Consider the following 106,916-nt stretch of genomic DNA (forward strand, 5'->3'; position numbering starts at 1 on the left):
CGACCCGCTGGGCATCGGTCACCGACAACGGCGGAATCTTCGGACCCGGACGACTCATACCGAACCAACGACGAATCTCCGACTCAGGTCACTAGGGTCTGTCGTTTGGATCACGCCGCAGACGCGGGGCCTGGTGCGCGCATCTGCGGCGTTGTCGTCACTCGCCGACGCTCCGCGTCGACTCCTTCCTCCGCCTTGCAGCTGCATGCACCAGGCCCCGCTCACCGGCATGAGAAGCCGCCGCCGATGCCCTGCGACCTGATCCAAACGACAGACCCCGGCCCGCCGGACCGGGGCGCGGATGTCATTGTTACGGTCCCTGGATGGCGAACTGGGACGAGTACGGCGTCCGCGCGCGGCTACGTGAGATGGCCGCACGGGACCCGGAGCGGGAGCGTTTCGGGGCGCGCACGCATCGGTACGCGCTGGCGCCGCAGCTGCCGGAGACGGAGATCCGGGCGTTCGAGGAATCCCACGGCATCGCCCTACCGGCGGAGTACCGGTCCTTCCTCGCGGAGGTGGGCAACGGCCCGGCCGGGCCCGGGCACGGCCTGATGCCGTTGACCGTCCCACGCCCGGAGGCCGACGAGGAGTGGGCTGCGGACGACGAGTGGGAGGAAGACCGGCTGCCGGGCCGCCTCGCCGAGCCGTTCCCACTCACCGGCCCCCTGCCCGGCCCGATCGGGGCACCCGCCGATCTGACCCGGGGCACGCTCATGCTGGCCGAACAGGGCTGCGGCATCTACACCCGGCTCGTCTTGAACGGCGCACACGCGGGAGAGATCTGGCAGATGGATCCGGACTGGGGCGGCTTCCTGCCGGTGAGTACCGGCTTCCGCTCCTGGTACGCCGATTGGCTGACGAGCCTGTGAACGCGCGGCATGCCGACCGGACCAACCCGCCGGCAGTGGTGAGCGCCACCGCCCTTCTCTCAGGACAGCACGCGATAGGTCACGTGTGTGACCGAGTCCGCCGCTCTCGACTCCACCTGCTCGAGATTCAGTGACGGCACGCCGTCGAACAACCGTGTGCCGGCGCCGAGCGTGAACGGCACGATGTGCAGCCGCAGCTCGTCGATCAAGCCTGCGGCGAGGTACTGGTTGACGGTGGTCGCGCCCCCGTGGATCGACACGTTGCGGTCCCCCGCCGCCTCGCGAGCCTGCCGCAGTGCGGATTCGATGCCGTCGGTGACGAAGTGGAACGTGGTGCCGCCGTCCATCGGCTGCGGGTCGCGCGGGTGGTGGGTGAGCACGAAGACCGGTGCGTGGTACGGCGGATTGTCGCCCCACCAGCCCTTCCACCGTCGATCCCACGCGTCGCGTACGGGGCCGAACATGTTGCGCCCCATGATGAAGGCGCCGACCGCCGCCAGCCGGTCGAGTTCGGCCCGCCGCTGCTCCGGGGTTTCGAACATCCAGGCGTGCAGCCTGTCGCCCCAGCCATCACCGGCGTCGTCGCCGAACGGGCGCTGCTCGGTCTGGTCGAGCCCGGCCGAGTACCCGTCGACGGAGATCGAGAGGTCGCAGGTCACCCTGCCCGAACGTGTGGTCACCGTGCCGTCCTCCTGGTGGCGACCTTCCGTCGCCCTCGCTGTGAGCAGTCCGATCCGTTCATCCCTGGGGTAGACCGCTCCGGGCCCGAGAACTCATTGCGCGGCCGTCAAGGTTCGACGGCACGCGATCAAGGACGCCCCCACCATCGCCGAGGTCGTCACCGAGAGGGTTGGCATGCGGCGCGTGGGGCACGGGTGGAGGATGGCAGGGGCACGGCGCTCTCGGGCGGTGGGCAGAGGAGAGCCGCCGGGGACCGATACGACGTCGAAGCCGCCCGGGCGGGCTGTGGAGAGGCCGAGGTCGTCTCCGCGCCCGTCGGCCTGCCGGATCTGCTGGGTGTCGCGGCGGCGGTGCTCGACGACGAGGGACGGATCATCCTGTGGAGCCCGGAGGCGGAGCACCTCTTCGGGTACGGCTCGGCCGAGGCCCTGGGGCAGTACGCGGCGGACCTCCTGATCGATCTCCGCCATAAGTCCCGAGTGCTGGAGCTGTTCGGCCGGGTGCTGGCGGGGGAGTCCTGGGCCGGCGGCTTCCCGATCCACTGCAAGGACGGCACGGTGCGCCGGACCGCATTCCGCAACGTGCCGCTCCAGGACGATCAGCACCACACCTATGCGCTGGGTGTCGCCACGGACCAGCAGCAGCTGCGCGAACTGGAGACCGGTCTGGCGCTGACCTCACGGCTGTTCCACCACGCGCCGTTCGGTCTGGCCGTGCTCGATCCCCACCTGCGCTGCATGCTCGTCAATCCCGTACTGGAGAAGATCCACGGCAGACCGGTCGGCGAGACCGTGGGCCGGCACTCGTCCGAGGTCGTCCCCGTGCCGGACACCAGCGAGATCGAAGCGGCCCTGCACCGTGTCCTGGCCACGGGGGAGCCCCTGCTGAACCAGCAGCTCACCCTCAGCACCGATCCGCCCCTTCCCGGTCCGCACGGCGAACAGTCGTGGTCCTCGTCCTACTACCGGCTCCAGGACCAGCACGGACGCATCCTCGGGGTGGCCGTCACCGTGGTCGACGACACCGAACGGCACCGAACGACACCGAACGGCACCGAGCCGCGGCCGAGCGGGTGCGCCCGCGGGCAAGGCCGGTTCAGCCGGCGAGGTAGTCGTGGACGGGGGTGGCGGGTGCGAGGGTGAGGTCGGTGATGATGTGGCTGGCCGAAACCACTTCGTGCACGGGCAGGTCGGCGAGCGGTGCCATGACGTGGGCGAAGAGTTCGAGGCGGGCGGGCCCGGTCCAGGCGCCCTTGACCGTGATGTCAGTGATCTCGGTGCGGACGAGCTCGCAGACGCGCTCCGGGACGATCTTCACGGCGTAGGTGGGGACGGTGATCTGCGCCCGGGCTTCGGCCGGATCGAGGGGCAGCCACTTGTAGGCCATGGTGGCGGTGGCGACCCGCTGGGTGCCGTAGTCGAGGGTGCCGACGAGCGCACCGTTGTCGGGGAACAGGGACGGGCTGCCGACGGTCTTCGGGTAGGCGCTGAGCTCGCGGCCGGCGGCGGTGGCGGCGAAGTTGTCCAGGTGCATGGCGTGCAGGTACTCGCCGTGCTCGGCGCCGTGGCGCACGGGGATGACCTGGCCGCATTCCAGGTAGGGGCCGTAGCCCTCGACGTCGCCCATCTTCATGATCTCGAAGCGGACCAGGGGCTCGTCGATCTCCAGCGGCTCGGGGACGACGGCGCGTAGAGCCTCGGGATCGGTGCGGTAGACGACGTTGAGGTACTCGCGGTCGGTGAACCGGGTGGCCCGGGGCGGGTAGACGGGGGTGGTCAGCGGGGTGCTGAGGCGGCTGCGGATCTCTTCGGCGCGCATGGTGACTCTCCTCGAGGGCGGCAAGAGGGCCGGCGGTCTGCGACCCCATTTGCATACACGATGTATCGGATACATAGTGAATTCTATGGCGGCTGCCCGCAACCCGGCACGCGCCCCCACCCCCCTCGCACCGAAGGAAGCGCAGACCATGACCTTCACCCTCCCCACCGGCATCGAGACCCGCCCGGTCGCCGTCATCGGCGCGGGCACACTCGGCCGGCGCATCGCCCTGATGTTCGCCGCCCGCGGCGGCCAGGTGCACATCTACGATCCGAGCAGCGAGGCCGGGAAGCACGCGTGCGCCTACGTCGAGGAGCATGTGGCCGAGGTCGCCTCTCGCGTCGACGGCGGTGCGTCCGGTTCCGTCGTCCCCACCACCGACCTGCCCGAGGCCCTCACCGGCGCGTGGCTGGTCGTCGAGGCCGTCCCGGAGCGTCTGGAGCTCAAGCGGCAGGTCTTCGCCGACCTGGACCGGCTGGCTGGGCCGGACGCCATCCTGGCCAGCAACTCCTCGTCCTACCCGACGAGCCGGTTCGCCGACCACGTCGCCGATCCCTCACGCGTGGTGAACATGCACTTCTACATGCCACCCGCGCAGCCGGCGGTCGATCTGATGTCCAGCGGCCACACCGACCGGGCCGTCATGGACCTGCTGCTGGAGGTCCTGCCCCGCTACGGCGTCTTTCCCTTCGAGGCCCGCCGCGAGAGCACCGGCTTCATCTTCAACCGCATCTGGGCGGCCATCAAGCGCGAATCGCTGGCCGTCGTCGCCGAGGGCGTGTCCACCCCGGAGGACGTCGACAGCATGTGGGAGATCAACACCGGCCTCAAGGGCGGACCGTTCCGCGCCATGGACCAGGTCGGCCTGGACGTCGTCCTGGACATCGAGAAGCACTACGCCGCCGAGAACCCCAACCTCCCGACCGGACCGCGCGAACTGCTCAAGCGCTACGTCGACGCCGGACATCTGGGCGTGAAGACCGGCCGCGGCTTCTACACCTACGGTGGCCAGGACTGAACGTCAGTCTGCGGACGGGGGCGGCATAGCCTGGTCTGCCGCCCCCGTCGAGCCCAGCGGTCCCGCACGCCGTCGCGCACGCTGAGCGGAGCCCCGGAACCGCAGAGCTGTAGAAAGGCCCACCATGCCGAAGTCGCCCACCAAACGCCGCCCGCTCACTCAGGCCGCTCTGGTCCAGAGCGCCTGGGCGCTGTTCACGGAGAGGGGCTTCCACACCACTTCGATCAGCGACATCGTCGAGCGTGCCGGACTGACACGGGGAGCCTTCTACTCCAACTACCGCGACAAGGAGGAGATCTTCCTCGCCCTCTACGACGTCCACGCCGACCGGTTGCTGTCCGACCTGCGTGATGCCGCGGTCCAGGCCAAGCCGGGCGACAACCCCATCGACGAAATCCAGAACCGACTCGCCGGCCGTACCGAGGAGGAACGCCAATGGTTCCTGGTCTCCATGGAGTTCACCCTTCACGCCGCCCGGCACCCCGAACTGGCCCAGCAGTTGGCCGCCCATGAGAACCGGCTGACACAGGGACTGACCGAGGTGCTCACCGAGGCCCTCGCCCGCATGGACCTCCGGCCCACCATCCCCGCCGACGACCTGGCCCGTCTGCTCACCGCGGTCTTCGAGGGCCTCACCGCCCTGCGACTGACCCACGGAGCGGCCTATGACGCACGGGACCTGACACCCCACCTCATCAGTGCCCTCACCGCGCCCGTCACGGAGTAGCACCGCCGACAGGAGGCAGGCGCGCTGCACCTGGGCCTCGTGGTGCCGCCCGGGGTGACCGCGCTGGTCGATCTGCCGGGCGGCGAGCCCGTGGAGGCCGGACCCGGCCGTCACTCCTTCATCACGCCGTGCCCCGCCCGCGAGCGGTGACGTGCTGCTTCCTCACCTCCCCATCCGGGTGGACCGATTCAGCAGCAGGGGCACCCCATGTCCCACCCCGCCCTGCCCGACACCTTCCTGTGGGGCTCCGCCACCGCCGGACACCGGAACGAGGGCGACGACACCGCCGGCGACACCTGGTTCCTGGAGCACACGACGCCGTTCCTCTTCCGCGAACGGAGCGGGCCGGCCTGCCGCGGCTACCAGCAGTGGGAGACGGACCTCGACCTGGCCGTCGGCCTCGGACTCGACGCCTTCCGGTTCTCGGTCGAACGGGCCCGCGTCGAACCCGAGCGCGGTGTCGTCTCCGCCGAGGCCCTCGACCACTGCGAACGCAAGGCCGACGGCTGCCTCGTCCGCGGTCTCGCCCCCTCGTGACGTTCGACCACTTCACCGCGCCGCGCTGGTTCGCGGCGGCCGGTTCGTGGACCGCCCCGGACGCCCCGGAGCGGTTCGCCGAGCAGTGCGACCGCGTCATGGCCCGCTTCGGCGACCGCATCGCGTACGGCGTCCCCCTCGACGAACCCAACCTGGAGCAGTTGCTCCAGGCCGGAGGCAAGCTGCCGCCCGAGGCGGAGGAGCGGAAGGGCCGGATGCTCGCCGCCGCCGCGCAGGCGGCCGGAAGCGTCTCCTACGCCAGCGCCAACGTCATCCCGGCCGCCCTCCAGGACGACTTCCAGGAGGTGCTCACCCGCGCCCACCGCGCCGCCCGCGAGGCGATCAAGGCACGCCGCGCCGACCTGCCCGTCGGCGTCTCCATCGCCATCGCCGACGAGGTCGCGCTCCCCGGCGGCGAGAAGCACCGCGACGCCAAGCGCGCCGCCGTGTACGACCACTGGCTGTGCGAGGCACGCCAGGACGACTTCATCGGCGTGCAGAACTACGCGCGTGTCGTCCACGGCCCCGACGGCGAAGTGCCGGCCGAGGGGGAGCCCAACGGCATGGGCACCGCCATCGAGCCCGGCTCCCTCGCCGGCGCGGTGCGCTACGCGCACGAGGCGGCCGGGGTGCCGGTCCTCGTCACCGAGCACGGCATCCAGACCGCCGACGACACCCAGCGCGCCGCCTTCATCCCCGCCGCGGTGCGGGAACTGACCGCCGAGACCGCGGCAGGCACGCCCGTCCTCGGCTACTGCCACTGGACCCTCATGGACAACTTCGAGTGGATCTTCGGTTACGGCGCCCAGCTCGGCCTCCACGAGGTCGACCGCGACACGTTCCAGCGCCGTCCGAAGCCGAGCGCGCGGGCGTACGCGGACGTGGGGCGCGCCTACCGGGCGGCGGCTGTGCGCTGAGCTGGGCGGCGCACCGGACCCCTCATTGCGCCGGCCGTTATCGCGTCCGCCCGGCACCCCCACCCGTGCAGCGGCGGGCGAAGTCGGCCGTGCGGGTGTGACAGTCCTCGGCGCTCTCGTCCGACAGGCCGACCCAGAGGTGGTTGCCGCCGCTGATCAGGCGCAGCTCGGGATGGTGGCCGGCGTCGCGCAGGGCCTCGGCGAGGCGGACGGACTGGCGGGCCGGGACCAGGACGTCGTCGGTGCCGTGCAGGATGAGGAAGGGCGGGGCCTGGGGGCCGACGTGGGTGACCGGGCTGGCGTCGCGGGCCGCCTCGGGCCGGTCCGCCGGGGCCCCGCCGAGCAGCAGGGCCTCGAAGGAGTCCGCGTCGTGGGGGTCGTACGTGCCCTCGGGCCGGTCCTCGGCGAGTGCGGGCAGGTCGGCGGGGGCGTACCAGGTGACGCAGCCGGCGATCGTGCCGGCGGGCTGGGTGAGGGCGGTCAGGGCGGCGAGGTGTCCGCCGGCGGACTCGCCCCACAGCACGGTGCGGCCGGCGTCCACACCGAGGTCGTCGGCGCGGGTACGGAGCCAGTCCAGTACGGCGGCCAGGTCGTCGCGCTGGGCGGGGTGGGCGGCCTCACCGCTGAGGCGGTAGTCGGGGCAGGCGACGGCGAACCCGGCCCGGGCGAGCCGGGCGAACGGGCCGGGCCGCCAGGAACGGAAGCGGGGGCCGAGGTCGTCGCGCAGACCGGTGCGCCAGGCTCCGCCGTGGACGAAGACGATGACGGGTACCGGATCGGTGGCGTCCTCGGGCAGCCACAGGTCGACAGTGAGGGGGCGGCTGCCGTCGGGGACGGCGTAGACGGCGCCGCGCAGCAGCCGCACGCCGTCGGCCGGGCGGGCCGGGTGCGGCAGGGGCAGCGCGGCCGGGTCCGGCGGGGCCAGCAGGTGGAAGGGGAACGTCACGTCACGGGCCTTTTCGTCTCATCGGACGGTGCGGGGCAGGATGCGGTGGGCGTTGGCGGTGGTGAGCGCGCGCCAGCTCGCGAAGCCCTCGGGCGCCTCGGCGGCGTCGAGACCCTCGATGTGGCTCTCCACTCCGGCGGCCGGGGTCCAGCAGTGGTCGCTGCCGTACAGGAGGCGGTCGGTGCCGGCCAGACTCATCAGTGCGGGCAGCTGGCGGGGCAGGGCGGGGCCGGCGATGTCGTAGTAGAGGCGGCCGAGCTGTTCGACGGCGCCGGGGGCCTCGGTGCCGGCGGGCATGAACATCTTCATGAAGCCGTCGATACGGTCGGCGAGGACCGGCAGGGCGCCGCCGCAGTGCGGCACGATCACCGTCAGGTCCCGGTGCCGGTCCAGGGTGCCGGACATGAGCAGGTCGGTGACGGTGCGGGCGGTGTCGAAGATGAACTCCACCATCGGGCGGGGGCGTCCCAGGGCGGACTGCTCCCAGCACACCGGCGAGGTGGGGTGCAGGAAGACCACCGCGCCGCGCCGGTCCAGCTCGGCCCAGACCGGCTCCAGGCCGGGGTTGCCGAGGTAGGTGCCGTGGGTGTTGGTCTCCAGGACCACGCCGTCGGCGTGCAGGGTGTCGTAGGCGTGGGCGATCTCTTCGAGGGCGCCGTCGACGTCCGGCAGGGGCAGGGAGGCGAACAGGCCGAAGCGGCCGGGGTGCGCGCGCACGGTGTCGGCGCCGGCCTCGTTGACCTCACGGGCCAGGCGGCGGGCGGCGGTGTCGTCGCCGAAGTGGACGCCGGGCGAGGAGACGGAGAGCATCGAGGTCTCGATGCCGCAGCGGTCCATCAGTTCCAGGTGCGCCTCGGCCGACCAGGACGGCCAGGCGGGCATGCCGTCGGGCAGTTCGTGCCCGGCCTCACGGGCCCGGCGGACGTAGGAGTCGGTGACGAAGTGGGCGTGGACATCGAGGTAACCAGGGGCATCAGGAGACACGAGGGGGCCCTTCTTCAGGCGGCGGGAGGGTGGGGCGGCGGGTCAGGCGGTTGCGGACGGCGGTGGCGACGCGTTCGCCGAGCACGATGCCGGCCAGTCCGGTCAGACCGAGGAGCGGCGGGGCGGGCGAGGTGAGATCCAGCGCCCAGTACACCGCTCCCATGAGCAGGCCGGCGGCGAAGGAGAACACGGCCGGGCGGAGGAAGGCCCGGCCGCCACCGACGGCGCTCACAGGGCGCCCAGCGCGGCCTGGCCCAGCAGCATGCCCGACAGCCCGATCAGGGCGACCGGGGGCGGTGCGGGTGACTCGACCCGCACCACCACGTACAGCACGCCGACCAGCACGCCCGCGAGCAGGGCTTCGAGATACGGCACTGCTCGTACTCAGCCTTCGGTACGCCACTTGTGGTCGGGCAGGAAGTTCACGTCGTACCTCTGCGGCACGGTGGCGAACTTCTCCCGCTCGGGAACGTAGGGCTGCCGCGGCGGGTCGAGTTCGTCGGTGGGCGTGCCGAGGTTCTCGAAGAACCGCTCGAAGGTGCCGCCCGGGCCGGCCGCCACTCCGACGATCCGGCTGTGGTGGCGCTCGATGCGGTAGGCGTGCGGGCAGTTCTTCGGGACGAAGCCGAAGTCGCCCACCGTGAGCAGCTTCTCGTACTGCTCGCCCTCCAGGTCCTCCACGAACAGGCGCACGGCACCGTCGGTGATGTAGAAGACCTCGTAGGTGTCGGGGTGGGAGTGGGCGGGGATGATGTCGCCCTTGGGTCCTTCGCAGGTGAAGAAGTTGAAGGTGTTCTCCGTCTGCTCGCCACCGGCGTAGATGGTGAACATGTCCGTGAAGAGGTGGGCGCGGTCTCCCATGCCCTTCTCGATGAAGTACGGCTTTCCCGGCTCCGGCGGGATGTGGGAGCGCTCGCGGTAACGGGTGGCGAACTCGATGGTCATGGTGGTCCTTTCCGACGGCGGGCTCAGCACAGCACCAGAACGGCTCGGGGCGACCGGCTCGGATCGTGCGGGGCGGCGAACTGCGGCACCACGCGCCGTTCTCATGGGGGTTCCGGAAGTCGGCCGGGATCTCCGGTGGCTTCGTGACCTCCTTCCTTCACGTTAGGCCCGCTGAGGAGCCTTGACGGCGTAAACTCGGGCAGGCGATGAAGGAAAACGGACAGACCGGGGCCGGGCACGGAGCAGCCGGCATCGCGGCTCGGCGGACGGCGACCGCCATCCCCGCCGTGGTCTACCGTCCGACCCCCGGCAGGCCACCCGGCCTCGAAGTGCTCGATCCTCTCGAACTCGCCGCACGTGCCGCCGAGCGAGGGCGCCCCCTCACCGATCCCGGACGTCCGGCTTTCCATCTGATCGTCGCGGTGCGGGAGGGCCGGCTGGAGTGTTCCGTGGATTTCACGACGTACGTCCTGCGCCCGGGGGACTGGCTGTGGGTGTGGCCGGGGCAGGTGCTGCAGTTCCCTCACGGCCCCGGGAAGTGCGGTGCCACGGTGCTGGTCTTCCCGACGGGCTTCCCCAGCGCCGCGACCGACGCGTTGATCCGGGACGCCGAGTACATCCCGTACCGCCTCGTCACGCCCGACCCGGCACGGCAGACGGCCCTGCTCGGTCTGCTGGACGCCTTGGTCGAGGAGCACGCCGGTCTCGGCGACCTGACGCTGGAGGCGTACATCGAGACGCTGCGCGACCTGCTCTCGGTGATCCTCATCCGGCTCGTCCACCTCGCCGACCCGCGGCGGCGGACACGAACCGGCGGTGGCAAGCCGTTCGACCTGTTCCGCCGGGCCGTCGAGGACGGTTTCGGGCGGACCCACCGGGTCGAGGACTACGCGGCCGAACTCGGCTACAGCCCCCGCACCCTCACTCGTGCCACCCGGGCGGCCCTCGGCTGCGGCGCCAAGCGTTACATCGACGACCGGGTGCTGCTGGAGGCCAAACGCCTGCTCATCCACACCTCGTTGGCGCCGGCCGCCATCAGCGAACGCATCGGGTTCGCCTACCCGACCGTCTTCAGCGCCTTCTTCCGGCAGCACACCGGCATGACGCCGACCGGGTTCCGGCGCCTGACACGGGCCTGAGGAACGAGCACCGGGACGTGGCCGGAACGACCCGCCGCTACAGGCCGAGCAGGCGCTCGGCGTCGAGGTGGCAGATCTTCGCCCGGTCGGTGTCGCCGATCGGGGCGCACACGCTCGTTGCCCGGAGGCTGTCCAGGCGCCAGAGCATGCCCGGCAGGCTCTCGCCCGTGTGACCGAGGAAGAGTGCGGCTCCGGGGAAACCGGTCGTGGATCCAGGAGGAGACGACGCGCAGCGTGTGGGTGGAGGTCTCCACGCCCCAGCTCCACATCGGACCGGTCCGTCTGGGGCAGGCGCACGTCGGTGAAGTCCAGCAGTCGCTTCAGCGGACAACGGCCTCGGGCCGACGGCCGGTCGACCGGATCGAGCCGCTGGTCGGAGCGGAACCGCTCAGGACGGAAGAGGCGCACCCGGCATACGACGTTTCCGGCCCGTTCGAAGGATCCGGGCCGGCCGGTGCCGGTGTCTTTGGCCGGGAGAGTCGCAGGGCGACCTGGGCGGCACCCTCGGAACTCTGCTCGGCACGGGAGTCCTCCTCGCAGCCGCCGTGCTCGCGCTGACGCCCCTCGCGGTGCCGGTGGGTTCACTCGCCCTCGGCGATGCTCTTCATCGCCTTCCAGCCGTGCGTGACGCCGCCACCGGCGCGCAGGGCGGCGGCGACCATGACCGCTTCGGCCACATCGGTCTTGGACGCACCGGCCTTCACGGCGCGCTTGGCGTGGTCCTCGACGCAGAAGGGGCACTGCGTCGTCACCGCGACGCCGACCGCGATCAGCTCACGGGTGGCCAGGTCCAGGTTGCCGGTGTCCTTGCTGAACACGGCCTTGTCGAAGCCGAAGAACGCCGACACCATCTCCGGCGCGGCCTCCTTGATGTCGGCGATGAACTGTGCTTCCTCGTGGTGCGAATGCATGAAGTCACCCGTTCCCGTCCGAACACCGGTGGGAGGACCTCGGCATCGACGTCCCGCTGAAGGTGCTCGACACCCCCTACCGCGAGATCACCCGGCCGGTCGTGGAGTACGTCCGCTCCGTCCATCGCGAGAGTCCGCGTGACGTGATCGGCGTGTTCATCCCCGAGTACGTCGTCGGGCAGTGGTGGGAGAACCTGCCGCACAACCGGTCCGCGCTGTGGCTCAAGGCCCGGCCGCTGTTCATCCCGGGGGCGATGGTGACCAGCGTTCCCTGGCAGCTCGCCTCGTCGGCCCGCGCCGATCGCCCCGTCGCCCGGGCGCCGGGATCGGTGCGCCGCGGGGAGCCCGTGCACCGACGTGGGCGGCGGCCCACGGCTGGGAACCACCCAAGGCGTTAGGGGGCCGTCAAAGGGAGGCGTGCGACCGTAAGAGAGGCGTCAACAAAGGGCAGCACCTGGTCAGAAGCGCGCTTTCCTCTAGAGGTCCGATTCTCATCCGAACCTCTCTCAGGAGCTCTCGATGGCCGACGTGGCCTTCGTCGTCATCACGGTCGCGGTGTTCGCGCTGGTGGCGTTCATCGCCAAGGGGGTGGCGAAGCTGTGACCGCCGAGAACATCATCGGTCTCGTCGTGGCCGTCGCCCTGCTCGGTTACCTCGTCCTCGCCCTCGTCAAGCCGGAGAGGTTCTGAGCACGGACATGAGCCCTTTCCTCGCGGCTGTGCTCCAGCTGCTCGCCCTGACCGCCGCGCTCGCGCTGGCGTACCGCCCGCTGGGCGACTACATGGCCAGGGTGTACTCCTCCGACCGTCATCTGCGGGTCGAGAAGTGGATCTACAAGGCCATCGGCGCCAACCCCGATGCCGAGATGCGCTGGCCCGCCTATCTGCGCGGCGTGCTGGTCTTCTCGGCGGTGAGCGTCCTCTTCCTGTACACCCTGCAGCGTCTCCAGGGTTCGCTGCCCGGTTCGCTCGGCTTCGCCTCCATCGACCCGGACCAGGCGTTCAACACCGCCGCGTCCTTCGTGTCGAACACCAACTGGCAGTCGTACTACGGCGAGCAGGCCATGGGCCACGTCGTGCAGACCGGTGGCCTGGCGGTGCAGAACTTCGTCTCGGCGGCCGTCGGCATCGCGGTCGCCGTCGCGCTCGTACGGGGCTTCGCCCGGTCCCGCACCGGTGAACTCGGCAACTTCTGGGCCGACCTGGTCCGCGGAGTCGTACGCGTCCTGCTGCCCCTCTCGGTTGTCGGCGCGATCGTTCTGGTCGCGTGCGGCGCGATCCAGAACTTCTCCGGTATCCACGAGGTCGGGCAGTTCATGGGCGGCTCACAGCAGTGGAACGGTGGCGCGGTGGCCTCGCAGGAGGTCGTCAAGGAGCTGGGTACCAACGGCGGCGGTTACTTCAACGCCAACTCCGCCCACCCCTTCGAGAACCCCAACGCCTTCACCAACCTCTTCGAGATCTTCCTGATCCTCCTGATCCCGTTCTCGCTGACGAGGACCTTCGGCCGGATGGCCGGGAGCGTGAGGCAGGGGTACGCGATCCTCGGCACGATGGCGGCCGTCTGGGTCGGGTTCGTGCTGCTGATGTGGGCGACCGAGTTCGCGGGCCACGGCCCGGCCTTCGAGACGGCGGGCGGGGCGATGGAGGGCAAGGAGACCCGGTTCGGGATCGGCGCCTCGTCCATCTTCGCGGTCTCCACCACGCTCACCTCGACCGGTGCGGTGGACTCTTTCCACTCGTCCTTCACCGGACTCGGCGGCGGGATCACGATGCTCGGCATGATGCTGGGCGAGATCGCGCCCGGCGGTGTCGGTTCCGGCCTGTACGGCATGCTGATCATGGCGATCATCGCAGTGTTCGTCGCGGGTCTGATGGTCGGTCGGACGCCCGAGTACCTGGGCAAGAAGATCTCCACCCGGGAGATCGGGTTCGCCGCCTGCCACATCTTGGTCACCCCGGCGCTGGTGCTCGGCTTCACCGCCGCCGCCATGGCCCTGGACACGCCCGCGGACTCGATGACCAACAGCGGCGCGCACGGCTTCTCGGAGATCCTTTACGCCTACACCTCCGGCGCCAACAACAACGGCTCGGCCTTCGCCGGCCTGAACGCCGACACCCCCTGGTTCAACACCACCATCGGGCTGGCGATGCTCCTCGGCCGGTTCGTGCCGATGGTGTTCGTGCTGGCGCTGGCCGGCTCGCTCGCCGAGCAGACGACGGTCCCGGAGACCACCGGCACGCTCCGTACCGACAAGCCGCTCTACGCGGGCCTGCTGGTCGGCACCATCGTGATCATCACCGGTCTGACCTACTTCCCGGCCCTCGCGCTGGGCCCGCTCGCCGAAGGGCTGGCGTCATGACCATCAACGTGAACAGGCAAGAGGACGCCATGTCCACCGCCAACCCGGCCAAGGCGCCGCACAGCGATCTGCCACCCCGGCACAAGCCCGATGCGGGGCGTGCCTCCCGGGGGCTGTTCGACCCCAAGCAACTGATCAAGTCCCTACCGGACGCGATCCGCAAGTTCGACCCGCGCGTGATGGCCAAGTCGCCGGTCATGTTCGTGGTCCTCGTCGGCTCGGTGGCCACCACCGTGCTGGCGCTGAAGGACCCGACCGACTGGTTCGGCTGGGCGATCTCCGTGTGGCTGTGGCTCACCACGGTCTTCGCCAACCTCGCGGAGGCGGTGGCCGAGGGCCGGGGCAAGGCGCAGGCGGACACCCTGCGCAAGGCCAGGACGGACACCGTCGCCCGTCGGCTGACCAAGGACGGGAAGTCCGAAGAGCGGGTGCCCGGCACCGAGCTGCGGATCGGTGACCTGGTGGTCTGCGAGGCCGGCGACATCATCCCCGGCGACGGTGACGTCGTCGAGGGCGTGGCGTCGGTGGACGAGTCGGCCATCACGGGTGAGTCGGCTCCGGTCATCCGCGAGTCGGGCGGCGACCGCAGCGCTGTCACCGGCGGTACGAGGGTCCTCTCCGACCGGATCGTCATCAAGATCACGACAAAGCCGGGCGAGACGTTCATCGACCGCATGATCGACCTGGTCGAGGGCGCGGCTCGGCGGAAGACGCCCAATGAGATCGCGCTCAACATCCTGCTCGCCTCGCTGACCATTGTCTTCCTGCTCGCGGTTGTCAGCCTGAAGCCGTTCGCCCTCTACGCGGGCGCCGACGAGCAGACGTCGCTGATCGTCCTGGTAGCGCTGCTGGTCTGCCTGATCCCGACCACGATCGGCGCCCTGCTGTCCGCGATCGGTATCGCGGGCATGGACCGGCTCGTCCAGCGCAACGTACTCGCCATGTCGGGCCGCGCGATCGAGGCCGCCGGCGACGTCTCCACACTGCTGCTGGACAAGACCGGCACGATCACGCTCGGCAACCGGCAGGCCGCCGAGGTCGTCCCGGTCAAGGGCACGACCGAGGCCGAGGTGGCCGACGCCGCCCAGCTCTCCTCGCTCGCCGACGAGACGCCCGAGGGACGTTCCGTCGTCGTCCTCGCGAAGGAGGAATACGGGCTGCGCGAGCGCCATCAGGGTGAACTGGCACACGCCGAGTGGGTGCCCTTCACGGCCCAGACGCGCATGTCCGGCGTGGACGTCGACGGACGCAAGGTCCGCAAGGGCGCGGCCGGTTCCGTCATCACCTGGGTGAAAGAGCGGGGCGGGCAGGTCGCCGACGACGCCGGCTCCCTCGCCAACCGCATCTCCGAGGCGGGCGGTACGCCGCTCCTCGTCGCCGTCGAGGACGACAAGGGCGCCCGGATCCTGGGCGTGATCCACCTCAAGGACGTGGTGAAGGAGGGTATGCGGGAGCGGTTCGACGAGCTGCGCCGCATGGGCATCAGGACCGTCATGATCACGGGCGACAACCCGCTCACCGCGCAGGCGATCGCGGACGAGGCCGGCGTCGACGACTTCCTCGCCGAAGCGACGCCCGAGGACAAGATGGCGCTCATCAAGCGCGAGCAGGCGGGCGGCAAGCTGGTCGCGATGACCGGCGACGGCACCAACGACGCCCCCGCGCTCGCGCAGGCCGACGTCGGCGTGGCGATGAACACCGGCACCTCGGCCGCCAAGGAGGCCGGGAACATGGTGGACCTCGACTCCAACCCGACCAAGCTCATCGAGATCGTCGAGATCGGCAAGCAACTCCTCATCACACGAGGCGCGTTGACGGCATTCTCCCTCGCCAACGACGTGGCGAAGTACTTCGCCGTCATCCCCGCGATGTTCGCGATCGCTTACCCCGGCCTGGACAAGCTCGACATCATGGGCCTGGCATCCCCCGAGTCCGCGATCCTGTCCGCTGTCATCTTCAACGCGCTCATCATCGTCGCGCTCGTACCGCTCGCCCTGAAGGGCGTGCGGTACCGGCCGATGAGCGCGGACAAGATGCTCCGCCGCAACCTCGGCATCTACGGCCTCGGCGGCCTCATCGCCCCGTTCATCGGCATCAAGCTCATCGACCTGCTCCTCTCCCTCATCCCTGGCATCGGGTGACGACAAACATGACCAACTCCGTACGCAACACCGCCCGGCTGATCGGTGCGGGCCTGCGGGCCCTGCTCGTCCTGACTGTCGTCTGCGGCGTGCTCTACCCGCTCGCCGTGACCGGCGTGGCCCAGGCGCTGTTCCCCGGCAGAGCGAACGGCTCCGAGGTCAGGAGTGACGGCGAGGTCGTCGGCTCCGAACTCATCGGCCAGCGCTACGACCTGCCTCTGAAGAAGGGCGAAGAGACCCCGGAACCGGACCTGAAGTGGTTCCAGCCGCGCCCCTCCAACGGTCTGGGCATCAACACCGTCAACACCCGGTACGAGCTGTTCCTGTCCGGCGCGACCAACCGCTCCGGCGACAACGCCGAGCTGATCAGGTGGATCGAGGACGCCAAGGCCGCCGTCGTCAAGGACAACTCCACCGCCGACCACAAGGTGCAGCCGTCGGACGTGCCGGCCGACGCCGTCACCTCCTCCGCCTCCGGTCTGGACCCGCACATCTCTCCCCAGTACGCCAGGCTCCAGGTCCACCGGGTCGCCGCCCGGAACAGCCTCCCCGTCGATCGGGTGGAGAAGCTGGTCGACGCACACACGGACGGCCGGGTTCTCGGCTTCATGGGCGAGCCCCGGGTGAACGTCCTCAAGCTCAACATCGCGCTCAAGGAACTGATCGAGAAGGACTGATGGCTTTACCGACAGCGGCCGGGAGCCGACGAGCCGTGGAGCCCCCGCGGCCCGGCGGCACCCGCTGCCCTGACCGCGGCGAGCCCACTGACCGCGTATCCGGCGGGAAGGCCGTCGCCGCGTTGTCGGGGCGGCGTCGGCCTGCCCCCGCCCGCCGGGGCCACCCCCACGGGTGCGGAGCAGTTCCTGGCCTCACGGCGGCGGTTCTGACCCGATCCTTCTTCAGGGCGCGGGGGCGTGCTCGTCCGAGAGGTTGAGCTCGGGGGTGGGGCGGCGGAATCCGCGGGTGAGCCGGAGGAGGTAGCCGCATCCGGCCGTGAGCCATACCAGTCCGATGGTGAGTGCGTCCGCGCTGAGCTGGGTGATCAGGTAGGCGGTGACGCAGGCGCCGAGCGTCGGTGTCACGACGTACCCGAGGATGCCGCCGCCGTCGGTGGGGCGGTTGCGGACGTAGAAGAGCACGACGCACACGTTGACGGCGGTGAACGCCGTGAACGCGCCGAAGTTGATGAACGATGTCGCTGTCTGGAGATCGATGTTCAGTCCGGTCAGACACATGGCACCTGTGACGAGGAGGCTGAGTACCGGTGTCTGGGTCCGGGGGTGCAGCGTGCCGAAGACCCGTCGGGGCAGGACGCCGTCGCGGCCCATGCTGTACAGCAGACGGCTGGAACTGAGCTGCACGGCGAGGCCCGAGGCGAATCCGCCGACGATGGAGGCCATGTTCGTCCAGTCGGCGAAGGCCTGGCCGCCGACCTGTACGGACAGGGTGTATCCGGCGATGTCCGGGTCCGCGAAGTCGCCTCCGGGGTGGACGAGTTGCATGATGTAGGCGACCACGGCGAAGAACAGGCCGCCGATCCCGACGACGAGGACGACGGCGCGCGGAATGGTGCGCCGGGCGTCACGGGTCTCCTCGGAGAGTGTGGTGACGGCGTCGAAGCCGAGGTAGGAGTAGGCGGCGACGGCGGCGGCCGCCGATATGCCGGCCAGTCCGCTGTCCGCGTTCCACAGCGGTTCCGTGTAGGACCGCGGCCGGCTGTCCGCGAGGTGGACCAGGCAGTAGGCGACGAACAGCAGCACCAGGAGCACCGCGAGCGCGGTCAGCAGCTTGTTGACGCGGTCGGCGAGTGAGACGCCGATGATGTTCACCAGTGTGGTCAGGCCGGCGTTCAGGAGCATCCACGCCCAGACGGGGATGTGCGGGAACTGGGCGTTGAGGTAGACGGACTGGACGAGCCAGGCGACCATCGGCAGGAACAGGTAGTCCAGCAGGACGAGCCAGCCGACGAGGAATCCGGCCCGCCCGCCCGCCACCTCGCGGACGTAGCCGTACGCAGATCCGGAGACGGGAAAGTGCCGGGCCATCTTGGCGTAGCTGAGGGCGGTGAGGCACATCGCCGCGGTGGCTACGAGGAAGGCGGTCGGCGCGGTGCCCGCGCCGGCCGCGGCGATCACTCCGAACAGCACCATCACGAGGCTGGGCGCCATGTAGGCGAGTCCGAAGGTGACCACGGATGCCAGGGAGAGCTTGGGGGAGAGGTCCCCGGAGGTCCTACTCATGTCCGGCGCCGTCTTCCGAGGCGACGGAGCCGTTCAGGGAGGCGGCGCGCTGTGCGGCTGGCGTCCGGGGCGGGACGGCCGGACGCCAGGCGGCCGGGTCGATGTACCCGTTGTACAGGGGGAGTGCGAGGCGGCTGTCTCCTTCCTGGAAGTGCTCCCAGGGCCAGGAGTCACCGCTGGTGCCGTGGGTGCGGGCGGCCGCGACCCGGTCGAAGTCGACGATGCCGACGAGGGTGGCGTCCTCCATGCCGGCGGCGGGGATCTGGAAGTGTCCTTCGGGGTCGACGAGCAGGCTTCCGCCGTGGGCCGTGGGGGAGGCGCCGTTGACGCTGGCCACCCAGATCTGGTTGACGATGGCGTTCGCCTGGTTGAGGGGGATCTCCTGGATCCGGCCCGTCGTTGGGGTCTGGACCAGGTTGATCACCAGTTCGGCGCCCATCCACGCCAGGTGCCGGGTGACTTCCGGGTACCAGCTGTCGTAGCAGATCGACAGCCCCACCCGGCCGTGACCGGGCATGTCGAACACGACGAACTCGCGCCCCGGGCAGAACGGTTCGTAGGGGCGCCAGGTGAAGATCTTGCGGTAGTGGGCGGCCCGCTCCCCGTCCGGGTTGTAGACCACGGCGGTGTTGTAGACCGAGCCGTCCTCCGCGCGTTCCAGGACCGTTCCCGGAACGAGCCAGATGCCCAGTTCCCGGGCGAGTGCGCCGAGTGACCGGCCGCGGGGGCCGTCGAGCGGTTCGGCGTACCGGTCGACGGCCTCCTGTTCGGACATGTCCTCCACGCCGAGCGAACACAGGTGCAGCTCCGGATAGACAACGAGCCGGGCGGCGTTGGGTGACTTCATGCGCCGGCGCAGCCCGTCGGCGAACTCCTCGAGAGATTCCGCGGACGTCTGGACCAGGGCGACGCGTAGATGCCGGCTCATGAGGGCTCCTGAGATGACGGACGGGCCGTGTCGGGAACGGCGGTGCACAGGTACGGGCAGCCGGGGCCGAGTCCGTCGGGCGGAGTCGGCGGTGGCGTGTCCTGCGACACGGAACCCGATCCGACATACCGTTGTCAACGGTGTTGGCAACAATGGTTGCCGCCCGTTGGTAAGGTCGTCACCCGGCCCCCGACCGAGAAGACCGAAACCCATGGCGAAGAACACGGCACCCAAAGCCCCGGAGAACGCCGGAACGGGCTCCGCCCGCGGCACCGGCCCACGCCAGCGCAGAAGCGTGCGCCGGGAAGCCGCCGTGAACGCCGCGTTCCAGCTCGCCGAGCGCGAGGGCCCGGCCGGCCTGACCATGCGCAGGCTGGCCCAGGAACTCGACGTGGACGTCTCCATCCTCTACCGGCTCTTCCGCGACAAGGACGAACTCGTCCTCGCGCTGTGCGAGCGGACGATCGAGATCGAACTCGACGAGATCGGCGACATCCCCGAAGAGGAAACCTGGCAGGACACACTGCGCCGCATCGCCGACATCACCTGGGCCTACCAGGATCGCTTCCCGGCCATCACCCTGCTCAGCTTCGCCCGCACCACCGGCGGACCCGCCGAGCGGCGCATGGTGGAGCTTCTGCTCTCGACCTTCGAGCGCGCAGGTCTGCCTCCCGCCCAGGCCGTCCTGTTCTACCGCGCCTTCATCGACACCGCTCTCGGCCTTTGCGCCCACTCCGCCTCGCTCGGCTCACTCGCGCCCGAGGACCGTGAGAAGGACGACTCGGCCTGGAGCCGCGTCTACTCCCACCTGTCCGAGCGCCAGTACCCGGCGACCGTGAGACACATCGACGACCTGACAACCGTGACCCAGAAAGCGATCTACACCGCCGCCGTCGAAGCGATCCTCTCCGCCGCCGAACACACCGCGACCGAGCACGACAGGACCTCCCGGACGCTCTGAGACGATCACGCCAGCCGCACGTCGATGCGGAGGCCGGCCCCGCGGCCATCCCCTTCTTCGTGACGCTCGGCCCCGCCTTCTCCGGCTGACGACCTGAGAACTGCCGCCGGGAGTACCCGGCGGCCGCTGTGCGGTGACTGCTCCACGAACGCTGTGCACCTTTAACTCCTATAGTGGACAAAAGGGATTCAGATGCGTTTTCTCCCCGGCGAGGAGGGTCATCCAATGTGCGGGATCTCCGGCTGGGTGTCCTACGAGCGAGATCTGCGGCAGGAGCGCTCCACTGCCGAAGCGATGAACGCGACGATGGCGTGCCGCGGCCCCGACGCGCAGGGCCTGTGGCTCGGTGGGCACGCGGCGCTCGGCCATCGCCGACTCGCCATTATCGATCTGCCCGGGGGCACCCAGCCGATGACGGAGCGCACCCCGGACGGGGACGTCGTGCTGATCTACTCCGGGGAGGCCTACAACTTCGCGGAACTGCGCGAGGAGCTGCGCCGGTGCGGCCATAGTTTCCGCACCGACAGCGACACCGAGGTCGTGCTGCGCGGCTACCTGGAATGGGGCGCGGAGCTCCCCGAGCGGCTGAACGGCATGTACGCGTTCGCGGTCTGGGACGGTCGAACCGAGCGGCTGCTCCTGATGCGTGACCGGATGGGCATCAAGCCGCTGTACTACTTCCCCACCGAGGACGGTGCACTGTTCGGTTCCGAACCGAAAGCCATCCTGGCCAACCCGGTGGCGCCCCGCGAGGTGGGTCTGGAGGGCCTGCGAGAGCTGTTCTCCATGGCCAAGACGCCCGGATGTGCCGTCTGGTCGGGAATGCGGGAGGTGGAACCGGGCACGGTGGTGACCGTCGACCGCGCGGGCGTACACACCCACACCTACTGGCGACTACGCGCGGCCGAGCACACCGACAGTCGCGAGGACACCGTGGCGCAGGTGCGCCGGTTGCTCGACGATATTGTCCGCCGTCAGCTGGTGGCCGACGTGCCGCGGTGCATCCTGCTGTCCGGCGGCCTGGACTCCAGCGCGGTCACCGCACTGGCAGCCCAGCAGTTGCGCGGCCGGGAGACGGTGCGCAGCTTCGCGGTCGACTTCGTCGGTCAGAGCGAGAACTTCGTTCCCGACGGTCTGCGAGCCACCCCGGACACCCCGTATGTGTACGACGTCGCCCGGCATGCGGGTACCGACCACCAGGACATCGTGCTCGATCCCCAGGGGCTCGCGGATCCCAGCGTGCGTACCGCCGCGGTGCGGGCCAGGGACCTGCCGCTCGGCCTGGGCGATATGGACCAGTCGCTGCTGCTGTTGTTCCGGGCGATCCGGGAGCACTCCACAGTGGCCCTGTCGGGCGAGTCCGCGGACGAGGTCTTCGGCGGCTACGCCTGGTTCCACGACCCTGCCACCCGTGATGCCGGTACCTTCCCCTGGCTGGCGGCCCTGGAGCGCCAGCACGGCCGCGGCGGCAGTTCGGTGCTCGCCCCGGAACTGCGCGAGCGCCTGGACCTGCCGGGATACCTGGCTCAGCGGTACGAGGAGGCCCTGGCGCAGGTCCCGCGTCTGGACAGTGAGGATGATCCGCTGGAACGCCGGATGCGGGAGGTGTGCTACCTGCACCTGACCCGCTTCGTACGGATACTGCTGGATCGCAAGGACAGGCTGAGCATGGCCACCGGTCTGGAAGTACGCGTCCCGTTCTGCGATCACCGCCTGGTCGAGTACGTATTCAACACGCCGTGGTCGCTCAAGACATTCGACGGCCGGGAGAAGAGTCTGCTGCGGCAGGCCACAGCGGACCTCCTGCCCCGCTCGGTCCTTGAGCGCGTCAAGAGTCCCTACCCCTCGGCTCAGGACCCCGCCTACGCGGCGGAGTTGCAGACACAGGTCCGCGACCTGCTGTCGGCTGGCACGAGTCCTGCCCTCGACCTTCTGGACCGGACCTGGCTGCGTCAGATCACCGCCGTCGAACCCGAACAGGTCGGCACCGCGGACCGCAACGGCCTGGAACGGACACTGGACCTGGCCGTCTGGTTCGAGCTGGAGCGGCCCACCCTCACCCTCGGCTCGTGACATCACCGCGGAGACCAGCCGGTGTCGGCTTTCGCTGCGCGTACGTCCTGGTGGCGGGCCACGCAGGCCTTTCACGAAGCCTTCGCCTCAGAGTGCTCCGCGCGGGGCAGAGCGGCCTTGCGCGCCGGTGCGGGAGGCAGTCCCGCCCCGGCTTCGCAGGGCGTACCAACGGCCCGGTCACGCGGGCTCCACCGGCTCCGCGGTCCCGGCCCCGCCTGCGGCCGAAACGCACGACCAGCCGCGATCCAGCAGGAGAGGGTGAGGAGCAACCCATGTCCGCCAACGGCGACGCCGAGCTGGTGTTCCAGCCTGCTCGCGGGCTGATCGGTCTGATGACGAGCCGGCAACTGTCCGCCCGCGAGCTCCTCGATGCCCATCTGCAGCAGATCGAGAAGGTGAATCCCCAGGTCAATGCGTTGGTGACGGTATGCGCCGACCGCGCCTGCGAACTGGCGGCCGCAGCTGATGCCGCTCTGGCGAAGGGCCGTGTCCTGGGCCCGCTGCACGGCCTGCCGGCCGCGCACAAGGACCTCGCCGACACTGCCGGGATCCGCACCACCTACGGTTCACCGCTGCACGCCGATCACGTGCCCACGCGGAACCACCTGGTCGTCCAGCGGATGCTCGACGCCGGCTGCGTGACGCTGGGCAAGACGAACACCCCTGAGTTCGGCACCGGTTCGCAGACGTACAACCCGGTCTTCGGCGCCACCGCGAACGCCTACGATCCCGCGAAGACCTGTGGCGGGTCCTCCGGCGGCGCCGCCGTCGCGCTGGCCACCGGCATGGCCGCCGTCTGCGACGGTTCCGACATGGCCGGCTCGCTGCGCAACCCCGCCTCCTGGAACAACGTCGTGGGGCTGCGCCCGTCGGACGGCCGGGTACCGCAGTGGCCGAACGACCGGCCCGTGTTCACGTTGTCCGTGTACGGCCCGATGGGCCGGACCGTCGGTGACGTGGCTCTGCAGATGCTGGTGATGGCCCGGCCGTCGAACAGGTCGATCCTCAACCTGCCGCCGCAGGACTTCCACGCCGTATACGACGGGGACATGACCGGCACGCCCGTCGCCTGGTCGGACACGCTCGACGGGTTGCCCATCGATCCGGCGCTGGCCGAAGCGCTGGCCCCGGCACGCGGGCTTCTCACCCAGCTCGGGTGCGCGGTCACCGACGCCGAGCCCGACCTCACCGGTGTGGACGAGGCGTTCGACATCATGCGCGCCGCCTACTACTGGCAGGAGCACGCCCAGGAGTACCGGGACCGTCCCGACCAGCTCGGCGACAGCGTGAGGTGGGAGATCGAGCACGGCAGCAGGCTGACGGTCGAGGATCTCGGGCGGGCGGAGACACTGCGCGCCCGCGCCTACGACCGGATGCACGACTTCCTCGACACCTACCGTTTCCTCGTCGCCCCGGTCACTCAGCTGCCGCCGTTCCCCATCGAGCAGCACTGGCCCGAAACGGTCGCGGGCGTCCCCCAGACCTACTACCGGGAGTGGATGCGGGTCTGCTCCCGTATCTCCCTGACCGGCAACCCGGCTGTCTCCGTACCGTTCGGTTTCACCGCGGACGGCTTGCCCGCCGGACTGCAGATCATCGGCCGGCACGGCGACGACCTGGGCGTGCTGCAGCTGGCCCAGGCCGTCGAATCCGCCACCGGCACCTGGCGTACCCGCCCCGCTCGCCCGGTGGTGGGCCGAGACCACCGGCCACCGCCGGCGGTCGCCCCATGAGGTTTCCCCGCCCCCCGCCCTCGTCGTCCTCGTCCGGCCGGGGCCACGGGCACGGACACGGGCGCTCGGGCAGCGAATACGGCGGCATCGGCGGGGACTTCTGCCGAGGTACTTCGCACCGGGGCGGCCGGCTGCCCCGGTGCCGTCGTCGGGTGCCGGCCTGCTGACCGAGCCCGTGCGCCCGGCGGCGCGGGGGCCTACTTGGATTCGACTCGTCCTACGGCGTGGGGGCCGGTGGTCAGTGCCTCGCACGCGGCCTGCCACGTGGGGGCGCCGGGGTGAAGCCGGGTGTGGAGGTAGGCCGCGGTGAGCCGGGCGAGGGCGACGACCCGTTCGGGATTCTCGTCGGTGGTCTCGGCGGCGTCGTATCCGGCGATTCCGCCGAGTCCGTGCTCCGCGTCGAACAGGGTGAGCAGGGTCTTGGGGCCGGGGGCGAGGGTGTAGGGGTCGGCGTGCCAGTCCGGTCCCATGTCCGTGAAGTGCCGGGGGTCGTCCTTGTCGCCGGCGACGACCAGCGTGGGTGTGGTCATGGTGGAGAAGTCGACGGCGCCGATGACCGGCCACTGCTTAGCCATGGGCCCGTTGAAGGCGTCGCCGCCCCTGCCGGGCGCGGCGAGCAGGACGCCGGCCTTGATCCGGGGATCGGCGAGGTGCACCACGTCCCCGGTGTCGGGATCGGTGAGTCCGGCGCCCAGCAGGAGGGCGGCGGTGAAGCCGCCGAGCGAGTGTCCGGCGAGGGCGACCTTGGCGGGGTCGATCCGCCCGGCGAGCTGCGGCACGGTGCGTTCGATCACGTCGAGCCGGTCGAGGATGTGGGTCATGTCCTCGGCGCGGGATCGCCAGAAGTCGGGTGCGCCGGGTGCGTCGGCGACCAGGTGGCTCAGTGTCCTGGAGGTGAGGTGGGTGGGCTGGATGACGGCGTATCCGTGGGCGGCCCAGAAGTCGGCGAGGGGCGCGTAGCCGTTGAGCGAGGAGAGGTTGTTCGAGGGACCGTGACCGTGGGAGAGGAGGACGACGGGGAGGCCGGTTCCGGTGGCGGGTACGGAGACGCGTACGTGGAGGTCTACGGGGCGTCCGGGCACCGGGAGGACCACGGGGCTGAAGGACAGGACCGGGGCGGGCGCGCCGAAGGCGCCGGTGGCGGTGGCGGTGGACGTGGAGGCGGATGTGCTCACGATGGGGTTCTCTTTCGGTGGTGCCTGTCGTCCGCCGGTCTCCTGCGATCGGCGGCGGGCAGGGCGGACAGGGGCACCCCGCTTCGGTTAACCTGAAGTGGAGCGCTGCTCCGATTAGTATCCGGAGCGGTGCTCCGCTTTGTCAATCGGTGTGGAAGGAGTACACGGTGACCACCGACAGCCCTGCGGGGAAGTCGCCCTCCCGAGGCAAGCGGGCCGACGCCCAGCGCAACCGGGAGGCGGTACTGGCCGCCGCCGCCGAGGTGTTCGTCACCTCCGGCGTCGACGCGCCGATCCGCCGGATCGCCGCCCGGGCGGGTGTCGGCATGGCCACGATCTACCGCCACTTCCCGACCCGGGCGGATCTCGTCACAGCCGTCTACCGCCACCAGATCGAGGCATGCGCCGAGGCCGGCCCGAACCTGCTGGCCAGCACGGACTCTCCGTTCGACGCGCTGCGTGAGTGGATCGACCTCTTCGTCGACTTCCTCGTCACCAAGCACGGACTCGCCGACGCCCTGCAGTCCGACAACGACCGCTTCGCCGCGCTGCACGACTACTTCCTCGACCGCCTGCTGCCCGTCTGCGCCGAACTGCTCGACGCCGCGGTCGAGGCCGGCGACATCCGGCCCGGTACGCAGCCGTACGAGCTGATGCGCGGCATCGGCAACCTCTGCGTCGGACGCGACGACGACTCCCGCTACGATCCCCGACGCCTGATCGCTCTCCTCCTCCGGGGGCTTCGGCCGTCTCCCGCGTCCTGATGCCGACGAGCGGCATCGCGCCCGGGCCCAACCCGACGGCGTACGTGCACAACCCGCACCGGTTCAGCGATCCGGAGCGGCCGCACGCCGTACTTCCACTCGGACGGACCGCCCGGTTCCGGCGTGATCGACAAGTTCCGGGAACACGGACGCCGGTACGGCGTCGAGCCGGTGTTCGACACGACTGCGCTGGAGTGAGGGCATGTACGAGTTCCATGGCTGGTTCGGTGTCTCCGAGGGCCCGTACGAGGACGACTCGCAGTCCCTGAGGGCCGGTGTCGAGGAGCTGCGTGCGCGGATCGACGCGGTCCAGTGGTCCTCCAGCCGCAAGGTCGTGCTCGACGTCTTCAACGGGCTGCACGTCGTCACGGCCACCGGTCAGACCAACCGCATCGGCTACGAGGCCGGGCGGTTGGACGAACTGGTGGCGTACATCGCGCGTCGCTTCCCCGGCTCGTGGGGGCTCCTCTACGACCGCTCGGACGAAGGCGACATCCCGAACGCCGACAACGCGTTCCGGGTGCGTGTCATGCGCAGGGGGGCCGTCGAGGAGCGCCTGGATCCGTTCCTCTCGCCGTGCGATCCGGTGATCGAGAACTGACAGTGAGGATGTGTGGTGGCTTCCCCGCCGGGTCTGACTCACGGACTGACCGACGCCGACTGGCTGTCCTTGGACTTCGTCCTCCGCATCCCCGACGGCATCGGACTCGACGCCGCCGCACCGCTGCTGTGCGCGGGCATCACCACCTACGCGCCGCTGCGCCGCTGGGGCGTCGGCCACGGCGGGAAGGTGGCCGTCGTCGGCCTCGGCGGACTCGGCCCCATGGCCGTCAAACCGGCACACGCGACGGGAGCCGAGGTCACCGTGCTCTCCCAGTCGCCCAGGAAGAAGGACGACGGCCTGCGACTGGGCGCCGACCACTACCACGCCACCAGCGACCCGGCCACCTTCGAGCAGCTCGCCGGTTCCTTCGACGTCATCGTCGACACGGTGAGCGCCAGGATCGACCTCGACGCCTGCCTGTCGCTGCCCGCCACCGACGGCGTCCTGGCCAACGTCTTCTCCCTGCTGGGCGGACAGCGCGCCCTCGCCGGCTCCTTGATCGGAGGCATCCGCGAAACGCAGGAGACGCTCGACTTCTGCGCCGAGCACCGCATCGGCTCCGGGACCGAGGTGATCCCGGCCGAGAAGACCAACGAGGCGTACGAGCGCGTCCTGTCCTTTGACGTGCGCTACCGGTTCGTGATCGACATCGCGACGCTGAACCGAGCCCTCGGGAAGGACGCCGGGGAACGCCCGCCCCAACGCCGAGAACAGTCGATCGGTTCGCCCGGCCGACGCTGCCCGGGGCGGATGAGGATTCGGCGGGAGTCATGGGACTGGAAGACGCGTGGGCCGCCCGTCGCGTTGTCCGCCGAACCCGAGGCCGGCAGAGTCGCGCCGAGTCCCTGGATCGTCGTCGCAGGACGGGGGCGCGGGTATCCATTCACGGCAAGCGCATCGCCGAGGGCGTTTGCGGCACGGCTGTCCGCGCGATACGAGGGTGCCGCGATACGGAGGAGGGCACGGACGCCCCGCGCCGGATGTCGTGCATGGCGTCGCCCATGGCCGGGTTGCGGTGAGCGAACCGGGCACGAACGATGGAGTCGGGCGTCGACGCCCGGGAGCGGCCGCCGTCCGCGGCCGGTGAGGCCACAGCACCGAGGCACTTGTGTGCCCCTGCCATGGAGTGGACATGACCGAGCTTCCTCCTCCGATCACCCCTTACCTCGAGCCGGCCGCACAGGAGTTGTGCGACGCGACCGACCCCCATCCCCGGATCTACGAGGTTCCGCCCGAGAAGGGCCGTGACATCCTCCTCGGCCTGCAGAGCGACGAGAGCGTGCCGCGCCCGGAGGTCGACGAGGAGTGGGTCGACGTGGACACGGGCGAGTGGGGCACCGTCCGCACCCGCATCATCCGCCCCAAGGGGGCCACCGGACCGCTGCCCGTGGTGTTCTACATCCACGGTGCCGGCTGGGTCTTCGGCGACGAAAAGACCCATGACCGCCTCTTCCGCGAACTCGCCGTCGGGGCAGGCGCCGCGGGCGTCTTCCCTGTCTACGACCGGGCTCCCGAGGCGAAGTACCCCACCCAGGTCGAGCAGAACTACGCCGTGGGCCAGTGGGTCCTGAAGAACGGAGCCGACCACGGCCTGGACACCTCACGCGTCGCCGTCGCCGGCGATTCGGTCGGAGGGTGCATGTCCGCGGTGTTCGCGCTGATGAACAAGGAGCGCGGCGGTATCGGCCTCAAGGCCCAGTGTCTCCTCTATCCGGTGGCCGACGCCGGCTTCGACACCCCGTCCTACCTGCAGTTCGCCGAGGGCTACTACCTCACCCGCGACGGCATGAAATGGTTCTGGGACGCCTACACCACCGATCCCGCCCAGCGTGCCGAGCACCACGCCTCCCCCCTGCGGGCCACCCTCGACCAGCTCAGGGGCCTGCCGACCGCCCTGGTCATCACCGACGAGGCCGACGTCCTGCGCGACGAGGGCGAACAGTACGCCAACAAGCTCCGCGAGGCCGGCGTCGACGTCACCTCCATCCGCGTCGCCGGCATGGTCCACGACTTCCTCCTGCTGGACAGCCTCCGCGACACCCGCGCCGCCAACGTCGCCCGCAAGGTCGCTGTCGACTTCCTCCGCACCGCACTCCACGACAACTGATCCCGCGCGCTCCTCGGTGCAGGAGCGCATGAAGCCGGACCTTCGGCGTCGACGCGGCACCGGCTCCGTTCACGAGTCGGGGTTCTGGCTCGGCGCCCGCCGAGAGGCCGCCACTTCAGCGTTGCCGCAGGGAGACCTCGTGGCCCTGGGCGCTCAGCCCTCGTCCGCCGCCGATCCGGCTGCTCCGGGGACCGTCTCGCCGATGATGCCGGCGAGAGGGCGCGGTTGGGCGGCGAGCTCGTGCCGCTCTTGCGGTGCGAACTGCGACAGGGCGGCATACTGGCGTGCGCGCAGCTCGGCCCGCAGGGTGGTGAGGCGTTCCGCGCCGTCCTCGGTGAGCCGGACGAGGACCGGACGCTCGTCGTGCGGTGCACGGCGTCGGGTGACCACGTTCCTGCCAGCTGCTGCAGCATGCGGGTCGCGGTGGGCAGGCTGATCTCGGCGCCGGCGGCCGGCCGGCTGACGGGCAGGCCCTCGCCCTCCGCATCCTCCGCCGGCACGGAGAGAAGAGCCAGCTGGGACATGGACAGGCCGTCCCCGGATCGGCCGACCGTGGCAGACCGCGAGCCCCGCACGGCGTAGAAGAGCCGGTCGGCGTGACCTCTCGCTTGCGGCGGCCGCCAGTAGGCCCTACGGGCTCGGCGATCAGGCGATTCGGGTGCGCAGTGCCTGGGTGCAGAGCCTGCCCAGGGCCACAGCGGATGATGAGGGGGGAAGCAGAGCGGAAGCCGTTTCCCACGCTTTGCGGACCATCAGGTCGGCCTCTTCCACGCAGACGTCGAGGGCGCCGCAGTCGGCGATTCGGTGTGCGGCACGCGCCGCGCCGTCCGGATCCAGGCCTGAGCGCACCTGGTGCCACAGGCGGTGGGCCTCGTCCCGGGGCAGGCATGCGATGGCGTGGACGAGGGGGTAGGTGACTTTCGCGTTGAGGAGATCCTCGGCCACGCGTTTGGTCACGGCGTTCTGACGCCTGACACCGTGCAGGTCGGCGACGTCGTCGGTGATCTGGTACGCGGTGCCGACGGCCTCGCCCAGAGCGGCGAGCGCGTCGCACTGAGCGGTGTCGGCTGCGGCCACCAGGGCGGCGATGCGAAACGCCGCGGCGACGGGCGCGCCGGACTTCAGCCGGTGCGTGAGGGTCACCAACTGCTTCAGAACGCTGGTGTCCCCGGTCTCCAGCGCGGCGGTCATCTCCTCCTGGTGTCCCTGGAGGTCGAGAGCCTGACCCGCGTGCGCGGCCCGCAGAGCACTGAGGTACGTCTCGTACACGGCTGTCCGCAGGCGGGGGTTCTCGGGCAGGGTCTGGCGAATGGCCCGGTCGAAGGCGAAGTACGCGGCGGTGCCGGCGTTGATGGCGGTGGCGGTGCCGTGGACGAGGTGGGCGCAGGGGCGTCCACGGCGCAGGGGGGCTTCGTCCTGGATGTCGTCGATGATCAGTGATCCGGTGTGCAGGAGTTCGCAGGAGGCCCACAGCGGCCCGTAGGAGAGACTGTCGGCACCCAGCGCGTCGACCACGGTGGCCGCAAGCACCGGTCTCCAGAGCCGGCCGCCGTGGTCCACGGTCTGGCGTACCGGTGCGACGAGCGTCGCGTGCAGCCGCTCCTGGAGGCGTCGCTCGGTCTCCGGCAGGAGGTTCTCCGCCTCCGCGGGGGGCAGGAGATCCCTGGTCGTCCGGGGGTGCGGCAGGGCTGGGTACAGGTGGTTGATATCCCGTTCCAGCGACTGCGGGGTGTAGGGGGTCTGGTCGTCCGGCGTCGTGCTCTGTCCGGTCAGGGCGGCATCACGCCGGTGGGGCCGGGGAGGCTGGTCGTCCTGCGGGGTGTCGGGGCGGGGCTGTGCGGTGTGCTGCCGGCCCTGGGGCGGGATCGTCTCGTGAGTGAGGTCGCCTTGCTGCCCGGCGGACATCAATGTCTCCATCTGCTCGGTGCGGAACATGTCCAGGTTGCTTGTGGCTGCGGTTCGTGGGCCTGACGTCGCTGCCGGGGCATGCGGGGCCGCGTCGGCATCCAGTGCTCTTCCGAGCCTTCGGTACCGGCAGCGCTGCCGGTGGCCTCCCTGCTGTCCGCGGTCTGTGCCGGAAGCCGCGTGGAAGTGCTGCGTGGTCGGAACGGTGAACGGGCCGCTGCGGACTCAGGCAGTGGTGCTTCGTGCGGCGTGCGCGATGAGTTCGTCGTCGTAGGGGGCACGGACGGGGGTTCCAACGGCCGAGGCGACGTCGTCCATCCGCGGGATGTCGTCCGTGACGTCCTGGACGCGTTGGGGGAGAAGGGCTGTCCGGGCCGGAAAGCGCGCCGTACGGGGGACGTGGACGGTTGCGCGGCGCTTGGTGATGGCCCGTGCGACGGCGTCCGCGACGTGTGAGGCGCCCAGGGGACGCAGCAGGCGTGGCTCGATGCCAGGCGCCATGGGGGTGGTGATCATGTGCGGGAGGACGGCGGTGACGTGGATGCTGCCGTGGCGGAGTTCACGCCGCGGACTCTGGGAGAAGGACACGACTGCTGCCTTGGTGGCGCCGTGGACGGCGAATCCCGCCAGAGGCTTGACGGCCGTGATGCCGGCGATTTCGATGATGCGCCCACCGCCTCGGGGGCGCATGTGCTCGATGGCTGCGCGAGAGCCTCGTACGATGCCTCCCAGGTTGACCTCGCAGGCGTAGGGCAGCACGTCGGGCGAGTGGTGGCGAAACCGGCCGAGGGGCATCACGTCGGCGTTGTCGCCCCGTACGCCCGGGCGACCGTGGCGTTCCGTCGCGACAGCGGCCGGCTCATCGGCTGCGTCCCTGCGGGTGATGTCCGCTTCCACGGCGGTGTGCCGGGTGTCCGGCTCATCGGCTGTCGCCCGGGCCCGGGGCCCGTCGATGTCACCGAGGACCAGCTGGTAGCCGTCGCGGTGGAGCCGGCGTGCGATGGCCTGTCCCGGACCGCGTCCTGCGCCGGTGATCACGGCGGCCGGAGCCCCACCGGTGTGGTCGGGCCGGGGGAGGAGGCTGGTCTCGTCGCCGTGTCGTGCTCGCACGCCAGCTCAACGACGTGGCCTGGTCGAGGTCACGGGTGGCAGGCGGCTGTCGTGGGCCGGGGGGAGCAGGAAGACCCGGGTGTCACGGCCGCTGGCGGCCGCGCAGTCGTCGAAGACCGGCACGGCCGCCAGGATGCCGGGGCGGGCCGCGTGCAGCTCTTCCGCGGTGAGCCGGCGGGCATGGACGGAAAAGGCGTGGCCGCGCCAGGTCACGGTGGCGGTCGGGTGGCGCAGGAGGTCCTGCGACCAGGCGGGGTGTCGGGGGCGGCCGAAGTCGGTCCCCATGAACAGGAAACGGTCCTGCCCGGTCCGGGCGGTGGCCGGAGGGGTGTTCCTGGGACGGCCGTGACGGTCGGTGGTATGCGGGAGCAGGGCGGACAAGGCCATGCTGCTGGGCATCCACCGCCCACGCGTGCACCGGAAGACCAGCCGGTCGACCGGCGGCAGGAGCAGTGGAGCGTATCGCCGGAAGAGGGGACTGGTGCCGGCTTCACGGCTGTGGCGTCCGGAGGGCGGACGGGCGGCTTCGGCTCATGGATCTGCCGGAGATCACCGGAACTTTCCCGCCGGGCTGTCAGTTACTACATTGCTGTAGAAATTTATGGGCGCGGACCGCCGTCGGAGCGGCCCCGCCGACCGAATGTCTGGAGTTCTCATGGCCCTGTGGGACCGCCTCAAGGAGTCCGCGTCGACGATGCAGGCTCAGCTCGTGGCAAAGAAGAACGACCTCAAGAGTGGTGCCTTCCGCGACGCCAGCATGGCGATGTGCGCCCTGGTCGCCGCCGCCGACGGCACCATCGACCCCTCCGAGCGGCAGCGGGTGGCCCAGTTGATCGCCACCAACGAGGTGCTGCGGAACTTCGACGCCATGGACCTGCAGCGGCGCTTCGACGAGAACCTGAGCAAGCTGACCACCGACTTCGCCTTCGGCAAGGTGAGTGTGCTGCAGGAGATCGCCAAGGCGAAGAAGAAGCCCGCCGAGGCGCGTGCGGTCGTCCAGATCGGCATCGTCATCGGCGGTGCCGACGGCGACTTCGACAAGACCGAACAGGCCGTCGTGCGCGAGGCGTGCTTCACCCTCGATCTGCCGCCGCACGAGTTCGACCTCTGACCACCTCCGCGGCGCTCGTGCCGGCCCGCCGATGGCAGCCCGGCACGAGCGCCGTCGGCGGCGGATCCCGGCACGCAGGCTCGTCCGGGGTGGCTCGACGGGGAGGTGCGCCTCCGGCCGGCGAACGTTCCGGACCCGCGTCGGTCGGCCCGCTGACCGGCCGGCGCTGTTCGCGTCCGCGGCGGCGGTCCCGGCCGCCCGGGGGAGGCGGGTGCCAGGGGCATCCACGTGCCCGTGGACAAGGTCTGTCCCGGGTCCCTCAGAGCGGTGTCGCCGCGTGCAGGATGAGCACCATCGTCACCGCCGAGTTCGCGGACGACAGCGCGGAGACCGCGGCCCCGACGGCAGCGCCCCAGGCGGCCAGGCCCACCGAGGTGAACACCGACGGCCAGGTGTGCGGCGTCGGCGCGGGGCCGAGCAGGGCGGCCACCCGGCGCGGCACCGGGCCCGGCGCGGCGAAGCCCGCGAGCGTGGCGGTCGGGGTGCCGCGCGGGACCAGGGCCGCCTTGCCGATCGCGCATGCCACGACCCGGCGGCTGCCGACCGTCCGTGCCGCCTCCTCGTCCGCCCAGCGTTCCGCCGTGTAGGAGACGGCCGTGCGCAGCGGGAGCAGGAACGGGTTGGCGCGCGCGGCCAGCTGGACAGCGAGCAGGAACCGGTGGTGCCGGGCGGTGAGATGGGCGCGCTCATGGGCGAACAGGGCGCGTCGCTCGGCACGCTCGAGGCGGGACAGCATGCCGGTGGTCACCACCACCCGTCCCCGGCGCCGCCCGGGGAGGGCGTACGCGTACGGCATCTCGTCGGACAGCACCGCCACCTGCGTGTCCGGCAGCCCGGCCAGGGCCCGGTGGGCGCGGCGGCGGACCAGTCCATGGCGCCACAGCGCGCGGCCGCAGGCGAGCAGGACCGCGAGCAGCGCCGGGATGGCCAGTTTCCCGGCGACCTCGTCGTGCGGGACCGCCTCGCGCACCTCGGGGTCCGACCAGCCGTCGGGCAACGGGTTGCCGGGCAGTTGCGCGGTGCCGATCACCATCAGCAGCCCCAGGCACACCGTGCTGCACAGTGCCATCACCACGGCCACCACGGTCAGCAGCCGGGTCGCGGTCCGCGGATGCAGCCGCTGCTCGGCCAGGCGAGCGATCGGCCATGCCGTGAGCGGCAGGACCAGTGGCAGGAAGACGAACACTCCCATGAGGCCTCAGTGCTTCCTCTCGCCCTTCGCCTGATCCAGCAGCTCCCGCAGCAGTCGTTCGTCGTCCGGCTCCAGGGAGGTGACGAAGCTGGCCAGCACCGCCTCACGGTCGCTCCGGCCGTCCAGCACCTTGCGCATCTTGTGCGCGGCCAGGCCCGCCTGGTCCGAGGCCGGGGTCCAGGCGAAGGACCGACCGGAGCGCTCACGGGTCACCACACCCTTGGCCAGCAGCCGGGTCAGGATCGTGACCACCGTCGTATAGGCGAGGTCCCCGCCCAGCCGCTCCTGCACCCAGCCCGCACTCGCCGGGCCGTCCGCCTCGCGCAACGCGGACAGGACGAGCGCCTCCAGCTCTCCCTGCCCCCGTCGCCGGGAACCCTGCCGGTCCGTCACGCCTCGTCTCCCTTCCGTCTGCCCCGAGGTCACGGGCGGTCCATCGTATAGACGCCCTCGCGGCCGCCCACCGCACCACATCGTCTACAAAATTGTAGAAGGCGGGTTGTCCGGAGGAGGCCGTCCGGGCCTCGCACCCCCTCCGGGGTGGTGCTGGGTACACCTGTGATCCGGTGGTCAGCAGCAGTGATCTTCGTGCCGGGTGCGGACAGCATGGCTGGTGCCGATCCGGGCGAAGAGCCGAGAAGGAGCACGTGATGCGGGCGAAGACCACCTCGAAGGTGCGCAGGGGACTGCTGGTCGCGGCGGCGGTGGGGCTGATGAGCTCCACCGCCGTGGCCGGCACCAGCGCGTCGGTGACCCACCCCCCGAAGGACAGGGCGCTGCGCGAGAGCCTCGACTCGCTGGTGCGCCAGGAGAAGTTCCCGGCCGCGCTCGCCTGGGTGGGCAAGGACGGGCGCGAGACGTCCCTGGTGGCCGGTTCCTCCCGGCTGGACCGGCAGGTCCCCGTGCCCCACGACGGCCAGGTCCGGGCGGCGAGCAACACGAAGACCTTCACCGCGGTGGTCGTCCTGCAACTGGTGGCCGAGGGCAAGGTGGAGCTGGACGCGCCGGTCGAGACGTACCTGCCCGGCCTGGTGCGGGGCGAGGGCATCGACGGCAGGAGGATCACCGTCCGGCAGCTGCTGCAGCACACCAGCGGGATCCCCAACTACACCGAGTACATAGGCGTGGAGAGCTTCGAGAAGGTGCAGCACAGGTTCTTCCAGCCGCACGACCTGCTCGCCGCCGCGCTGGCGCATCCGGCGAAGTTCGCGCCGGGCGCCAAGTGGGAGTACAGCAACACCAATTACCTGCTGGCGGGCCTGCTGATCGAGCGGGTGACGGAGCGCCCCGTGCAGGAGGAGATCACCCGCCGCGTGATCAGGAGGGCGGGGCTGCGCCACACCTACTGGCCGCAGCCGGGCGACCAGACCATCAAGGGCCCCCACCCCCACGGGTACGCGATCGGCGACACCGAGAAGGGGAACGTCGTCGACGCGACCGAGATGGACCCCTCCTGGGGCGGCGCCGCGGGACAGATGATCTCGACCCCCAGCGATCTGGCGAAGTTCTCCCGGGCGCTCGTCGACGGCAGGCTGCTCCCCCGCGAACAGCTCGCCGAGATGCGCAGGACCGTCGACGCCCCGGTGTTCCCCGGGTGGCGGTACGGGCTCGGCATCATCAGTGTCCCGCTGAGCTGCGGCGGCGTGTACTGGGGACACGGCGGTGACATCGAAGGATACGAGACCCGCGGCGGCGCCACGGACGACGGACGTTCCGTCGGACTCGCGGTGACGGCGCTGCCGGGCACCTTCGGCGACGCCGAGAAGGCCGCCAAGGCGGTCGTGGCGGCCGTGGACACCGCGTTCTGCGAGTGACGTGGGCGACCCCCGGTCGGCGCCCCGCACCCGGCCGTTCCCGTGCGACGCGCCGGTGCGGGCCCACGGCCACGCCGGCCAGGCCCGCTCCGGCCGGCCGGAGCGCCGGCGTGGAGGCCGGGCCGGGTGGTGGGGGCCTACCACCTGCCACCCTGACCACCACCCGGAAGGTCATCGCCGAACCCGTACCGATCGGGGACGGACCGGTTCCGCCCGATACGACCACGGAGGTCTTCCGGGGAGGACCGGCAGGCTGGTGCTATCCGGTGGGGTCGGCCTGCATGTCCAGCAGGAGCGCCATCACGCCGACGAGCGTCGCGCTGCTGACGATCTCCCGGCGCGCGATCATGCCGCGGACCTCGTCCAGCGGGAACCACTCGATCCGGTCCGACTCGTTGCGTTCCGTCGGCTCGGCGACGTACCGGACCCCGTCCGCGCGGAACACGAAGTGCTGGGAGTCGGTGATCCCCGCCGCCGGCTGCGCGTAGATCAGTTCCCGCATCGACCCCGGGCGCCATCCGGTCTCCTCCTCCAGCTCCCGGGCCGCGGCGGCCTCGGGCGTCTCGCCGTCCTCGACCAGGCCCATGGGCAGCTCCCAGGCCCAGGTGTCCGTGACGAAGCGGTGGCGCCACATCATCAGGACGCGCTGCCGGCCGTCCACGGCCGCCGTGACGGCGAGGTCCCGCAGCCGCACGACGTGGTAGTCGGTCCGGGTGCCGTCCGGCTGTTCCACGTCGAGTGAGCGCAGCCGCACCCAGGAAGTGTCGTGAAGCGTGTGTTCACCGTGGACCGTCCACCGCATGTCATGCCTGCTCTCCTCGGGAGGGCGGACGGTCACCGGCTCTCCTGCCGCGGTAGAGCGGTAGAAGGGCGAGCGGCCGGGCCCGGTACCCCGACCGTTCCGCCCGGGTCTCCCGAATGATTCCTCACCGTGGACGTCGTACGGCGGGCGGGGGCCGTCCTGACACATCACCGCCCCGGCGCCCGACGCCGCCGTGAGCCCCAGGAGCCGAGGGGTTCCGCGGGGCGACGCCGATGGCACCGATCACCAGGACGGCGCGCATGCCCCGCCTCGCGGCGGAGCACCGACCCGAGGACCACGCCGAGCGTGCCGTGGGCCGGGGCCGCGTGGAACAGGACCGCCGCGAGCACGAGGGGCTCCCGAGGTGACCGGGTGGAGCTCGCGCAGGCCGTGGCGTGCACGGCGACACCGTTCGCGCGACCCCAACGACCGTGCGGGGCGGAGGAAACGGCATCGAAAGAGGGACGCGCCGCCCGGCGTCAACCCGGTACGCACCGTGTCAGGCCTGCGGCGGATTCCCCCGGCGCGAGCGGTTCGCGGACGACCGGGACGGCTAGCGTGACCGGTCCCGGGGGCGCGTGCGAGCACCGTTCCGTGGGCCGAGCCGTCACGTACCAGGAAGGTCGACCAGACATGCGGAGAACGTGCGTGATCGGCGCCGGGCCGTCCGGCCTGGCCGCGGGCAAGGTCCTCGCCTCGCGGGGCGTCCCGTTCGACTGCTTCGAGGCCGGTTCCGGCATCGGCGGCCTCTGGCGCTACGGCAACGACAACGGCATGTCGGGCGTGTACGCGTCGCTGCACGCGAACGTCTCGAAGGAGAGCATGTCCTTCTCCTCCCTCGCCATGCCGGACACGTACCCGGTCTTCCCGCACCACAGCCAGGTCCTGGCCTACCTCGAGGAGTACGCCGCCTCGTCCGGGCTGCACCGCCGCATCACCTTCGGCACGGAGGTCACCTCGGTACGGCCCCGGGACGGCGGCGGCTGGGAGGTGGCCGTCCGGCGCCGCGGCGTCACGGACGGGGAGACCCGGCGCTACACCGACGTGGTGGTGGCCAACGGACACCACTGGGACCCGCGCCTGCCGGAGCCGGCCGTGCCCGGCGCCGACGGCTTCGAGGGCACGGTGGTCCACTCGCACGACTACCGCACCCCCGGTCCCTACCGCGATCGACGGGTGCTGGTGATCGGCATGGGCAACTCCGCGTGCGAGATCGCCGCGGAGATCTCGCGCACGGCGGCACGCACCTTCCTGTCCGCCCGCGACACGACGCACATCTTCCCCAAGATGCTGCTCGGCCGCCCGGCGGACCACCTGGCGGCGAGCCCGCTGTCCGACCTGCCGCGGTTCCTCAAGGAACCGGCACTGCGCCTCCTCCTGCGCCTCACGCGGGGCGCCCCGTCCCGCTACGGGCTCCCCGAACCGGCCCGCGGGCCGCTCGCCTGCCACCCCTCGTCCTCCGACGAACTCCTCGTCCAACTGGCCCGGGGCGCGGTCACCCCGAAGCCGGGAGTCAGCTCCTTCGGCCCCGGCACGGCGGTCTTCACGGACGGCACCCGCGAACCGGTGGACGCGGTCCTCTACGCCACGGGCTACCGGATCTCCTTCCCCTTCCTCGACCCCTCCCTGTTCGCCGCCGACCCGGACGGCCGCACGGAGCTGTACCTGCGTACGGTCCCGCCCCGCATCCCCGGGCTCTACTTCATGGGCCTCGCGCAGCCCTCCGGCGCGGCCTTCCCGTTGCTCGAACCGCAGGCGCGGTGGATCGCCGAACTCATCGAGGGCGTGGCCGCCCTGCCGTCGCCGGCCGACATGGAGCGGGCCGTCGAACGGGAGCGGCGCCGCCACCGCAGGAGCTACGTGTCCACGTACCGCCACGGCATCGAGACCGACTTCCGGGCCTGTCTGAGGGCCCTGCGCCGGGAACGCCGGACCGGCAGGCGTCGTGCCCGCGCCGTCGCCCCGGCCCCGGAGCCGTCCGCGGCGGAACCGGCCTCGGCGGCCGGCCCCGTCTGACGCGAGGGGCGCGGCGCCGGTCACGCAGGTGCGGGGGTGTCCTCCAGCTCGCCCACGGCCCGTTCCCACAGTTCCGGAAGCGACTCCCCGAGCGGCAGGGCGCGGTCGGTGACGAAGGAGACGTCCGCCCAGTCACCGAAGAAGGACAGGCCCACTCCGAAGAGGTGGCCCGGCACGAGCAGGGGGAGCAGGGCGACGCCCGTCACCGGGGTCTCGCCCAGGCCGGCCTTGTCGGCGATCGGCATGGACGTCGCCATCACGTCGGTGACGCGCGGCGAGAGCATCCTGCGCAGGTACCACTCGGTCGGACCGTCCGGCATGCAGCGGACCAGGTCCTGGATGGCCTGCCGGGACGCCGCGCCCCGCAGTCTGCGGGTGTTCGCCATGACGTGGTCGAGCCGCCGCCCGGGCGAGGCACCGTCCCCGGCGGCGGCACCCCGTCCCGGGCCGGTCCGCACCGGCAGCTCCAGCGGCAGGGCGAAACAGCGGTTGCCCCAGGTCTGCTCCTCGTCCGGGCGGCGCGCGTCGAAGGGCACCAGCGCCGTCACCCGGGGCAGCGGCACCCCGGACCGGTCCGACCAGGCCGACAACGCCCCGGCCAGCGCGGCCAGATGGGCGTCGTGGGCGGACCCGCCGCGCGCCGCGCCGATGCGGCGGAGGGTGTCCGCCGGTACGCGGCCCCGCCACAGCCGCCGTTCTCCCGAGGGCAGGAAGGGCACGTCCGGACGGCGGCCGCGGACGGTGAGGGCGGCGGCGGCGAACAGGGCACCGAGACCGACGGCCGTGCCCACCCGCCGGGGCAGACCCGTCAGGCGTCCCTTGCCCGGCACCGGACGGGCGGAGAACTCCCCGCCGCCCAGCATGGTCCGGAAGGTCACCGCGGCGGCCGCACCGTCCTGGCAGGCGTGGTGGAAACGGTGGCACACGGCGTACTCGTCGGCCGCGTGGCCGTGGATCAACCAGACGCCCCAGTACGCGCCGGGCCCGAAGGGCGCGTTGAGCGCCGTGTGCAGGGCGGTGTCCCACCCCTCGGGTCCCTCCGCGACCACCTCGTGCACATGGCGGTCGATGGAGAAGTCCGGGTCCGGCAGCCACCGGGGACGCCGCCGACCACCCTCGACACGGCTGGTGAGCAGGGGCAGTTCGACCAGGCGGTGCTCGGCGTACGCGCGCAGGTCCGCCAGGCTCGGCGGCGGACCGCTGAGGTACGCGATGCCACCGGCGTCCCAGCGGACATCGGGGTGACGGCGCCCCATGCTGAGGAACGCGCGGTCGACCGCGTGCGTGGGGTGGCCGGGGGAGGAGGCGGATCGGGGGGACGGGACGAACGCCGGCATCGGGGGCTCCAGTGGTGGACCTGTCGCTTCGGACCATCGGCCCGGAGTCAGGACGGTTTATATCCGTCTCGGATCCGTCCGGGGCGAGTCCCGGACGGATCCCCGGGCACCCGCTCTCCCCGCCCCACCACGCCGGACATCCCGCATCACAGCCCCGCTCCCGCCCACCGGATCACCCGAAAGCGGGAAGCGCCTCGTGACACCACGCTCACCCAGGTCGCTCACGCCGGGCCCTCACAAAGGGGCGCCCCGGCCCGCGGCACAAGGGATCCGGGGCGTCGGCAGGAGCGCGCGGGCTCCGTGCGCGCGTACTCCGTTCGGGTGGGCGACGGGGAACGAGGTCTCAGGCGCCGTCCGACGTCTGACACTGTGTGCCTTGCGTCAGGCTCGTCGGGCCGGGGAGAGGCCCGGGGAGGGGGCCCGGCGAGGCCGGGGACCGGAGGACCGGCGTCGTCCGCCGCATACCGGCCGGACCGGCCGGGACGCGTGCGACGCGACCGCCGGGCGTGCCTTCGCCGGACGCCCGGCCGTGTCCCGGACGCCCGGCCGCCGCGCATCCCACCGCCACCGCACACGGCTGTCCCTCCCGGCCCCCTGGAGACAAGGTCATGCACGTAGCCCTCACCGGTGCCACCGGATTCCTCGGACTGCGCCTGTTACGACGCCTGCTCGACCGGCACCGGTCGGTGACGGCCCTGGTGCGCGCGGGGTCGGGGGACGCGTTGCACCGCATCACGCGGTTCCTCGAACTGACCGGCGCGCCCGAGCCGTTGATCGCCGGGCTCCCCGACCGGCTGCGGGTGGTGGAGACCGACCTGGACAAGCCCCGGCTGGGACTGGCCCGGCGCACGTTCGGGGAGCTGGCCGCCGGCCTCGACGCGATCTGGCACAGTGCGGGCAGTATCAACCTCGAGGGCGACCTCTCCACCCTGCGCCGGACCAACGTCGACGGCACCCGGCGCGTCCTGGAACTGGCCGCCGCCGGACGCGCGAACCCCGTGGTCCACCACGTGAGCACCGCCTTCGTCGCCGGATCCCGGCGAGAAGGCGTGGTCTACGAGGACGAACTGGACGACACGGCGGGCTTCGAGAACGCCTACGAACGATCCAAGTACGAGGCGGAGGCGCTGGTCCGTGCCTGGGCGGAGGAACACCGGCGCCCGGTCGTGGTGCTGCGGCCGAGCATCCTGGTCACCGACCTGCCGCCCCACCCCGGCCTCCCCCGGCACCCGCTCCAGGTCGTCGAACACATCCTGAGCGACGCGCGGCGCACGGTGGACACCGGCGGCCGTCCCCGCGTCCGGCTGGTGGGGCACCCGCACAGCCGGCTGAACCTCGTCCAGGTGGACCACGCGGCCGACGTCATGCTGCGGCTGGCCGACCGGACACCCACGGGCGGAGTCGACACCTACCACGTCGTCCACGACCGGGACGTACCCGTGTCCCTGCTCGTGACCCTGCTGGAGCGGATCACCCGGCTGTCGTTCGACCTGGTCGCCACCGCGCCGGACGACCGGGCGGGGCCGGAGACCCTGGTGGACTTCTACCCCGGGCTGATCGCCTACCTCACCCACCGGCGGCGCTTCGACGACACCCGCGTACGGGCCCTGCTCGGTCCGTCGGCGGTCTCCGGCCGCGTGGACCTCGACTACCTGATGTCCGGACTGGTCCCGCAGGACGACGCCCGAGCCGGCCCCCCGGCCGCGCCGGCCCTCCCGCCCCCCGGCCGCGCCTGATCCGCGCCCGTCCGTCCGCGGCGCCCCGTCCGCCCCGCCTGCTGGAGCCCTCCGTGTCCGTCCTCCCCGCCCCCCACGGCCCCGTCGCGACCCGGCCGGTCTTCTCCCCCGAGGAGATCGCCGTCCGCGCCCGGCGGATCCGGGAACCCGTCCACATCGTCACCGCGCCCGGCGGACGCGAACTCGGGCTCTCCACCGGTCCCGTGCCCGACGGCCCGGTGCTCGGCACGCTGCCCCCGCTGTACCCCGAATGGCTCGGCGGACGCACCTTCTGCGAGGCGCACGGCGTCCGATTCCCCTACGTCGCCGGGGAGATGGCGAACGGCATCGCCACCACCCGGATGGTGTCCGCGATGGCCCACGCGGAGATGCTCGGCTTCTTCGGCGCCGGCGGCCTCGCGTACGACGAGGTGGAGCGGGCCGTGCACACGCTGGCCCGGGAGCTGCGGTCCCGACCCAACTGGGGGGTGAACCTCATCCACTCCCCGGCGGAACCCGAGCTGGAGTTCCGCGTCGCCGAACTGCTGCTGCGCTGCGGGGTGCCCCGCGTCTCGGCGTCGGCGTTCATGGAACTGACCCCGGCCGTCGTGCTGTGCTCGGCCCGAGGACTGTCCCGCGGCCCGGACGGCCGGATCGAGCGGCGCACCCGCGTCCTCGCCAAGGTCTCCCGGCCCGAGGTGGCCGAGCGGTTCCTGTCGCCCGCCCCGGCCGATCTGCTGGACCCGCTCGTCGACCGGGGCCTGCTGACCGCGGAGGAGGCCCGGCTCGCCGTTCATGTGCCGGTGGCCGAGGACATCACCGTGGAGGCCGACAGCGGCGGTCACACCGACAACCGCCCGCTGTCCGCCCTGCTGCCGCGCATCGCCCTGCTCCGCGACGCGCTGTGCCGGCGGTTCGGCTACCGCGCACCGGTCAGGATCGGCGCGGCCGGCGGGCTCGGCACCCCGGACGCGGTGGCCGCCGCCTTCGCCCTCGGCGCCTCCTACGTCGTCGTCGGATCCGTGAACCAGACGGCCGTCGAAGCGGGCCTGTCCGACGACGCCAAGGCGATGCTCTGCGAGGCGGACGTCGCCGACGTGGCCATGGCGCCGGCCGCGGACATGTTCGAACTGGGCGTCACCCTCCAGGTCCTGTCCCGAGGCACGATGTTCGCCCGGCGGGCCGGCCGCCTCCGCGCGGCCTACCGGGCGTACGGCTCGTTGGAGGAGATCCCCGCCGCGGAGCGCACCTTGCTCGAACGGGACGTGCTGCGGGCCTCGTTCGACGACGTGTGGCAGCGCACGCGGGCCTTCTGGGAGCGGCGCGACCCGGCGCAGATCGACCGGGCCCTGGCCGATCCCAAGCACCGCATGGCGCTGGTCTTCCGCTGGTACCTGGGCAGCTCCAGCCGGTGGGCGATCAACGGCGAGACCTCCCGGCGCACCGACTACCAGATCTGGTGCGGACCCGCGATGGGCGCCTTCAACCGCTGGGTGGCGGGCTCGTTCCTGGCCGACCCGGCGAACCGGTCCGTCGTGCAGATCGCCCTCAACCTGCTGGAGGGCGCCGCAGTGCTCACCCGCGCCCACCAACTGCGCGCCCACGGCGTCCCGTTGCCGCCCGAGACGTTCACCTGCACCCCGTACGGGCCGGCATGAGGGGCCGGGACACCACCGGCAGGCCGGCCGCGCCCGCCGTACGACCCCGAGGAGAGACCGTGCCCCGCAGCCCCGCGACGCAGGTCCCCGTCGCCGTGATCGGGGCCGGCGCCCTGGTGCCCGGCGCGACGGACACCGCCGGCTACTGGCGGATCGTGACCGGCGGCCGCGACCTGATCACCGAGGTGCCCGCCACCCGCTGGCTGGTGGCCGACCACTACGACCCCGACCCGGCCGCCCCCGACAAGACGTACGCCCGCCGGGGCGCCTTCCTGCCCGAGGTCGACTTCGACCCCCTCGCCTACGGCGTGCCGCCCGCCAACCTGGCGGCGACGGACACCTCCCAGCTCCTCGCCCTGATGGTCGCCGACCAGGTGCTGGCCGACGCCGGGGGACTCGGCGGCGTCGACCGGGACCGGGTCGGCGTCGTCCTCGGCACCGCCGCCCTGGAACTGCTCCCGCACATGTACGGGCGCGCCCACCGGCCGGTGTGGCTGAAGGCGCTGCGGGAGAACGGGATGGCCGAGGCGGAGGCACAGGCCGTGTGCGACCGCATCGCCGCGCACTTCAGCCCGTGGCAGGAGTCGAGCTTCCCCGGCCTGCTCGGCAACGTCGTCGCCGGCCGCATCGCCAACCGGTTCGACCTGCACGGCATCAACCACACCACCGACGCGGCCTGCGCCAGCTCCCTCGCCGCACTGTCCACCGCCGTCGGCGAACTGGCCCTCGGCCGGGCCGACCTGGTGATCAGCGGGGGCGTGGACACCGGCAACGACATCGGCATGTTCCTGTGCTTCTCCAAGACGCCCGCGCTGTCCCGCACCGGCGACTGCCGCCCGTTCTCGGACGCGGCGGACGGCACCATGCTCGGCGAGGCGGTCATCATGTACGCCCTCAAGCGGCTGTCCGACGCGGAGCGGGACGGCGACCGGATCCACGCGGTGATCCGGGGCGTCGGCGCCTCCTCGGACGGCAGGGGCACGGCGATCTACGCGCCGCTGCCCGACGGCCAGGCCCGCGCCCTGCGGCGCGCCTACGAGCAGGCGGGCTACGGCCCCGAGACCGTCGAGCTCGTCGAGGCGCACGGCACCGGCACCAAGGCGGGGGACGGCGCCGAACTGGCCGCACTGCGCGAGGTGTTCACGGCGTCCGGCCACCGGGGCGGGCAGTGGTGCGCCATCGGCTCCGTCAAGTCGCAGATCGGGCACACCAAGTGCGCGGCGGGCGCGGCCGGGCTGCTCAAGGCGGTCCTGGCCCTGCACCACAAGGTGCTGCCGCCGACCATCAAGGTGGACCGGCCGGTCCCGGCGGCCGCCGACCCGGACGGCCCCTTCTACGTCAACACACGGGCCCGGCCGTGGATGCGGCCCGCCGGCCACCCGCGCCGGGCGTCCGTCTCCAGCTTCGGTTTCGGAGGCAGCAACTTCCACGTCACGCTGGAGGAGTACGTCCCCTCGGACATCACGGCCCGCCAGGCGCCGCGTCACCGCACGGTGCCGGACGAACTCGTCCTCCTCAGCGGCGCGTCGCCGTCCGACCTGGTGCCGCCGGAAGCGGACGACGGCCGGACGCTGGCCGCGCTCGCCCGGGAGAGCCACCGCGCGTTCTCGCCCACGGACCCGGTGCGGCTGGCCGTCGTCGCCACCGGCACCGAGGACCTGCGGGACAAGTGCGCGCAGGCGCTCGCACGGATCCGGCGCGACCCCGGCACCCCGTTCTCGACGCCGACCGGTGTCCGCTACGCCGCCGGGGACCCCGCCCCCGGCCGCCTCGCCTTCCTGTTCCCCGGACAGGGCGCCCAGTACGTCGGGATGGGAGCCGACCTGGCGATGCTGTCACCGGCCGCCCAGGCCGTGTGGGACCGGCTGGGCGGCACCGGTTTCGACGGACGGCTCCTGCACCGCGTGGTCTTCCCGCCGCCCGCCTTCACCGACGAGGAGCGCGCCGCCCAGGACGCGCGGCTGGCCGCCACCGAGTGGGCGCAGCCGGCGCTCGCCGTGCACGCACTCGCCCTGCTGGAGGTGGCGAGCGGCCTCGGACTGCGGCCCGACTGCGTGGCCGGCCACAGTTTCGGCGAACTCGTGGCACTGCACTGCGCGGGCGCCCTCGACGCCGAGGCGCTGGTCGCCCTGGCCCGCAGACGCGGGGAGCTGATGCGGGACGCGGCCGGCACACCGGGCGCGATGCTCGCCGTGGCCGCCGACCGCGACCGCGTGACGGCGGTCCTGGCCGCTGAAGCGTCCGGTGACATCTGGCCCGCCAACCTCAACTCCCCGCGCCAGATCGTCCTTTCGGGCACGGCCGAGGCCGTGGAGCGCGTGGAGAGGGCCTTCGCGGCCGAGGGCGTCGGCACACGCCGGCTGGCCACGTCGACCGCCTTCCACAGCCCCCTCGTCGCCCGGGCCGGCGGGCCCTTCGCCGCGTATCTGCGCACGGTCCCGCTCACGGAGCCCCGGATCGAGGTCTACGGCAACGCGGACGCCGCCCCCTACCCGTCGTCGCCCGACGAGATGCGCCACCGGATCGCCGGCCACCTGGCCGCACCGGTGCTCTTCCAGGACCAGGTCGAGGCGATGTACGCGGCCGGAGTGCGCACCTTCGTCGAGGTCGGCGCGGGCGCCGCGCTGACCGGCCTGGTCGGGCAGATCCTCGGCGACCGCGAGCACACGGCCGTCACCCTGGACCGGCCGGGACGGTCCGGCGTCACCACCCTGCACACCGCGCTCGGCGAACTCGCCGTCCGCGGAGTCCCCCTCGGCCTCGATCCGCTCTGGGCACCGTACGCCCTGCCCGGACCCGCAGCGAAGGAGCGCGCACCCAGGATGACCGTGAAGATCGGCGGGGGCAACCACGGGCGGCCCTACCCGCCGCCCGCCCCGGCATCCGCAGCCCAGACGCCGGAGCCCGTGCCGCGAGGGACCCCGGAACACCCCGCCCCCGCCCACTCCGAGACCGATGCCCCGGTGATCCCGATGCCCGCGTACGACTCCGCGCCCGCCCAGGGCTCCGCGCCCGCGTACAGCCCGACGCCCACCCACGACCCGATGCCCGCGTACGACCCGACGCCCGCCCACGACCCGATGCCCGCGTACAGCCCGACGCCCGCGTACGACTCCGCGCCCGCCCCGGTCCTGGGAGCGCCGGAGTACGGGACGCGGCACATGTACGGAGACGAGCGACCCTCCGCCTCCGCCCCCGACGCGTCCTCCCCGTACGCCGCCGGACCCGGTGCCGGCCCCGACGCCGGCTGGTACGCCGCGGTGGAGAGCGTCCAGCGGCAGACGGCGGAAGCACACGCGGCCTGCCAGCGGATGCTCACCGACAGCCACGTCGCCTTCCTCCGGATGACCGAGAACACCCTCGCGGCGATGCTCGGCGCGCCGGTCACCGGAGGAGCGGCCGACGCACCGGCCCGGCCGGCAGCCCTACCGCAGCCACGGCCCGCGCCGCCCCGGCGGGAACAGGCGCCCGCGCCGACGATGCCCTCCGCTGTGACCGGCGTCCTCCCCGCCGCGCCCGCCCCTGCACCTCCTGCACCCGACTACGTACCTCCCGCGTCCGACTACGTACCTCCCGCACCCGCCGCCCACGACGTGACGGCGTCGGTCACGGCGGCCGCCGGGGAACCGGCCCCGCTCACCGTCCCGGCACAGTCCCCGGCACCGGACGCCCACCCGGCGCCGATGCCGGCGCCCGAACTGGAGCGGTTGCTGCTCTCGGTGGTGGCCCGGCTCACCGGCTACCCGGCCGAGATGCTCCACGCGGACATGGAGCTGGAGACCGACCTGGGCGTCGACTCGATCAAACGCGTCGAGATCCTGTCGGCCGTGCGCCAGGAAGTGGGCGACGTGGGGACGGCGGACGTCGGCCGGCTCGGCGAACTCCGCACCCTGCGCGAGATCGTCGCGGCGCTCACCGCCCCCACGGTCTCCCCGGCGGGGGACACCCCGGCCCCGGGGAACCTTCCGGAAACAGGCGTCCGGGCAACCGCCGTTCACGAGACCCCGGCAGCCCGGCAGACCCCCGCCCCGCGGACCGGGGCCGAACCGCGGCCCCCGCTCACCCGGCTCGTACCGCGCGCGGTGCGGTCCGCCCCGTCGGGCCTCGCGACCGCGGGCCTGTTCGACGGACCCCTCGTGGTGACGGGCGGGTGCCCGGACGACACCGCGCTCGCCGGCCTCGTCGCCCGGAAGCTGGCCGGGCTCGGCGTGGACGCCACCGCCGCGGCAGACGTGCCCGAGGACGCCTACGGCGTCGTCCACCTCGGAGCGCTGAGCGAGGACGCCACGCCGGAGCACGCGCGGGACGTCCACCTCTCGGCGTTCCGTGCGGCGCGTGCCCTCGCCGCACGGGCGGGGGCGGGACGGGGTGCGGTGTTCGTGACGGTGCAGGACACCGGGGGCGACTTCGGACTCGGCGGCCACGCACCCGGCCGGGCCTGGCTGGGCGGCGTCGCCGCGCTGGCCAGGACCGCGGCGAAGGAGTGGCCGGGCGCCTCCGTCAGGGCCCTCGACTGCGAGCGGGGCGGTCGCGGCGACGAGGAGGTCGCCGAGGCGATCGTGCGGGAGCTGTTCGAGGGCGGCCCCGACCCGGAGGCGGGGCTGCGCGCCGACGGGACCCGCACCGTCCCGCGCGCGGTGCCCGCGCCGGTCACGCCCGGGAACACTCCGCGGATCACCTCCGAGTCGGTGATCGTGGCCACGGGAGGCGCCCGCGGGGTCACCGCAGCCGCCCTGTCGGACCTGGCCAGGGCCCACCGCCCCCGGATCGTGCTGCTCGGCCGCACCGCACCCGACGCCGAGCCCGAGGGGCTGGCGTCGGCCACCGACGAACCGTCGCTCACCCGGCTGCTCGCCGAACGATCCGCCGGCGACGAGCCGCACCCCTCGCCCGCCCGGCTCGCCGCGCGGGCCCGGGACATCCTCGCCGCGCGCGAAGTACGGGCGACCGTCGCGGCGTTGGAGTCGGCGGGCTCCCCGGTCCGGTACGTCCAGGCGGACGTCCGGGACGGTCAGGCCGTGGCCGCCGCCCTGCGCGACGTACGCGCCGTCTGGGGGCCGGTCACCGGCATCGTGCACGGCGCGGGCGTACTGGCCGACAAGCGGATCGCCGACAAGACCGAGGAGCAGGTCGAGCAGGTGATGTCCACCAAGGTGGACGGGCTGCGCACGCTGCTGGACGCCACGGCGGACGATCCGCTGGAGGTGATCTGCCTGTTCTCGTCCGTGGCCGCCGCGTTCGGCAACGCGGGACAGAGCGACTACGCCATGGCCAACGAGGTCCTGGCCCAGGTCGCCTCCGCCGAACAGGCCCGCCGCCCCGGCTGCCTGGTGCGCTGCGTGGCCTGGGGGCCGTGGCAGGGCGGCATGGTCACGCCCGCCCTGGCGGAGCACTTCGGCCGCGCGGGGGTCCCGCTCATCCCCCTCGACCGGGGCGCGTCCGCCTGCACGGCGGAGCTGGACGGCACGGCGGGTGAGGCCCGTGTCGTCCTGGTGGCCGGTGACGAGCCGACGGCCCTGTCCCCGGCCGGTGACCCGTGCCCGGTGGAACTGACGCTTCGGGCGGACACCCTGGCGCAGCTCACGGACCACGCGCCCGGCGAGGTCCCCGTGCTGCCGGTGGCGATGGTCCTCAACTGGTTCGCCGGGGCGGCCACCGCCTGGCTGCCGGACGCCGGCCCCCTCGTCCTGCGCGACCTGCGGGTCTATCAGACGTATGCGCTGCCCGACCTGGCCGGCGCGGGCCACCGGATCACCGTGCGCGGCAGCCGGGGCCCGGCCGGCGCACCGTCGGGGCTGGACGCGGAACTGCGGGACGGGCGGGGCACCACGCACTTCCGGGCCGTACTGGACACCGGGACGGACCGGCCGGACCCGGCAAAGTGGACCGGCCCGGACGATCTCGAGCCGCTGGACCGCACCGTGCTGTACGACGGCGAACTCCTCTTCCACGGCCCCCTCTTCCACTGCGTGCGCACCCTGTGCGGGGTGTCGCGGAGCGGCGCGGAGGCGACGGTGGCCGGTGTGCGGGACCTGAAGTGGCCCGGCGAGCACTGGCCGCTCGACCCGGCCGCCGTGGACGGTGCCCTCCAGCTGGCCCTGCTGTGGGCCCGGGAGGCGATCGGCGCGGCGACGCTGCCGATGGCCGTCGCGGAGTGCAGGATCCACCGGCCCGGCCCGGTGGACGGCACCGTGCGGTGCGTGCTGCGCGGACGCGCGACCCACGGCACGGGGGCGCGCTGCGACGCGGCACTCGTCGACGCCGACGGAGGCGTCCGGCTGGAACTGCTCGGCGTGGAACTCGTCAGCCGCCCCTCCTGACCACTCCACGAGCCCCTCGTTCCCCGGTCCACCGGCCCCGCACGCTGCGAAGTGAGAGACCCGCATGTCATTCGAACCGATCGCCGTCGTCGGGCGGGGCTGTGTGCTGCCCGACGCGCTGGATCCCGACACTTTCTGGGAGAACATCGCCGCGGGCCGCTCCAGTCTGTCGCCCGCTCCCCAGGGCCGGTGGCGGCTGCCGCGCGAGCGGGCGATGGGCCGGGTGGACGACCACCTCGACCGCACCTGGACGGACGTCGGCGGATACGTACGGGACTTCGAGTCCGTCTTCGACCCGAGTGGCTTCCGGGTCCCCCCGGAACACCTCGTGTCCCTGGACCCGCTCTTCCACTGGACCCTGTACGGCGTCCGGCAGGCACTCACGGAGGCCGGCCGGGAGGGTCCCCTGCCGCGGGCGGGGCTGGTGCTGGGCAACCTCCTCTACCCCACGACCGGCGGGGCCGAGTACGCCGAGCACGTCTGGCTGTCCGACCAGCGGCCCCCGCTCAGGGAGGCCCTGCTGCGCGTCGGGCCGCGCGAGCGGCCCGACGCCCGCAACCGCTTCTCGGCCGGGTTCCCCGCCCTCCTCGCGGCCCGGGCCCTCGGACTCGGCGCGGGCGCCTGGTCCCTCGACGCCGCCTGCGCGTCGTCGCTCTACGCCGTCAAGCTGGCCTGCGACCGGCTGCACGACGGCACCGCGGACCTCATGGTGGCCGGCGCCGTCAGCCGCCCTGACCCCCTCTACCCGCACGTCGGTTTCTGCGGGCTGTCGGCGACGAGCCGCACCGGCCGCAGCCGGCCCTTCCACCGGGACGCGGACGGGCTGCTGCACGGCGAGGGCGCCGGATTCGTCGCCCTGATGCGGCTGCCCGACGCCCGCGCCGCCCGGCTGCCCGTGCTCGGCGTGATCCGCGGCATCGGGCTGTCCAACGACGGGCGCGGCGCCGGGCTGATCAGCCCGGCCGAAGAGGGCCAGGTACGCGCGATGCGCCTGGCGTACGACATGGCGGGCGTGGATCCCGGCACCGTGTCGCTCGTCGAGTGCCATGCCACGGGGACACCGGTCGGGGACGCGGTGGAGGTGCGTGGCATGGCCCGGGTGTTCGGGGCGGGCGCCGACGTGCCCATCGGCTCGGCGAAGTCGAACGTCGGGCATCTGCTGGCCGCGGCCGGTGCGGCCGGGCTGCTGAAGGTGCTCGGCGCGCTGCGGGCGGGCGTCCGGCCCGCCACGCTCGGGGCGGAACGGCCGCTGGAGGCGCTGGCGGACACGCCGCTGCGTGTGCTGACCGCGCCGGAACCGTGGTCCGGTCCGCGCCGGGCGGCGGTCAGCGCGTTCGGGTTCGGCGGGACCAACGCCCATCTGGTGGTGGACCTCCCCGAGGACGCCACCGCCACCGTCGTGCCGCCACCACCGCCTCCCCGGCCCGCCTCCACCGTGCCCGCGCCGGGCCGGGGGCCGGACCGCGTGTCACCGGACGCCCGTACCCCGGTGGCGATCGTCGCCCTCGGGGCACGGGTGGGCGACGGCGCCCGCACCGAGGACTTCCGGCGCGCGGTGCTGGACGGCGAACGGCGCGGCCCCGCGGGGGAGATCGCCGTCGAGCTGCGCGACCTGTGCTTCCCGCCCCTGGCCCTGAAGCGGACGACGCCCCAGCAGCTCCTGGTGCTGGAGGCGGCGCGGGAGGCCGTACGGTCCGTGCGCCTGCCCCGTGAGCGGACCGTGGTGGTCATCGGCGCGGGGGTGGACCCGGAGGTGGCCCGGGCGGGCGCCCGCTGGCGGGTGCCCCACTGGCTGGAGCGGGCCGGACTGCCCGGCACGGCCTCGTCGGAGGAACAGGCGCGGGACGCGTTCGGACCGCCCATGACCGCGGAGGCGGTGGTGGGCGGCATGCCCAACCTCGCGGCGAACCGGATCAGCACCCAACTCGACCTCGGCGGAGCCGGGTTCGTGGTCTGCGCGGAGGAGGCGTCCGGGCTGGTGGCGCTGGAACTCGGCGCCCGGGCCGTACGGTCCGGTGAGGCCGACGCCGCGCTCGTCGGAGCCACCGACCGGTCCTGCGAAGCGGTCCACCGAAGCGCCCGGCGCGCGCTCGGCCGTACGGACGAGGCGGGGGACGCCGCCGTCGTCCTCGTCCTCAAGACCCTCGACGCCGCGCGCCGCGACGGCGACACGGTCCTGGCCCTCCTCGACGAGGACACCACCGGGGAACCCGACCTGGTCGTAGGGGACGGACCCGACGCCGGGTTCGACCCGGCGTCGGCCTTCGGCCACGCGCACGCCGCGTCCGGACTGCTCTCCGCCGCGGTCGCGGTGCTCGCCCTCCGGCACCGCGCCGTACCGCGTACGGGCGCGCCCGCCGACCTCACGACCGTCCCGCACACCGCGCGGGCCACGGTGACCCCCATGGAGGGGCCCGCCGTCGGTGTCCGGCTGCGCGCCGCGGACACCCGGCCGCTGCTGCGCGGCCCGGCGCCACGCCTGCACGTCTACTCCGGAGCCGACCGCCGAGAGGTGCTGGCCGCGCTGGAACGCGGCGCGGAGTCCGACGCGGGACCGGCCCGGCTGGTCCTCGTCGCCGACGACGCGTTCCCCGGCCGCAGGGAGGCCGCGCGCCGCTGGCTGGCCGGGGGCGGGGCCCGCCCGGCCGACGTGCTGTACCGGGACCGGCCGGTCACGGGGCAGACCGCGTTCGTCTACACGAACGGCTCGGCGACCTACCCCGGCATGGGCCGTGAACTGCTGCTCGCACTGCCCTCGCTCGGCGACGCCGTCCGGGCCGGCCACCGGGCGACCGGCACCCGGCTGCGGTCGCCCGCGGAGCACGGGGTGTTCGAGCAGATCTGGGCCGCCGCCGAACTCGCGGTGTTCCACACCGTCCTCACCCGCGACATCCTCGGGCTGTGTCCCGACGCCGCCCTCGGGTACTCCTCCGGCGAATCGGCAGCCCTGGTGGCACTCGGGGTCTGGCAGGACGTCGCGGCGCTGTACCGGACCACCCGCGACAGCGGGCTGTTCACCACCGAACTCACCGGCGAACTCCGGGCGGTCCGGCGCCACTGGGAACGCCGGGGCGTAGCCGGCCGCCACTGGTCGAGCTACCTGGTCACCGCCCCACTGGAAGCCGTGCGCGCCGAACTCGCCGCGGAGCCCGCGGTCCACCTGATGGCGGTGAACGCGCCCGGGGTCTGCGTCATCGGGGGCGAGTCCCGCGCGTGCGCCGCCGTCGTGGCCAGGATCGGCGTCGACCGCGCGATCCGGCTCGACTACGACCTCGCCGCCCACGCCCCCGAGCTCGCGGAGGTCCGTGAGGTGTGGCACGCGGCCCACCTCCATCCCACCGCCGACGTACCCGGGGTGCGGTTCTACAGCGGGGCCACCGCGCGGGCGTACCGGCCGACGGCCGAACGGGCCGCGGAGGCGCTCACCGCGCAGGGGCTGAACACCATCGACTTCGCGGCCACGGTCGAGCAGGCGTGGGCCGACGGCGTCCGCGTCTTCGTCGAGCACGGGCCGCGCAGACTGTGCACCGGCTGGATCACCCGGGTGCTCGGCGACCGGGACCACGTGGCCGTGGCACTGGACGCCCCGGGCACCGGGCTGCGGCAGACCTGCCTGGCGGTGGCCGAACTCGTGGCCGCGGGCGTGCCGGTACGCGCCGACGACCTGTTCGCCCGGCTCGCCGAGGCCGCCACCGAGGCCCCGGCCCCCGGTCCCGCCGTCACCGTGCCCTTCCCCGCCCCTCCCCGCCTGCCCGCACCGGACCAGGCCCGGGTGACGCTGCCCCGGGCTCCCGAACTGGCACCGGTGCCGCCGCCCGGCGCCGTCCCGACGGCCACAGTCCCGACGGCCGCCGTCGCGCCCCGTTCCGCCCCCGCCGGACGGCCCGCCCCGCCGACCGGTCCGGACGCCGGCCCGTCATCCCACGGGGTGCCGGATCCGCACGCGCCGGACACCCGCGCCCTGGTCCTCCGCCAGAGCCGACGCGTCGCCGCGGTGCACCAGGAGGTCCTCGCCGCCCACGCCGAGGCCCATCAGCGCTTCCTGCGCATGTCGGCCCTTGCGGTGACCGCCCTGACCCGCACTGCCGCGTCCGCACCGAGCGCGGCGCCCGCGCCCGTCTCCGTACCTCCGGCCCCCTTCGCCCGCACCGCGCTCCATCGGACGCTCCCGCCTCCGCGGGGCACCGTGCACAAGACCGTGCCGGGCTCGGCGCCCGCACCGACCGCGACGCCCGCGCCCGTCCGGCCGGCCGGCGCCGCCCGCACCGCACTCGAACAAGCGCCCCCGCAGGCTCCCGCACCCGGCACCGCGCCGGTACCCGCGCCCCCGCTCACCTCCCGCCCGGGCCCGAAGTTCGACCGGACCCAGTTGGAGCACCTCGCCACCGGCGACATCTCCGCACTGTTCGGCCCCCGGTTCGCCGAGCAGGACGCCTACCCGGTGCAGACCCGGATGCCCGCGCCGCCCATGCTGTTCGCGGACCGGGTCACCGGCATCGACGCGGTACCCGCGGCGCTGGCCACGCCCGGCCCGGTGCGCACCGACGGGACGATCTGGACGGAGACCGACGTCCGGCCCGGCAGCTGGTACCTGGACTCGGCCGGGCGCGTGCCGGCCGGCCTGGTCGTCGAGGCGGGCCAGGCCGATCTGCTCCTGCTGAGCTGGCTGGGCGTCGACCTGCTCAACCGGGGCGAACGGGCGTACCGGCTGCTCGGCTGCACCCTGACGTACCACGGCAGCCCGCCACGGGCGGGTGACACCCTGTGCTACGAGATCCACGTCGACGGCCACGCCGAACACGACGGCGTACGGCTGTCGTTCTTCCACTACGACTGCTACGTGGACGGCGAACTCCGGCTCAGCGTCCGCGACGGGCAGGCCGGGTTCTTCACGCCCGGGGAACTGGCGAACGCCGGCGGTGTGCGCTGGGATCCCGCCGAGCGTCCGCCCGGCGACGACCTGCCGGCCGACCCGCCCGCCGTGCGCTGCACCCGGAGCCGTTTCTCCGCCGACCAGGTGCGGGCGCTGGCCCAGGGACGGCCGGCGGACTGCTTCGGTCCCGGCTGGGAGGCGACCGCGGCCCACGTCCGGTCGCCGGGGATCGACGACGGCCGACTGCGGCTGCTGCACGAGGTGACCGCCTTCGACCCGGCCGGAGGGCCGTGGGGCCGCGGCTATCTGCGGGCCGAGACGCCCGTGTCGCCCGACGACTGGTACTTCGAGGGGCACTTCCGGAACGACCCCTGCATGCCCGGCACCCTGATGCTCCAGGGCGGCCTCCAGGCGATGGCGTTCTGCCTGGCGGCCATGGGGCACACCGTGGACCGGGACGGCTGGCGCTTCGAACCCGTCGACGGCCGCGCCTGCCGGGCCCAGTGCCGCGGCCAGGCGACCCCGGACAGCCGGCGGGTCGTCTACGAGGTGTTCGTGCGCGGCGTCTCGGCCGGCCCGGTGCCGACGCTGTACGCGGACGTGCTCGGCTCGGTGGACGGCAAGCAGGCGTTCCTGGGCCGGGACGTGGCGCTGCGGCTCGTCCCCGACTGGCCGCTGTCGCACTGGCGGCACTCGGGACCGCCCGCCGTGCAGGAGGACGGCACCCCGCTCCCGCTGCCAGTGCTGGGCGGGCTGGCCGGGCACCGGGAACGCGCCCCCGTGGCGACGGCGGCCGACGGTCTTCCCTTCGGCTACGCCTCGTTGCTGGCCTGCGCCTGGGGCAGACCGAGCGAGGCGTTCGGCGCCATGTACGAGCCCTTCGACGGCACCCGCAAGGTGGCGCGGCTGCCCGGCCCTCCGTACCACTTCATGAGCCGGATCGTCTCCGTGGACGGCCCGCAGGGCGGCCTGCGGGAGGGCAGCGCGGTCGTCGCCGAGTACGACGTGCCCGAGCGGGCCTGGTACTTCGAGCAGAGCGGCGGCCACGCGATGCCGTTCGCCGTGCTGATGGAGGTCGCGCTGCAGCCCTGCGGCTGGCTCGCCTCGTACGCCGGCAGCGCGCTGACCACCGGCGCGGACCTGCTGTTCCGCAACCTCGACGGGACGGGGACGGTCACCGGCGAGGTCACGCCCGCGACGCGCACGGTCCGCACGCACGCCGAACTGACCCGCGTCTCCCGCGGCGGAGACATGATCATCGAGTCGTTCGAGGTGAGGTGCACCGCCGACGGCGCGCCACTGTTCGCCCTCTCCACCGTCTTCGGGTACTTCCCGCGGTCCGCCTTCGACCACCAGCAGGGCCTGCCGGTCCCGGCCGGGGCCAGGGCGCGGCTGGACGAGCCCGGAGGCGCCACGGTCGATCTGACCGCCCGGCCCGCCGGACACGGCGCCGGGCAGCTGTGCCTGCCCGGCCCCATGCTGCTGATGCTCGACCGGATCACCGGCCACTGGCCGGACGGGGGCAGCGCGGGGCTGGGGCGGCTGCGGGCGGAGAAGGACGTGGACCCGGAGGAGTGGTTCTTCCGCGCGCACTTCTTCCAGGACCCGGTGCAGCCGGGGTCGCTGGGCGTCGAGGCCATGTGCCAGCTCCTCCAGTACCACCTCCTCGCACGCGGCGCCGCGGACGGCGTCCCGCACCCGCGGTTCGAGCCGGTGCTGCCCGGCCGTGAGACGGCCTGGACGTACCGCGGCCAGATCACCCCGGCCAACCGGCTGATCCGGGTGGACATGGACATCACGGAGAGCGGAACGGACGCACGGGGCCCCTACGCGGTCGCGGACGCGGCGCTGTGGGGCGACGACACCTGCATCTACCGGGTGCGCGGACTCGGCGTGCGGGTGGTGCCCGGGGCGCCGCCCCGCGCCACGCCCTCCCCTTGACCCCGGCTCCGCCTGTGCCGCCGCAGGTCAGCGCTGCGGCGCCTCGGGCCGCCGGGGTGCTGTGCTGGTGACGCCGTCCGCCTCGGCGGCGTCGGCGAGGGCCTGGGCGGCCGCCTCGGCCGCCTGCGCGGTGTCGTTCGCGGCCTGGGCCGCCATGTCGTCGTCGGACGGCTTCGCGCGGGTGGCCGGTGACGGCGGCAGCACCTCGCTGAAGGCCCGGGACACCCCCTGGAGCGCCGAGGTGATCTCGCTGGGGATCACCCAGAAGTTGTTGCCCTGGCCCTGGGCGAGCTGGGGGAGGGCCTGGAGGTACTGGTAGGCGAGGAGCTTGGGATCGGGGTCGTTGCGGTGCACGGCCTGGAAGACCTCGTCGATGGCCCGGGACTGCCCCTCGGCCTGGAGGATCGCGGCGGTGCGGTTGCCCTCCGCGCGCAGGACGGCGGCCTGCTTGTCGCCCTCGGCGGTGAGGATCTGCGACTGGCGCTGCCCCTCGGCGCCGAGGATCGCGGCCCGCTTGTCCCGCTCGGCCCGCATCTGCTTCTGCATCGCGTCCTTGATCGACTGCGGGGGGTCGATGGCCTTGATCTCCACCCGGTTGACGCGCAGCCCCCACTTGCCGGTCGCCTCGTCCAGCACGCCCCGGAGCTGGCTGTTGATGGTGTCGCGTGAGGTGAGGGTCTTCTCCAGGTCCATGGACCCCACGACGTTGCGCAAGGTGGTGACGGTGAGCTGCTCCACGGCCTGGAGGAAGTTCGCGATCTCGTAGAACGCCGCACGCGGGTCGGTGACCTGGAAGTACAGGACGGTGTCGATCTCCACAACGAGGTTGTCCTCGGTGATGACCGGCTGCGGTTTGAACGAGACGACCTGCTCGCGCAGGTCGATCAGCGGGTGCACACGGTCGATGTAGGGGATGACGAGGCTGAGGCCGGGGGTCAGGGTCCGGTGGTAACGGCCGAGCCGCTCGACGTTGCGCGCACGCGCCTGGGGGACGATGCGCACCGCCCGTACCAAGGTGAAGATCACCAGCAGGGCGACGATCAGGCCGGCGATCAGCGAAGCTGAGATGTCCATCGTTTCAGTCCCGGGGGTAGACGAGCGCGGTGGCGCCTCTGATCTCCATGACGTCGACGGTCGATCCGGCCGAGATCACCAGCGTCTCGTCGTAGGAGCGGGCTGTCCACTCCTCGCCGTCGATACGGACCCTGCCGTCGGAATCCGACACCTCCGAGACGACGTAGGCGGGCTTGCCGATCAGCGCGTCCACGCCGAACCGTGCCGTCTGCGGCCGGTGCAGATGACGCAGCGCGACGGGGCGTACGAAGATCAGCGTGCCCGCCGCGAGGACGGCGTAGGCCAGGAACTGCAGGGGCGCGGGCAGCCCGATCCCGGCGAGTCCCGCCGTGGCCAGCGCGGCCACGCTCAGCATCCCGAGAGCGGCGGTGAGCGTGCAGATCTCCACGACGGCGAGCACCGCTGCGACGATCAGCCAGATCAGCCATGGATCCATGACGCGCCCCTCACCGGTTCGGGTCAGCGCGGAGGCCCGTCCCCCGGCGCGGTCCCGAGAGCGGCCGCACCGGGGGAACTTTTGCCTGGCCCTTACCCAGGTGCCGCGCGCGCTGAACGTGAAGCGCCCACCGGGCTGCGGAACGACAGAAGCCCCTTCCTGACCCGGCGACCCTGTCCCCGCACGGCCCGTACCGCCGGCCGGGCGTCCGCCCGGCCGGCGGTACGCGTCGGTCAGGGCGTCACCGCGGTGCCGCCGAAGGTCACCACCAGGCGGCCGTCCGAGGCGAAGGACCACCGCAGGGCGCCGCTGTACGCGGAGCACCGGGAACCGTTCGAGCCGGTCCAGAACTGGTTCGAGGCGTCGGCGTCGCCCACGGTCTTGTCGTTCGACCCGTCGCCGCTGCGGCACGAGGTGTTGCCGCGGAACACCGACGTGCCCTTGTCGAACGAGAAGTTGCGCTGGGCGTTGTCGACGCTGACGTTGTCCGACACCGTCATCGAGCCCGGGTTGCTGTTGTAGGTGAACCCGTGCTTGCCGTTGGCGTAGGCGATGCTGCGCCGGACGACGTGGTCGACCTGGATGTCCTCGCCGCCGAGCTTGTAGCCGTTGCGGTCGCCGCTGGAGTTCTGGGTGCCGTCGGAGAGGGTGCCGTTCCCGTAGGCGAGGGAGTCCTCGATGGTCACCGGGCCGATGGGGCCGGTGTCCGTCTTGGTGTAGAGGTCCCAGCCGTCGTCGATGTTGTGGTGGGAGACGGCGTAGCGGAAGACGTTGCCGGTCCCGACGGTGAGCTTCGCGGCGAAGCCGTCGGCGTCCTCGCCGTCGGAGTCGGCGTTGTCGTGCGACTCCGCGCTCAGGATCAGGTTGTCCGACGGCCACTGGTCGCGGGGCGTGGTGGAGGCCGCCCGGGACAGCTGGAGTCCGGTGTCGCGGTTGAAACGGGTGACGGTGCGCTCGATGACGTTGTCGCTGCCGCCGACGAAGATCCCGTTGTCCCCGGCGTGTTCGACGACGAGGCCCTTGAGGTGCCAGTACGAGGCGTTCAGGGCGAGACCGCGGTTGGCCGGGTCCTCGCTCTGCGCGGAGAAGTTCAGCACCGGTGTCTCGCCCGGGTAGGCGGACAGTTCCGTGCGGTCGCCCGAGGTGCCGTCCTTGCCCTGCGGGATGGTGACGGTCTGCGCGTAGCGGTAGGTGCCGCCGCGGAGGTAGATCGTGCCGCCGGGGGTGACGCGGGCGATCGCCGAGGGGAGCGTCGTCGGGTCGGACCGGGTGCCGGACGCGCCGTCGGTGCCGTTCGGCGCCACGTACAGGGCGGAGCCGGACGTCGGAGGCGTCGTGCCGTCGCCCGTCACCTCGGCGTCGAGGAAGTCGAGGTTGGGCAGGCCTGCGGAGGTGGTGGGACTGATCCGGACGGTGTTGCCGCCCGCCTTCACCGGCACCGTGAGCGTCTTCGTCACCCACGTCGACCAGGCGCCGGTGGCCTCGAAGGAGGCCGACGTGACGGTGGTGCCGTTCACGATGATGTCCGCGGGGCGGATTCCGGTGGTGCCGTTGGCGAAGCGGACCTTCAGCGTCGCGGTGCCCGCGGCGGGGGCGTCGACGGTGAACTGGGCGTAGGCGCCGGCCTTGTTGGCGCCGTTGCAGAATCCGCTGCCGGAGTAGCCGGCCCAGTCGGAGTCGAGGGTGCCGGTGCAGACCGCCGGGGAGCTCTCGGCCTCGTGGCGGACGGACGCGGCCTGCGCCGTGGGGCCGGACAGGGCGACGAGGGTGCCGGCCAGCAGGCCCGCGCAGGCGGTGAGGGGTCTCATGCGCATCGTGTCTCCAGGTGGGTCGTTTCCCAGGACCGGGTGGGGGGAGTGCAGACGAGAAAGCGCTTTCGAGACGGACCGTAGAGGCTTGCCGTGAACGCGTCAATGGATGTGTACGTGTTCTGTATTCACTCCTCTGAACGACCGAAGGGGTGTCAGAACCGTTCCGGCGTGTCGTGACCCGCGTGCCGGGCACTGGGGGACGATGGGGGCTCCTCGGGCAGAGACGGGACCGGCCGGACAGGGAGGGCGCGTGGATCAGCGGGCCGTACGGGAGGCGACCGCGACACCGGGCGGGCCGGACCCGGCCGGCGCTCGGGGACACGGTCACGCCCCGGGCCGGGAGGCGACGGACACCCGGCGGCGCATCCCCCGCACCGACACCGTGCTGCGGGACCCGAGGCTCGCGGAGGCGGTGCACCGGCTCGGTTCCGACGCGGTGAAGGCGGCCGTCCGACAGGCCCAGGGCCGGGCCCGCGAAGGGACGGTCCCGCCCGAGGGCGTCGCGGACACGGCCCTCGCCCTGCTGCCGCCCACGGCCGGCGGACTGCGTCCGGTGATCAACGCCACCGGCGTGCTGCTGCACACCAACCTGGGCCGGGCCCCGCTGTCACGGACGGCCCGCCGCGCCGTACAGGAGGCCGCCGGGCCGACGGACGTCGAACTCGACCTGAGCACCGGCGCGCGCGCCCGCCGGGGACGCGCCGCACTGGCCGCCCTGCGGACACGGGTGCCCTCGGCCGGCGGTGTGCACGTCGTGAACAACGGCGCCGCCGCACTGGTCCTGGTGGCGACCGCGCTCGCCGCCGGGCGCGAGATCGTCATCAGCCGCGGGGAGATGGTGGAGATCGGGGACGGTTTCCGCCTGCCCGACCTGCTGGAGTCGACCGGCGCCCGGCTCCGCGAGGTCGGCACCACCAACCGCACCCACGTCGCCGACTACGCCGACGCCCTCGGCCCGCGGACGGGCTTCGTCCTCAAGGTGCACCCCTCCAACTTCCGCGTCAGCGGATTCACCCACGCCGCCGCCACCGCCGAACTGGCCGCGCTGGGCGTCCCGGTCGTCGTCGACATCGGCTCCGGACTGCTCTCGCCCCACCCACTGCTGCCCGACGAACCGGACGCCGACAGCCAACTGCGCGCCGACGCCGCCCTGGTGACGGCCAGCGGCGACAAACTGCTCGGCGGACCCCAGTGCGGACTGCTCCTCGGCGACGACGACCTCGTGCGGACGGTGTCCCGGCACCCCCTCGCCCGCGCCCTGCGCGTGGACAAGCTGACCCTGGCCGCGCTGCAGGCGACCCTGACCGGCCCCGGCACCCCGACCGCCGACGCCCTGGCCACCGACCCGGAGCTGCTGCGTCACCGCGCCGAACGGCTGGCCTCCGCGCTGAGCGGCGACGGCGTCGACGTCAAGGCGGTGCCGAGCGACGCGACGGTCGGCGGCGGCGGCGCCCCCGGCGTGACACTGCCCAGCGCGGCCCTGTCCCTGCCCGAGGCGTACGCGGGCGCGCTGCGCACCGGCCGGACCCCCGTGGTGGGACGCCTGGAGGGCGGCCGGTGCCTGCTCGACCTGCGCGCCGTACCGGCCGAGGACGACGAGCGGCTGGCCGAGGCCGTACGGGCCGTGGCGGAGAGGTAGGCGGCCATGCGGGTGGTGGCCACCGCCGGTCACGTCGATCACGGCAAGTCCGCCCTGGTGCGGGCGCTGACGGGCATGGAACCCGACCGTCACGAGGAGGAGCGTCGCCGGGGGCTCACCCTGGACCTCGGATTCGTCTGGACCCGGACCGAGGACGACGGGGACCTCGCCTTCGTGGACGTGCCCGGGCACGAGCGGTTCGTCGCCACCATGCTGGCCGGCGTCGGGCCGGTGCCCGCCGTGCTCTTCGTGGTCGCCGCCGACCAGGGCTGGCAGCGGCAGTCGCAGGAGCACCTCGCGATCGTCGACGCCCTCGGCGTACGGCACGCCGTCCTCGCGGTCACCCGCAGCGACCTCGCCGACCCCGGGCCCGTACGCGCCGACGCGGTCGAACGCCTCGCCGCCACCTCCCTGGGCAAGGTGCCCTCCGTCGCGGTGAGTTCCGTCACCGGCGCCGGACTCGGCGAGCTGCGCGAGGCGTTGGGGCGGATGGTCCGCTCCCTGCCCGTGCCGCCGGCCGATGCCGACGTACGGCTGTGGCTCGACCGCGCCTTCACGGTCCGCGGACGCGGCACGGTCGTCACCGGCACGCTCGGCGCGGGCACGCTGCGCGTCGGCGACCGGCTGCTGACCGGCGACGGCACGGCCCCGGTGCGGGTGCGCGGGCTGCAGTGCCTGCACGAGGAACGGGCCGCCGTGAGCGGGGTGGCCCGCGTGGCGGTCGACGTGCACGGAGCCGTCGACGGAACCCTGCGCCGGGGCCAGGTCCTGCTGTCACCGGACCGCTGGCTGCTCACCGCGCTCATCGACGTCCGCGTCACCGGGGAACCGGTCGCCGGTCTGCCCCGGGCCTCGACCCTGCACATCGGGACGGCCGCCGTGCCGGTGACCGTCCGCCCCCTCGGCGAGGACACGGCCAGGCTCACCCTCGCCCGCCCGCTGCCCCTGCGCGTCGGCGACCGCGCCGTCCTGCGCGAACCGGGCGGCACCCGTGTCCCCTGCGCGGTGACCGTCCTCGACGTACGTCCGCCCCGCCTGACCCGGCGCGGAGCCGGCCGTGCCCGCGCCGGGGAACTGGCCGCGATGACCGGACGCCCGGACGGCACCGCCGAACTGCGGCGGCGTCGGCTCGTACGACGCGGCGAACTGCTGGCGATGGGCGTACCCCCGCCGGCCGAGCCCGTCGCCGGGGACTGGCTGGCCGACGCCGGCCACTGGACACGGCTGCGCGCCCGCCTCGCCGAGGAGGTCGAGCGGCACGCCCGGCGGCACCCGATGGAGCCGGGCCTGCCCGCCGAGGCCGCGCGCCACCTGCTCGGCCTGCCCGACCGGCTGCTGATCGACGCCCTCGCCCGGACCCCCGGAGGCAGACAACTGCACCACCGCCAGGGCCGGTTGTACGGAGCCGACGCCACGCCCACCCTGTCCCCGGCCCTGCGCGCGGCCGTCGACGCCGTACGCGACGACCTGTCCCATGCCCCCTTCCGCGCACCCGAGGCGGACCGGCTGACGGAACTCGGCCTCACCCGCAAGGCACTGGCAGCGGCCGTCGCCGCCGGAGTACTCCTGCGGGTCGGCGACTCCCTCGTGCTGCTGCCGGGCGCGGACACCCGGGCCGCCGCGGTCCTGGCCCGCCTGCCACAGCCGTTCACCCTCAGTGAGGCCCGCCGCGCCCTGGACACGACGCGCAGGGTGGCCGTACCCCTGCTGGAGCACCTGGACGCGCGAGGGCTGACGGAACGGGTGGACGACCGGCACCGACGCTGCCGGCCAGCCGACGACCCACGTTGACCCGGCGGAGCTCGGTCCCTCGGCCGGGGAGGAGCGGCACAGCCCTCTGCCGGGGTGCGCCGATGTCAGTGATCAGACAGTTCCGGGTCACCTTCGACTGTGCGGAACCGGAGCGCGTGGTGAGCGTGCAGTGACCCCTCGGGTGTGGGGCCGAGACTGTTCTTCCAGCGCGTCCCCGAAGGCAAGACCGTCAAGCGCCGGCTGCATCTCGACGTGCGCGTCGGCACGGGGCTCGTCGGTCAGGAGCGCCTGGCCACGCTCGAGGTCGAACGCGCACGGCGCGTCGCGCTCGGCGCGGTGCACGTGCGCAGCCTCCTCGCCGACGAGGACGACGAGTCGTGCATCGTCATGCAGGACATCGAGGGCAACGAGTTCTGCCTCGGCTGAACATCCACCGGGACGGCGAGGAGACGGCCTGCTGCGGTCGGTCGCACCGACGGCCCACCCAGGGTGTGTAAAAGGTGTGAATGGTACATGTGTGGCGTGGAACTCCATTCCCGACCCTCACAGAACGGAGCAGCCGTGATCATCAAGAAGATGCACGACATGGGCATCCGCAGCGAACACGCCTACCTCGCCGGTGTCGCCTCCATCGGCCTCAGCGTCGTCTCCTGGATGTGCAGTCTCAAAGCCGAACCCCACGGCGTCGACCGCGCCGACCGGTGGGGCATCTTCGTCGGCGAATGGGCGCCCACCTTCATCGGCCTCGGCCTCGCCCTCTCCCACTACGAACAGCAGGAAGGCACCCTCACCGGGTCACTCCACAAGATGGGCTGACAGCACGGATGCCCGCCCCTCACGGGGCGGGCACCCGTACCTCGGGCGTCGCGGCAGAGGGGACGGTGACCGTCACCACCAGGCGCCACGGCCACCCGTGGGGTGACGACCGGAGAGGCCACGAACGGGCACCGCCCCGGCAGCGGTCACTGCTCCCGGCTCGCACCGCGATCATCCCGCCCTCCGCCCGGATGCGCCCGCACTCGTGCAGTGCGCGACCGGCGCCCGGTTTTCCCACCGTGCACGTCGACCGGACCAGCGCGGACGCGCGACTGCTCCCACGTCCGGCACTGCGCCGCAATGTCCAGAGCCCACTCCGCTCGGGCTGCGGCGTCAGCCGAGACGCCGACGCCGCGGGGTGGTCGTGGCCGGTCTTCATCCTCCGGCACTGGTGATGCGGGGGTGGAGTGGCTCGACCGGAGCGGTGGGAAGTCGGCCACGAGCTGTGGACGGTGATCGAGCGGCCGCCACCGAAGGCGGAGCGTCGGCCCCGGCACCTCGGGCGAAGGCGGCATCCGGGTCGGCTGGTGTTCCAGGGCGTCCTGTTCGTCCCGTGCACGGGGATCGCCTGGGCGCATCCGCCGCAGGAACCCGGCTTCGGCTCGGGCACGCCCTGCGGGCGCCGCCCGGCCGAGTGGACCGAGGCCGGAGTCCGGCCCCGGCTGCACGGGGTCCTTCTGGCCGAGCACTGAAAGGGGAGCCAAGACAGGACGAAGCTCCGTTGACCGGTGCAGGACGGGCAGCAGGCACCACCTGATCACCGACGCCACCGGTGCCCCGCTCGCCGCTTTGGCAGGCGGCGGCCGCAACGACGTCACCCAGCTGATTCCGCTGCTTCAGGCGGTGCCGCCGGTGCGGGCAACGCGGCCGGACCCGGCACCGCCCGGATGTGGTGCTGGGCGACCGCGGCTACGACCACGACAAGTACCGCCGCCTCGTCCGGGACCTCGGCGTGGAGCCGCTGATCGCCCGTCGGGACACCGAGCACGGCTCCGGACTCGGCGCCCAACGCTGGGTCGTGGAGCGAACATTCGCCCACCTGTACCGGTTCCGCCGCCTGCGGATCCGCTGGGGGATACGCGACGACATCCACGAAGGCTTTCTCACCCTCGGATGCGCACTGATCCGCCGGCGACGTCTGATCTCCCGAACAGGGGCTTCAAGACAGGCACGGCCTGCGTCGACAGCCCGGTGGCCGGCCTCAGGCCGGCTTGCGCCACACGGAGATGTGCTTCGCGGAGTCCTGGGTGAACGGCGCCCCGTCCCAGTCCGCGACGCGACGTTCCAGCTCGAGCCCGGCGATCCGCGCCATCAGGTCGAGCTCCGCCGGCCAGGCGTACCGGTGTCGGGAGTTCTCCCGGCGGTAGTGACCGCCGTCGCCGTCGCGGGTGAAGTGGTGCGAGACGAGCATCTGCTCGACCAGGTCGAAGGTGTCGAAGCCGAGATGCTGCTCGGAGACGTCGAACGGCACCGCGACCTGGCCGGGCGGCAGGAACCGCAGCGGTGGTACACCCAGCTCGATGACGAACCGGCCGCCGGGCTCCAGATGCCGTGCGGCGTTGCGGAAGCACTCGACCTGCTCGTCCTGGGTGAGCAGGTTCGTGATGGTGTTGTAGACGAGATAGACCAGGGTGAACTCACCGGGAACGACGGTGGTGGCCATGTCCCCGATGACCACCGGGAGCGTGTCCTCGTCGATCTTGCGCCGCAGCACCGCTGCCATGTGCTCGGACAGTTCGATGCCCACGACCGGCACGCCGCGTTCCCGGAGCGGGACTCCCACTCGTCCGGTTCCGATGGCGAACTCCAGTGCCCGGCCGTCTCCGGCGAGCTCGGTGAGGAAGGCGAGAGCCGGTCCGAGAACGGCAGCCGAAAACGCTTCGGTCTCCTCGGCGTCGTAACGGTCGGCGGTCGCACGGGTCCACAGTTCACTGCTCGTCACGGACGGCCACTTTGCCGGGGGCCGAGGGGTGCTGTCGACACGTTTACGTTCTCCGCGGCGCAGCGTGCACCACTCGTCGTCGCCTTCCCACGGCTTCGGCCGATCCACCGCGCACCCCGGATCGTCAGTTCCGGAGCGATTCCATCACCTCGGAGATCATTCCGTCAGGGGCTCCAAGAGGAGGAACGAAGCCGGGTGGACGATCAACAGCCTCAAGACCTCCCGGGCCGTAGCCACCAGGTTCGGCGGCGTGCCTACACCTTCCCCGGCACCGTCGCCTCGATCCGTCTCTGGCCTCGCTCCTGACCTGCACCACCCGCTCAAGCGACCTCGGTACACAGTTCAGCCTTCGAGCGACAGGAGTCCAGACCGCGTTGGCGCGTCAGCAAGCCAGGTCAGGTGTCACCCAACCCTGCAGCAGTCCCCTTCACGCAGGTGCGGTGATGGGTGACGTACGCGTCGAGGGCCTCACGGCTGGTGCAGCTTTGGCAGGCGACCGGGTGGATGATCGCGGCGGCCCTGTGGAGTGTCCGCTCGCCGAGGTCGATGCCGGTCTCCGCGGTGACCGAGACGTCGCACCAGGGGCAGGCTCGTCCGTCGCGCTGGGCGTCGGTCAGGAGCGGGCACATGCTCGCGAGGGGGATCAGGGTCGCGGCTGTGAGGATGCGCGCCATGCCTCGGCCGGTCGGAGTGACAGTGGTCACGGAGCCTGCTCCTCACCCAGCCGCGGTCCGAAGGCGTCCTCGGTCGCCGCAGCCAGGACGGATTCGATCGGTCGTGCCGAGGTGGGGGCATCGTTATGCCCGCCGTACGATCGGCAGACGTGGCACACATCTTCGAAGAGCTCGTGCAGATGCAGCGCGCCGCCGATCAGGCGCACGCCCAGGTCGAGCAGCTCCGGGACCAGTAAGGGCCGCCCGCCGCGACACCGTGGAGCGCGCAGCAGACCGAGACGTACGAGACCGCCTGGCGGGCCTGGCGCGACCTCGCCCGGGACGTACAGGCCGCGGTCACCGAGTACGCGAAGGAGCAGGGAGAGGCCCGGTACGACGCAGAGGCCGGTGTGAAGAAGGCGGCCCGGCACCCGGAGTAGGCGCCGGAGGTCCGCCGGCTACAGAGCTTCCGGCGGCACGTCCTCCCGCCAACCCGTCGGCCCGTCTCGTCCGGCGCGTACACGGACCGGCCACCCGGGTGCGCGCACCGGTCCCGTTCGGGTGATGCGCTCGACGCTCTCGCCTTGTCTGGCCCGGAAACTTCCTACCGTGCTGAGCACCCAGCCACCGAAATGGCTCGACCCTCTCAAGGAGTAACGCATGCGCCGCATTGCCGCTTTGACCATTGGGGCTTTCGCTCTCGTTGGTCTCCTCGCTGGGCCAGTGAATGCTGCCCCCGACCAGCCCACCGATGAGATCGTACCGCTCAGCTGCCTCTACTTGGGGATCCTCTGTCCGGTGGGCTACACGCCGTCGGCGAACTGACCGTCGTACGACAGTGCACGGGCCCGCTATCCCGGTCTCGGGGTGGCGGGCCGCGTGCTGTTCGGTGCGCCGGCCGGTGTACCGCCGGCGCCGCGGGTCTCGCTCGTCGGCGAGCGCCGGCTGCTGCTGCCGCTCACGGTCGGCGGCGGCGATGCGGGCCTCGCGGAGCGTCCGGTAGTTCGTCTTCCTCGCGGCGGGTACGGAGATCGGGGCGCGCTGGGCGGAGGCCGCGATGTCGTCGGCGCACGAGATGAGGGCGGCTTCGACGGCGCGCATCGTGTCGAGGATGTGCAGCCGGACGAGGACGGGACGTTCGCCGATCTGGAGGGGCTCCCGCTCCTGGGCGCGGAGGTGGGCGTCGTGGAGGTCGGTCCAGTGCATCGCGATGGTGCGAAGGTGGGTGGCGGTGGAGGCGGTGGTCATCGGGGCTCCGTGGTGCTGGTGGGACGGGGTACGGTGTGGCCACCGGACGGGGCGTGCCTGGCCTGGGGAGGTCTGTGGGCGCGCCCCTTCGTCGTGCTCAGAGGATGTGGTCGCTCTCGACGCAGTGCGACGACACGCACCGGCCGACAGGCGTCTCGGCCAGAGCGGCGTGGACGGCGTGCCAGATGAGCGCGTTGCGGTGGACGGGGTCCGGGGGCATGTACTGGCCGAGGTGGCGGATGTAGTCGTACACGGCGTCGTAGGCGGGCTGGCGCGGGTCAGAGGGGACGGGGATCGCGGGGTTGTGGTCGTCGTCAGTCGGCGGCTGGGGTCCGGCGTCGATGCTGGTGTCGACCATGGTCACTGCTCCGTGCTCTGGTCGGCGGGCTGGATGGCGTCGTGGAGTTCGACGAGGCGGGCGTCCCACCGGCGGGCGACGCTGGTGCCGAGCGGCGGCGGTCCGGCCGCGACCCACTGCTCGTACAGGGCGATGACGCGGGTGACGTTGTCCTCGGCGGAACGGTGAAGGCCGGAGAGGACGCGAGCGGTCGTCTCCAGCTCGCCCGGTCCGGCCGAGGCCGAGCAGGGCGAGGCTGATGAGCGGGAGGCCAGCGACGGCGACGCCGAGGAGGTGGCCGGCGGTCATGCGGCTTCTTCGTAGTCGGGTCGGTGTCGGGCCCAGCGGGCGGCGGCGTATCGGCCGCGGGCCCAGGTGGGGCGGTCCGGGCGGCGGATGGTGCGCCAGGCGAGTCGTGCGGTGCCCCAGGCGATGAGGACCAGGGCGTAGAGGACGAGGGTGGTGAGGGCGGCGAGGACGGTGAGCCAGGCGGCGAAGGCCCGGCCGAGGGCCCAGATGGTGTCGAGGGCTTCGGCGCTCACTGCCGCGCCTCGCAGTCGTGGTCGCCGGGCTCGAAGGGCTGCCCGTTCTCGTCGTGCAGGACGAGGCCGTCGTCTGCGTCGTACCAGCCGTCGCCGGTGGCGCCGCAGCTGCCGCACTCCCAGCGTCCGGCGAGGCCGATTCCGGTGAAGCCTCCGCTGTTCATCGCTGCGCCCGTCCTGCCGCGTCCCGGCGGCGAGCTTGCGGACGCGGAGCCAGGTGATGTGGACCGGGACCATCTCGGCGTGCTGGTGGCGGTTGTAGTCGTCGAGGGCGTCGAGGGCGTCGTCGTGACGGGCGATGTCCACCGCTCCGGAGCGGGCCGGGTGCAGGCGGCGGAACAGCTTGGTCAGCGCCTCACCGTCCCCGGCCGGCCCCGGCGGCACCTGCGCCTGGGCGTGCTCGAACCAGAACTTGTCGACCGTGGTGGTGATGTCCGCGATGACGTCGGTGTACTGGTCGGTGCGGATGGTGCCCTGGTGGTAGTCGTTGCCGCCGATGAGGACGGCGTAGTGCATGTGCTCGTAGCCGTTGACGGCGATCTGCCACAGCACCTGTGCGGTGACGTCATCGGAGGCGCCGGCGTGCCACTGCGCGGACTTGAACGCGCTGCGGGTCTTGGTCTCCAGTGCGCACGGGGCCTGCTCGTGGGAGTCGAGCGGGCACTCGGTGACGCGCCGGTCGAGGGTGGTCGTCCAGTGCGGGTGGTCGACGTGTGCGACGAGGCCGACGCGGCGGATCACGTTGCGGTTCTGCATGGCCCACCGGCGGACGACGTTCTCTTCGTTGACGGTGCCCCAGTAGGCGGCTTCGCCCTCTTCGGGAGCCCTTGGTGTGGCCACGGTGTGGCCATGGGGAGTGGGGGTTATGAGTCTTAGCAGGTCAGAAGCCTGGATGGAGCGGAGGCGGACAGGAATCGAACCTGCCTGCCCGAGATCCTCGGACACCTCGGTTTTGAAGACCGGGAGGGCCACCAGGCACCCACACGCCTCCACCGCCCGGCCAGGCTACACAGACACCCGGCCACTGTCCCGTCACCACCGAGGAGCACCGGCATGACATCGACGAGCGAGACCGCTGTACGCCTCACCCAGTACGCCCACGGCGGCGGCTGTGCCTGCAAGATCCCTCCCGGCGAACTCGAGGACGTCCTCGGCCCGCTGACCCGGGCGCGGACCGCCACGAGCGGCCTCCCGCTCCTGGTGGGGCTGGCCACCGGCGACGACGCGGCCGTCGTCACCCTGCCCGCGTCGCCCGGCGGCACCGCACAGGCCGTCGTGTCCACCGCCGACTTCTTCACCCCGGTCGTCGACGACCCCTACGACTGGGGCCGCATCGCCGCCGCCAACGCGCTCTCCGACGTCTACGCGATGGGCGGCCGCCCCGTCCTCGCGGTCAACCTGCTGGCCTGGCCGCGCGACGTCCTGCCCTTCGAACTGGCTCGCGAGGTGCTGCGCGGCGGCCTGGACATCGCCGCCGAGGCCGGCTGCCACGTGGGCGGCGGGCACAGCGTCGACGACCCCGAGCCCAAGTACGGCATGGCCGTCACCGGCCTCGCCGACCCGGCCCGGCTGCTGCGCAACGACGCCGGCCGGCCCGGCGTACCGCTGTCGCTGACCAAACCGCTCGGCCTGGGCGTGCTGAACAACCGTCACAAGGCGACCGGCGAGCGGTTCGAGCAGGCGGTGGCCGTCATGGTCGCCCTCAACCGGGACGCGGCCGCGGCGGCCCTGGACGCCGGAGCGGTCTGCGCCACCGACGTCACCGGTTTCGGCCTCCTCGGCCATCTGCACAAGCTGGCCCGCGCCTCCGGCGTGACCGCCGTGCTCGACACCGCCGCGGTGCCCTTCCTGGACGGCGCCCGGGAGGCGGTGCGCGACGGCTACGTCAGCGGCGGCACCCGGCGCAACCTGGAGTGGGTGGCGCCGTTCACCGACTTCGGGGACACCGACGCCGACACCCGCCTCCTGCTGGCCGACGCCCAGACCTCCGGCGGGCTGCTCGTGGCCGGTGAGGTGCCGGGGGCGCCCGTGATCGGCGAACTGGTCGCCCGCGGGCCGCACTCGGTCGTCCTGCGCTGACCCGGACGCGTGCGCCGCCCGCCCGTCACGGCTCCGTGCCGGTGTGCTCGTCGATACCCGCGCGCGCCCGGTACTCCCGCACCAGCGCCGGCGCGGCCGGACCCCTCGGGCGCCGGCCCGGCCGGATGTCCACGGCCAGCGCCTTGGACTCCTGGATGTGCGTGTTCGGGTCGAGGGCCATGTGCAGCAGCTCGTTGGCCGCGTCGCCCGTGCTGCAGCCGTTCGGACCCCAGTGATAGGGCAGGCCCACCTGGTGCAGGGTCCGGCCGTGCACGGTCAGCGGCGGCATCCGGTCGGTGACCAGCACCCGGGCCTCGATCACCCCGCGGGCACTGACGATCGTCGCCCAGCCGGTGTGCTCCAGGGCGCGCTCGGCGGCCAGCTCGGGGGAGACCTCGCAGAAGAACTCCGGTTGCAGCTCCGCGAGGTACGGCTGCCAGCGCGACATGCCACCCGCCGTGTGGTGCTCGGTGAGCCGGTACGTGGTGGCGACGTACGGGAACACCTCGGAGCCGGGGGCGCCCGCGCTCGGCTGGTAGCGGTTGTCCGGGTGCGGCGGCAGCAGGTGCCGTACGGGGTTGCGCTGTTGGCTGTACAGCAGGTTGGGGAAGGGGGAGTCCTGCGGCTCGTAGTGCGTGGGCAGGGGGCCGTCGGTGAGTCCCGAGGGCGCGTACAGCCAGGCCTTGCCGTCGGCCTGCATGATGAACGCGTCGGTGCCCGACAGGGCCTGGGGGCCGGTGGCGTCCGGCGGCGGCACGTGGCCGGGGGACTTGTCGGGGGGGAAGTCCGGGACGTCGTGCCCCACCCACTTCTCCTGCTCCTCGTCCCACCACACCAGCGCCTTGCGCTCGCTCCACGGTCTGCCGTCCGGGTCGGCCGACGCGCGGTTGTACAGCACGCGGCGGTTGGCCGGCCAGGCCCAGCCCCACTCGGCCGCGACCCAGTCCTGCCGCCCGCCCGGCTTGCGGCGGGCGGCCTGGTTGACGCCGTCGGCGTGGACGCCGCAGTAGATCCAGCAGCCGCACACCGTGGAACCGTCGTCCTTCAGCTGCTCGTAGGAGGACAGGGGGGTGCCGTCGGCGTCGTGGCCGTTGATCTCGGCGAGGACCGCCTCCGCGTCCGGTTCGGACAGCTCACCCTTGACCGGGTAGTCCCAGGCCAGGTCGATGAGCGGCCGGTCCATCGGGTCGGTGGAGTCGGCGAGCTTGCGGCGGATGATCCGGCCGAGGTGGTAGGTGAACCACAGGTCGCTGCGGGCCTCGCCGGGCGGCGGCACCGCCCGGTGGTGCCACTGCAGCAGGCGCTGGGTGTTGGTGAAGCTGCCGTCCTTCTCGGTGTGCGCGGCGGCCGGCAGGAAGAACACCTCGGTGCCGATGTCCTCGGTGCGCAGCTCGCCCGTCTCGATCTCCGGGCCGTCCTTCCACCAGGTCGCCGACTCGATGAGGGAGAAGTCCCGCACCACCAGCCAGTCCAGGTTGGCCATCCCGAGGCGCTGCATCTTGGCGTCGGCCGAGCCGACCGCCGGGTTCTCACCCATCAGGAAGTAGCCCTTGCAGGTCCCCGCCAGCTGCTCCATGACCGTCTCGTACGTGGAGTGGGAGCCCGTCAGTCGCGGCAGGTAGTCGAAGCAGAAGTCGTTCTCCGCCGTCGCCGCCTCGCCCCAGTAGGCCTTGAGCAGGCTCACCAGGTAGGCGCGCATGTTGCCCCAGTAGCCCTTGCGGGCCGCCTCGCCGCGCACGAAGGCGTCCAGGTCCTCCCGCCGGTGGGCGTGCGGCATCGGGATGTAGCCCGGCAGCAGGTTGAACAGGGTCGGGATGTCCGTGGAGCCCTGGATGGAGGCGTGTCCCCGCAGGGCCAGGATGCCGCCGCCGGGCCGGCCGATGTTGCCGAGCAGGCTCTGCAGCACCGAGGCCGCGCGGATGTACTGCACGCCCACCGTGTGCTGCGTCCAGCCGACCGCGTAGGCGAAGGCGGTGGTCCGGTCGCGGCCCGAGTTCTCCGTGACCAGTTCGCACACCTGCCGGAACAGGTCCTGCGGCACCCCGCAGATCCGCTCGACCATCTCAGGCGTGTAGCGGGCGTAGTGCCGCTTGAGCACCTGGAGGACGCAGCGCGGGTGCGTCATCGTCCCGTCCCGCTCGATCCCGCCCTCGCCGATGTCGGGGCCGCCCGAACCGTGCGACTCGCCGCGCGCCGCCTCCGACACGGAGGCACCGTCGCCGGTGCGGTCCTCGTACTCCTGGTCGCGTTCACCGGAGGCGGACTGCATCTCCGTGCCCTCGTACTGCCAGCTCGCGTTGTCGTAGCTGCGGCTGTCCGCGTCGAGGCCGGAGAAGACGCCGTCGAGGTCCTCGGTGTCGCGGAAGTCCTCGCGCAGCACGACGGGACCGTTGGTGTAGGCCGCCACGTAGTCGCGGAAGTACTTGTCGTTGCCGAGGACGTAGTTGATGATGCCGCCGAGGAAGGCGATGTCCGAGCCCGCGCGCAGCGGCACGTGGACGTCGGCCAGCGCGCTGGTGCGGGTGAAGCGCGGATCGACGTGGATCACCTTCGCGCCGCGCGCCTTCGCCTCCATCACCCACTGGAACCCGACCGGATGGCACTCGGCCATGTTCGAGCCCTGGATGACGATGCAGTCGGAGTGCTGCAGGTCCTGCTGGAAGGTGGTCGCGCCGCCGCGGCCGAACGAGGTTCCCAGACCGGGAACGGTGGAGGAGTGTCAAACACGTGCCTGGTTCTCGATCTGCACCGCGCCCAGGGCGGTGAACAGCTTCTTGATCAGGTAGTTCTCCTCGTTGTCCAGCGTCGCGCCGCCGAGGCTCGCGATGCCGAGGGTGCGGCGGGTGCGGGTCTCGTCGACCTCCCACTGCCAGCCCGCGCGCCGTGCCTCGATCACCCGGTCGGCGATCATGTCCATCGCCGTGTCCAGGTCCAGGCGCTCCCAGTCGGTGCCGTGCGGGCGCCGGTACAGGACGTGGTGCTCGCGGGCGCCGCCCGTCGTCAGCTGGAGGCTCGCCGAGCCCTTGGGGCACAGCCGGCCCCGGGAGATGGGGGAGTCGGGGTCGCCCTCGATCTGGGTGACGCGCCCGTCCTCGACGTACACGTTCTGGCCGCAGCCCACGGCGCAGTACGGGCAGACGGACTTCACCACCCGGTCCGCCGAGGCCACCCGGGGCGTGAGCCGTGCGCTCGCCCCGCTCTTGGCGGCGGCGCCGCGGCCCAGGGGGTCGGTGCCCTTGAGCTGGCGGTAGACCGGCCAGGAGTCGATCCAGGTGCGTACGCCCATGCTCTCCTCCGCCCTTCCTCGGTGCGCTCGGCCGGCCCCGGGTGCCCCGGTTCCGGCGTCCCAATCCTCCGCCGCGCCGTCCGGCGGGCCCCGGGCCCGCTCGGTGCGGCCCGGTCAGCCCGTGCCGTCCCGAAGCCGTTCCCGCTGCGGTACGACGGTGTACCTCGGGTCCTGCGCGGAGGCCACACCGGCGTGGAACACGCCGAACCTGAGGGCCGCGGAACCCGTCAGCAGCGCGGCCCCGGCCAGTGCGGCCGCGCCGCGGCGACGGCCCGCCACGGCGGCCAGCGCCGCGCCGCCGGCCGTCAGCGCGTCCGCCGCGCGCAGCAGCCCGCGTGCCCTGCCCTGCCCGAAGGGCTCGGACACCATGCCCATCCGCCGTTTCATCAGCCGGAAGGCGCCCAGCTCCAGGGCCGCCCCCAGCACCGCCGTCCGGCGGGCGGGCCCCGTCTGCGCCGACGGGACGCCGGCCAGCGCCAGGCCCGCCGCCGCGGTCGCCGCGGAACCGGCGAAGACGAACGGCAGCTCCCGGTGGCCCTCGTGCCACGAGGGCACCGCCGTGTCGGACAGCAGCACGGCGGTGTACGTGGCGACGGCCGGGCCGAGCACCGCCGCCCCGGCCGTGGCGGCGGTCCCGGCCGGCCGGCAGCGGCCGGTCACGTCCGAGGCCGCGGCGGCCAGGGTGAGCGGCGCGTAGCCGGCCAGCAGCCAGGACCCCATGTTCATCGGCGAGGTGGGCTTGACGACGCGCAGCATGTTGAGGAAGCGGGCGGGCCGGCCCAGGTCGTGGACCAGCGCGGCCAGCGACAGGGAGACGGCGCCCGCCGCGCCCAGCTTCGCCGTCCGCGCCAGCGCCGGACGCCCCGTGGCGTGCCCGCCGGCCGCCAGCAGCGACGACGCGCCCGCGAGCCCGCCCAGCCAGAGGTAGCCCGCGATGTCGAGGGCCGCCCAGTTCGGCTCGTTCAGCACCGGCCTGCCGTAGTACGAGGAGAACTCCGCGTCCGGCACCACCGGCCGCTCACCGCGCCCACGGCGGCGCCGGCGGCGCCCGGTGTGCGTTCCCGTCGGGGCGTCGCGCCCGGGCCGCGTGCCCCGGACACCGCCGCGCGTGACGTCCGAACCCCTCATCGGGGCCTCCCGGCGAAACCGGCGACGGCCAGCGCGGCGAGCGAGACGGCGGCCGCCGCCGCGTGCCGCCACATCGAGGGCAGGTCCCGGGTGGTGACCACCGGGTCGGGCGGCAGCCCGTACACCTCCGGCTCGTCCAGCAGCAGGAAGAAGGCGCCGTCGCCGCCGACACCGTCGTCCGGGCTCTCCCCGTACAGCCGGGCGTCGGTCACCCCGGCCGCGTGCAGCTGCGCGACCCGGGCCGCCGCCCGCTCCCGCAGCTCGTCGAGCGGGCCGAACTGGATCGAGTCGGTCGGGCAGGCCTTCGCGCAGGCCGGTTCCATGCCGACGCCGAGCCGGTCGTAGCACAGCGTGCACTTCCAGGCGCGTCCGTCACCCTCCCGCTGGTCGATGACGCCGTACGGGCAGGCCGGCACGCAGTAGCCGCAGCCGTTGCAGACGTCCTCCTGCACGACCACCGTGCCGAACTCGGTGCGGAACAGGGACCCGGTGGGGCACACGTCCAGGCACGCGGCGTGGGTGCAGTGCTTGCACACGTCGGAGGCCATGAGCCAGCGCAGCTCGGTACGCCCGTCCGGCGCCACGGGGGAGACGCCGCCGGCCGGGGCTCCCGAGGGCGCCCGGTCCGGCGGGGGAACGGTGGCACCGGGGCCGGGGGAGGCGGGCGAGGTGCCCAGGCTCCGGGCGGCCTCGAACACGTCCACGCTCTCGTGACCCGTCCCCGGCTCCTGGCCGCCGAGCGGCTTGCGCTGCTCGATGAAGGCGACGTGCCGCCAGGTGTCGGCGCCGAGCCCCTGCGTGTTGTCGTAGGACATGCCGGTGAGCAGCAGACCGTCCTCCGGGACGGCGTTCCATTCCTTGCAGGCCACCTCGCAGGCCTTGCAGCCGATGCACACGGAGGTGTCGGTGAAGAAGCCGACGCGGGGCGGGGGATCGGGATGACCGGCCGCGGCCGCCACGTCCGGCTCCGGCCCGGAGAGCCGGTGGGCGTGGTGCGCGCGTTTGCCGGACGGGGCGGCGCCGGCGCTCTCCTCGGTCATGCCGTACCTCCACGCCCCGCCGCTCGCGGCGTCCGGTTCCTCAGCCTGGGTGGCTCGGTGCCCTTCCGAGCCTGGCACGGGTGCCCGGGACGCGCGCGCCCGAAACGGCCGACGGGTGCCTTCGGGCCCGGACCGGCGGGCGGAGGCGCGTCAGGCGACGCGGGGGCCGGTGACGCGCCGGCCGTCGTCGTCGTAGGGCCAGACGTTGACGGTGCAGCCGTGGAGCCCCTTGATCTGCTGCATCATCACCGGCGCGGGCCGTCCCGGGCCGGGGCAGCCCTCGTGGCCGTGGCCCAGGAAGTGCCCGACCTCGTGGTTGATGACGAGCGCCCGGTACGACGTCACGTCGTCCGCGTAGTACTGGGTGGCCAGCAGCCACCGCTTGAGGTTGACCATGACGTCCTGGCCGACGTTGCAGTTGACCTCGCCGCCGGTGTCCAGGCCGTAGTAGCCGCATATCCGGTCCACCGTCGCCGCCGTGGCGAGCCGCACCCGGAAGTCGGACGGACCGTCGGGCACGCGGCGGAACCCCACCGTGCCGTCGGCCGTCCAGCCCCGCTGGTCCGCGAGGATCCGCTCGACCTCGGCGGCGACGTCCGGCGCCTTCAGCCCGATGCCGTCCTCGACCTCGACCACATAGGTCAGCGTGCGCCCGCTCCCACCGGCCAGCTCGCCCCGGCCGCCGGCGGGGGTGAACGTTCCCGGCCCCTTGGACGGGATCTTCGAATCGTCCGGGGAGTACTCCTTCTCCTGGCCGGCGGGTCGTTCGGACGCCTGTGTGCCCCCCTGCAGGGCCAGCCCGCCGGCGAGCAGCAGCACGACGGCGGCCGCGAGACCCGCCCAGAGGACCGGCGCCCTGCGGCCCGGGCCGCGGCGAGCACGTTTTCCGGGCCTGAGCCGCAGGGACGGGTCGGCGGACGGCGGGGGCGTCGATCGGTGCGCGTTCATGATCATGCAGCGTGCCGCGGCCGTGTGATCCCCGGTGGACCGCTTGTGGACCACTCTGTAACAGCCGTCCGCCCGTGCGCGAACACCCGTTCGCTCCGACGCATACTGGGACGCATGCCACGGGTCCTGATCATCGAAGACGACCGCGCCGTCCGGGAGGGCGTCCGCCTCGCCCTGCGCCGCCAGGGACACGAGGTCGCCGCCGCCGCGACCGGCGAGGACGGACTGCGGGAACTGCGGACGTTCCGGCCCGACGCCGTCGTCCTCGACCTGATGCTGCCCGGCATGTCCGGACTGGAGGTGTGCCGCCGCATCCGCGAACACGACCAGGTCCCCATCATCATGGCCACCGCCCGCGGCGACGACATCGACGTCGTCGTCGGACTGGAGGCCGGAGCGGACGACTACGTGGTCAAGCCCGTCCGCGCCCGCGTCCTGGACGCCCGCATCCGGGCGGTGCTGCGCCGCGCGGGCGGCCCCCCGGACGACCACGGCGGGCCGCGCACCGAGCAGCACGGCGACCTGACCATCGACCGCGCCGGACTCACCGTCACCCACCGGGGACGGCCCGTCGCCCTCGCCCCGTCCGAACTCCGGCTGCTGCTCACCCTGTCCGCCTCGCCCGGCCAGGTGTTCAGCCGCCAGCAGCTCCTGGAAGCCGTGTGGGAGCACAGCTACCACGGAGACGCACGGCTCGTGGACGCCTGCGTCAAGCGCCTCAGAGCCAAGATCGGCGAGCCCGCCGACCAGCCGCGCCACATCCACACGGTGCGCGGTTTCGGCTACCGCTTCGGGCCCCGGTGAGGACGGTGGGGTTCCTGCGCGCGCTGGGCGGGCTGCGCGTGCGGCTGATGGTGGCCTTCGCCTTCGTCGCCGCCGTGGCCACGGTGACCACGGGCGCGCTGACCTTCCGCGAGGCACGCACCGGCATTCTCCAGCAGAGCCAGGACACGGTGATCGAGGGCTTTCGGGACCGGGTCGACACCCTGGTGCCCAACTACCGGTTCCCGCCCGGCCGGTCCGACCTGGAGACGTTCGCCGCCGACGTGGCGCGCGGCGGACGGTCCCAGAACTGGCGGGTGCTGGCCGTCTACCGGGAGACGAGCGCGACCTCCGACCCCGGTGACTCCTTCGGCGAGCTGTCCCCGGCCATGCGCGGGTCCGTGCGCTCGCGCCGCGTCACGGTCTTCCAGCGCGTGACGAGCGACGGCCGGTCCTTTCTCGTCGTCGGCATGCCCGTCACCTTCGCCGGCCCGTACTCCACCGCCGAGCCCGCCTCCGGGCTCGAGGTCTACCTCACGGTCCCCCAGGACGACGAGCAGGGATACGTCGACGCCCTGGTCAGCGCCGTCGAACGGGCCACCGTGCCCGCCCTCGCCCTGGCCGTCGTCCTCGCCCTGCTGGCCGCGCGCGGGGTGCTGCGGCCGGTCAGGGAACTGCGCCGGGCGACCCGCAGCATCGCCGAGGGCCGGCTCGACACCCGGCTCGCCGTACAGGGCACCGACGAACTCGCCGACCTCTCCCGCACCTTCAACGAGACCGCCGAGGCGCTGGAGGGATCGGTCGCGGAACTGCGACGCCTGGAGGCCGGCGCCCGGCGCTTCGCCGCGGACGTCTCGCACGAACTGCGCACCCCGCTGGCGGCGATGACGGCGGTCACCGACGTCCTGGACGAGGACGCCGCCGGCCTGGACGACGACACCGCCACGGCCGTACGCCTCATCAGCGAGGAGACCACCAAACTGGCCGCCCTGGTCGACGACCTGATGGAGATCTCCCGGTTCGACGCGGGCGCGGCCGCCCTCCACCTGGACGACATCGACCTCGTCGAGTCCGTACGGCGCACCCTCGCCACCCGCGGCTGGACCCACACCGTGGAGACCGCCCTGCCGGCGCCCGGTACGCTGCGCGGCCGCGTCGACCCGCGCCGCTTCGACGTCGTCGTCGCCAACCTCGTCGCGAACGCCCTCCGCCACGGCCGACCTCCCGTGCACCTGCGCCTCTACGAGCGCAACGACTCCGAAGCGGGCGGACAGGCGGTCGTCGAGGTCCGCGACAGCGGGGACGGCATCCCCGACGGCGTCCTGCCGCACGTCTTCGACCGCTTCTACAAGTCGGACACCGCCCGGGCCCGGAGCGAGGGCAGCGGGCTCGGCCTGGCCATCACCACGGAGAACGTCCGCCTGCACGGCGGCACCGTCCGGGCGGCCAACCATCCGGACGGCGGCGCCGTCTTCACGGTCGTCCTCCCCCTGTGCCAGGACGGCACGCCGGACGGAACGGGGAACCTGGCGAAGGAGGACCGGGCATGAACGTCCGGCGTACGCTGCCGGCCCTGCTGACGGCGGCCCTCGCCCTGTCCGCCTGCGACATCCCCGCGACCGGAGTGGTCGAGGCCGGCGAACCCGCCACCGGCGTCCTCGCACCGCCGGGCGCCACCCCGGTGCCGAAGGAGACCCCGGCCGTGCCGGTCGCCACGGTCCCGCTGTACTTCGTCTCCGGCGGTTCCCTGGTCGCCGTCCCCCGCGCGCTGCCCGGCGGGGCGGAACTCGGCAACACGGTACTGATGCTGTTCAAGGGCCCGGACGCCGGGGAACGGGAGAGGGGACTGACGACCGAGCTGCCGCCGACCGGCGCCGCGCCCACCATACGGACCGACGGGGCGTCGGTCACCGTCGAACTGCCTCCGGCCGCCGCCGGGCTGAACGACACGGCCGTCGACCAGCTGGCCTGCACGGTCGCCGGAGCCCGGCTGCGCCAGGACCCGGAACTGGGCAGCGCGCAGGTGACCGTGGAGCAGCCCGGCGGCCGGCTGGCCGGCCGGTCCAGCGAGGACTGCCCGGGCCTGCCGACCGCCCTCCCCGCCCCCGCCGAGCCCCCGGGCTGACCGCCCGGCCCGTCCCGACGGCACCGGTACGGAAAGCGCCCGTGCCACCCCGCCTGTCGGCGGACCGCCCACCGGTGGCACCGTGTCCGGCGTGAGGGAACCGGAGACGACGAGGAGCCCGGACATGCCGACGGACCACCACACGGACGACACCCAGGCGCTGCGGGGCGTGCGGATCGCGGACTTCTCCCGTGTGCTCGCCGGGCCGTACGCCACGATGCTCCTCGCCGACCTGGGCGCCGAGGTCGTCAAGGTGGAACGGCCCGGCACCGGCGACGACACCCGCGCCTGGCGTCCGCCCGCCGACCCCTCCGGGACCTCCACCTACTTCCTGGGCGTCAACCGCAACAAGCGCTCCGTCGCCCTCGACCTGAGCACCGACGAGGGACGCGAGCGCGCCCGCACCCTGATCGCCCGCTCGGACGTCGTGGTGGAGAACTTCCGCCCCGGCACCATGGAGAAGCTCGGACTCGGACCCGGGGAACTCCTCGCCGCCGACCCGCGGCTCGTCTACTGCTCCGTCACCGGCTTCGGCACCGGCGCCGGCGCGGCGCTGCCCGGCTACGACCTCCTGGTGCAGGCGGTGGGCGGGCTGATGAGCGTCACGGGGGAACCCGACGGGGAACCCCTCAAGACCGGCGTCGCCCTCGTCGACGTCATCACCGGACTGCACGCGGTCGTCGGCATCCTGGCCGCGCTGCGCCACCGCGAGCGGACCGGCCGGGGACAGCTCGTCGAGGTCAGCCTGCTCGGCTCACTGCTGTCGGCGATGGCCAACCAGTCCTCCGGCTACGTGTCCGCCGGCGTCGTCCCGGGACGCCTGGGCAACGCCCACCCGAGCATCGCCCCGTACGAGACGTTCCCCACGGCGGACCGCCCGATCGCCCTCGCGGTCGGCAACGACCGCCAGTTCGCCGCACTGACCGCGCTGCTGGGGCGGCCCGAGCTCGCCGACGACGAGCGGTTCCGCACCAACCCCGACCGCGTCGCCCACCGGAGCGAACTCCGTCCCCTCCTCCAGGAGCTGCTGCGCACCCGCGCCGCCGACCACTGGGCCGTCGTCCTGCCCGCCGCCGGAGTGCCGGCCGGGCCGGTCAACGCCCTCGACGAGGCCTTCGCCTACGCCGAACGGCTGGGCGTCGAGGCCGTCGTGGACGTCGGGGGTACCCGCCAGGTGGCCCACCCCATCCGTCTCGGGGCCACACCGGCGCAGTACCGGCTCGCACCGCCTGACCTGGGCGAACACACCGAGGAGGTGTTCCGCGCCGACGACGGGCACGATGCCTGACGACGCCTCGGCGTGGTCCTGCGACTGGCGCCCGGACCCCTGGGTACCCTCCGCCGCATGGCGGTGGACAGAACGACCGAGCCGCCGCGCCGGACGCCGGCGCGGCAGCGGACGGACCGCACCCTCGGGCGGGCGCTGGCGCGGTGGGCGAGGACGACCGATCACAAGGTGATCGGGAACCTCTACATGACCACGTCGTTCGGTTTCTTCCTCTTCGGCGGCGTGCTGGCCATGCTGATGCGCACCGAACTCGCCCGTCCGGGACTGCAGCTGTTCTCCGCCGAGCAGTACAACCAGCTGTTCACCGTGCACGGCACCGTCATGATGCTGCTGTTCGCGACCCCGCTGTTCGCCGGGTTCACCAACGCCGTCATGCCGCTGCAGATCGGCGCCCCGGACATGGCGTTCCCCCGCCTCAACGCGCTGTCGTACTGGATGTACCTGTTCGGCGGCCTGATGGTGGTCTCCGGGTTCCTGCTCCCGCAGGGGGCGGCGTCCTTCGGATGGTTCGCCTACGCGCCGCTGAACAGCGCCACGTTCACCCCGGGGGCGGGCGGCGACCTGTGGACCATGGGCCTGGTGGTGAGCGGTGTGTCGACCACGCTCAGCGCGGTCAACTTCATCACCACCATCGTGTGTCTGCGCGCACCCGGCATGACCATGTTCCGGATGCCGATCTTCACCTGGAACGTGCTGTTCACGTCGATCCTGGTGCTGCCCGCCTTCCCCGTGCTCACGGCCGCCCTGTGCGCGCTGGAGGCCGACCGGAAGTTCGGCGCGCACATCTACGACCCCGCCAACGGCGGGGCGTTGCTGTGGCAGCACCTGTTCTGGTTCTTCGGGCATCCCGAGGTGTACATCGTCGCGCTGCCGTTCTTCGGGATCGTCTCCGAGATCATCCCGGTGTTCAGCCGCAAGCCGATCTTCGGCTACGTCAGCCTGATCGGTGCCACCATCGCCATCACCATGCTCTCCGCGGTGGTGTGGGCCCACCACATGTTCGCCACCGGGGCCGTGCTGCTGCCGTTCTTCTCGGTGATGTCGTTCCTGATCGCGGTGCCCACAGGGGTGAAGTTCTTCAACTGGATCGGCACGATGGTCCGCGGCTCGCTGTCCTTCGAGACACCCATGCTGTGGTCGTGCGGCTTCCTGGTGACGTTCCTGCTCGGCGGCATGAGCGGTGTCCTCATCGCCTCGCCGCCCCTGGACTTCCACCTGACGGACTCGTACTTCATCGTCGCCCACCTGCACTACGTGCTGTTCGGCACGGTCGTGTTCGCGATGTTCGCCGGCTTCTACTTCTGGTGGCCCAAGTTCACCGGCAGACTCCTCGACGAACGCCTCGGCCGGATCCACTTCTGGACGCTCTTCACCGGCTTCCAGACCACGTTCCTCGTCCAGCACTGGCTCGGCGAACAGGGCATGCCGCGCCGCTACGCCGACTACCTGGCCGCGGACGGCTTCACCGCCCTCAACACCATCAGCTCCATCGGCGCCTTCCTGCTGGGCCTGTCCACGCTGCCGTTCCTCTACAACGTCTGGCGCACCCGCCAGTACGGCGTCCGGGTGGAGCACGACGACCCCTGGGGCTACGGCCGCTCCCTCGAATGGGCCACCTCCTGCCCGCCCCCGCGCCACAACTTCACGTCGCTGCCCCGGGTGCGCTCCGAGTCCCCGGCGTTCGACCTGCACCACCCCGACATCACCCGACACGACCAGAGGCACGTGCAGTGAGGACCGAGTCCCGGCTGTTCACCGGTGTGGCCGTCTTCTTCGGCAGCACCGCCGTTCTCTACGGCTGGTGGTCGGCCGAGCCCGCCGGCACCGCCGCCCTGACCATCGCCTTCCTGATGGCCTCGCTCGTCGCGTTCTTCTTCCGAGTGCAGCACCACAAACGCGGCCCGCGGGCCCAGGACCTCGACGACGCCGAGGTCGCCGACTCCGCGGGCCCGCTGGACTTCTTCCCGCCGCACAGCCCCTGGCCGATCACGGTCGCGCTGGGCGCCGCCGTCGTCGCGCTCGGCATCGTCTGGGGCCTGTGGCTCGCCCTGATCGGTTTCGGCCTGCTGGCCTTCGCCGTCTTCGGGCTGGTCTTCCAGTACGCCGACCGGGGCGTTCAGCGCTCCAGCTCGTCCGAGGAGGGCTCCCGCTCCGGCTCCCCGACGTCGACCCGGTCCCCGTAGTACCACTCGCTGAGCGTCGCCCGCAGCCGCCCGACGTGCGGCGCCTCCGCGTCGGGCGCGGTCCGTGCGAGCGGCTCGGGCTCCTTCCGCGACCGCAGCACGTACCGCTCCTCGGCGTCGAGCGGCTCGTGGCTCTCGGTGTAACCGCCCGCGAGGGCCTGCCGCAGCTCGCCCGTCTCCTCGCCCTCGGCCAGCCGTTCGCGGTCCGACTCCTGCATCGCCAGGCAGACCCGCTTGGTCACCATGAAGGCGACCGGCGGCAGCACCACCAGGGAGATCCGGAACACCCACGTCAACAGGTTCAGCGAGACGTCGAACGTGTGGGCGATGATGTCGTTGCCGCCCGCGGCGAGCAGCACCGCGTAGAAGACGATCCCGGCGACCCCGAGACCGGTCCGCACCGGCTTGTCCCGAGGCCGGTCGCACAGGTGGTGCTCCTCGTGGTCGCCCGTCACCCACCGCTCGAAGAACGGGTACGCGTACAGCGCGGCGAACAGGAGGAGCGGCAGCAGCACCGCCGGGACCAGCACGTTCCACATCAGGGTGTGCCCGGCCACCGCCGTCTCGAAGGGCGGCATCAGACGCAGCGAGCCCTCCAGGAAGCCGACGTACCAGTCCGGCTGCGAACCCGTCGAGACGATGTCGGTGCGGTAGGGGCCGTACACCCAGACGGGGTTGATCTGCGCCACCGCCGAGAGCACCGCCACGACCCCGGACACCGTGAGGAACAGGCCGGTCGAACTCGCCGCGAACTGCGGGAACAGCGGCTTGCCCACGACATTGCGCCCGGTGCGGCTTCGGCCCGCCCACTGGGTGTGCTTGAGGTAGAAGACCAGCACGAGGTGGAGGGTGACGAGCGCCAGCAGCAGCCCCGGGATCAGCAGGATGTGCACCGAGTACAGCCGCGGGATGAAGTCGTGGCCGGGGTACTGCCCGCCGAACACGAACATGCTGACGTACGTCCCCACCACGGGCAGGGACAGCATGATGCCCTGCGCGATGCGCAGCCCCGTCCCGGACAGCAGGTCGTCGGGGAGCGAGTAGCCGGCGAAGCCCTCGGCGAGCGCCAGCGCGAACAGCGTGACGCCGATGAGCCAGTTGACCTCACGCGGACGGCGGAACGCGCCCGTGAAGAAGATCCGCAGCAGATGCACCCCGATGGCCGACAGGAACACCAGGGCCGCCCAGTGGTGCATCTGCCGGATCAGCAGCCCGCCGCGCACGTCGAAACTGATGTCCAGCGTCGAGCGGTACGCCTGCGACATGCGCACCCCGAGCAGCGGCTGGTAGGAGCCCGCGTAGTCGGTCTCCGTCATCGACGGATGGAAGAAGAGGGTCAGCCAGACCCCGGTCAGCAGCAGGACGACGAAGCTGTAGAGGGCGATCTCACCCAGCAGGAACGACCAGTGTTCGGGGAAGGCCTTGCGCAGCAGCCCCCCGCCCTCGGACACGGGCAGGCGCCCGTCGGCCCAGTCGGCGGTGCGTTCGGCCGCGTGACGGGCCCGCGCGCCGGCGCGGGCCCTTCTCCTCTTCAACAGCACGGCGCATGGGTTCCCCGGCGACCGTGCCGGAAACTACCCGTCTGTCACCGACGGGTCACGTACGGTTCCCCTTCGGCTTGCCCCGCTGGTCCGGCGTGCCGTGCGGGGGCGGGCTGAACGGCTGGGGCGAGGTCGCCGGCGTCACGGGGGAGCCCTGGTGGCCCGCACCCTGCTCCGGACGCAGCGCGCCGGGGTCACCGGCGGACGGCTCGGCGCCGGACTTCAACTGCTCCAGGCGGGTGGCCAGCAGCTCCGTCACCGGGACACGGTCGGCGTGGGAGCGTTCGTACGCCAGCAGTTCCTCCACCTGGTCCGCCTCCAGCGACCGGATGCGGCTCTCCAGCCCGCCGATCGGCAGGTGGTCGTAGTCGGGCAGCGGCAGGGTGTTGCGGGCGGGATCCGCCATGGTTCTCACTTCCCTCTGTACGACGGCCCGGACGCGGCCGTACCGGATGGTGTCCGGGCCCCTTCGAAAGCCGTGCCGGGCCCCGTGGAACGGGACGGCGGACGGGTCAGCGCGCACCCCCCGGGCCGCCGCCGCCGAACGAACCGCTGCTGCCCTCGTCCCAGCGCGGCCGGTCCTGGCCGGACGCGGTGCGGCTGCCCTGGTGCCGGAGCTCGTGCGGCAGTGTCCGGCCGTCGCTCCTGGGAATCTCCTCGGGCTCCCGGTTCTCCCGGACCTCGCGGACCGGTCCGCCGTCCGGCATGCGGGGCTGTTCCTCGGGGCGGGGCGGCGGGGACTCCCTGCGCTTCAGGCGGCTTCCGAAGGCGAAGGCGCCGATCAGTACCGCCACCACCACGACGGCCGCCACCACCAGCCAGACGCCGGCGCCACCGGTGCCCGCGGCCATGTCCATCGTTGCGCTAGTCATGGGGCGCGGGTACCCCCGGCGGACCCGGGCAACCAGGTCAGCTCGACCGGGCCGATCGCGTCCGCGAACGGTTGGCCTTCCGGATCGCGTCGAGCAGCTCGGCCCTGGACATCCGCGACCGTCCCGCCACGTCCAGCCGCTTGGCGATGCCGTAGAGGTGCTCCTTCGACGCCTTCTCGTCGACGCCCTCGCCGCTGCGCCCGCCCTGCTGCCGGGGCCGCCCCGACCGCGGGTCGGAGGGGCCCTTGCGGCCGCCCTCCTTGCGCTCCCAGTGGTCACCGACCTTCTCGTACGTGTGCTTGAGCGCCCCGTACGCCACCCGGTGGGCGCGTTCGCCCTCGCCGTACTCCTCGACGGCCGAGTCGTGGGCCTTGATCCACGTGCGCCGGGCCTCCTCGGGGGACCGCTCCAGGGTCGACGGCAGCTCCTGTCGTCCCGGCATGTCGTGCACCTCCGCGCGTCGTCGGGGCCTCGCCTCCCGTGCGTCGCCGGGTGCCCGGCGACGCACGGGAGGAAACGGGCCACACCCCTTGGGAACACGGGCCTGCGGGTGTTTGGTGCCGACCACGGCGGCAACCCGCGCGGTGTGACATCGACGACGACTTCCCAGCAGGAACTGTTCCGCTTCCTGGAGGACCGCTTCGCCTGTGCACAGGCGTGCACCGAGTGCGCGCGGGCGTGCGCGCTGCGGGCGAGCCTGGTGGACCCGGACGGGACCGAGTACCAGGAACTCGTACGGCGCAAGGGCATCATGTGCGCGGAGGTGTGCGACGCCACCTGCCGGGTGCTGTCCGAGCAGAACCAGGTGGACGAGACCGCGATCCGCGTCCAGCTGGAGTGGTGCATGCAGGTGTGCCTGGAGAGCGCGCAGGTCTTCGACAAGCAGCCGGGTGCCGAGGACAGCGCCGAGGCGTGCCGCGCCTGCGCCCGGGCCTGCGGAGAGTTCCTCGCCACGCTGCGCTGAGTCGCCCGGACGGCACGGACCCGGTGCGCCGCCGCGGCCCGCGCACGCACCCTGACGGGGTGCGGCCTGCCGCATCCGGCGTACCCGTACCTGCGTCCGTACGGCCACGGGCGCTACGGCGGAGCGGCCCCCGCACCCGCCACCGCCACCCGCCGGCCACCTGCTCCGGGGGCCGGACCGCGTGGATCCCCGCACGTCCGCGGCCCGCGCCTCCCGCCAAACACCCTCCGTCGGCCAGGACCGGGCGCGGGTCCGGCACCGTACAAACCCGGGCCATAAGCCGCCATACTGGACGGGCCAGGGGAGGGCGGGGCGGACTGAACCACGGGGGCGGGTGCGGTGATGGGGGACAGCACGCTGATCCAGGGCCGGTACCGGTTGCTCGACCGGATCGGGCGCGGTGGCATGGGCGAGGTGTGGCGGGCACGGGACGAGTCGCTGGGGCGGCGCGTCGCGGTGAAGTGCCTCAAGCCACTGGGCACGCAGCACGACCAGTCCTTCACCCGCGTGCTGCGGGAGCGGTTCCGGCGCGAGGCCCGGGTGGCCGCCGCGCTCCAGCACCGCGGGGTGACCGTCGTGCACGACTTCGGCGAGTACGACGGCGTGCTCTTCCTGGTCATGGAGCTGCTGGAGGGCCGCGATCTCAGCCGGCTGCTGGAGGACAACAAGCACCACCCGCTGCCGGTCCCCGACGTCCTGGACATCGCCGAACAGGTCGCCGCCGCGCTCGCCTACACGCACGAACAGGGCATCGTGCACCGGGACCTGAAACCCGCGAACATCGTGCGCCTGGCCGACGGCACCGTGAAGATCTGCGACTTCGGCATCGCCCGGCTCGGCCACGACGTCGGGTTCACCACCCGCCTGACCGGCACCGGCATCGCCATGGGCACCCCGCACTACATGTCGCCCGAGCAGATCGGCGGCGACGAGGTCGACCGGCGCAGCGACCTGTACTCGCTGGGCTGCGTGCTCTACGAGATCGCCACCGGCGTCCCGCCCTTCGACCTCGACGACGCGTGGGCCGTCCTCGTCGGCCATCGCGACACCGAGCCCGAGCCGCCGCGCCGGCACCGCCCCGAGCTGCCCGGGCATCTGGAGCGGCTCATCCTGGACCTGCTGGCCAAACAGCCCGGGCAGCGGCCGCAGGACGCCCGCGAGGTGGGCCGCCGGCTCACCGCGGACCGCGCGGCGCCGGGGTACGCGCCGGTCGTGGTGGCGCCCCGGGCCGCCGCGCGGACACCCGAACCGGTCGGGAGCGGGCCGGCCCTGCCGTCCTGGTCCCACGCCATGTCCCCCGGGCCCGAGGCGACCGGCGCCGGGCCGCGCCCCACGCCCCCGGGCCCCACGGCCGGGCTGTCCGGAGACCGGGCCCCGCGCCCCGCCGGTGACGAGGCGGCGTCATCCTCGGCCGACGAGCGGCCCGCCCCGGCGCCGGAGGTCCTGACCGCGCTGGCGGCACGGCACGACGCGGCACTGAGCCTCGGCCGGCTCGGCCGCTGGGCGGAGGCGGCGGAGCTGCACCGGGCCGTGGCCGGCGAACGCGAGCGCCTGCTCGGTCCCGACCACCCCGACACCCTCGCCAGCCACTACGAGATCGCCTTCACCCTCAGCCGTACCGGCCGCGCCGCCGACGCGCTGCGCGTGTACAAACGCGTGGCCGCGGCCCGGATCCGGGCACTGGGCGCCGACCACGCCGACACGCTCGCCGCGCGCCAGGAGATGGCGTACGTCCTGGGCAGGCTGGGCCGCTGCGCCGACGCCCACCAGGTCTACACGGCCGTCCTCGCCGCCCGGGAGCGCACCATGGGCGCCGACCATCCCGACACCCTGCGCTGCCGTCACAACCTCGCCTTCAACCTCGGTCGGCTCGGCCGTCCCGAGGACGCCCACCGCACGGCCCGCGAGGTCGCCGAGGCCCGCGCCCGGGTCCTCGGCCCCGACCACCCCGACACCCTCGTCACCCGCTACGAGGTGGCCTACGCGCTCGGCCGGCTCGGCCGCTGGCGGGAAGCCCTCGACGCCTACCGCGAGGTCGCCGACGCGCGCGCCCGGGTCCTCGGCCCCGACCACCCCGACACCCTCGCCGCCCGCTACGAGTCGGGCATCTGCCTGGGCCGGCTCGGACGCAGCACCGAGGCGCTGACGCTGTACACCACGCTGATCGAGGACCGCACCCGCGTCCAGGGCCCCGACCACCCCGAGACCCTGCGCGCCCGGCACGGCCTCGGCGTCAACCTCGGCCGCCTCGGCCGCTGGGAGGAGGCGCTCGCGGTGGCGCGCGAGGTCCGGGCGGTCCGCGAGCGGGTCCTCGGCCCCGACCACCCCGACACCCTGGTCAGCCGCCGGGAGGTCGCGGTGGGCCTGGGCTGGCTGGGCCGCTGGTCCGCCGCCCTGACCGAGTACCGAGAGGTGGCGGCCGCCCGTGAACGCGTCCTCGGCCCCGACCACCCCGACACCCTCGCGAGCCGCGACGACGAGGCGCACTGCCTGGAGCAGCTGGGCCGGGCGCCGGAGGCGGTGGAGCTCTACCGCAGACTGGCGGTCCTCCGCCGGGCCGGCTCCGGCTGAGCCGGTTGCCGGACGCCGACACCGTCCGCCGATCCGCCCCCTGATCCACCCCTGGCAGCCCGGGATCACCTCGTGCTACCAAGAGCCATGACCCCATCCCGCACCTACGACGCCGTCATCGTCGGCGGCGGCCACAACGGGCTGGTCGCCGCCGCCTACCTGGCCCGCGCCGGACGCTCCGTGCTCGTGCTGGAGCGGCTCGGGCACACCGGCGGCGCGGCCGTGTCCACGCGGCCGTTCGCCGGGGTCGACGCGCGGCTGTCCCGGTACTCGTACCTGGTCAGCCTGCTGCCCCGGAAGATCGTGCGGGACCTCGGCCTCGACTTCCGGGTGCGCGGCCGCACCGTCTCCTCGTACACGCCGGTCCACCGGGACGGCCGGCCCACCGGGCTGCTCGTCGGCGGGGGCGAGCGGCGCACCCGGGAGTCGTTCGCCGCGCTCACCGGCTCGGACCGGGAGTACGCGGCCTGGCGGAGGTTCTACGGCATGACCGGCCACGTCGCCCGGCGGGTCTTCCCGACCCTCACCGAGCCGCTGCCCACCCGGGACGAGCTGCGCCGCAGGATCGACGACGAGGACGCCTGGCGGACGCTGTTCGAGGAGCCGGTCGGCGTCGCGATCGAGGAGCACTTCGCGGACGACCTGGTGCGGGGCGTGGTCCTCACCGACGCGCTGATCGGCACCTTCGCCGACGCCCACGACCCCACCCTGCGCCAGAACCGCTGCTTCCTGTACCACGTGATCGGTGGCGGCACCGGCGCCTGGGACGTGCCGGTCGGCGGCATGGGCGCCCTCACCGACGCGCTGGCCGACGCGGCGCGCGCCGCGGGCGCCGTGCTCCTCACCGGACACGAGGCGGTGCGCGTGGCCACGGACGGGAAACAGGCCGAGGTCACCCACCGGTCGGCCGACGGCGAGGGCGTCGCCGCCGCGCGCCACGTCCTGGTGAACGCCTCCCCGCGGGAGCTGGCCGCCCTGACCGGTCGGACACCGCCCCCGCCCGCCGAGGGCGCCCAGCTCAAGGTGAACATGCTGCTGAAGCGGCTGCCGGCGCTGCGCGACCCCGCGGTCGACCCGCGCGAGGCCTTCGCGGGGACCTTCCACATCGCGGAGGGCTACGAGCAGCTGGCCGCCGCGTACGCGCGGGCCGCGGCCGGTGACCTGCCCGTCGCCCCGCCCTCGGAGACCTACTGCCACTCGCTCACCGACCCCACGATCCTCGCCCCCCACCTGGCCGAACAGGGTCTGCACACCCTCACCCTGTTCGGGCTGCACACCCCCGCCCGGCTCTTCGCACGGGACAACGACGCCGTCCGCGAGGAACTGCTGAAGTCGACCCTCGCCCAGCTCGACGCCCACCTGGCCGAACCCCTCGCGGACTGCCTGGCGACCGACGCCGACGGACGGCCCTGCATCGAGGCCAGATCGCCGCTGGACCTGGACCGCGACCTCGGGCTGCCCGGCGGCAACATCTTCCACCGCGAGCTGTCCTGGCCCCACGCGGCCGAGGGCACCGGCCGCTGGGGCGTGGAGACGGAGCAGGAGAACGTCCTGCTGTGCGGGGCCGGCGCGGTGCGCGGCGGAGGGGTCAGCGGGGTGCCGGGCCACAACGCGGCCATGGCCGTGCTGGAGCGCACCGGAGGGTAGACCGGCGCATGCGCCGGGCCGGACCGGGCACCGCGACATGACGGAAATCCCGTACGGACCACCAGTACGGCGGGGAGTCGGCCGTGGCGGACCTCAGCCCCATCGACCTGCAGAAGGCCCTCAGCGGCATCGACTACCCGGCGGACAAGAAGGCGCTCGTCGACTGCGCCCGCGAGAACAAGGCGGACGAGAAGGTCGTGAGCCGCCTCGACGGCCTGGAGGAGAACGGCTTCGACGGGCCGAACGAGGTGCAGAAGGCCGTGTTCAACGGGTGACGGACCCGTCCCAGGGTCTGCCCTAGTCGGCCGACGGCGTCCATCCCACCGCTTCGATCCGCGCCGCGTCCGCCGGGCGCGCGTCGTCGAACAGGACGCCGTCGGCCGCCTGGGCGCGCAGCCCGTCGACGTACGCCCCGCGGCCCACGTACAGCCGGTCGGTCGTGTACCGCCAGCGCAGGACGAGCCCGCGGGCGGCCGGGAGATCCGCCGTCAGGCGGTGCCACACGCGGCCCGACCAGCCGCCGACCGAGCCCGCCGGACGCGTCCGCGGCTCCTCGCCGGGGCGCGTGGTCGTGAAGGGCACGGGCTGCCAGGTGGCGCCGCCGTCCGTGGTGGCCTCCAGGGCGAGCATGTCCGACCCGGGCTCGGTGTCCCACCACAGCGCGCAGCGCAGCCGCGCGTCCCCGGCGGACGTGTCCAGCGCCGGCAGGGCGAGGGTCGCCGACGTGGAACTCGCCGTCCCCGAGAACCAGGCGGTGCGTCCGTGCACCGGGCGGACGGGAACGGCGCGTGCCAGGTTCGTGCCGGCCGCCACCCTGGGAGCCGACCCCGAGCGCCAGCTGCGCACCGGGTGCACGGAGTTGCCGAGCACCACCAGGAACGAGTCGGTCGTCGGGTCGAGCACCAGCGAGGTGCCGGTGAAGCCGGTGTGCCCGGCGGTGCGCGGAGTGGCCATGGCGCCCATGTACCAGTGCTGGTAGAGCTCGAAGCCGAGACCGTGCTCGTCGCCGGGGAAGGCGGTGTTGAAGTCGGTGAACATCAGCTCCACCGACTCCGGCCGCAGGATGCGCGCCCGCCCGTAGGACCCGCCGTTGAGCAGCGTGCGGCCGAGCACCGCCAGGTCCCACGCGCAGGAGAACACCCCCGCGTGCCCGGCGACCCCGCCGAGGCTGAAGGCGTTCTCGTCGTGCACCTCGCCCCACACCAGCCCACGGTCGAGGCCGGACCAGGGCCGGCGGGCGTCCTCCGTCGCCGCGATCCTCGGCCGCCAGGAGGCGGGCGGGTTGTAGCGGGTGCGGCGCAGGCCCAGCGGGGCGGTGATCTCCTCGCGCAGCAGGACGTCCAGGGTGCGGCCCGTGACCTTCTCCAGCACCAGCTGGAGCGAGATCATGTTCAGGTCCGAGTAGAGGTACGCGGTGCCGGGCGGGCTGACCGGCGCCTCGTCGAAGACCAGCCGGACCTTCTCCTCGTACGTCGGTGCGCTGTACAGCGGGATCCAGGCCCGGAACCCGGAGGTGTGGGTGAGCAGCTGCCGTATCGTCACCTTCTGCTTGCCCGCGCGCCCGAAGTCCGGCAGGTACGAGGCGACCGGTGCCTCCAGCTCCAGCGCGCCCCGCTCCATCTGCTGCACGGCCAGGAGCGAGGTGAACAGCTTGGAGATCGACGCCAGGTCGAACACCGTGTCCTCGGCCATCGGGATCTGCTGCCCGGCCGGGAACTCGACGCCGGTGTCGGTCTTCTCGTCGTACGCCCGGTAGCGCACCGCCATGCCGATCGGCTCGTGCAGCGCCACCGTGCCGCCGCGCCCGGCGAGCAGCACGGCGCCCGCGTACCAGGGGTGCTTGGGAGAGGGGCCGAGGAACGTCTCGGCGTCGGTGACCAGTTGCCGCAGATGGCCGCGGAGCAGCCCGGCCCGCTCCGCCGAGCCGCGCTCCAGGGTGGGGCGGCGGGCCTTGTCCGCGACGGCCTCGGCGGGCCCGGCCGCGAACGGGGCGATCGCCAGCGCCCCGCCCAGCGCCAGGACACCGGCGCCCAGTTGCCGCCGTGAGCATCCGCTCGTTCCCTGACCGGCCATCGAAGAGCCTCCCGCCACCGAAGCTGAAAGTATCTTTCCCGGATCGCCGTGCGGAGTGAAACTTTCCTGTCAGCGGCGGGCCGTGTCAATGGGGTGTGCGAGACCCACGGGCCGCGGCCCGCCCGGTGTGTCACCGGACGGGCCGCGGGACGGTGCCGCTCAGTGTTCGCGCACCCGGACGATCCGCAGGGCGGGTGATGCCAGGATGTCCCGCTCGCAGAAGCGGGACGTCACCCACTTCTCCTGGGAGAACAGTCGGGTCTGGTCCGCGTGGTGCGGCGAGGTGGGGTCGGAGGACTGGGAGTAGGTCAGCAGCGTACGGGCCACCGGGCACCGGCCGCCGTCCCAGCCGACGGCCTGGAGGTAACTGGAGCCGGTGGTCACCTCGGCGTAGCCGCCGTGCGCCGGGTCCCAGACGGACTCGACCTTGTTCCAGACGCCCAGCGACTCGGTACCGCCGCCGACGGGAACGCGCGCGCCGTCGCGCACGACGAACTGGTGCTCCCCGAGCGGCGCGTCGAGCGGGATGTCCGCGGCCCGCAGCTCGCCGACCGCGTCCGCGAGGGCGGTGGCGACGCCCTTCGCGCCGGTGTTCAACGTGTTCGGGGTGCGGACCGGGTCCGCCGGCGAGTACGGCACCTTCCACAGCTCTTCCGCCGGCACGGCCCGGGTGAGCGCCCGCCAGAACCGGTCGAAGAGCAGCGCGCCCCGGCTGCCGGTGTCCATGGTGCGGTCCCAGCCGGCGAGCACGCCACAGGCCTCCCGTACGTCCACGGGCCGGCCGTCGCTGCCCGTCGCGGTGGAGCCGGGCAGCGCGGCACAGGCCTTCGCGGCGTCGGCCGCGGTCAGGTCGCCTGCGGGAGCCCGGTCGGCGAACTGCTGCCGCTGCAGGTCCCGTACGGTCAGACCGCCCCGGTCCGCCATCGCCGCCACGTCCTCGATCGCGCCCCGCGTGCGCATCGACCGCTGGGTGCCGACCGTGCCGAAGACCCGCTCGTAACCGGTCAGCGGCCGGTCGGCGTTGGCCAGCCAGGCGCTGTCGTTGGAATTCTCCGCGTACGGCGCGTCCTTCAGCGTGGGCATGCTGGCCGGACCGAAGATCCCCGGCTGGACCGCGTCCCGGTCCCGGCCCGGCGCGCAGTCGCCGCGCGAGCCGTCCAGCACCGCGAGCCCCGAGGACGGGTACGTCACCGCGCCGAGCGGCGTGGAGCAGCGCCCGGCCAGGTCGTCGGTGATGCGGGGGAGCACCTGGGACTGGGTGAACAGGGTGTGGCCGCGCGAGTCGGCGGCGATCGTGTTCACCCACGGCAGCCCCTGCGTGCGCCGCAGCGAGGCCAGGACGTCGTCCGTGCCGCGGGCCCGGCTGAACCCGAGGGCGGTGTCGGAGGCGCGCAGATTGGCGGCGTTCGGATCGTTCAGCGCGTACGCGGTCGTCGCCGTCCACGGCAGGGGCAGCGAGGCGCCGAGCGAGGTCACCACCGGGCCGTACCGGGTCCACCACTGGGTCCTCGTCACCGGCGCGCCGTTCTTCACGGCGACGGTGACGGACCGCTTCGTCATCCGCTCGCGCCTGCCGTCCACCAGGTAGACCGTCGGCTCGGCCGGATCCAGCGTCAGCCGGTGCAGGTTGAGGGTGACACCCGTGGCGACGGTGTGGCTCCAGGCGACGTGCGCGTTGTGCCCGATGGACACGGTCGCCGAGCCGAGCAGCGAGGCGCCCGCGACGTTCAGCCGCCCGGGGATCGTCTGCTGGGACTGCCAGAAGCGGCGTCCGCCCTGCCACGGGTAGTGCGGATTGCCGAGCAGCAGCCCGCGGCCGTTCGCCGTGGTGCCGCCGCCGAAGGCGACCGCGTTGGAACCCATGTCGGCGTCACCGGCGGCGAAGAGCTCCCGGGCGGCGCGGGCGGTCGCCCCGGCGTCGGGGCCCTGCGCGGTGCCGGTCCCGGCCGATATGCCCGGCGGCCGCGCGGCCGTGATGCCGTCCACCGCCCGGCCCTGTCCGCCGAGCACGGAGAGGGCGAAGCCGCGCGCGGCCACGTCCAGCGCGGTCACCGGCCGCACCCAGGCGGCGCCCCGGCACGCCGGGTCGGTGATCCGGTTCTGCTCCAGCCAGGCGTTGTAGCCCGCGGCGAAGCCCCGCATCAGCTCCTTGGCGTCCCGGCTCGGGCCCCGGGGTGCCGGCTCGGCGAGCAGCCTCTCCACGGTGCCCGCCCGGCGCACCCCCGAGAAGTACAGGTCGCTGGAGAGGTTCGTGGCGGCGGAGGAGAGGGAGAGGTCGGGCGCCGCGTCCGGTCCGAAGAAGCGGGAGCGTTCGCCGCGCACGGTCACGAAGCCGTCGGCCAGGGTGCAGACCTGGTCGGCGGCCTGCGCCCAGCCGGTGCCGAAGCCGAGGTTCGCGTAGTCCTTCGCGACGATGTGCGGAATGCCGTACTCGGTGTACCGGACGACGGCGGACAGGCCGCCGCGGGACGGCCGTTCGGGCCGGCCGCCGAAGCCCGCGTCCGCGGCGGCCGCGGGCAGGGTGGTCGCCGCGGTGAGCAGGGCGACGGCCGTGACGACGAGTCGTCCCGGACGGATGCGCATGGTGCCTCCCGACGTCTTTGGGGAAGGGGCGGCTGAGCGTACCAGTGGGTATGTGCACGTGTCAGTGGCATGACACAAGGAGTCGGAGCGCCGCCCGCACACGTCTTGACCCGCCCTGCGCACCGGCCGAGGATCATGTCATGACGCCCGGACACCGCAGCACGGTCGACGGGGTGCTGCGGCGCAGCGCCCGACGCACCCCCGCGCGCGTCGCGGTGGAGTACCGCGACCGCTCGTGGACGTACGAGGAGTTCGACACCGCCGTCTCCCGCGCGGCGAGCGTCCTGCGGGACCAGGGACTCGCCCCCGGCGACCGGGTCGGCGCCTACGGGCACAACTCGGACGCCTACCTGATCGCCTTCCTCGCCTGCGCCCGCGCGGGCCTCGTGCACGTCCCGGTCAACCAGAACCTCACCGGCGACGACCTCGCCTACCTCGTCCGCCAGTCCGGCAGCGCCCTCGTCCTCACCGACCCGGACCTCGCCGGCCGCCTCCCCGACGGCGTACGCACCCTGCCGCTGCGCGACGCCGACGACTGCCTCCTCACCCGGCTGGCCACAGCGCCCGTCTACGACGGGCCCGAGCCGGACGGCGAGGACCTGGTGCAGCTGCTCTACACCTCGGGCACCACCGCGCTGCCCAAGGGCGCGATGATGACCCACCTGGCCCTGGTGCACGAGTACCTCAGCGCCATCACCGCCCTGGACCTGGGCGCCGGCGACCGCCCCGCGCACGCCCTGCCCCTCTACCACTCGGCGCAGACGCACGTCTTCCTGCTGCCCTACCTCGCCGTCGGCGCGACCAACATCATCCTGGACGCACCGGACGGCGACCGCCTCTTCGACCTGATCGAAGCCGGCCGCGTGGACAGCCTGTTCGCACCGCCCACGGTCTGGATCGGCCTCGCCAACCGCGCCGACTTCGCCACCCGCGACCTCGACGGCCTGCGCAAGGCCTACTACGGGGCGTCGATCATGCCGGTGCCCGTCCTGGAACGGCTGCGCGAACGCCTCCCGCACCTCGCCTTCTACAACTGCTTCGGCCAGAGCGAGATCGGCCCCCTCGCCACCGTCCTCGGCCCCGACGAGCACGAGGGCCGCATGGACTCCTGCGGCCGGCCCGTCCTGTTCGTCGACGCGCGCGTGGTCGACGAGGACGGCAAGGACGTGCCCGACGGCACCCCCGGCGAAGTCGTCTACCGCTCACCGCAGTTGTGCGAGGGCTACTGGGACAGGCCCGAGGAGACCGAGGCCGCCTTCCGCGGCGGCTGGTTCCACTCCGGCGACCTCGCCGTCCGGGACGCCGACGGCTACCTCACCATCGTCGACCGGGTGAAGGACGTCATCAACACCGGCGGCGTCCTGGTCGCCTCCCGGCAGGTCGAGGACGCCCTCTACACCCACGAGGCCGTCGCCGAGGCCGCCGTCGTCGGCCTGCCCGACGACCGGTGGATCGAGGCGGTCACGGCGGTCGTCGTCCGCCGCGGCGAGGTCACGGAGGACGAACTGATCGCCCACGCCCGCGAGAAGCTGCCCGCCTTCAAGGCCCCCAAGCGCGTCCTGTTCGTCGACGCCCTGCCGCGCAACGCCAGCGGGAAGATCCTCAAACGGGAACTACGAGACCGGTTCGCCGGTCCCCGGTAACCGGCGAGGGCCGCCGCGGAAGCCGTCCGCAGCGGCCGCCGGATCACTGAACGGGCGGGGCGGGAACCATGAGTTCCCACTGGTCGGGGTTCTTGTGGATGGTCCACAGCAGCCGTCCGAAAGTGTCGCGCTCGTACAGCACGCCGCTGTACTCCGGCGGAAGCCGTCTGTCGTTGATCACCGCGGTGGGCGTTCCCGGCCCTGCGGGGTCCGCCTCGCCGCCGGCCCTTTCGTACGCCTTCTGGGAGGCGGTCACGAAGGAGCGGTACTTCATCGTCTTCACGGCCGAGTCGAACGCAGGGCCGCGCAGCCCCTCCACCTGGCCGGCCAGCTCCAGCAGGAAGGCGTCGGTGTAGCCGTCGACGCTCTCCTCCGGCTGGTTGGCGTAGAGCACCTCGTGGTACTCCACGAACTTGTCCTCCTCCAGCGCGGCGCGCAGCGCGTTGACCGCCTTCTTCGACCCGGTGCCGCCGACCCGGTCGTCCAGGAAGGACGCCAGGGTGTACTCGGTCCTGGCCTGCCGCGCGAGCATTGCCTCCTGCAGCTTCGGGGCGCCGCCGGTGGTCTCGAACTCCTCGCAGTACGGGCACCGCGGATCCTCGTACAGCCGCACCTTCGTCGTCGCGTCCGGGTCACCCACCAGGATGGTGACACCGTCCTCGGCGAGCTTCTCCGGCAGTTCCCCGGCCCCCGCGAAGTCGGACCGCGCCCCCGCCCCGCTGCGACCGCACCCCGCCAGCATCAATATGGCGGCCGCGCACAGCACGACCACCCGCCCCCCACGCGCCATGCGTCATCCCTCCCCAGAGAACAGGCAGACGATAGATCATCCGCGAACCGGAGGCACCGCCGGGCTCGGCGTCAACCGTCGCGCTGATCCTCGACGCGGACCGCAGGGAGGGCCAGTGTTCGACCATCGCGCCAGATCATCCGAGGTGAACGACCACCGCGAACGCAGATCTCTGTCCGGCAGGAAGCGGACACGGGTTCCCGTGGTCACGTCGGCCTCGACGGGCTCCGGACCAGTTACCGGGATGCCGTGCTCATAGCGCTGGGTCCAGACCCGGCCGCGCTCGTCGGCCCGGGTGTCGGTGCCCCGTCCGAAACCCTGGCCGGACTTCCGCCGAGGCGTCGGGTCGCTGGGCTCATTGCGCGCGTATGGGCCCCGACCCCTCGCCGGACGGTGTGGGGTCACGGGGTCGGCAGCCAGGTATCGAGGGCTGCCGCCAGTTCCTCGCGCCCGGTGAACAGGTGTCCGTTCATGCCGGTGGCCTGCGCCGCGCGTACGTTCTCGTCGCGGTCGTCGACGAAGAGGAAGTCGCCGGGGGCGGCGTGCAGGGCGACGACGCAGTGGCGGAACGCCGCCGGGTCCGGTTTGGCGGCTTTGATCCTTCCGGAGAAGGCGCAGTGGTCGAGGCGGCGGACCCAGGGCTGGGCGGTGAGGAAGGCGTCCGCGTGGTCGGAGGGGATGTTGGACAGCAGGGCGACCTCAGCGCGCTCACGCAGGGACTGCACGTAGACGACCATGTGATCGTCGACGCGTGACCAGCTGTCGATGTCGGCCAGGCGCAGTTTCTCAAGAGTGTCGGGGCCGGCGGTGACCGACAGCGAGTCCAGGACGGCTGTCCAGTACTGCGGTGCGGTCCACCGTCCGGCGTCGTAAGGCTGGCGGAGGGCCCAGTAGGCGGTGGTGAAGGCGTCTGTGGGCGCGCTGCTCAGGGCGGCCATGTCGTCCATGGCGCCCGGGCGTTGGTGGCACGCGATGACGCCGAAGAGGTCGAACAGCACGATGGGTCGGCGGGGGGACACGGCGAGGGTTCCTCCAGGTCCGGTCGTGGGTGTCAGGGGCGGTGGGGCAGGGCGCGGGCGAGAGAGCCGAGGGATGCCAGGGGGTCGGGTCCGGCGGGCGCGAGGACGACGCTGGTCGCTCCGGCCGCGTGGCGGGCGGCGATCGCCGCCCGGGCCTGGTCGGGCGTACCGGCGATGCTCAGTTCACGGACCCAGTCGGCGGGCATGGTCCGGGCGAACTCGCGGCCGTCGGGGCAGGCGGCGTGGTGTGCGCGCAGCTCGGCGGCGAAGGGCAGGGGGTCGATGTGCGCGGCCCAGTCCGGCCGGCCGATCGCCTCCAGCCCGGGGCGGACACGGGTGAGGGCGGTGTCCTCGTCGTCGTCGACGGCCGCGGCGTCGTAGGTGACGATCTCCCGGTCACCCGCGGCGGAGGCGGGGCCCAAGTGACGCAGGGAGGCGCCGATGTAGGCGGGGGCGGCGGGCTCGGCCAGGAGGAGCCCGTCCGCGACCTCCCCCGCGGCCTGTTGCGATCGGGGGCCGCGCACGCCGAGGACGACCGGCGGTACGGCCTCGGGCAGGGGGGTCTCGGTGAGGACGACGCCTTCGCAGCGCACGTAGCGGCCGCCTGCGGGCCCGGGCAGGCCGCGCAGCAGCCGGCGCAGCGCGGTGGTGTATTCCTTGATCAGTGTCAGGGGGCTGGCGGGCCGGCTTCCTGCCTGGCGCATCCAGTCGGGCATGCCGTGGCCGATGCCGGCGAGGAGACGGCCGGGGTGGAGCTGGGCGAGGGTGGCCAGTTCCATCGCGGTGAAGCACACGTTGCGGGCACCGGCGGGCAGGATGCCGATGCCGACGGTGATGTTCGTGGTACTGGCCAGGACGGTGGCGGCCTGGGCGATGCCGCCGCGCCAGCCGAGGTCCTCCACCACCCAGATCTGCTCGAAGCCCAGTTCCTCGGCACGCCGTGCGTACGGCAGCACATCACGGGCGGGCAGATCGCGGGGCAGCAGGACGCCGACGCGGCCGCGGGGGGACTGGGTGGGGGACTTCGGCACGGGGGCTCCTTCGAGACTGGCGGCGGATGTCGCCTCCCGGTCCTCGACGGAGCCTGGAGGCTGGGAGCTTGTGCGGCACGGGGTCAGGTCCGTGCCGCACAAGCGGTCAGTGACTGCTGGCCGCCCTCTCGCTCTCGCGGGTGCGGTCGGCTCCGGTGCGCAGGACGCGGGCGCCCACGGCGGTGGTCACACACAGCAGGGTCAGCAGGACGAAGGCGTGGTTGAGGGCGACGAGGCGGGTCAGCCAGCCGATGACGGCAGGGCCGGCGAGCATGCCGACGTAGCCGAGTCCGGCGACCCGGGAGACGTTGGCGCCGGCGGCGGAGTCTGCGTGCCCGGCCGCGCTGAACAGCTGGGGAACACAGCCCGACAGACCCAGCCCGAACAGAGCCCAGCCGGCGAAGGCGGCCCACATCCACGGGCACAGGGCCACGAGCGTGATGCCGACGGCGGCCGTGGCCGCGCCGTGGCGCAGGATCGCCATGGAGCCGAACCGGGCGACGAAGCGGTCCGCGAGCAGCCGGCCGAGGGTCATGGCCGCGGCGAAGGTGCCGTACGCGAAGGCGGCCGTGCCGGAGGACGCGCCGAGGACGTCCTTCAGGTGCAGGGCGCTCCAGTCGTTGGCGGCGCCCTCGCACAGCATGACCATCAACGCCAGGACGGCCAGCAGCCAGACCCGCCCCGCGCTGCTGCGGCGCTCGGCGGCCGGCGCCGCCTCCGGCTCCGCCACGGAGCCGGACCCGGGGCCCTCGACGGCGGGGACGGCGGCGACGGTGGGCAGCAGGGCGCGCGCCGAGGCCAGGGCGATCACGACGCCCACGACTCCCATGGCGGCCATGCCCGCGGCCGGGTCCAGGCCCGCGCTCGCCGCGCCCGCTCCGACGAGCGAGGCGAGGATGCCGCCGACGGAGAACGTGGCGTGGAAGCCGGACATGACGGGCCGGCCGTACGCCTTCTCCACGTGCACGGCGTGCGCGTTCATGCTCACGTCCAGGCAGCCGTTGCAGAACCCGAAGACCAGCAGCGCGCCGGCCAGGGTCCACGGATCCTGGGCGAGACCGGGCAGGACCAGGGCCGCGCCGCACAGGACGCCGCTGGCGGGGACCACGACGCGGGAGCCCAGGCGGTCGGTCAGGGGGCCGGCCACCTGCATCCCGGCGAAGGCCCCGACCCCGAGCAGCACCAGCAGGCCGCCGAGGGTGGCGTGACTGACGCCCACGCGGTCTTCGATCGCGGGGATGTGCACCACCCAGGCGCCCATCAGGGTGCCGCACAGGACGAAGTAGAGGTAGGTCGCCACGCGGGCGGCTCGTAGCGAACGTTCCATGCCGCCCACCGTAACGAACATAGATCATGTTTGGAAACCCTTACTCTGAACAGATTGCTTGTTCGTTTCCCGGTGGTGTTCAATCGCGGTATGAGCAACGCAGACCGGCACGGACTGATCGCCAAGGCCGTCAGGGACTCCGGCGGCGCCACGGTCCAGGAACTCGCCGAGCTGACCGGCGCCTCGGAGATGACCATCCGGCGCGACCTCGACACCCTCGCCGCTCAGGGCGTCCTCGAACGCGTCCGAGGAGGGGCACGCACTCTGCTGCTCCGCGGTGAGGAGCCCCCCTTCGCGCTGCGCGCCCACGAGTCGGTCGATGCCAAACGCCGGATCGCGGCCGAGGTCTGCGCGCTCGTCGCCGACGGCGAGAGCGTCCTGCTGGACAGCGGCACCACCTGCCTGGAGGTCGCCCGGCTCCTGCGGGACCGGCCCGTCACCGTGATGCCGCTGTCCCTCCAGGCCATCCACCTGCTCGGCGAGACACCCGGCGCAGCCACCCTGGTCGTGCCCGGCGGGCAGCCCCGCGCCGCCGAGGGAGCCCTCACCGGCCCCCTCACCCTCGCCTCGCTGGCCGCTCTGCGCTTCGACACCGCCGTCATCGGCTGCTGCGGGCTGAGCGCGGCCGACGGCCTGACCGCCTACGACCTCGACGACGCCGCGGTGAAGAAGGCGGGCATGTCCTCCGCCCGCCGCACCGTCGTCGCCACGGACGGCGCCAAACTCGGCCGCACCGCCCACGCCTACGTCGGCCCCGCCACCCTCCTGCACACCCTCGTCACCGACACCACCGCCCCCGCCGAAGAAGTGGCCGCGCTCGAAGGCGCGGGCACCACGGTCAAGACCGTCTGACCGCTCCGCCGTGCGGGCGCGCCGCCCTCGCGCGCTGCACCGCCCCGGTCCTCGTCCCCGCCGGCGAACTCGACGGCGGGCCGCGCCCGGAACTCGCCCGCCGCTGCGCCGACGTCTTCCCGCACGCCGAGGTCGCGGTCCAGCCGGGTGCCGCGCACTACCCGTGGCCGGACGATCCGCGATGGTGCGTCCGCAGGGTCGCCGCCTTCCTCGGGCACGGCTGAGCCGCCCGGCACCGGGAAACGGGGGCGCGGATCTCCCGAAAGGCACTCCTCGCATGGCCTGTCGGCGGTCCCACCCGGTCGCTAGGCTGGCCCGCGGACGACGAAACCGGGAGGAGCACGGACGTGGCCGAGAGCACCACCCACCAGCGCCCGCTCATGGGCTGGCACAAGCCGGAGCTGGATCTCAGCAACGCGCAGTGGCAGTCCAGCAGCCGAGGACTGGGGGATGTCCAGATCGCCTTTGTCGAGGGGTTCATCGCCATGCGGAACAGCGGCAGCCCGGAGAGTCCCTCCTTGATCTTCACCCCCGACGAATGGGGCGCGTTCGTGTCGGGAGCGCGGGAAGGGGAGTTCGACCTCACCTGAGACCGCCGCCGGCCGGCCCGAGCCGCCGGCCGGAACCGTCCGGCCGATCCGGGGGTGTTCCACCCGTTTTTCCGGACACGCGACCGTGAGCACCCTCTCGGGGCCGACGCCTGAGCGAGGCTGACGCCACGAGGGGGGAGGTCGTCCTTCCGGAGGTGAGGAACCCATGAGCACCCTGCCGGTCATCGCGGCGGTCGACGGTTCGCAGGACAGCCTGCGCGCCCTGGACTGGGCCGTCGACGCGGCCCGTCGGCGCGCGGCGCCGCTGCGGGTGGTGCACGTGCGGCAGTACGCCGCCTGGGCACAGGGCGACGTACTGGTCACCGGTCCGCCCGACACCGGCGAGGACCCGGTGATCGAGGAGGCCCGCGCCCGGCTGCGGGACCGGACCGACGCGCCGGAGACGGAGTACCTCGGCATGGAGGGCGTGCCGGGCGCCGTGCTGCCGGAACTCGGCGCCGACGCCCAGCTGCTGGTGCTCGGCTCCCGTGGCCGCGGCGGATTCGCCAGCCTGCTGCTCGGCTCCAACGGCCTGGCCGCCGCCCGCGACGCCGAGTGCCCCGTCGTCGTGGTGCCCCGCCCCGGCCGCGAGGTGCACGGCGGGCCCCCGGCCGAACCGGGACCACGGGTGGTCGTCGGCCTGCACGTGGAGAGCCCCGACGACGCGGTGCTGTCCTTCGCCTTCGCCGAGGCCGCGCGGTGCGGCGCCCGCCTCCAGGTCCTGGCCGCCTACCCGTGGCCGGTGCAGACCTGGGCCGCCGCGGGCCAGATGATGCCCCTGGTGATCGACGAGGTCTCCGTCGAGACCGAGACCCGCGTCCTGGCCGACGGCCTCCTCGCGCCCTACCGGGGCCGTCACCCCGACGTCCGCGCCGATGCGTACGCCGTACCGGGTGACGCCGCCGGCAACCTCGTAGCCGCCTCCCGGGACGCCGAACTGGTCGTCGTCGGCCGCCACCGCCGGCGCCTGCTGGCCCCCGCCCGCATGATGGGCTCGGTCACCCACGCCGTCCTGCTGCACGCCGCGTCCCCCGTCGCGGTGGTCCCGCCCGCCCCGCCGCAGGAGTGACCCCGCACGGCCCCCGGCGGAACCGGACGCGGCCGTCACCGGCACCCCGCGATCCGGACGTCGGCCCGCACTCCGTTCAGGGGGTCCGGCCACGTACCATGGCGGCATGTCGTTCCTCCGCCGCCGCAGCGCCACCCCCGCCGGGCCCGACTTCGACGTACTGGCCATGGACCCGGGCGACTGGCCCGGGAATCTGGGCGCCGGACTCCTCCCCGCGCCCGACGGCAGCTGCCAGGGCGTCTTCCTGCGCTACGACCTGTTCGGCGGGCGCGGTCCCGCGATGATCATCGGCAATCTGCCGGAGGGCTCCCCGGCCCGCGACGTCCCCGAGGGCGAGGTCCCCTTCGAGGTGGCCCAGCTGCTGCTGGCCCTGGAGAACGACGAGGAGATCACCGTCGTCGGCACCGAGGACATGCCGGTCATGCAGGGCGACAACCTGCTGATCGTGCGCCGCCTCAAGCTCTCCGAGAGCCGGATCTCCTGCGTGCAGTTCGACCGCAGCGACAACGTCCTGGTGACCATCGCCGCCTGGGACCGCCCCATCACCGACGACCTGTACGCCCTGCTGAAGCCGCTCCCGGCGGAGCTTTTCCAGCAGGGCTGACCCGGCCGCTACCGCGCGGTCGTGAGCGTGACGTCCGCGGCACGCACGTACGCGACCCGGTGGCCGTACTGGATCTCGTAGTACCGGTCCTCGCCGGTCACCACCCGGTGGGACGCCTCGTCGAAGGTGACCGCGTAGTAGTACTCGCCCGGAACCTCGTCGCCCACCACGTACGCCTGCCCCTTCGGCAGCGTGTACCGCAGCGGCGACACGGCCTGGGCGGGGACGCCCGCCGGGTAGGCGGCCTTCTCCGGGTATGCGCGCCCGTACACCGGGACGCTCTCCAGACCGGGGCGCGGGGTGATCAGCCGGCCCGAGGCCGGTACCGCCGCCGGATTCTTCTCCGGGTCGTGGAACCAGGCCTTCTGGCCCAGGTACCAGATGGCCGTCCAGTCGCCCCACCGGTCGGCCACGGCGAACTGCTGGCCCGTGGAGACCCGCGAGGACAGGTCGTTCACCCCGGTCGTCGGGGTGGTGCCGAGACCCACGTCCTTGACCAGGGGCGCGTTCACGTCGTGGTCGGTGTACAGCCGCACCTCGCTGGAACCGTGCGCCGCGCACGGCGTGCCCGCGGCCGTGCAGCCGGTGTACTCCGGGCGGTTCGTGTCGTAGTCGGGCCGGATCGTCACCAGCTGCGCCTTCTTGCCGGCGCTCGGCTCGATCGGGCGGCCCAGCAGCTGGAAGTAGTGCCGCCAGTCCCAGTACGGACCCGGGTCGGTGTGCATGCCGGGGACGGACGAGGCGGTCGGGCCGGGCACGTTGTCGTGGCCGAGGATGTGCTGCCGGTCCAGCGGGATGTCGTACTTCGCGGCCAGGTACTTCACCAGCCGCGCCGACGACCGGTACATCGCCTCCGTGTACCAGGCGTCCGGGTCAGCGAGGAAGCCCTCGTGCTCCAGGCCGACCGAATTCGCGTTGACGTACCAGTTGCCCGCGTGCCAGGCGACGTCCTCGGCCTTCACGTGCTGCGCGATGTGGCCGTCGGTGGAGCGCAGCGTGTAGTTCCAGGAGACGTAGGTCGGGTCCTGCACCATGTTCAGGACCCCGTTCCAGGCGCCCTCCGTGTCGTGCACGACGATGTACCGGATGCGCTGGGAGGCGGGACGGTTCCCCAGGTCGTGGTTGCCGTAGTCGCCGTCCCCGAACTCCTCGTACGGCGCCGGGATCCATTCGCAGGACACCGACGCCGGGCACTCGGTACCGGCCGAGGCGGCGGCGCGCAGGCCGGTGTGCGCCAGCTGCGCCGTGTCGGGGGCCACGTCGGGACGGGCGGCCAGCGCGACCCGCTGTCCGGAGTCCGTGGTCCGCCGCTCACCGGACCGGATCACCCCGTACACGTCGTCGGCGTACGCCGCCGCCGTCGCGGAGTCGTCGGCGCCCGAGAAACGGGCCACCGCCCCGTACCAGTCCGCCGGGTCCTCGCTGAGCGGCTCCCCCAGCTCGCGCTGTGCGGCGGCCAGCAGCGCGGCACCGCCCGACACGTTCGCGGCCGGGTCGGTGCGCAGCGCGTCCGGGCTCAGCCCGGTCAGCTCGGCCGCCCTCGGCAGCGTGGTCAGCCGGGCCGGCAGCTCGGCGGACGCCGGGGGACCGGCCTCCCGCGTGCGCAGCGGGGCGCGGGCGTCGTCGCCGCGCGGATCCTCGGCGCCCTCACCGTGGTGCGAGGCCCCGGCCAGTGCGGTGCGGGCGTCGGTGAGGTGCATGGGGCCGTAGCCGCCGGTCACGCTCGGCGCACCGCCGTGCGCGTCCCAGCGGGACTGGAGGTAGGAGACGCCGAGCAGGACGGACTGCGGCACGTGGTACTCGGCCGCCGCGGCGGCGAACGCCCGCTGGAGACGGTCCGGGGCGGGCGGTGCGGCCGGCCCGGCGACGGACGGGGCCGCACCGAGCAGCGGCAGCAGCAGCGCCGCCGCGGCCAGGGCACCTGCCGTCGTACGGACGCGTCTGCCGCCGGGGGCGGGCTCGGGAACGGTGGCGGATCCTCGCAAAGCGGCCTCCTGTGACGGTCGGGCGTAGCGGGGCGTGCGGGACCGGACGTGGGGTCAGTGGTACCCGGCGGTCCGACGATCCGTCAATCATGCCGACAGTGCGGCGATTTCCCACGTCAACAGGGCTTCGGCGAGTTTCGTGGTGGCGGCCCACGGGCCTGCGGGGCGTCAGTGGCGTACACCAATGGCCCTCTCCGCACGTCGCGGACACGGAGAATGCGCGGGGGGGGCCCCCCCGGGGGGCCCCCCCCCCCCGCCGGGGCCGGCCGCGGGGGCGGCCCCCCCCCCC

The 106,916-nt window shown here is 72.8% G+C and carries 83 protein-coding genes, 1 tRNA gene and 7 pseudogenes; 49 read left to right on the top strand and 42 right to left on the bottom strand.

Annotated elements, in window-relative coordinates; translation table 11 throughout:
• The first annotated feature begins 323 nt into the window (after positions 1 to 323).
• The gene (locus ACIRFH_RS14985; protein WP_403520494.1) at positions 324 to 872 is read left to right on the top strand and encodes an SMI1/KNR4 family protein; all 549 of its coding nucleotides are present in this window, start codon (positions 324 to 326) and stop codon (positions 870 to 872) included.
• A 59-nt stretch (positions 873 to 931) separates the two neighbouring features.
• Here ACIRFH_RS14985 and ACIRFH_RS14990 read toward each other — a convergent pair whose 3' ends face one another.
• Complete coding sequence (locus ACIRFH_RS14990; protein WP_403520496.1) at positions 932 to 1,552, bottom strand: dihydrofolate reductase family protein; 621 nt, start codon at positions 1,550 to 1,552, stop codon at positions 932 to 934.
• A 195-nt stretch (positions 1,553 to 1,747) separates the two neighbouring features.
• On the opposite strand from ACIRFH_RS14990, the gene ACIRFH_RS14995 reads away from it, so the two are divergent.
• Positions 1,748 to 2,695, top strand: a complete 948-nt coding sequence (locus tag ACIRFH_RS14995) for a PAS domain-containing protein (RefSeq protein WP_403520498.1) — start codon at positions 1,748 to 1,750, stop codon at positions 2,693 to 2,695.
• On the opposite strand, the gene ACIRFH_RS15000 is transcribed toward ACIRFH_RS14995, so the two are convergent.
• Entirely contained in the window at positions 2,649 to 3,371 is a 723-nt protein-coding gene (locus ACIRFH_RS15000) for an acetoacetate decarboxylase (protein ID WP_403520500.1), read from the bottom strand. The two genes, ACIRFH_RS14995 and ACIRFH_RS15000, sit on opposite strands and share 47 nt — an antisense overlap.
• A gap of 148 nt (positions 3,372 to 3,519) precedes the next feature.
• On the opposite strand from ACIRFH_RS15000, the gene ACIRFH_RS15005 reads away from it, so the two are divergent.
• The 4 genes and pseudogenes from ACIRFH_RS15005 to ACIRFH_RS15020 all read left to right on the top strand — a co-directional run bounded on the left by ACIRFH_RS15005 (position 3,520) and on the right by ACIRFH_RS15020 (position 6,570).
• On the top strand, positions 3,520 to 4,389 hold the full coding sequence (locus tag ACIRFH_RS15005) for a 3-hydroxyacyl-CoA dehydrogenase family protein (protein WP_403520502.1): 870 nt from the start codon (positions 3,520 to 3,522) through the stop codon (positions 4,387 to 4,389).
• Positions 4,390 to 4,513: 124 nt separating this feature from the next.
• Entirely contained in the window at positions 4,514 to 5,116 is a 603-nt protein-coding gene (locus ACIRFH_RS15010) for a TetR/AcrR family transcriptional regulator (protein ID WP_403520504.1), read from the top strand.
• A 207-nt stretch (positions 5,117 to 5,323) separates the two neighbouring features.
• A pseudogene (locus tag ACIRFH_RS15015) lies at positions 5,324 to 5,862 on the top strand (family 1 glycosylhydrolase); the annotation flags it as partial.
• Between the two features lie 354 nt (positions 5,863 to 6,216).
• Positions 6,217 to 6,570 (top strand): family 1 glycosylhydrolase, encoded by a 354-nt coding sequence (locus ACIRFH_RS15020; protein ID WP_403520789.1) that lies wholly within the window; start codon positions 6,217 to 6,219, stop codon positions 6,568 to 6,570.
• 37 nt (positions 6,571 to 6,607) lie between these two features.
• Here ACIRFH_RS15020 and ACIRFH_RS15025 read toward each other — a convergent pair whose 3' ends face one another.
• The 5 genes from ACIRFH_RS15025 to ACIRFH_RS15045 are packed head-to-tail and all read right to left on the bottom strand — an operon-like array spanning position 6,608 to position 9,445.
• Positions 6,608 to 7,516, bottom strand: coding sequence for an alpha/beta hydrolase fold domain-containing protein (locus ACIRFH_RS15025; RefSeq protein ID WP_403520506.1), 909 nt, complete (start codon positions 7,514 to 7,516; stop codon positions 6,608 to 6,610).
• A gap of 18 nt (positions 7,517 to 7,534) precedes the next feature.
• The gene (locus ACIRFH_RS15030; protein ID WP_403520508.1) at positions 7,535 to 8,500 is read right to left on the bottom strand and encodes an amidohydrolase family protein; all 966 of its coding nucleotides are present in this window, start codon (positions 8,498 to 8,500) and stop codon (positions 7,535 to 7,537) included.
• Positions 8,490 to 8,732, bottom strand: coding sequence for a DUF1427 family protein (locus tag ACIRFH_RS15035; RefSeq protein ID WP_403520510.1), 243 nt, complete (start codon positions 8,730 to 8,732; stop codon positions 8,490 to 8,492). Before ACIRFH_RS15035 ends, ACIRFH_RS15030 begins: the two co-directional genes overlap by 11 nt.
• Positions 8,729 to 8,875, bottom strand: a complete 147-nt coding sequence (locus ACIRFH_RS15040) for a DUF1427 family protein (RefSeq protein WP_403520512.1) — start codon at positions 8,873 to 8,875, stop codon at positions 8,729 to 8,731. The genes ACIRFH_RS15035 and ACIRFH_RS15040 overlap by 4 nt, the downstream gene beginning before the upstream one ends.
• Positions 8,876 to 8,884: 9 nt before the next feature.
• Complete coding sequence (locus ACIRFH_RS15045; RefSeq protein ID WP_403520514.1) at positions 8,885 to 9,445, bottom strand: quercetin 2,3-dioxygenase; 561 nt, start codon at positions 9,443 to 9,445, stop codon at positions 8,885 to 8,887.
• Between the two features lie 206 nt (positions 9,446 to 9,651).
• Here ACIRFH_RS15045 and ACIRFH_RS15050 point away from each other — a divergent pair, with 206 nt between their 5' ends.
• Positions 9,652 to 10,584 (top strand): helix-turn-helix domain-containing protein, encoded by a 933-nt coding sequence (locus tag ACIRFH_RS15050; protein WP_403520516.1) that lies wholly within the window; start codon positions 9,652 to 9,654, stop codon positions 10,582 to 10,584.
• Between the two features lie 581 nt (positions 10,585 to 11,165).
• Here ACIRFH_RS15050 and ACIRFH_RS15055 read toward each other — a convergent pair.
• Positions 11,166 to 11,495 carry a carboxymuconolactone decarboxylase family protein gene (locus ACIRFH_RS15055; protein ID WP_403520518.1) on the bottom strand — a complete coding sequence of 110 codons (330 nt, stop codon included), beginning with the start codon at positions 11,493 to 11,495 and terminating at the stop codon, positions 11,166 to 11,168.
• A 26-nt stretch (positions 11,496 to 11,521) separates the two neighbouring features.
• Between ACIRFH_RS15055 and ACIRFH_RS15060 the strand changes: the two are divergent.
• The 5 genes and pseudogenes from ACIRFH_RS15060 to ACIRFH_RS15080 form a co-directional block, all read left to right on the top strand.
• Positions 11,522 to 11,893, top strand: a pseudogene (locus ACIRFH_RS15060) (DNA-binding protein); the annotation flags it as partial.
• Positions 11,894 to 12,094: 201 nt separating this feature from the next.
• Positions 12,095 to 12,184, top strand: coding sequence for a K(+)-transporting ATPase subunit F (kdpF, locus tag ACIRFH_RS15065; protein ID WP_019888110.1), 90 nt, complete (start codon positions 12,095 to 12,097; stop codon positions 12,182 to 12,184).
• A gap of 8 nt (positions 12,185 to 12,192) precedes the next feature.
• Positions 12,193 to 13,857, top strand: coding sequence for a potassium-transporting ATPase subunit KdpA (gene kdpA / locus ACIRFH_RS15070; protein WP_403520521.1), 1,665 nt, complete (start codon positions 12,193 to 12,195; stop codon positions 13,855 to 13,857).
• A gap of 29 nt (positions 13,858 to 13,886) precedes the next feature.
• A complete protein-coding gene (gene kdpB, locus ACIRFH_RS15075; RefSeq protein WP_403520791.1) occupies positions 13,887 to 15,998 on the top strand; it encodes a potassium-transporting ATPase subunit KdpB in 2,112 nt (703 codons plus the stop codon).
• Positions 15,999 to 16,006: 8 nt separating this feature from the next.
• Positions 16,007 to 16,675: a potassium-transporting ATPase subunit C gene (locus ACIRFH_RS15080; RefSeq protein WP_403520523.1), complete on the top strand. Its 669-nt coding sequence runs from the start codon at positions 16,007 to 16,009 to the stop codon at positions 16,673 to 16,675.
• Positions 16,676 to 16,897: 222 nt separating this feature from the next.
• Here the strand turns inward: ACIRFH_RS15080 and ACIRFH_RS15085 are convergent, their stop codons facing one another.
• Positions 16,898 to 18,238, bottom strand: a complete 1,341-nt coding sequence (locus ACIRFH_RS15085; RefSeq protein WP_403520525.1) for an APC family permease — start codon at positions 18,236 to 18,238, stop codon at positions 16,898 to 16,900.
• Positions 18,231 to 19,166 carry a carbon-nitrogen hydrolase family protein gene (locus tag ACIRFH_RS15090; RefSeq protein ID WP_403520527.1) on the bottom strand — a complete coding sequence of 312 codons (936 nt, stop codon included), beginning with the start codon at positions 19,164 to 19,166 and terminating at the stop codon, positions 18,231 to 18,233. Before ACIRFH_RS15090 ends, ACIRFH_RS15085 begins: the two co-directional genes overlap by 8 nt.
• A gap of 211 nt (positions 19,167 to 19,377) precedes the next feature.
• Between ACIRFH_RS15090 and ACIRFH_RS15095 the strand changes: the two genes are divergently transcribed.
• From ACIRFH_RS15095 to ACIRFH_RS15105, 3 genes are all read left to right on the top strand, one after another.
• A complete protein-coding gene (locus ACIRFH_RS15095; protein ID WP_403520529.1) occupies positions 19,378 to 20,127 on the top strand; it encodes a TetR/AcrR family transcriptional regulator in 750 nt (249 codons plus the stop codon).
• A 225-nt stretch (positions 20,128 to 20,352) separates the two neighbouring features.
• A complete protein-coding gene (gene asnB / locus ACIRFH_RS15100) occupies positions 20,353 to 22,200 on the top strand; it encodes an asparagine synthase (glutamine-hydrolyzing) (protein ID WP_403520531.1) in 1,848 nt (615 codons plus the stop codon).
• A 272-nt stretch (positions 22,201 to 22,472) separates the two neighbouring features.
• Positions 22,473 to 23,933, top strand: a complete 1,461-nt coding sequence (locus ACIRFH_RS15105; protein ID WP_403520533.1) for an amidase — start codon at positions 22,473 to 22,475, stop codon at positions 23,931 to 23,933.
• Positions 23,934 to 24,130: 197 nt separating this feature from the next.
• Here the strand turns inward: ACIRFH_RS15105 and ACIRFH_RS15110 are convergent, their stop codons facing one another.
• Positions 24,131 to 25,108, bottom strand: coding sequence for an alpha/beta hydrolase family protein (locus tag ACIRFH_RS15110; protein ID WP_403520535.1), 978 nt, complete (start codon positions 25,106 to 25,108; stop codon positions 24,131 to 24,133).
• Between the two features lie 167 nt (positions 25,109 to 25,275).
• Here ACIRFH_RS15110 and ACIRFH_RS15115 point away from each other — a divergent pair, with 167 nt between their 5' ends.
• From ACIRFH_RS15115 to ACIRFH_RS15130, 4 genes and pseudogenes are all read left to right on the top strand, one after another.
• Complete coding sequence (locus ACIRFH_RS15115) at positions 25,276 to 25,872, top strand: TetR/AcrR family transcriptional regulator (protein WP_403520537.1); 597 nt, start codon at positions 25,276 to 25,278, stop codon at positions 25,870 to 25,872.
• A 202-nt stretch (positions 25,873 to 26,074) separates the two neighbouring features.
• Entirely contained in the window at positions 26,075 to 26,473 is a 399-nt protein-coding gene (locus ACIRFH_RS15120) for an Imm7 family immunity protein (protein ID WP_403520539.1), read from the top strand.
• Positions 26,474 to 26,548: 75 nt separating this feature from the next.
• Positions 26,549 to 27,136: pseudogene (locus ACIRFH_RS15125) on the top strand (zinc-binding dehydrogenase); the annotation flags it as partial.
• Positions 27,137 to 27,608: 472 nt separating this feature from the next.
• Entirely contained in the window at positions 27,609 to 28,583 is a 975-nt protein-coding gene (locus tag ACIRFH_RS15130) for an alpha/beta hydrolase (protein WP_403520541.1), read from the top strand.
• A gap of 153 nt (positions 28,584 to 28,736) precedes the next feature.
• Here the strand turns inward: ACIRFH_RS15130 and ACIRFH_RS15135 are convergent, their stop codons facing one another.
• From ACIRFH_RS15135 to ACIRFH_RS15150, 4 genes are all read right to left on the bottom strand, one after another.
• Positions 28,737 to 28,973 carry a hypothetical protein gene (locus tag ACIRFH_RS15135; RefSeq protein WP_403520543.1) on the bottom strand — a complete coding sequence of 79 codons (237 nt, stop codon included), beginning with the start codon at positions 28,971 to 28,973 and terminating at the stop codon, positions 28,737 to 28,739.
• Between the two features lie 255 nt (positions 28,974 to 29,228).
• Positions 29,229 to 30,518 (bottom strand): polyprenyl synthetase family protein, encoded by a 1,290-nt coding sequence (locus ACIRFH_RS15140; RefSeq protein WP_403520545.1) that lies wholly within the window; start codon positions 30,516 to 30,518, stop codon positions 29,229 to 29,231.
• A 195-nt stretch (positions 30,519 to 30,713) separates the two neighbouring features.
• Positions 30,714 to 31,598, bottom strand: a complete 885-nt coding sequence (locus tag ACIRFH_RS15145; RefSeq protein ID WP_403520547.1) for an SDR family NAD(P)-dependent oxidoreductase — start codon at positions 31,596 to 31,598, stop codon at positions 30,714 to 30,716.
• A gap of 6 nt (positions 31,599 to 31,604) precedes the next feature.
• The gene (locus ACIRFH_RS15150; RefSeq protein WP_403520549.1) at positions 31,605 to 31,985 is read right to left on the bottom strand and encodes a nitroreductase family deazaflavin-dependent oxidoreductase; all 381 of its coding nucleotides are present in this window, start codon (positions 31,983 to 31,985) and stop codon (positions 31,605 to 31,607) included.
• A gap of 268 nt (positions 31,986 to 32,253) precedes the next feature.
• Here ACIRFH_RS15150 and ACIRFH_RS15155 point away from each other — a divergent pair, with 268 nt between their 5' ends.
• On the top strand, positions 32,254 to 32,709 hold the full coding sequence (locus ACIRFH_RS15155) for a tellurite resistance TerB family protein (protein WP_403520551.1): 456 nt from the start codon (positions 32,254 to 32,256) through the stop codon (positions 32,707 to 32,709).
• A 259-nt stretch (positions 32,710 to 32,968) separates the two neighbouring features.
• On the opposite strand, the gene ACIRFH_RS15160 is transcribed toward ACIRFH_RS15155, so the two are convergent.
• Positions 32,969 to 33,901 (bottom strand): M56 family metallopeptidase, encoded by a 933-nt coding sequence (locus tag ACIRFH_RS15160; RefSeq protein ID WP_403520553.1) that lies wholly within the window; start codon positions 33,899 to 33,901, stop codon positions 32,969 to 32,971.
• Positions 33,902 to 33,907: 6 nt separating this feature from the next.
• A complete protein-coding gene (locus ACIRFH_RS15165) occupies positions 33,908 to 34,294 on the bottom strand; it encodes a BlaI/MecI/CopY family transcriptional regulator (protein WP_403520555.1) in 387 nt (128 codons plus the stop codon).
• A 257-nt stretch (positions 34,295 to 34,551) separates the two neighbouring features.
• On the opposite strand from ACIRFH_RS15165, the gene ACIRFH_RS15170 reads away from it, so the two are divergent.
• Complete coding sequence (locus ACIRFH_RS15170) at positions 34,552 to 35,715, top strand: serine hydrolase domain-containing protein (protein ID WP_403520557.1); 1,164 nt, start codon at positions 34,552 to 34,554, stop codon at positions 35,713 to 35,715.
• A 259-nt stretch (positions 35,716 to 35,974) separates the two neighbouring features.
• On the opposite strand, the gene ACIRFH_RS15175 is transcribed toward ACIRFH_RS15170, so the two are convergent.
• Positions 35,975 to 36,517, bottom strand: a complete 543-nt coding sequence (locus ACIRFH_RS15175; RefSeq protein ID WP_403520793.1) for an NUDIX hydrolase — start codon at positions 36,515 to 36,517, stop codon at positions 35,975 to 35,977.
• 633 nt (positions 36,518 to 37,150) lie between these two features.
• Here ACIRFH_RS15175 and ACIRFH_RS15180 point away from each other — a divergent pair.
• Positions 37,151 to 38,533, top strand: coding sequence for a flavin-containing monooxygenase (locus tag ACIRFH_RS15180; RefSeq protein WP_403520559.1), 1,383 nt, complete (start codon positions 37,151 to 37,153; stop codon positions 38,531 to 38,533).
• A gap of 20 nt (positions 38,534 to 38,553) precedes the next feature.
• Here the strand turns inward: ACIRFH_RS15180 and ACIRFH_RS15185 are convergent, their stop codons facing one another.
• On the bottom strand, positions 38,554 to 39,870 hold the full coding sequence (locus ACIRFH_RS15185) for a wax ester/triacylglycerol synthase domain-containing protein (protein WP_403520561.1): 1,317 nt from the start codon (positions 39,868 to 39,870) through the stop codon (positions 38,554 to 38,556).
• 608 nt (positions 39,871 to 40,478) lie between these two features.
• Between ACIRFH_RS15185 and ACIRFH_RS15190 the strand changes: the two genes are divergently transcribed.
• The 4 genes from ACIRFH_RS15190 to ACIRFH_RS15205 all read left to right on the top strand — a co-directional run bounded on the left by ACIRFH_RS15190 (position 40,479) and on the right by ACIRFH_RS15205 (position 56,377).
• A complete protein-coding gene (locus ACIRFH_RS15190) occupies positions 40,479 to 41,606 on the top strand; it encodes an SDR family oxidoreductase (protein ID WP_403520563.1) in 1,128 nt (375 codons plus the stop codon).
• A gap of 53 nt (positions 41,607 to 41,659) precedes the next feature.
• Positions 41,660 to 43,243 carry a PfaD family polyunsaturated fatty acid/polyketide biosynthesis protein gene (locus ACIRFH_RS15195; RefSeq protein ID WP_403520565.1) on the top strand — a complete coding sequence of 528 codons (1,584 nt, stop codon included), beginning with the start codon at positions 41,660 to 41,662 and terminating at the stop codon, positions 43,241 to 43,243.
• Positions 43,240 to 49,563 (top strand): SDR family NAD(P)-dependent oxidoreductase, encoded by a 6,324-nt coding sequence (locus ACIRFH_RS15200; RefSeq protein ID WP_403520567.1) that lies wholly within the window; start codon positions 43,240 to 43,242, stop codon positions 49,561 to 49,563. The genes ACIRFH_RS15195 and ACIRFH_RS15200 overlap by 4 nt, the downstream gene beginning before the upstream one ends.
• A gap of 64 nt (positions 49,564 to 49,627) precedes the next feature.
• On the top strand, positions 49,628 to 56,377 hold the full coding sequence (locus ACIRFH_RS15205; protein WP_403520569.1) for a beta-ketoacyl synthase N-terminal-like domain-containing protein: 6,750 nt from the start codon (positions 49,628 to 49,630) through the stop codon (positions 56,375 to 56,377).
• Positions 56,378 to 56,404: 27 nt separating this feature from the next.
• On the opposite strand, the gene ACIRFH_RS15210 is transcribed toward ACIRFH_RS15205, so the two are convergent.
• From ACIRFH_RS15210 to ACIRFH_RS15220, 3 genes are all read right to left on the bottom strand, one after another.
• Positions 56,405 to 57,451, bottom strand: a complete 1,047-nt coding sequence (locus ACIRFH_RS15210) for an SPFH domain-containing protein (RefSeq protein WP_403520571.1) — start codon at positions 57,449 to 57,451, stop codon at positions 56,405 to 56,407.
• A gap of 4 nt (positions 57,452 to 57,455) precedes the next feature.
• Positions 57,456 to 57,887, bottom strand: a complete 432-nt coding sequence (locus ACIRFH_RS15215; protein WP_403520573.1) for an NfeD family protein — start codon at positions 57,885 to 57,887, stop codon at positions 57,456 to 57,458.
• 233 nt (positions 57,888 to 58,120) lie between these two features.
• Positions 58,121 to 59,701: a carbohydrate-binding protein gene (locus ACIRFH_RS15220; RefSeq protein WP_403520575.1), complete on the bottom strand. Its 1,581-nt coding sequence runs from the start codon at positions 59,699 to 59,701 to the stop codon at positions 58,121 to 58,123.
• 247 nt (positions 59,702 to 59,948) lie between these two features.
• On the opposite strand from ACIRFH_RS15220, the gene selA reads away from it, so the two are divergent.
• The 5 genes and pseudogenes from selA to ACIRFH_RS15245 form a co-directional block, all read left to right on the top strand.
• The gene (gene selA / locus ACIRFH_RS15225; RefSeq protein WP_403520577.1) at positions 59,949 to 61,337 is read left to right on the top strand and encodes an L-seryl-tRNA(Sec) selenium transferase; all 1,389 of its coding nucleotides are present in this window, start codon (positions 59,949 to 59,951) and stop codon (positions 61,335 to 61,337) included.
• A 6-nt stretch (positions 61,338 to 61,343) separates the two neighbouring features.
• Positions 61,344 to 63,128, top strand: coding sequence for a SelB C-terminal domain-containing protein (locus tag ACIRFH_RS15230; RefSeq protein WP_403520579.1), 1,785 nt, complete (start codon positions 61,344 to 61,346; stop codon positions 63,126 to 63,128).
• A 62-nt stretch (positions 63,129 to 63,190) separates the two neighbouring features.
• Positions 63,191 to 63,515 (top strand): annotated as a pseudogene (locus tag ACIRFH_RS15235) (VOC family protein).
• 135 nt (positions 63,516 to 63,650) lie between these two features.
• Positions 63,651 to 63,905, top strand: a complete 255-nt coding sequence (locus ACIRFH_RS15240) for a hypothetical protein (RefSeq protein ID WP_403520581.1) — start codon at positions 63,651 to 63,653, stop codon at positions 63,903 to 63,905.
• Positions 63,906 to 64,312: 407 nt separating this feature from the next.
• Positions 64,313 to 65,031, top strand: a pseudogene (locus ACIRFH_RS15245) (IS5 family transposase); the annotation flags it as partial.
• A gap of 75 nt (positions 65,032 to 65,106) precedes the next feature.
• On the opposite strand, the gene ACIRFH_RS15250 reads toward ACIRFH_RS15245, so the two are convergent.
• Together ACIRFH_RS15250 and ACIRFH_RS15255 are read right to left on the bottom strand one after the other, a co-directional pair.
• Positions 65,107 to 65,847, bottom strand: a complete 741-nt coding sequence (locus ACIRFH_RS15250) for a class I SAM-dependent DNA methyltransferase (protein WP_403520583.1) — start codon at positions 65,845 to 65,847, stop codon at positions 65,107 to 65,109.
• Between the two features lie 395 nt (positions 65,848 to 66,242).
• The gene (locus ACIRFH_RS15255; RefSeq protein ID WP_403520585.1) at positions 66,243 to 66,551 is read right to left on the bottom strand and encodes a hypothetical protein; all 309 of its coding nucleotides are present in this window, start codon (positions 66,549 to 66,551) and stop codon (positions 66,243 to 66,245) included.
• Between the two features lie 119 nt (positions 66,552 to 66,670).
• Here ACIRFH_RS15255 and ACIRFH_RS15260 point away from each other — a divergent pair.
• Positions 66,671 to 66,940: pseudogene (locus ACIRFH_RS15260) on the top strand (hypothetical protein).
• A gap of 905 nt (positions 66,941 to 67,845) precedes the next feature.
• Here the strand turns inward: ACIRFH_RS15260 and ACIRFH_RS15265 are convergent.
• From ACIRFH_RS15265 to ACIRFH_RS15275, 3 genes are all read right to left on the bottom strand, one after another.
• A complete protein-coding gene (locus tag ACIRFH_RS15265; protein ID WP_403520587.1) occupies positions 67,846 to 68,106 on the bottom strand; it encodes a hypothetical protein in 261 nt (86 codons plus the stop codon).
• 284 nt (positions 68,107 to 68,390) lie between these two features.
• Positions 68,391 to 69,467, bottom strand: coding sequence for a YqaJ viral recombinase family protein (locus tag ACIRFH_RS15270; RefSeq protein WP_403520589.1), 1,077 nt, complete (start codon positions 69,465 to 69,467; stop codon positions 68,391 to 68,393).
• Between the two features lie 53 nt (positions 69,468 to 69,520).
• A tRNA-Sec gene (locus ACIRFH_RS15275) sits at positions 69,521 to 69,618 on the bottom strand.
• 62 nt (positions 69,619 to 69,680) lie between these two features.
• On the opposite strand from ACIRFH_RS15275, the gene selD reads away from it, so the two are divergent.
• A complete protein-coding gene (gene selD / locus ACIRFH_RS15280) occupies positions 69,681 to 70,706 on the top strand; it encodes a selenide, water dikinase SelD (protein ID WP_403520591.1) in 1,026 nt (341 codons plus the stop codon).
• A gap of 25 nt (positions 70,707 to 70,731) precedes the next feature.
• Here selD and fdh read toward each other — a convergent pair whose 3' ends face one another.
• The 4 genes from fdh to ACIRFH_RS15300 all read right to left on the bottom strand — a co-directional run bounded on the left by fdh (position 70,732) and on the right by ACIRFH_RS15300 (position 77,108).
• The gene (gene fdh / locus ACIRFH_RS15285) at positions 70,732 to 73,992 is read right to left on the bottom strand and encodes a formate dehydrogenase (RefSeq protein ID WP_403520593.1); all 3,261 of its coding nucleotides are present in this window, start codon (positions 73,990 to 73,992) and stop codon (positions 70,732 to 70,734) included.
• Between the two features lie 114 nt (positions 73,993 to 74,106).
• Positions 74,107 to 75,120, bottom strand: a complete 1,014-nt coding sequence (nrfD, locus tag ACIRFH_RS15290) for an NrfD/PsrC family molybdoenzyme membrane anchor subunit (protein ID WP_403520595.1) — start codon at positions 75,118 to 75,120, stop codon at positions 74,107 to 74,109.
• Positions 75,117 to 76,160 carry a 4Fe-4S dicluster domain-containing protein gene (locus ACIRFH_RS15295; protein ID WP_403520597.1) on the bottom strand — a complete coding sequence of 348 codons (1,044 nt, stop codon included), beginning with the start codon at positions 76,158 to 76,160 and terminating at the stop codon, positions 75,117 to 75,119. The genes nrfD and ACIRFH_RS15295 overlap by 4 nt, the downstream gene beginning before the upstream one ends.
• Before the next feature lie 150 nt (positions 76,161 to 76,310).
• Positions 76,311 to 77,108, bottom strand: a complete 798-nt coding sequence (locus tag ACIRFH_RS15300; RefSeq protein ID WP_403520599.1) for a DUF3152 domain-containing protein — start codon at positions 77,106 to 77,108, stop codon at positions 76,311 to 76,313.
• 114 nt (positions 77,109 to 77,222) lie between these two features.
• Here ACIRFH_RS15300 and ACIRFH_RS15305 point away from each other — a divergent pair, with 114 nt between their 5' ends.
• The 6 genes from ACIRFH_RS15305 to ACIRFH_RS15330 all read left to right on the top strand — a co-directional run bounded on the left by ACIRFH_RS15305 (position 77,223) and on the right by ACIRFH_RS15330 (position 83,466).
• Positions 77,223 to 77,912 (top strand): response regulator, encoded by a 690-nt coding sequence (locus ACIRFH_RS15305; RefSeq protein WP_403520601.1) that lies wholly within the window; start codon positions 77,223 to 77,225, stop codon positions 77,910 to 77,912.
• Between the two features lie 47 nt (positions 77,913 to 77,959).
• Positions 77,960 to 79,420 carry an ATP-binding protein gene (locus tag ACIRFH_RS15310; RefSeq protein WP_403520795.1) on the top strand — a complete coding sequence of 487 codons (1,461 nt, stop codon included), beginning with the start codon at positions 77,960 to 77,962 and terminating at the stop codon, positions 79,418 to 79,420.
• Entirely contained in the window at positions 79,417 to 79,995 is a 579-nt protein-coding gene (locus ACIRFH_RS15315; RefSeq protein WP_403520603.1) for a hypothetical protein, read from the top strand. Before ACIRFH_RS15310 ends, ACIRFH_RS15315 begins: the two co-directional genes overlap by 4 nt.
• A gap of 124 nt (positions 79,996 to 80,119) precedes the next feature.
• On the top strand, positions 80,120 to 81,283 hold the full coding sequence (locus tag ACIRFH_RS15320) for a CaiB/BaiF CoA transferase family protein (protein ID WP_403520605.1): 1,164 nt from the start codon (positions 80,120 to 80,122) through the stop codon (positions 81,281 to 81,283).
• 57 nt (positions 81,284 to 81,340) lie between these two features.
• A complete protein-coding gene (gene ctaD / locus ACIRFH_RS15325; RefSeq protein WP_403520607.1) occupies positions 81,341 to 83,017 on the top strand; it encodes a cytochrome c oxidase subunit I in 1,677 nt (558 codons plus the stop codon).
• Positions 83,014 to 83,466 carry a cytochrome c oxidase subunit 4 gene (locus ACIRFH_RS15330; protein WP_403520609.1) on the top strand — a complete coding sequence of 151 codons (453 nt, stop codon included), beginning with the start codon at positions 83,014 to 83,016 and terminating at the stop codon, positions 83,464 to 83,466. Before ctaD ends, ACIRFH_RS15330 begins: the two co-directional genes overlap by 4 nt.
• Here the strand turns inward: ACIRFH_RS15330 and ACIRFH_RS15335 are convergent.
• The 4 genes from ACIRFH_RS15335 to ACIRFH_RS15350 form a co-directional block, all read right to left on the bottom strand.
• A complete protein-coding gene (locus ACIRFH_RS15335; RefSeq protein ID WP_403520611.1) occupies positions 83,400 to 85,007 on the bottom strand; it encodes a cytochrome bc complex cytochrome b subunit in 1,608 nt (535 codons plus the stop codon). The two genes, ACIRFH_RS15330 and ACIRFH_RS15335, sit on opposite strands and share 67 nt — an antisense overlap.
• Positions 85,008 to 85,062: 55 nt before the next feature.
• Positions 85,063 to 85,413 carry a hypothetical protein gene (locus ACIRFH_RS15340; RefSeq protein ID WP_403520613.1) on the bottom strand — a complete coding sequence of 117 codons (351 nt, stop codon included), beginning with the start codon at positions 85,411 to 85,413 and terminating at the stop codon, positions 85,063 to 85,065.
• 106 nt (positions 85,414 to 85,519) lie between these two features.
• Positions 85,520 to 85,879: a DUF6479 family protein gene (locus ACIRFH_RS15345; RefSeq protein ID WP_403520615.1), complete on the bottom strand. Its 360-nt coding sequence runs from the start codon at positions 85,877 to 85,879 to the stop codon at positions 85,520 to 85,522.
• A gap of 37 nt (positions 85,880 to 85,916) precedes the next feature.
• Positions 85,917 to 86,321: a ChaB family protein gene (locus tag ACIRFH_RS15350; protein ID WP_403520617.1), complete on the bottom strand. Its 405-nt coding sequence runs from the start codon at positions 86,319 to 86,321 to the stop codon at positions 85,917 to 85,919.
• Between the two features lie 144 nt (positions 86,322 to 86,465).
• On the opposite strand from ACIRFH_RS15350, the gene ACIRFH_RS15355 reads away from it, so the two are divergent.
• From ACIRFH_RS15355 to ACIRFH_RS15370, 4 genes are all read left to right on the top strand, one after another.
• On the top strand, positions 86,466 to 86,843 hold the full coding sequence (locus ACIRFH_RS15355) for a four-helix bundle copper-binding protein (RefSeq protein ID WP_403520618.1): 378 nt from the start codon (positions 86,466 to 86,468) through the stop codon (positions 86,841 to 86,843).
• A gap of 342 nt (positions 86,844 to 87,185) precedes the next feature.
• Complete coding sequence (locus ACIRFH_RS15360; RefSeq protein ID WP_403520620.1) at positions 87,186 to 89,414, top strand: tetratricopeptide repeat protein; 2,229 nt, start codon at positions 87,186 to 87,188, stop codon at positions 89,412 to 89,414.
• Positions 89,415 to 89,501: 87 nt separating this feature from the next.
• The gene (locus ACIRFH_RS15365; protein WP_403520622.1) at positions 89,502 to 91,061 is read left to right on the top strand and encodes a phytoene desaturase family protein; all 1,560 of its coding nucleotides are present in this window, start codon (positions 89,502 to 89,504) and stop codon (positions 91,059 to 91,061) included.
• A gap of 83 nt (positions 91,062 to 91,144) precedes the next feature.
• Positions 91,145 to 91,336 (top strand): DUF2795 domain-containing protein, encoded by a 192-nt coding sequence (locus tag ACIRFH_RS15370; RefSeq protein WP_403520624.1) that lies wholly within the window; start codon positions 91,145 to 91,147, stop codon positions 91,334 to 91,336.
• A 22-nt stretch (positions 91,337 to 91,358) separates the two neighbouring features.
• Here ACIRFH_RS15370 and ACIRFH_RS15375 read toward each other — a convergent pair whose 3' ends face one another.
• Both ACIRFH_RS15375 and ACIRFH_RS15380 read right to left on the bottom strand, forming a co-directional pair.
• Positions 91,359 to 93,134: a serine hydrolase gene (locus ACIRFH_RS15375; protein WP_403520626.1), complete on the bottom strand. Its 1,776-nt coding sequence runs from the start codon at positions 93,132 to 93,134 to the stop codon at positions 91,359 to 91,361.
• A 159-nt stretch (positions 93,135 to 93,293) separates the two neighbouring features.
• Positions 93,294 to 95,717 (bottom strand): penicillin acylase family protein, encoded by a 2,424-nt coding sequence (locus tag ACIRFH_RS15380; protein WP_403520628.1) that lies wholly within the window; start codon positions 95,715 to 95,717, stop codon positions 93,294 to 93,296.
• Positions 95,718 to 95,857: 140 nt separating this feature from the next.
• Here ACIRFH_RS15380 and ACIRFH_RS15385 point away from each other — a divergent pair, with 140 nt between their 5' ends.
• Entirely contained in the window at positions 95,858 to 97,360 is a 1,503-nt protein-coding gene (locus ACIRFH_RS15385; protein WP_403520630.1) for an acyl-CoA synthetase, read from the top strand.
• A 43-nt stretch (positions 97,361 to 97,403) separates the two neighbouring features.
• Here the strand turns inward: ACIRFH_RS15385 and ACIRFH_RS15390 are convergent, their stop codons facing one another.
• The 4 genes from ACIRFH_RS15390 to ACIRFH_RS15405 form a co-directional block, all read right to left on the bottom strand.
• On the bottom strand, positions 97,404 to 98,150 hold the full coding sequence (locus ACIRFH_RS15390; RefSeq protein ID WP_403520632.1) for a DsbA family protein: 747 nt from the start codon (positions 98,148 to 98,150) through the stop codon (positions 97,404 to 97,406).
• A 401-nt stretch (positions 98,151 to 98,551) separates the two neighbouring features.
• A complete protein-coding gene (locus tag ACIRFH_RS15395; RefSeq protein ID WP_403520634.1) occupies positions 98,552 to 99,169 on the bottom strand; it encodes an HAD family hydrolase in 618 nt (205 codons plus the stop codon).
• A 32-nt stretch (positions 99,170 to 99,201) separates the two neighbouring features.
• A complete protein-coding gene (locus tag ACIRFH_RS15400; RefSeq protein WP_403520636.1) occupies positions 99,202 to 100,200 on the bottom strand; it encodes an LLM class flavin-dependent oxidoreductase in 999 nt (332 codons plus the stop codon).
• 106 nt (positions 100,201 to 100,306) lie between these two features.
• Positions 100,307 to 101,527, bottom strand: a complete 1,221-nt coding sequence (locus tag ACIRFH_RS15405; RefSeq protein WP_403520638.1) for an MFS transporter — start codon at positions 101,525 to 101,527, stop codon at positions 100,307 to 100,309.
• Positions 101,528 to 101,617: 90 nt separating this feature from the next.
• Between ACIRFH_RS15405 and ACIRFH_RS15410 the strand changes: the two genes are divergently transcribed.
• The 5 genes and pseudogenes from ACIRFH_RS15410 (at position 101,618) to ACIRFH_RS15430 (ending at position 104,642) form a co-directional block, all read left to right on the top strand.
• Positions 101,618 to 102,379 carry a DeoR/GlpR family DNA-binding transcription regulator gene (locus ACIRFH_RS15410; RefSeq protein WP_403520640.1) on the top strand — a complete coding sequence of 254 codons (762 nt, stop codon included), beginning with the start codon at positions 101,618 to 101,620 and terminating at the stop codon, positions 102,377 to 102,379.
• Between the two features lie 5 nt (positions 102,380 to 102,384).
• A pseudogene (locus tag ACIRFH_RS15415) lies at positions 102,385 to 102,603 on the top strand (alpha/beta fold hydrolase); the annotation flags it as partial.
• A 123-nt stretch (positions 102,604 to 102,726) separates the two neighbouring features.
• Complete coding sequence (locus ACIRFH_RS15420; protein WP_403520642.1) at positions 102,727 to 102,969, top strand: DUF397 domain-containing protein; 243 nt, start codon at positions 102,727 to 102,729, stop codon at positions 102,967 to 102,969.
• A gap of 166 nt (positions 102,970 to 103,135) precedes the next feature.
• The gene (locus ACIRFH_RS15425) at positions 103,136 to 104,038 is read left to right on the top strand and encodes a universal stress protein (RefSeq protein WP_403520644.1); all 903 of its coding nucleotides are present in this window, start codon (positions 103,136 to 103,138) and stop codon (positions 104,036 to 104,038) included.
• A gap of 106 nt (positions 104,039 to 104,144) precedes the next feature.
• On the top strand, positions 104,145 to 104,642 hold the full coding sequence (locus ACIRFH_RS15430; RefSeq protein WP_403520646.1) for a hypothetical protein: 498 nt from the start codon (positions 104,145 to 104,147) through the stop codon (positions 104,640 to 104,642).
• Positions 104,643 to 104,650: 8 nt separating this feature from the next.
• On the opposite strand, the gene ACIRFH_RS15435 is transcribed toward ACIRFH_RS15430, so the two are convergent.
• On the bottom strand, positions 104,651 to 106,627 hold the full coding sequence (locus tag ACIRFH_RS15435) for an N-acetylmuramoyl-L-alanine amidase (protein ID WP_403520648.1): 1,977 nt from the start codon (positions 106,625 to 106,627) through the stop codon (positions 104,651 to 104,653).
• Positions 106,628 to 106,916: the final 289 nt, after the last annotated feature.

Source organism: Streptomyces sp. NPDC093586, assembly GCF_044764905.1.
Taxonomy (GTDB): domain Bacteria; phylum Actinomycetota; class Actinomycetes; order Streptomycetales; family Streptomycetaceae; genus Streptomyces.

Bases quoted from the DNA above. Each gene is read 5' to 3' on its own strand.
- ACIRFH_RS14985 (WP_403520494.1), top strand. From the start codon at position 324: ATGGCGAACTGGGACGAGTACGGCGTCCGCGCGCGGCTACGTGAGATG.
- ACIRFH_RS15390 (WP_403520632.1), bottom strand. From the start codon at position 98,150: ATGGCGCGTGGGGGGCGGGTGGTCGTGCTGTGCGCGGCCGCCATATTG.
- ACIRFH_RS15345 (WP_403520615.1), bottom strand. From the start codon at position 85,879: ATGACTAGCGCAACGATGGACATGGCCGCGGGCACCGGTGGCGCCGGC.
- ctaD (WP_403520607.1), top strand. From the start codon at position 81,341: ATGGCGGTGGACAGAACGACCGAGCCGCCGCGCCGGACGCCGGCGCGG.
- ACIRFH_RS15010 (WP_403520504.1), top strand. From the start codon at position 4,514: ATGCCGAAGTCGCCCACCAAACGCCGCCCGCTCACTCAGGCCGCTCTG.
- ACIRFH_RS15180 (WP_403520559.1), top strand. From the start codon at position 37,151: ATGCGGAGAACGTGCGTGATCGGCGCCGGGCCGTCCGGCCTGGCCGCG.
- ACIRFH_RS15310 (WP_403520795.1), top strand. From the start codon at position 77,960: ATGGTGGCCTTCGCCTTCGTCGCCGCCGTGGCCACGGTGACCACGGGC.
- ACIRFH_RS15320 (WP_403520605.1), top strand. From the start codon at position 80,120: ATGCCGACGGACCACCACACGGACGACACCCAGGCGCTGCGGGGCGTG.
- ACIRFH_RS15090 (WP_403520527.1), bottom strand. From the start codon at position 19,166: ATGAGCCGGCATCTACGCGTCGCCCTGGTCCAGACGTCCGCGGAATCT.
- ACIRFH_RS15365 (WP_403520622.1), top strand. From the start codon at position 89,502: ATGACCCCATCCCGCACCTACGACGCCGTCATCGTCGGCGGCGGCCAC.
- ACIRFH_RS15155 (WP_403520551.1), top strand. From the start codon at position 32,254: ATGGCCCTGTGGGACCGCCTCAAGGAGTCCGCGTCGACGATGCAGGCT.
- ACIRFH_RS15020 (WP_403520789.1), top strand. From the start codon at position 6,217: ATGGGCACCGCCATCGAGCCCGGCTCCCTCGCCGGCGCGGTGCGCTAC.
- ACIRFH_RS15230 (WP_403520579.1), top strand. From the start codon at position 61,344: ATGCGGGTGGTGGCCACCGCCGGTCACGTCGATCACGGCAAGTCCGCC.
- ACIRFH_RS15265 (WP_403520587.1), bottom strand. From the start codon at position 68,106: ATGGTCGACACCAGCATCGACGCCGGACCCCAGCCGCCGACTGACGAC.
- ACIRFH_RS15350 (WP_403520617.1), bottom strand. From the start codon at position 86,321: ATGCCGGGACGACAGGAGCTGCCGTCGACCCTGGAGCGGTCCCCCGAG.
- ACIRFH_RS15150 (WP_403520549.1), bottom strand. From the start codon at position 31,985: ATGGCCTTGTCCGCCCTGCTCCCGCATACCACCGACCGTCACGGCCGT.
- ACIRFH_RS15140 (WP_403520545.1), bottom strand. From the start codon at position 30,518: ATGTTCCGCACCGAGCAGATGGAGACATTGATGTCCGCCGGGCAGCAA.
- nrfD (WP_403520595.1), bottom strand. From the start codon at position 75,120: ATGAGGGGTTCGGACGTCACGCGCGGCGGTGTCCGGGGCACGCGGCCC.
- ACIRFH_RS15120 (WP_403520539.1), top strand. From the start codon at position 26,075: ATGTACGAGTTCCATGGCTGGTTCGGTGTCTCCGAGGGCCCGTACGAG.
- ACIRFH_RS15175 (WP_403520793.1), bottom strand. From the start codon at position 36,517: ATGCGGTGGACGGTCCACGGTGAACACACGCTTCACGACACTTCCTGG.
- ACIRFH_RS15410 (WP_403520640.1), top strand. From the start codon at position 101,618: ATGAGCAACGCAGACCGGCACGGACTGATCGCCAAGGCCGTCAGGGAC.
- ACIRFH_RS15130 (WP_403520541.1), top strand. From the start codon at position 27,609: ATGACCGAGCTTCCTCCTCCGATCACCCCTTACCTCGAGCCGGCCGCA.
- ACIRFH_RS15380 (WP_403520628.1), bottom strand. From the start codon at position 95,717: ATGCGCATCCGTCCGGGACGACTCGTCGTCACGGCCGTCGCCCTGCTC.
- ACIRFH_RS15190 (WP_403520563.1), top strand. From the start codon at position 40,479: ATGCACGTAGCCCTCACCGGTGCCACCGGATTCCTCGGACTGCGCCTG.
- ACIRFH_RS15215 (WP_403520573.1), bottom strand. From the start codon at position 57,887: ATGGATCCATGGCTGATCTGGCTGATCGTCGCAGCGGTGCTCGCCGTC.
- ACIRFH_RS15080 (WP_403520523.1), top strand. From the start codon at position 16,007: ATGACCAACTCCGTACGCAACACCGCCCGGCTGATCGGTGCGGGCCTG.
- ACIRFH_RS15295 (WP_403520597.1), bottom strand. From the start codon at position 76,160: ATGACCGAGGAGAGCGCCGGCGCCGCCCCGTCCGGCAAACGCGCGCAC.
- ACIRFH_RS15055 (WP_403520518.1), bottom strand. From the start codon at position 11,495: ATGCATTCGCACCACGAGGAAGCACAGTTCATCGCCGACATCAAGGAG.
- ACIRFH_RS15095 (WP_403520529.1), top strand. From the start codon at position 19,378: ATGGCGAAGAACACGGCACCCAAAGCCCCGGAGAACGCCGGAACGGGC.
- ACIRFH_RS15300 (WP_403520599.1), bottom strand. From the start codon at position 77,108: ATGAACGCGCACCGATCGACGCCCCCGCCGTCCGCCGACCCGTCCCTG.
- ACIRFH_RS15375 (WP_403520626.1), bottom strand. From the start codon at position 93,134: ATGGCCGGTCAGGGAACGAGCGGATGCTCACGGCGGCAACTGGGCGCC.
- kdpA (WP_403520521.1), top strand. From the start codon at position 12,193: ATGAGCCCTTTCCTCGCGGCTGTGCTCCAGCTGCTCGCCCTGACCGCC.
- ACIRFH_RS15220 (WP_403520575.1), bottom strand. From the start codon at position 59,701: ATGCGCATGAGACCCCTCACCGCCTGCGCGGGCCTGCTGGCCGGCACC.
- ACIRFH_RS15385 (WP_403520630.1), top strand. From the start codon at position 95,858: ATGACGCCCGGACACCGCAGCACGGTCGACGGGGTGCTGCGGCGCAGC.
- kdpB (WP_403520791.1), top strand. From the start codon at position 13,887: ATGTCCACCGCCAACCCGGCCAAGGCGCCGCACAGCGATCTGCCACCC.
- ACIRFH_RS15050 (WP_403520516.1), top strand. From the start codon at position 9,652: ATGAAGGAAAACGGACAGACCGGGGCCGGGCACGGAGCAGCCGGCATC.
- ACIRFH_RS15200 (WP_403520567.1), top strand. From the start codon at position 43,240: ATGAGGGGCCGGGACACCACCGGCAGGCCGGCCGCGCCCGCCGTACGA.
- ACIRFH_RS15425 (WP_403520644.1), top strand. From the start codon at position 103,136: ATGAGCACCCTGCCGGTCATCGCGGCGGTCGACGGTTCGCAGGACAGC.
- ACIRFH_RS15185 (WP_403520561.1), bottom strand. From the start codon at position 39,870: ATGCCGGCGTTCGTCCCGTCCCCCCGATCCGCCTCCTCCCCCGGCCAC.
- ACIRFH_RS15045 (WP_403520514.1), bottom strand. From the start codon at position 9,445: ATGACCATCGAGTTCGCCACCCGTTACCGCGAGCGCTCCCACATCCCG.
- ACIRFH_RS15205 (WP_403520569.1), top strand. From the start codon at position 49,628: ATGTCATTCGAACCGATCGCCGTCGTCGGGCGGGGCTGTGTGCTGCCC.
- ACIRFH_RS15430 (WP_403520646.1), top strand. From the start codon at position 104,145: ATGTCGTTCCTCCGCCGCCGCAGCGCCACCCCCGCCGGGCCCGACTTC.
- ACIRFH_RS15405 (WP_403520638.1), bottom strand. From the start codon at position 101,527: ATGGAACGTTCGCTACGAGCCGCCCGCGTGGCGACCTACCTCTACTTC.
- ACIRFH_RS15085 (WP_403520525.1), bottom strand. From the start codon at position 18,238: ATGAGTAGGACCTCCGGGGACCTCTCCCCCAAGCTCTCCCTGGCATCC.
- ACIRFH_RS15360 (WP_403520620.1), top strand. From the start codon at position 87,186: ATGGGGGACAGCACGCTGATCCAGGGCCGGTACCGGTTGCTCGACCGG.
- ACIRFH_RS15005 (WP_403520502.1), top strand. From the start codon at position 3,520: ATGACCTTCACCCTCCCCACCGGCATCGAGACCCGCCCGGTCGCCGTC.
- ACIRFH_RS15105 (WP_403520533.1), top strand. From the start codon at position 22,473: ATGTCCGCCAACGGCGACGCCGAGCTGGTGTTCCAGCCTGCTCGCGGG.
- asnB (WP_403520531.1), top strand. From the start codon at position 20,353: ATGTGCGGGATCTCCGGCTGGGTGTCCTACGAGCGAGATCTGCGGCAG.
- ACIRFH_RS15315 (WP_403520603.1), top strand. From the start codon at position 79,417: ATGAACGTCCGGCGTACGCTGCCGGCCCTGCTGACGGCGGCCCTCGCC.
- ACIRFH_RS15340 (WP_403520613.1), bottom strand. From the start codon at position 85,413: ATGGCGGATCCCGCCCGCAACACCCTGCCGCTGCCCGACTACGACCAC.
- ACIRFH_RS15000 (WP_403520500.1), bottom strand. From the start codon at position 3,371: ATGCGCGCCGAAGAGATCCGCAGCCGCCTCAGCACCCCGCTGACCACC.
- ACIRFH_RS15210 (WP_403520571.1), bottom strand. From the start codon at position 57,451: ATGGACATCTCAGCTTCGCTGATCGCCGGCCTGATCGTCGCCCTGCTG.
- ACIRFH_RS15170 (WP_403520557.1), top strand. From the start codon at position 34,552: ATGCGGGCGAAGACCACCTCGAAGGTGCGCAGGGGACTGCTGGTCGCG.
- ACIRFH_RS15160 (WP_403520553.1), bottom strand. From the start codon at position 33,901: ATGGGAGTGTTCGTCTTCCTGCCACTGGTCCTGCCGCTCACGGCATGG.
- ACIRFH_RS15305 (WP_403520601.1), top strand. From the start codon at position 77,223: ATGCCACGGGTCCTGATCATCGAAGACGACCGCGCCGTCCGGGAGGGC.
- selD (WP_403520591.1), top strand. From the start codon at position 69,681: ATGACATCGACGAGCGAGACCGCTGTACGCCTCACCCAGTACGCCCAC.